Annotated in this window: 99 protein-coding genes, 8 tRNA genes, 1 other RNA gene and 1 pseudogene (1 of these 109 cut by a window edge); 56 read left to right on the top strand and 53 right to left on the bottom strand. The window is 64.4% G+C overall.

The genetic code is table 11. The features are described 5' to 3' along the window. The 8 genes from radA to ACEWQ0_RS04515 all read left to right on the top strand — a co-directional run. Nucleotides 1–28, top strand: partial view of a DNA repair protein RadA gene (radA, locus tag ACEWQ0_RS04550; protein ID WP_476482952.1) — the end only. 1,349 nt of this gene lie to the left of the window's left edge; 28 of the gene's 1,377 nt are visible here — the last part of the coding sequence; its start codon lies off the left edge, out of view; its stop codon occupies nt 26–28. An 81-nt stretch (nt 29–109) separates the two neighbouring features. Further along, complete coding sequence (locus ACEWQ0_RS04545; RefSeq protein ID WP_476484648.1) at nt 110–691, top strand: YdbL family probable chaperone protein; 582 nt, start codon at nt 110–112, stop codon at nt 689–691. A 236-nt stretch (nt 692–927) separates the two neighbouring features. Beyond that, nucleotides 928–2,253: a 23S rRNA (uracil(1939)-C(5))-methyltransferase RlmD gene (gene rlmD / locus ACEWQ0_RS04540; protein ID WP_476484647.1), complete on the top strand. Its 1,326-nt coding sequence runs from the start codon at nt 928–930 to the stop codon at nt 2,251–2,253. After that, entirely contained in the window at nt 2,250–3,269 is a 1,020-nt protein-coding gene (gene nagZ, locus ACEWQ0_RS04535; RefSeq protein ID WP_476484646.1) for a beta-N-acetylhexosaminidase, read from the top strand. The genes rlmD and nagZ overlap by 4 nt, the downstream gene beginning before the upstream one ends. Before the next feature lie 34 nt (nt 3,270–3,303). Continuing rightward, the gene (locus ACEWQ0_RS04530; RefSeq protein WP_476484645.1) at nt 3,304–4,461 is read left to right on the top strand and encodes a mechanosensitive ion channel family protein; all 1,158 of its coding nucleotides are present in this window, start codon (nt 3,304–3,306) and stop codon (nt 4,459–4,461) included. Next, nucleotides 4,451–5,011 (top strand): phosphoribosyltransferase family protein, encoded by a 561-nt coding sequence (locus ACEWQ0_RS04525; RefSeq protein WP_476484644.1) that lies wholly within the window; start codon nt 4,451–4,453, stop codon nt 5,009–5,011. Before ACEWQ0_RS04530 ends, ACEWQ0_RS04525 begins: the two co-directional genes overlap by 11 nt. Then, complete coding sequence (locus ACEWQ0_RS04520; protein WP_476482958.1) at nt 5,008–5,745, top strand: S-methyl-5'-thioinosine phosphorylase; 738 nt, start codon at nt 5,008–5,010, stop codon at nt 5,743–5,745. Before ACEWQ0_RS04525 ends, ACEWQ0_RS04520 begins: the two co-directional genes overlap by 4 nt. Nucleotides 5,746–5,870: 125 nt before the next feature. After that, on the top strand, nt 5,871–6,800 hold the full coding sequence (locus ACEWQ0_RS04515; RefSeq protein ID WP_476484643.1) for a hypothetical protein: 930 nt from the start codon (nt 5,871–5,873) through the stop codon (nt 6,798–6,800). A 228-nt stretch (nt 6,801–7,028) separates the two neighbouring features. Here the strand turns inward: ACEWQ0_RS04515 and dnaE are convergent, their stop codons facing one another. From dnaE to pilM, 23 genes are all read right to left on the bottom strand, one after another. Then, nucleotides 7,029–10,523 carry a DNA polymerase III subunit alpha gene (dnaE, locus tag ACEWQ0_RS04510; RefSeq protein ID WP_476482960.1) on the bottom strand — a complete coding sequence of 1,165 codons (3,495 nt, stop codon included), beginning with the start codon at nt 10,521–10,523 and terminating at the stop codon, nt 7,029–7,031. Nucleotides 10,524–10,762: 239 nt separating this feature from the next. Then, complete coding sequence (locus ACEWQ0_RS04505; protein WP_476484642.1) at nt 10,763–12,421, bottom strand: Na+/H+ antiporter NhaC family protein; 1,659 nt, start codon at nt 12,419–12,421, stop codon at nt 10,763–10,765. Continuing rightward, nucleotides 12,418–15,126: a DUF349 domain-containing protein gene (locus ACEWQ0_RS04500; RefSeq protein ID WP_476484641.1), complete on the bottom strand. Its 2,709-nt coding sequence runs from the start codon at nt 15,124–15,126 to the stop codon at nt 12,418–12,420. The genes ACEWQ0_RS04505 and ACEWQ0_RS04500 overlap by 4 nt, the downstream gene beginning before the upstream one ends. 63 nt (nt 15,127–15,189) lie before the next feature. Beyond that, on the bottom strand, nt 15,190–16,464 hold the full coding sequence (locus ACEWQ0_RS04495; RefSeq protein WP_476484657.1) for a TraB/GumN family protein: 1,275 nt from the start codon (nt 16,462–16,464) through the stop codon (nt 15,190–15,192). 145 nt (nt 16,465–16,609) lie between these two features. Then, on the bottom strand, nt 16,610–17,614 hold the full coding sequence (locus ACEWQ0_RS04490; RefSeq protein ID WP_476484640.1) for a GGDEF domain-containing response regulator: 1,005 nt from the start codon (nt 17,612–17,614) through the stop codon (nt 16,610–16,612). A 49-nt stretch (nt 17,615–17,663) separates the two neighbouring features. Further along, the gene (locus ACEWQ0_RS04485) at nt 17,664–20,561 is read right to left on the bottom strand and encodes a DUF6701 domain-containing protein (RefSeq protein WP_476484639.1); all 2,898 of its coding nucleotides are present in this window, start codon (nt 20,559–20,561) and stop codon (nt 17,664–17,666) included. Further along, on the bottom strand, nt 20,558–20,953 hold the full coding sequence (locus ACEWQ0_RS04480; protein WP_476484638.1) for a hypothetical protein: 396 nt from the start codon (nt 20,951–20,953) through the stop codon (nt 20,558–20,560). Before ACEWQ0_RS04480 ends, ACEWQ0_RS04485 begins: the two co-directional genes overlap by 4 nt. Then, complete coding sequence (locus tag ACEWQ0_RS04475) at nt 20,950–21,756, bottom strand: type II secretion system protein (RefSeq protein ID WP_476484637.1); 807 nt, start codon at nt 21,754–21,756, stop codon at nt 20,950–20,952. The genes ACEWQ0_RS04480 and ACEWQ0_RS04475 overlap by 4 nt, the downstream gene beginning before the upstream one ends. Further along, nucleotides 21,743–22,189 carry a pilus assembly FimT family protein gene (locus tag ACEWQ0_RS04470; protein WP_476484636.1) on the bottom strand — a complete coding sequence of 149 codons (447 nt, stop codon included), beginning with the start codon at nt 22,187–22,189 and terminating at the stop codon, nt 21,743–21,745. Before ACEWQ0_RS04470 ends, ACEWQ0_RS04475 begins: the two co-directional genes overlap by 14 nt. Nucleotide 22,190: 1 nt before the next feature. Continuing rightward, entirely contained in the window at nt 22,191–22,628 is a 438-nt protein-coding gene (locus ACEWQ0_RS04465) for a type IV pilus modification PilV family protein (protein WP_476484635.1), read from the bottom strand. A gap of 132 nt (nt 22,629–22,760) precedes the next feature. Continuing rightward, complete coding sequence (locus tag ACEWQ0_RS04460) at nt 22,761–23,189, bottom strand: prepilin-type N-terminal cleavage/methylation domain-containing protein (protein WP_476484634.1); 429 nt, start codon at nt 23,187–23,189, stop codon at nt 22,761–22,763. A 279-nt stretch (nt 23,190–23,468) separates the two neighbouring features. Beyond that, a complete protein-coding gene (locus ACEWQ0_RS04455) occupies nt 23,469–24,002 on the bottom strand; it encodes a hypothetical protein (RefSeq protein ID WP_476484633.1) in 534 nt (177 codons plus the stop codon). Continuing rightward, nucleotides 23,999–25,138: a GGDEF domain-containing protein gene (locus ACEWQ0_RS04450; protein WP_476484632.1), complete on the bottom strand. Its 1,140-nt coding sequence runs from the start codon at nt 25,136–25,138 to the stop codon at nt 23,999–24,001. Before ACEWQ0_RS04450 ends, ACEWQ0_RS04455 begins: the two co-directional genes overlap by 4 nt. Beyond that, nucleotides 25,135–25,743 carry a prepilin-type N-terminal cleavage/methylation domain-containing protein gene (locus ACEWQ0_RS04445; protein ID WP_476484631.1) on the bottom strand — a complete coding sequence of 203 codons (609 nt, stop codon included), beginning with the start codon at nt 25,741–25,743 and terminating at the stop codon, nt 25,135–25,137. The genes ACEWQ0_RS04450 and ACEWQ0_RS04445 overlap by 4 nt, the downstream gene beginning before the upstream one ends. Beyond that, nucleotides 25,727–26,950 (bottom strand): type II secretion system F family protein, encoded by a 1,224-nt coding sequence (locus ACEWQ0_RS04440; RefSeq protein WP_476484630.1) that lies wholly within the window; start codon nt 26,948–26,950, stop codon nt 25,727–25,729. Before ACEWQ0_RS04440 ends, ACEWQ0_RS04445 begins: the two co-directional genes overlap by 17 nt. Continuing rightward, nucleotides 26,947–28,719, bottom strand: a complete 1,773-nt coding sequence (locus ACEWQ0_RS04435) for a GspE/PulE family protein (RefSeq protein ID WP_476482976.1) — start codon at nt 28,717–28,719, stop codon at nt 26,947–26,949. The genes ACEWQ0_RS04440 and ACEWQ0_RS04435 overlap by 4 nt, the downstream gene beginning before the upstream one ends. Further along, on the bottom strand, nt 28,716–29,894 hold the full coding sequence (locus tag ACEWQ0_RS04430) for a tetratricopeptide repeat protein (protein ID WP_476484629.1): 1,179 nt from the start codon (nt 29,892–29,894) through the stop codon (nt 28,716–28,718). Before ACEWQ0_RS04430 ends, ACEWQ0_RS04435 begins: the two co-directional genes overlap by 4 nt. Then, nucleotides 29,891–30,805: an ExeA family protein gene (locus ACEWQ0_RS04425; protein WP_476484628.1), complete on the bottom strand. Its 915-nt coding sequence runs from the start codon at nt 30,803–30,805 to the stop codon at nt 29,891–29,893. The genes ACEWQ0_RS04430 and ACEWQ0_RS04425 overlap by 4 nt, the downstream gene beginning before the upstream one ends. 21 nt (nt 30,806–30,826) lie before the next feature. Further along, a complete protein-coding gene (gene mshL / locus ACEWQ0_RS04420; protein ID WP_476482979.1) occupies nt 30,827–32,533 on the bottom strand; it encodes a pilus (MSHA type) biogenesis protein MshL in 1,707 nt (568 codons plus the stop codon). Continuing rightward, on the bottom strand, nt 32,533–32,883 hold the full coding sequence (locus tag ACEWQ0_RS04415; RefSeq protein WP_476484627.1) for a general secretion pathway protein GspB: 351 nt from the start codon (nt 32,881–32,883) through the stop codon (nt 32,533–32,535). The genes mshL and ACEWQ0_RS04415 overlap by 1 nt, the downstream gene beginning before the upstream one ends. A 2-nt stretch (nt 32,884–32,885) precedes the next feature. Then, a complete protein-coding gene (gene gspM, locus ACEWQ0_RS04410; protein WP_476482981.1) occupies nt 32,886–33,539 on the bottom strand; it encodes a type II secretion system protein GspM in 654 nt (217 codons plus the stop codon). Then, the gene (locus ACEWQ0_RS04405; protein WP_476482982.1) at nt 33,536–34,141 is read right to left on the bottom strand and encodes a PilN domain-containing protein; all 606 of its coding nucleotides are present in this window, start codon (nt 34,139–34,141) and stop codon (nt 33,536–33,538) included. Before ACEWQ0_RS04405 ends, gspM begins: the two co-directional genes overlap by 4 nt. Further along, entirely contained in the window at nt 34,138–35,061 is a 924-nt protein-coding gene (pilM, locus tag ACEWQ0_RS04400) for a type IV pilus biogenesis protein PilM (protein WP_476482983.1), read from the bottom strand. Before pilM ends, ACEWQ0_RS04405 begins: the two co-directional genes overlap by 4 nt. A gap of 561 nt (nt 35,062–35,622) precedes the next feature. Between pilM and ACEWQ0_RS04395 the strand changes: the two genes are divergently transcribed. The 4 genes from ACEWQ0_RS04395 (at nt 35,623) to ACEWQ0_RS04380 (ending at nt 37,953) form a co-directional block, all read left to right on the top strand. Continuing rightward, on the top strand, nt 35,623–36,471 hold the full coding sequence (locus ACEWQ0_RS04395) for a glycine/sarcosine N-methyltransferase (RefSeq protein ID WP_476484626.1): 849 nt from the start codon (nt 35,623–35,625) through the stop codon (nt 36,469–36,471). A 32-nt stretch (nt 36,472–36,503) separates the two neighbouring features. Then, nucleotides 36,504–37,349 carry an SAM-dependent methyltransferase gene (locus tag ACEWQ0_RS04390; protein ID WP_476482985.1) on the top strand — a complete coding sequence of 282 codons (846 nt, stop codon included), beginning with the start codon at nt 36,504–36,506 and terminating at the stop codon, nt 37,347–37,349. A gap of 339 nt (nt 37,350–37,688) precedes the next feature. Further along, nucleotides 37,689–37,779: transfer RNA gene (locus ACEWQ0_RS04385), tRNA-Ser, on the top strand. 84 nt (nt 37,780–37,863) lie between these two features. Then, nucleotides 37,864–37,953: transfer RNA gene (locus tag ACEWQ0_RS04380), tRNA-Ser, on the top strand. A 44-nt stretch (nt 37,954–37,997) separates the two neighbouring features. On the opposite strand, the gene ffs is transcribed toward ACEWQ0_RS04380, so the two are convergent. After that, nucleotides 37,998–38,095: signal recognition particle sRNA small type (gene ffs, locus ACEWQ0_RS04375), an RNA gene on the bottom strand. 190 nt (nt 38,096–38,285) lie between these two features. On the opposite strand from ffs, the gene dnaX reads away from it, so the two are divergent. From dnaX to recR, 3 genes are read left to right on the top strand one after another with little or no spacing between them, the layout of a single operon-like run. Beyond that, nucleotides 38,286–39,947 (top strand): DNA polymerase III subunit gamma/tau, encoded by a 1,662-nt coding sequence (dnaX, locus tag ACEWQ0_RS04370; protein ID WP_476484625.1) that lies wholly within the window; start codon nt 38,286–38,288, stop codon nt 39,945–39,947. 2 nt (nt 39,948–39,949) lie between these two features. Next, nucleotides 39,950–40,264: a YbaB/EbfC family nucleoid-associated protein gene (locus ACEWQ0_RS04365; protein ID WP_476482987.1), complete on the top strand. Its 315-nt coding sequence runs from the start codon at nt 39,950–39,952 to the stop codon at nt 40,262–40,264. Nucleotides 40,265–40,278: 14 nt separating this feature from the next. Continuing rightward, entirely contained in the window at nt 40,279–40,875 is a 597-nt protein-coding gene (gene recR / locus ACEWQ0_RS04360; RefSeq protein ID WP_476484624.1) for a recombination mediator RecR, read from the top strand. Between the two features lie 57 nt (nt 40,876–40,932). Here recR and ACEWQ0_RS04355 read toward each other — a convergent pair whose 3' ends face one another. Then, complete coding sequence (locus ACEWQ0_RS04355) at nt 40,933–41,220, bottom strand: ComEA family DNA-binding protein (protein ID WP_476482989.1); 288 nt, start codon at nt 41,218–41,220, stop codon at nt 40,933–40,935. Between the two features lie 220 nt (nt 41,221–41,440). Here ACEWQ0_RS04355 and ACEWQ0_RS04350 point away from each other — a divergent pair, with 220 nt between their 5' ends. Continuing rightward, nucleotides 41,441–41,689, top strand: a complete 249-nt coding sequence (locus tag ACEWQ0_RS04350) for a hypothetical protein (protein WP_476482990.1) — start codon at nt 41,441–41,443, stop codon at nt 41,687–41,689. A 325-nt stretch (nt 41,690–42,014) separates the two neighbouring features. Here ACEWQ0_RS04350 and sbcB read toward each other — a convergent pair whose 3' ends face one another. Beyond that, nucleotides 42,015–43,466, bottom strand: a complete 1,452-nt coding sequence (gene sbcB / locus ACEWQ0_RS04345; protein ID WP_476482991.1) for an exodeoxyribonuclease I — start codon at nt 43,464–43,466, stop codon at nt 42,015–42,017. A 164-nt stretch (nt 43,467–43,630) separates the two neighbouring features. Between sbcB and msrA the strand changes: the two genes are divergently transcribed. The 3 genes from msrA to ACEWQ0_RS04330 all read left to right on the top strand — a co-directional run bounded on the left by msrA (nt 43,631) and on the right by ACEWQ0_RS04330 (nt 45,620). Then, a complete protein-coding gene (gene msrA / locus ACEWQ0_RS04340; RefSeq protein ID WP_476482992.1) occupies nt 43,631–44,110 on the top strand; it encodes a peptide-methionine (S)-S-oxide reductase MsrA in 480 nt (159 codons plus the stop codon). Further along, entirely contained in the window at nt 44,079–44,804 is a 726-nt protein-coding gene (locus ACEWQ0_RS04335; protein ID WP_476484623.1) for a histidine phosphatase family protein, read from the top strand. Before msrA ends, ACEWQ0_RS04335 begins: the two co-directional genes overlap by 32 nt. A 219-nt stretch (nt 44,805–45,023) precedes the next feature. Continuing rightward, nucleotides 45,024–45,620 (top strand): transglycosylase SLT domain-containing protein, encoded by a 597-nt coding sequence (locus ACEWQ0_RS04330; protein WP_476482993.1) that lies wholly within the window; start codon nt 45,024–45,026, stop codon nt 45,618–45,620. Nucleotides 45,621–45,626: 6 nt separating this feature from the next. Here the strand turns inward: ACEWQ0_RS04330 and ACEWQ0_RS04325 are convergent, their stop codons facing one another. After that, nucleotides 45,627–47,600, bottom strand: a complete 1,974-nt coding sequence (locus ACEWQ0_RS04325; RefSeq protein ID WP_476484622.1) for an ATP-binding protein — start codon at nt 47,598–47,600, stop codon at nt 45,627–45,629. Further along, nucleotides 47,597–48,307, bottom strand: a complete 711-nt coding sequence (pdsR, locus tag ACEWQ0_RS04320) for a proteobacterial dedicated sortase system response regulator (protein WP_476484621.1) — start codon at nt 48,305–48,307, stop codon at nt 47,597–47,599. The genes ACEWQ0_RS04325 and pdsR overlap by 4 nt, the downstream gene beginning before the upstream one ends. 150 nt (nt 48,308–48,457) lie before the next feature. On the opposite strand from pdsR, the gene ACEWQ0_RS04315 reads away from it, so the two are divergent. From ACEWQ0_RS04315 to ACEWQ0_RS04295, 5 genes are all read left to right on the top strand, one after another. Continuing rightward, entirely contained in the window at nt 48,458–50,398 is a 1,941-nt protein-coding gene (locus ACEWQ0_RS04315; protein ID WP_476484620.1) for a marine proteobacterial sortase target protein, read from the top strand. 2 nt (nt 50,399–50,400) lie between these two features. Continuing rightward, nucleotides 50,401–50,967, top strand: coding sequence for a sortase domain-containing protein (locus ACEWQ0_RS04310; protein WP_476484619.1), 567 nt, complete (start codon nt 50,401–50,403; stop codon nt 50,965–50,967). A 292-nt stretch (nt 50,968–51,259) separates the two neighbouring features. Continuing rightward, nucleotides 51,260–52,264, top strand: coding sequence for a lipoyl synthase (lipA, locus tag ACEWQ0_RS04305; RefSeq protein WP_476482999.1), 1,005 nt, complete (start codon nt 51,260–51,262; stop codon nt 52,262–52,264). Nucleotides 52,265–52,278: 14 nt separating this feature from the next. Continuing rightward, the gene (locus tag ACEWQ0_RS04300; protein ID WP_476484618.1) at nt 52,279–52,638 is read left to right on the top strand and encodes a hypothetical protein; all 360 of its coding nucleotides are present in this window, start codon (nt 52,279–52,281) and stop codon (nt 52,636–52,638) included. Nucleotides 52,639–52,841: 203 nt separating this feature from the next. After that, nucleotides 52,842–54,968, top strand: a complete 2,127-nt coding sequence (locus ACEWQ0_RS04295) for a S9 family peptidase (protein ID WP_476484617.1) — start codon at nt 52,842–52,844, stop codon at nt 54,966–54,968. A 238-nt stretch (nt 54,969–55,206) separates the two neighbouring features. On the opposite strand, the gene ACEWQ0_RS04290 is transcribed toward ACEWQ0_RS04295, so the two are convergent. Next, nucleotides 55,207–55,299, bottom strand: a tRNA-Ser gene (locus ACEWQ0_RS04290). A 137-nt stretch (nt 55,300–55,436) separates the two neighbouring features. Next, a tRNA-Ser gene (locus ACEWQ0_RS04285) sits at nt 55,437–55,530 on the bottom strand. Nucleotides 55,531–55,711: 181 nt separating this feature from the next. On the opposite strand from ACEWQ0_RS04285, the gene ACEWQ0_RS04280 reads away from it, so the two are divergent. Beyond that, complete coding sequence (locus tag ACEWQ0_RS04280; RefSeq protein ID WP_476484616.1) at nt 55,712–56,338, top strand: class I SAM-dependent methyltransferase; 627 nt, start codon at nt 55,712–55,714, stop codon at nt 56,336–56,338. On the opposite strand, the gene mgtE is transcribed toward ACEWQ0_RS04280, so the two are convergent. Beyond that, nucleotides 56,327–57,691 carry a magnesium transporter gene (gene mgtE, locus ACEWQ0_RS04275; RefSeq protein WP_476483003.1) on the bottom strand — a complete coding sequence of 455 codons (1,365 nt, stop codon included), beginning with the start codon at nt 57,689–57,691 and terminating at the stop codon, nt 56,327–56,329. The two genes, ACEWQ0_RS04280 and mgtE, sit on opposite strands and share 12 nt — an antisense overlap. A 248-nt stretch (nt 57,692–57,939) precedes the next feature. Between mgtE and rpsF the strand changes: the two are divergent. The 12 genes and pseudogenes from rpsF to ACEWQ0_RS04215 form a co-directional block, all read left to right on the top strand. Further along, nucleotides 57,940–58,353, top strand: a pseudogene (gene rpsF, locus ACEWQ0_RS04270) (30S ribosomal protein S6); the annotation flags it as partial. 132 nt (nt 58,354–58,485) lie between these two features. Further along, complete coding sequence (gene rpsR, locus ACEWQ0_RS04265) at nt 58,486–58,710, top strand: 30S ribosomal protein S18 (RefSeq protein ID WP_476483004.1); 225 nt, start codon at nt 58,486–58,488, stop codon at nt 58,708–58,710. A 17-nt stretch (nt 58,711–58,727) separates the two neighbouring features. Continuing rightward, entirely contained in the window at nt 58,728–59,183 is a 456-nt protein-coding gene (rplI, locus tag ACEWQ0_RS04260) for a 50S ribosomal protein L9 (protein ID WP_476483005.1), read from the top strand. Nucleotides 59,184–59,411: 228 nt separating this feature from the next. Beyond that, nucleotides 59,412–60,770, top strand: a complete 1,359-nt coding sequence (gene dnaB, locus ACEWQ0_RS04255) for a replicative DNA helicase (RefSeq protein ID WP_476483183.1) — start codon at nt 59,412–59,414, stop codon at nt 60,768–60,770. An 18-nt stretch (nt 60,771–60,788) separates the two neighbouring features. Then, entirely contained in the window at nt 60,789–61,868 is a 1,080-nt protein-coding gene (gene alr, locus ACEWQ0_RS04250; RefSeq protein WP_476484615.1) for an alanine racemase, read from the top strand. A 331-nt stretch (nt 61,869–62,199) separates the two neighbouring features. Then, nucleotides 62,200–62,538 carry a hypothetical protein gene (locus ACEWQ0_RS04245; protein ID WP_476484614.1) on the top strand — a complete coding sequence of 113 codons (339 nt, stop codon included), beginning with the start codon at nt 62,200–62,202 and terminating at the stop codon, nt 62,536–62,538. Between the two features lie 122 nt (nt 62,539–62,660). Continuing rightward, complete coding sequence (locus ACEWQ0_RS04240) at nt 62,661–63,638, top strand: hypothetical protein (protein WP_476483007.1); 978 nt, start codon at nt 62,661–62,663, stop codon at nt 63,636–63,638. A 203-nt stretch (nt 63,639–63,841) separates the two neighbouring features. Next, nucleotides 63,842–65,185, top strand: a complete 1,344-nt coding sequence (miaB, locus tag ACEWQ0_RS04235; protein ID WP_476484656.1) for a tRNA (N6-isopentenyl adenosine(37)-C2)-methylthiotransferase MiaB — start codon at nt 63,842–63,844, stop codon at nt 65,183–65,185. Next, nucleotides 65,186–66,154: a PhoH family protein gene (locus ACEWQ0_RS04230; RefSeq protein WP_476483008.1), complete on the top strand. Its 969-nt coding sequence runs from the start codon at nt 65,186–65,188 to the stop codon at nt 66,152–66,154. It begins immediately after the preceding gene. Further along, nucleotides 66,138–66,620: an rRNA maturation RNase YbeY gene (gene ybeY, locus ACEWQ0_RS04225; RefSeq protein ID WP_476483009.1), complete on the top strand. Its 483-nt coding sequence runs from the start codon at nt 66,138–66,140 to the stop codon at nt 66,618–66,620. Before ACEWQ0_RS04230 ends, ybeY begins: the two co-directional genes overlap by 17 nt. A gap of 63 nt (nt 66,621–66,683) precedes the next feature. Then, nucleotides 66,684–67,535, top strand: a complete 852-nt coding sequence (locus tag ACEWQ0_RS04220) for an HlyC/CorC family transporter (RefSeq protein WP_476484613.1) — start codon at nt 66,684–66,686, stop codon at nt 67,533–67,535. A gap of 22 nt (nt 67,536–67,557) precedes the next feature. Continuing rightward, on the top strand, nt 67,558–68,769 hold the full coding sequence (locus ACEWQ0_RS04215) for a lipoprotein N-acyltransferase Lnb domain-containing protein (protein WP_476483011.1): 1,212 nt from the start codon (nt 67,558–67,560) through the stop codon (nt 68,767–68,769). On the opposite strand, the gene cydC is transcribed toward ACEWQ0_RS04215, so the two are convergent. From cydC to hemA, 7 genes are all read right to left on the bottom strand, one after another. Beyond that, the gene (gene cydC / locus ACEWQ0_RS04210) at nt 68,717–70,360 is read right to left on the bottom strand and encodes a thiol reductant ABC exporter subunit CydC (RefSeq protein ID WP_476484612.1); all 1,644 of its coding nucleotides are present in this window, start codon (nt 70,358–70,360) and stop codon (nt 68,717–68,719) included. The two genes, ACEWQ0_RS04215 and cydC, sit on opposite strands and share 53 nt — an antisense overlap. After that, the gene (gene cydD, locus ACEWQ0_RS04205) at nt 70,357–71,985 is read right to left on the bottom strand and encodes a thiol reductant ABC exporter subunit CydD (protein ID WP_476484611.1); all 1,629 of its coding nucleotides are present in this window, start codon (nt 71,983–71,985) and stop codon (nt 70,357–70,359) included. Before cydD ends, cydC begins: the two co-directional genes overlap by 4 nt. Nucleotides 71,986–72,075: 90 nt before the next feature. Then, a complete protein-coding gene (cydB, locus tag ACEWQ0_RS04200; protein WP_476484610.1) occupies nt 72,076–73,083 on the bottom strand; it encodes a cytochrome d ubiquinol oxidase subunit II in 1,008 nt (335 codons plus the stop codon). Nucleotides 73,084–73,088: 5 nt separating this feature from the next. Further along, nucleotides 73,089–74,495, bottom strand: a complete 1,407-nt coding sequence (locus ACEWQ0_RS04195) for a cytochrome ubiquinol oxidase subunit I (RefSeq protein ID WP_476483015.1) — start codon at nt 74,493–74,495, stop codon at nt 73,089–73,091. A 105-nt stretch (nt 74,496–74,600) separates the two neighbouring features. Continuing rightward, complete coding sequence (locus ACEWQ0_RS04190; RefSeq protein ID WP_476483185.1) at nt 74,601–75,014, bottom strand: secondary thiamine-phosphate synthase enzyme YjbQ; 414 nt, start codon at nt 75,012–75,014, stop codon at nt 74,601–74,603. Continuing rightward, nucleotides 75,010–76,101, bottom strand: a complete 1,092-nt coding sequence (gene prfA, locus ACEWQ0_RS04185) for a peptide chain release factor 1 (RefSeq protein ID WP_476483016.1) — start codon at nt 76,099–76,101, stop codon at nt 75,010–75,012. Before prfA ends, ACEWQ0_RS04190 begins: the two co-directional genes overlap by 5 nt. Further along, entirely contained in the window at nt 76,098–77,354 is a 1,257-nt protein-coding gene (hemA, locus tag ACEWQ0_RS04180) for a glutamyl-tRNA reductase (RefSeq protein ID WP_476483017.1), read from the bottom strand. Before hemA ends, prfA begins: the two co-directional genes overlap by 4 nt. 13 nt (nt 77,355–77,367) lie before the next feature. On the opposite strand from hemA, the gene ACEWQ0_RS04175 reads away from it, so the two are divergent. From ACEWQ0_RS04175 to ACEWQ0_RS04160, 4 genes are all read left to right on the top strand, one after another. Beyond that, complete coding sequence (locus ACEWQ0_RS04175; RefSeq protein WP_476484609.1) at nt 77,368–79,104, top strand: tetratricopeptide repeat protein; 1,737 nt, start codon at nt 77,368–77,370, stop codon at nt 79,102–79,104. Next, nucleotides 79,101–79,712, top strand: a complete 612-nt coding sequence (lolB, locus tag ACEWQ0_RS04170) for a lipoprotein insertase outer membrane protein LolB (RefSeq protein ID WP_476483019.1) — start codon at nt 79,101–79,103, stop codon at nt 79,710–79,712. The genes ACEWQ0_RS04175 and lolB overlap by 4 nt, the downstream gene beginning before the upstream one ends. A gap of 141 nt (nt 79,713–79,853) precedes the next feature. Further along, nucleotides 79,854–79,930: transfer RNA gene (locus ACEWQ0_RS04165), tRNA-Gln, on the top strand. Nucleotides 79,931–79,961: 31 nt separating this feature from the next. Beyond that, nucleotides 79,962–80,915 (top strand): ribose-phosphate diphosphokinase, encoded by a 954-nt coding sequence (locus ACEWQ0_RS04160; protein WP_476483020.1) that lies wholly within the window; start codon nt 79,962–79,964, stop codon nt 80,913–80,915. Nucleotides 80,916–81,118: 203 nt separating this feature from the next. On the opposite strand, the gene ACEWQ0_RS04155 is transcribed toward ACEWQ0_RS04160, so the two are convergent. Continuing rightward, nucleotides 81,119–82,498: a YfcC family protein gene (locus ACEWQ0_RS04155; RefSeq protein WP_476484608.1), complete on the bottom strand. Its 1,380-nt coding sequence runs from the start codon at nt 82,496–82,498 to the stop codon at nt 81,119–81,121. A 222-nt stretch (nt 82,499–82,720) separates the two neighbouring features. Between ACEWQ0_RS04155 and ACEWQ0_RS04150 the strand changes: the two genes are divergently transcribed. Continuing rightward, complete coding sequence (locus tag ACEWQ0_RS04150) at nt 82,721–83,194, top strand: cyclic nucleotide-binding domain-containing protein (protein WP_476484607.1); 474 nt, start codon at nt 82,721–82,723, stop codon at nt 83,192–83,194. Here the strand turns inward: ACEWQ0_RS04150 and ACEWQ0_RS04145 are convergent. Beyond that, nucleotides 83,106–84,350, bottom strand: coding sequence for a trans-sulfuration enzyme family protein (locus tag ACEWQ0_RS04145; RefSeq protein WP_476484606.1), 1,245 nt, complete (start codon nt 84,348–84,350; stop codon nt 83,106–83,108). The two genes, ACEWQ0_RS04150 and ACEWQ0_RS04145, sit on opposite strands and share 89 nt — an antisense overlap. 82 nt (nt 84,351–84,432) lie before the next feature. Here ACEWQ0_RS04145 and ACEWQ0_RS04140 point away from each other — a divergent pair, with 82 nt between their 5' ends. Further along, a complete protein-coding gene (locus ACEWQ0_RS04140; protein ID WP_476484605.1) occupies nt 84,433–84,918 on the top strand; it encodes an Lrp/AsnC family transcriptional regulator in 486 nt (161 codons plus the stop codon). Between the two features lie 107 nt (nt 84,919–85,025). Here the strand turns inward: ACEWQ0_RS04140 and acnA are convergent, their stop codons facing one another. From acnA to ACEWQ0_RS04105, 7 genes are all read right to left on the bottom strand, one after another. Continuing rightward, on the bottom strand, nt 85,026–87,770 hold the full coding sequence (acnA, locus tag ACEWQ0_RS04135) for an aconitate hydratase AcnA (protein ID WP_476484604.1): 2,745 nt from the start codon (nt 87,768–87,770) through the stop codon (nt 85,026–85,028). Between the two features lie 219 nt (nt 87,771–87,989). After that, nucleotides 87,990–88,601, bottom strand: a complete 612-nt coding sequence (gene hflD, locus ACEWQ0_RS04130) for a high frequency lysogenization protein HflD (RefSeq protein ID WP_476483026.1) — start codon at nt 88,599–88,601, stop codon at nt 87,990–87,992. After that, complete coding sequence (gene mnmA / locus ACEWQ0_RS04125; RefSeq protein WP_476484603.1) at nt 88,598–89,770, bottom strand: tRNA 2-thiouridine(34) synthase MnmA; 1,173 nt, start codon at nt 89,768–89,770, stop codon at nt 88,598–88,600. The genes hflD and mnmA overlap by 4 nt, the downstream gene beginning before the upstream one ends. Before the next feature lie 334 nt (nt 89,771–90,104). Next, nucleotides 90,105–90,473, bottom strand: coding sequence for a hypothetical protein (locus ACEWQ0_RS04120; protein ID WP_476484602.1), 369 nt, complete (start codon nt 90,471–90,473; stop codon nt 90,105–90,107). Beyond that, nucleotides 90,470–91,168 carry a choice-of-anchor Q domain-containing protein gene (locus tag ACEWQ0_RS04115; protein ID WP_476484601.1) on the bottom strand — a complete coding sequence of 233 codons (699 nt, stop codon included), beginning with the start codon at nt 91,166–91,168 and terminating at the stop codon, nt 90,470–90,472. Before ACEWQ0_RS04115 ends, ACEWQ0_RS04120 begins: the two co-directional genes overlap by 4 nt. 26 nt (nt 91,169–91,194) lie before the next feature. Further along, nucleotides 91,195–92,076 carry a hypothetical protein gene (locus ACEWQ0_RS04110; RefSeq protein WP_476484600.1) on the bottom strand — a complete coding sequence of 294 codons (882 nt, stop codon included), beginning with the start codon at nt 92,074–92,076 and terminating at the stop codon, nt 91,195–91,197. Nucleotides 92,077–92,268: 192 nt separating this feature from the next. Beyond that, complete coding sequence (locus tag ACEWQ0_RS04105; protein ID WP_476484599.1) at nt 92,269–93,177, bottom strand: LysR family transcriptional regulator; 909 nt, start codon at nt 93,175–93,177, stop codon at nt 92,269–92,271. A 141-nt stretch (nt 93,178–93,318) separates the two neighbouring features. On the opposite strand from ACEWQ0_RS04105, the gene aceB reads away from it, so the two are divergent. The 4 genes from aceB to clpA all read left to right on the top strand — a co-directional run bounded on the left by aceB (nt 93,319) and on the right by clpA (nt 99,022). Next, a complete protein-coding gene (gene aceB / locus ACEWQ0_RS04100) occupies nt 93,319–94,962 on the top strand; it encodes a malate synthase A (protein ID WP_476484598.1) in 1,644 nt (547 codons plus the stop codon). A 1-nt stretch (nt 94,963) separates the two neighbouring features. Further along, a complete protein-coding gene (aceA, locus tag ACEWQ0_RS04095) occupies nt 94,964–96,259 on the top strand; it encodes an isocitrate lyase (protein ID WP_476484597.1) in 1,296 nt (431 codons plus the stop codon). Nucleotides 96,260–96,320: 61 nt separating this feature from the next. Further along, nucleotides 96,321–96,656: an ATP-dependent Clp protease adapter ClpS gene (gene clpS, locus ACEWQ0_RS04090; RefSeq protein ID WP_476483033.1), complete on the top strand. Its 336-nt coding sequence runs from the start codon at nt 96,321–96,323 to the stop codon at nt 96,654–96,656. 86 nt (nt 96,657–96,742) lie between these two features. After that, on the top strand, nt 96,743–99,022 hold the full coding sequence (gene clpA / locus ACEWQ0_RS04085; RefSeq protein WP_476484596.1) for an ATP-dependent Clp protease ATP-binding subunit ClpA: 2,280 nt from the start codon (nt 96,743–96,745) through the stop codon (nt 99,020–99,022). A 19-nt stretch (nt 99,023–99,041) separates the two neighbouring features. Here the strand turns inward: clpA and infA are convergent, their stop codons facing one another. After that, a complete protein-coding gene (gene infA, locus ACEWQ0_RS04080; RefSeq protein WP_476483035.1) occupies nt 99,042–99,260 on the bottom strand; it encodes a translation initiation factor IF-1 in 219 nt (72 codons plus the stop codon). A gap of 158 nt (nt 99,261–99,418) precedes the next feature. Between infA and ACEWQ0_RS04075 the strand changes: the two genes are divergently transcribed. Both ACEWQ0_RS04075 and ACEWQ0_RS04070 read left to right on the top strand, forming a co-directional pair. Beyond that, nucleotides 99,419–99,494 (top strand) — tRNA-Gly (locus tag ACEWQ0_RS04075). Nucleotides 99,495–99,590: 96 nt separating this feature from the next. Further along, nucleotides 99,591–99,664 (top strand) — tRNA-Cys (locus ACEWQ0_RS04070). Nucleotides 99,665–99,695: 31 nt separating this feature from the next. Here ACEWQ0_RS04070 and pgsW read toward each other — a convergent pair. The 3 genes from pgsW to pgsB are packed head-to-tail and all read right to left on the bottom strand — an operon-like array spanning nt 99,696 to nt 102,645. Then, complete coding sequence (pgsW, locus tag ACEWQ0_RS04065; protein WP_476483036.1) at nt 99,696–100,844, bottom strand: poly-gamma-glutamate system protein; 1,149 nt, start codon at nt 100,842–100,844, stop codon at nt 99,696–99,698. After that, on the bottom strand, nt 100,841–101,422 hold the full coding sequence (pgsC, locus tag ACEWQ0_RS04060; protein ID WP_476483037.1) for a poly-gamma-glutamate biosynthesis protein PgsC: 582 nt from the start codon (nt 101,420–101,422) through the stop codon (nt 100,841–100,843). The genes pgsW and pgsC overlap by 4 nt, the downstream gene beginning before the upstream one ends. After that, complete coding sequence (gene pgsB / locus ACEWQ0_RS04055; protein ID WP_476484595.1) at nt 101,419–102,645, bottom strand: poly-gamma-glutamate synthase PgsB; 1,227 nt, start codon at nt 102,643–102,645, stop codon at nt 101,419–101,421. The genes pgsC and pgsB overlap by 4 nt, the downstream gene beginning before the upstream one ends. A gap of 78 nt (nt 102,646–102,723) precedes the next feature. Here pgsB and ACEWQ0_RS04050 point away from each other — a divergent pair. Continuing rightward, a tRNA-Leu gene (locus ACEWQ0_RS04050) sits at nt 102,724–102,810 on the top strand. Between the two features lie 130 nt (nt 102,811–102,940). After that, complete coding sequence (locus tag ACEWQ0_RS04045) at nt 102,941–104,032, top strand: DUF4397 domain-containing protein (RefSeq protein ID WP_476484594.1); 1,092 nt, start codon at nt 102,941–102,943, stop codon at nt 104,030–104,032. A gap of 25 nt (nt 104,033–104,057) precedes the next feature. On the opposite strand, the gene ACEWQ0_RS04040 is transcribed toward ACEWQ0_RS04045, so the two are convergent. Further along, on the bottom strand, nt 104,058–105,260 hold the full coding sequence (locus ACEWQ0_RS04040) for an AI-2E family transporter (RefSeq protein WP_476484593.1): 1,203 nt from the start codon (nt 105,258–105,260) through the stop codon (nt 104,058–104,060). 171 nt (nt 105,261–105,431) lie between these two features. Between ACEWQ0_RS04040 and ACEWQ0_RS04035 the strand changes: the two genes are divergently transcribed. From ACEWQ0_RS04035 to ACEWQ0_RS04020, 4 genes are all read left to right on the top strand, one after another. Beyond that, entirely contained in the window at nt 105,432–106,682 is a 1,251-nt protein-coding gene (locus ACEWQ0_RS04035; protein ID WP_476484592.1) for an arginine deiminase, read from the top strand. 156 nt (nt 106,683–106,838) lie between these two features. Further along, nucleotides 106,839–108,488 carry an amidohydrolase family protein gene (locus ACEWQ0_RS04030; RefSeq protein ID WP_476483042.1) on the top strand — a complete coding sequence of 550 codons (1,650 nt, stop codon included), beginning with the start codon at nt 106,839–106,841 and terminating at the stop codon, nt 108,486–108,488. Between the two features lie 2 nt (nt 108,489–108,490). After that, nucleotides 108,491–109,936, top strand: coding sequence for an amidohydrolase family protein (locus ACEWQ0_RS04025; protein WP_476484591.1), 1,446 nt, complete (start codon nt 108,491–108,493; stop codon nt 109,934–109,936). 2 nt (nt 109,937–109,938) lie between these two features. Continuing rightward, nucleotides 109,939–111,219, top strand: coding sequence for an amidohydrolase family protein (locus ACEWQ0_RS04020; RefSeq protein WP_476484590.1), 1,281 nt, complete (start codon nt 109,939–109,941; stop codon nt 111,217–111,219). Nucleotides 111,220–111,736: 517 nt separating this feature from the next. Here the strand turns inward: ACEWQ0_RS04020 and ACEWQ0_RS04015 are convergent. Continuing rightward, nucleotides 111,737–112,825, bottom strand: coding sequence for a PQQ-dependent sugar dehydrogenase (locus ACEWQ0_RS04015; protein WP_476484589.1), 1,089 nt, complete (start codon nt 112,823–112,825; stop codon nt 111,737–111,739). Nucleotides 112,826–112,917: 92 nt separating this feature from the next. On the opposite strand from ACEWQ0_RS04015, the gene ACEWQ0_RS04010 reads away from it, so the two are divergent. Next, a complete protein-coding gene (locus tag ACEWQ0_RS04010; RefSeq protein WP_476484588.1) occupies nt 112,918–113,139 on the top strand; it encodes a hypothetical protein in 222 nt (73 codons plus the stop codon). Nucleotides 113,140–113,239 lie beyond the last annotated feature (100 nt).

Below are 113,239 nucleotides of genomic sequence, written 5' to 3'. Positions count from 1 at the left end.
CGCGCTGGCGGCAGCGCGCGATGTTTGATCAGCGGGCCGGTGCCCGTTCAGGCATAATTCAGGGCCTGCGTGTGAGATTGCCATTCAGGTTTCCTTGGAGAGTCCAGACATGAACCGATGCATTTCGCTTGCCGGTATTGCCAGCGTGCTGATACTGGCGGCCTGCGTGACGATCAACGTGTATTTTCCCGAGGCAGCGGCCGAGCGGGCGGCGGACCGTTTCATCCGCGACGTGCTCGGCGACGATGTGCCGGCGGCGCCTTCGGATGAGCCCCAGGCCGCGCGCACGCCCTGGTGGCACGCGCTCTCGCCGGTTGCCGCAGCGCATGCCCAGAGCCCGGACATCGATATCAACACCCCGCAGATCCAGTCGATCAAGCAGCGCATGGCTCAGCGCCAGCGCGAGCAGCTGGCGGCGTGGTTCGACGCCGGCGCCATCGGTTTTTCGCGCGACGGCCTGGTCGAAATTCGCGAGCGCTCGGCGGTCGGCCTGTCCGAACGCCGCAATCTCGAGCGCGTGGTCAACGAGGAGAACGCTGATCGCAACGCCGTCTATCGCGAAATCGCGATTGCTAATGGCCATCCCGAGTGGGAAGACGATATTCGCGAGACCTTCGCGCGCCAGTGGATCGCGAACGCGAAATCGGGCTGGTACTACCAGCAGGAAGACGGAAGCTGGACGCGGAAATAGGTGGGTTGGCTAGTTGGCTAGTTGCGCCGGGGTCTGTGAGAACCTGTTTGCAAAGCTCCAGGCTCACCGCAAAATCATTGCTAACCAGCTAACCAGCTAACCAGCTAACCAGCTAACCAGCTAACCAGCTAACCAGCTAACCAGCTAACCAGCTAACCAGCTAACCAGCTAACCAGCCAACCAGCTAACCAGCTAACCAGCTAACCAGCTAACCAGCTAACCAGAAACAGGTATTCATGGGAAGAAGACGTCGTCGCCTGCCGACAGAGCCGATCACGGTTGAAATCAGCGATCTCTCGCACGACGGGCGCGGCGTGGGGCGGCACGGCGACAAGGCCGTGTTCGTGCACGGTGCGCTTCCGGGCGAGACCGTTTCGGCTCGGCTGATCGGGCGCAACCGGCGTTTTGACGAAGCGCTGTGTGAAGAAGTGATCGCGGCTTCGCCCGAGCGCGTCGAGCCTGATTGCCCGTGGTTCGATCGCTGCGGCGGCTGTGCGCTGCAGCATCTCGATCACGCCGCCCAGATCGAATGGAAGCACAAGCGCCTGGTCGACAACCTCGAGCGCATTGGCGAGGTGCGTCCCGACGAGTGGTGGCAGCCGATCGCGGCCGAGCCCTGGTATTACCGCCGCCGCAGCCGCTTGAGCGCGCGGCGGGTCAAGGGCAAGGGGCGCGTGCTGGTGGGGTTTCGTGAGCCGCAGGGCCGGTTCGTGGCCGATATCGGCGACTGCCGGGTACTGCATCCGGACTTCAGCGACCGCCTGCAGAGCCTGTCCGACCTGATTGGCGAGCTTTCGGTGGACGACGCCGTGCCGCAGATCGAGACCGCCAGCGGTGATGACGCCTCGGCGATGGTCATCCGCCATATGCGCGAGTTGACGGCCGACGATGTCATGGCGCTCAAGCGCTGGTCAGACGAAAATGGCATTGCGGTTTATCTCCAGCCCAAAGGGCCCGAGACCGTGCACAGGCTCTGGCCCGATGAACACGAGTTGAGCTATCGGCTCGACGATTTCGGTCTGGAGCTGGCTTTTCACCCGCAGCATTTCATTCAGGTCAACGCCGCGATCAATCGTGCGCTGGTTGCCCGGGCGCTGGAGCTGCTCGATCCGGGGCCGGAAGATCGCGTGCTTGACCTGTTCTGCGGCCTGGGCAATTTCACCCTGCCGCTGGCTACCCGCGCCGGTCACGTTACCGGCATCGAGGGCGCAGCCGAATTGATCGAGGCAGCCGGTGCCAACGCCCGACGCAACCAGCTTGATAACGTCGAGCTCGACGTGGCCGATCTCACCGCGGATGTGTCTTCCCGGCCCTGGTACCGCGCCGGCTTCGACGGCGTGCTGATCGATCCGCCGCGCAGCGGCGCGTTCGAGGTGCTGCCGATGATTGCCGGTTCAGGGGCGAAGCGGGTGGTTTATGTCTCCTGCAACCCCGGCACGCTGGCGCGCGATGCCGGTGAACTCACGCGTCAGCACGGCTTTCGCCTGGTCGGAGCGGGTATTGCCGATATGTTTCCGCATACTGCGCACGTTGAATCCATCGCCCTGTTCGAGCGCATATGAGTCGAACCTTGCCGCTGGGGCCGTTGATCGTGGGTATCGACGGCACCGAGCTTGACCAGGCCACCGCTGAGCGCCTTTGCCATCCGGCCGTGGGCGGTGTGATCCTGTTTGCCCGCAATTACGCGTCGCCCGATCAGCTGCGCGCGCTGACCGCTGCCATTGCCGCGCTGCGTTCGCCGCGCCTGCCGGTCACCGTTGATCAGGAGGGCGGGCGGGTGCAGCGCTTCCGGGCGGGGTTTACGCCGCTGCCGCCGCCGGCGGTGATCGGGCGCTGGTATCGTACGTATCCCGATCGCGCCCGCGATCTGGCCTACCGCCACGGCCGCGTGATGGCCGCCGAGCTGCTCGGTCACGGCGTCGATCTGAGTTTTGCTCCGGTGCTTGATCTGGATCGCGGCAGCACCGTCATTGGCGATCGCAGCATGAGCTCGGATCCCGAGGCCGTCGCCGATCTGGGTGCTTTCTACACTGCCGGAATGAAGGATGCGGGCATGCGCTGCTGCGCCAAGCATTTTCCGGGGCACGGCTCGGTGGCGGCCGACTCTCATCATGAAGTCGTGGTCGACAACCGCGACCTCAGTGCCCTGGATGAAGATCTGGCGCCGTTTGCCGAACTCGCCGCGCGGCTTGACAGCATCATGATGGCGCACGTTTGCTATCCGGCGCGCGATCCAGAGCCTGCCGGATTCTCGCGTGCCTGGGTGGTCGATATCCTGCGGGAGCGACTGGGGTTCGACGGGCTGGTGATTTCCGACGATCTGGATATGGCGGGCGCCGCGCCGGCCGGCGCTCTGGCCGAGCGCGTTTCGAAATCGCTGGCGGCCGGTTGCGATGCGGTGCTGGTCTGCCGCCCGGAATCGGTGCGCTCGCTGCTCGAGGATGACAGCCAGTGGCCGGTGCCGCCGGCTGGCAAGCTGGAGCGACTCTACGGCCGGGCCATGGCCAGCCTTGATGAGCAACTGCTGGTGCCCGAGTTCCGGGCCTGGCGCGACTCGCTCAGGGCGCTTTGCCGCTGAGCGCCAAACCCGGGATCAGGAATCAGGGACAAGCATGCAAGAACTATTCGATTATTTCAGCAGCCTCGCCGGGGTTCCTACCTGGCTGATCAAGGCCTTCGTCATTGTGCTGGCAGCCTTGCTGCTCGAGCTCGTTTACCGCATCTTCATCACCCACCTCGGTCGCCTGGCCGACCGCAGTACACACCTGTGGGACAACGCCCTGGTCCACGCCGGCCAGCGCCCGATTTCGCTGTTGATCTGGTGGCAGGGGCTGGTGATCGCCGCGCGCGCGATTGCGCCCCACACCGAGGTTGTGGCCTTTGCGCCCGAGTTTCTCGACATTGCCCAGCAGCTCGGCGTGGTGGTGGGAGCCACCTGGTTCCTGTTTCGTCTGAGTACCGGTTTCGAGAGGGCCTTCATTGCGCATCGGCGCATGCGCGACGAGCACGTCGACGTGACCACCGTGACCGTGCTTGCCCGTATCGTGCGCATTGCCTTCGTGGTCACCGGCATTCTCACCGGCCTGAGCATTCTCGAGATTCCGATTTCGGGCCTGCTGGCCGCCGGCGGCGTCGGCGGTCTGGCCGTGGGCATGGCCGCGCGCGACATGCTGGCCAATTTCTTCGGCGGCTTTACCGTCTTCATGGATCGGCCGTTTTCGGTCGGCGACTGGGTGCGCTCGCCCGACCGCGAGATCGAGGGCACGGTCGAACGCATCGACTGGCGCATCACCACCATCCGCAAGTTCGACAAGCGCCCGATGTACGTGCCCAACGCCACCTTCACGACGGTGACGCTGGAAAACCCCTCGCGCATGAGTCATCGCCGCATTGCCGAGCATATCGGCGTTCGCTACGATGACTTCGGCGTGCTGCGCGAGCTCGTCAAGGCCATCCGCGCCTACGTCATGAGTCATGAAGATCTCGATACCACGCAGACGACGATGGTGCACTTCGATCGTTTCGGCCCGAGCTCGCTCGACATCATGCTCTACTGCTTCACCAAGACCGTGGTCTGGACCGAATACCATGAAAAGCGCGAAGACGTGCTGCTCGGCATCGGCGAAATCATCGAGGCCCACGGCGCCCAGGTCGCTTTCCCGACGCGCACGCTCAAGGTCGACATGGGTGAAGCGCTGGCCGATGAGGTGCGCGAATCGATCATGAACCCGTCCGGTAACGACAACGGAGGCCGTGGTGGTGAAGGCTGAAGCCGCTGCGGACAGTCCGCACTGGCCCGCCGGGGCCGAGTGCCTGTTCGGAGCGGAACAGGTGCATGCCGCGCTCGATGCGCAGGCCAGGCGCGTTGCCGAGAGGTTTGCCGCCGATGATCGACCGCTGGCCATCATTGCCCTGATGAAAGGCGGCATGTACCCGGCCATCGAGCTGGGCCGCCGCCTGCGCGGCGCGGTGCGTTTCGACTATGTGCACGCCACGCGCTATCGCGAGGCCACGCGCGGGGGCAGCATCGATTGGCAACACTGGCCGCAGCAGCCGACCGGTGATGGTCCACTGCTGCTGGTCGACGATATTCTCGACGAGGGCTACACCCTCGCCGCGGTGGCGGAGCGCTTTCGCGAGCAGGGCTGCGAGCAGGTCGGTACGGTCGTTCTGGCGCGCAAACAACACGATCGCGGCCTCGATCGCGGCTGGGTCGATGAGTTTGCCCTCGAGGTGCCCGATCGCTACGTGTTTGGCTGCGGCATGGACTATCGCGGGCTGTGGCGCCAGCTCGACAGCATCTGGGCGCTGCCGGCATGAGTCTGGGCATCATCGGCGGCACCGGGGCGCTGGATCTGTTCGATGTGCATGAACAACAGCGCATGGACACCCGCTATGGGCGACCATCGGCCGCGCTGGCCAGAGTCACCGCGGGCGCAAACGACGCCTGGTTTCTGGCCCGCCACGGCCGGCCGCACCGCATGCCGCCGCATCGCATCAATTATCGCGCCAATATCGATGCCCTCCATCGGCTCGGCGTCGACCGCATCATCGCGATCAACGCGGTGGGCAGCATGAGCCCGCAAACGGGTCCGGGGGCGCTGGTTGTGCCCGATCAGCTGCTGGACTACACCTGGGGTCGTGCGCACAGCTTCAGCGATGATGACATCAGTCCGCTGCAGCACGTCGAGTTCGGCGAGCCCTTCGCCGGCCCGACCCGTCGGGCCCTGCTGGCGGCGTGCGCACGCGCCGGGATCGACTGTGTCGACGGTGGCTGCCTGGCCGTCACTCAGGGACCGCGCCTGGAAACCGCCGCAGAAATCCGACGGCTGAGCCGGGACGGCGCCACGCTGGTGGGCATGACCGCCATGCCGGAGGCGTCGCTGGCGCGTGAGGCCGGCATGGACTACGCCAGCCTGTGCGTGGTGGGCAACCTGGCGGCCGGCCTCGGCGAGCAGGGCGTCAGCGAACAGGCTGTCCACGCAGCTTTGTCGAAAGCCATGGGGCGGGTGCAAGCGCTGTTTGCGGCCCTGGAGCCTGTGGCAGCGCTCTGAATGGGCTGTGGGCCCGCCCCTGGGGCCGCGAAGTGTGACCCGCTTCTCCCTGATTCTGCTTGGTTTTTTCTCGATTCGATCTTATCCTGTAAGTTATCGTCAAATGAACCGGCGAGGATCCGAGAATGCCCGAAACCCCCAGTCTTTCCGTACTCGAAACCGGCCAGAAGGAGCGGACCGTCATGCGGTCGCTGCTCAATCTTGCCGGTGTGCGCAACGGGGGGGGAACCTGGCGAGTGCTCGACGAGCCCGGTGGCGACGTGACCATTGTCGATGTCGACACTGAAGCCGGTGAGTCGCGCTGGCGCGAGCTGCGCGAGTCCGGGCACAGTCCGATTGCGCTCACCCGTCGCCGGGAATTTGCGGCCGAGCACGTGCTCAACAAGCCCTTGCGTTCGCGCGAATTCCTCAACCTGCTCGAGCGCCTGAGCTCCCGGGACGAGGCGGCACCGGAGCCTGAACGCAAGCAGGCGCCAGAGACGGCCGGGAAAGGGGCAACCGAGTGGCTCGGACTCGAGCAACCCCACGATCCCGATTACGCCACCCTGGCCGAACACCTGCGGCGGCAAACCTGGAACAGTCCGGTTGCGATTGATCGCGCCGGCTGGCCGCGCCTGGTGATCGATCCCGGCTCCGGCAGCTGGTTCTACGACGGGCCCATGGCCGACATGAAGCCCCAGACCTTTGCCCAGGCGCTGCCGGCATCGGCCGGCAAACCGGTTTCCAGCGCTGACCTGGTGGCCGAGGTGGAAAGCGTCGTCCGCCGCCCGCTGAGCGAATTGAAGTGGTTCGCCGGCCTGGCCCAGGCGCGTGGCCGGCTGCATCCGGATCTGCTGGGAGACGTGCAGTTCATGCTGACCCAGGCGCCGAGCGAGGCAATGAAGAACGAGCGCTATGCGCAGCTCGCCCGCATTCTGATCCGCGCGCCGTTGAGCATCGACGAGCTGCACCGCCAGTCGGGCGAATCACCGGAAAATATCGCCGCCTTTCTCAACGCCTGCTATACGACAGGACGGTTGTTGGTCAATCGAGCTGTGGCGGCGGTGGGGTTTTGAACCAGGGGCGTTGAACACGCCTGAAGCTCTCAGGCACCAAGCGCCAGATCCCAGACAAATTCGAATGATCGAAACGCCAATGTTCGAAACGGCCTGCGGCCGGCTTCGGAATTTGCGGTCGCCCCGGATCAGCGAGATCTGGTTCTGATCGTTGAAGAGTGAGTCATCGAGATTTGTATTGATTTTCCCGCATGTTGCTCGCTTTCCCCGGCGAGCGCCCGCCAGCCTTCAGTATTTCAACCTGACTTCTCCGATCCCCGGTACTCCGCTGAGCGCGGCCAGCAGTTCCGTCGACGGCGTGACGCGCCAGTTTTCTCCAAGCTCCAGCACGGCGCGGGCTGACTGGTTGCGGTACTGGATGACCACCGGCGTGTGGCCCTGGCGGTAGGGCTGCAGGGCGGCGGCGAGATCCTGTCTCAGCGCCTTCGGCGGCCGGTCGATCTCGACATCCACGTGTCTGGCAAACTGAGAGCGGGCTTCGTCGACGCTCATGACCTCGTCGGCCACCATGCGATAGCCGCCGCGGAAGCTGTCGACTTCCACCCGCCCCTTGACGATGACGATCTCGTCGGCCAGAAGCCGCTCGCCGATCTGCTGGAACAGACGATCGAATACGGCAACCTCCAGCCGCGCCGTGCCGTCATCGAGGGCGATGAAGGCGCCCTTGCCGGGGCGGCGCCGAATGGCGGCAATCAGGCCGGCCAGGGTCATTGGCCGGCCCTGACCGCGACGGCCGCTGTGGCCACCACCACCGTGGCCGATCAGCGCTTCGATACCGTCAAGCGTGGTGGTTGTGGTGTTTGCCAGCTCGTCGCGCAGCTCGTCCATCGGGTGGCCGGAGAGGTAAAGCCCCAGGGTTTCCTTTTCTGCACGCAGCCGCTGGCGCAATGTCCAGTCACGCAGCTCGGGCAGCGGGCGTTCTTCGAAGGCGGTCTCACTCTGGGCGGACACGCCGCCGAAAAGGCTCGACTGACCGGCTTCGCGGTCGGCCTGGTAGCGCTCGGCTTCGGCCACGGTGTCCGGCAGGCTTTGCATCAGGGCCGCGCGGTTGCCGTGCAGGCTGTCGGCGGCACCGGAGCGGATCAGGGTCTCGAGCGTGCGGCGGTTGAGCCGCGACAGATCCACCTCGCGGCACAAGTGAGCCAGCGAGGTGAAGCCGCCGCAGCGGGTGCGAATATCGACCAGGTTTTCCACGGCCCCCTTGCCCACGCCCTTGAGCGCACCCAGGCCGTAGCGGATGGCGCCGTTTTCGACCTCGAAACGATATGCCGAGCGGTTGACGTCGGGCGGCAGGATTTCCAGGTCCATCAGCCGGCAGTCCTCGATCAGGTTGGCGATCTTGTCGGTCTTGTCGAGGTCGGCCGAAAGCACGGCTGCCATGAACTCGGCCGGGTAGTGCGCCTTCAGCCAGGCGGTGTGATAGGCCACCAGGGCGTACGCGACCGAGTGCGACTTGTTGAAGCCGTAGCGGGCGAAGGTCTCCATCAGGTTGAAGATCGACTGGGCCTGGTCTTGTTCGATGCCCTTGTCGGCGGCGCCGGAGACGAACAGCTCGCGCTGGCGCTCCATTTCCTCGGCGTTCTTCTTGCCCATGGCGCGGCGCAGCAGGTCGGCGGCACCGAGGCTGTAGCCGGCCAGCTCCTGGGCAATCTGCATGACCTGCTCCTGATAGAGGATCACGCCCCAGGTGGGTTCGAGAATGGGTTCGGCCAGTGGGTGCGGATAGCGCACCGGCGCCCGACCGTGTTTGCGGTCGATGTATTCCTCGACCATGCCGGCATCCAGCGGGCCCGGACGGTATAGCGCCACGGCGGCGACAATGTCGTTGAAGCTGTCGGGCTTGAGCTTGCGCAGCATCTCCTTCATGCCCGGGGATTCGAGCTGGAACACGGCGGTGGTGTGCGCCGCGCGCAGCAGTTCGAAGGCCTTGGCGTCGTCGAGCGGCACGTCGTCGAGGTCGATCGGCGCCTCGCCGGAAGTCTCGCGTGTGGCGTTCACCGCCCGCAGTGCCCAGTCGATGATGGTCAGGTTGCGCAAGCCGAGAAAGTCGAACTTGACCAGGCCGATTTCCTCGACATCGTTCTTGTCGAACTGGGTGAGCACCGACTGCCCGTCGGGCTCAGTGTAGAGCGGGGTGTAGTCGGTCAGGGGGCCGGGGGCGATCACCACGCCGCCGGCGTGCTTGCCGGCGTTGCGCGAAAGGCCTTCGAGCGAGCGCGCAAGGTCGAGGATCGAGCGGGTGTCGTCTTCCCGCTCGTAGCGGGCCTTGAGTTCGGGCTCTTCGTCCAGCGCCTTGCCCAGGGTGATGTCGAGCTGGTTGGGAATGAGCTTGGCAATGGAATCGACAAAGCCGTAGTTGTAGCCGAGCACGCGCCCGCAGTCGCGCACCACGGCCTTGGCCGCCATGGTGCCGTAGGTGATGATCTGCGCGACCTGGTCGCGACCGTAACGCTGGGCGACATACTCGATCACGCGGTCGCGGCCCTCAACGCAGAAGTCGATATCGAAGTCGGGCATGGAAACCCGTTCAGGGTTGAGAAAGCGCTCGAATAAAAGCTCGTAACGCATTGGATCCACGTCGGTGATCCCGAGACACCAGGCCACGACAGAGCCGGCGCCCGAGCCGCGTCCGGGCCCGACCGGCACGCCGTTGGCGCGCGCCCAGGCAATGAAGTCGGCCACGATCAGGAAGTAGCCCGAAAAGCCCATCGAGACGATGACCTTCAGTTCGCGTTCGAGGCGCTGGTCATAGTCGTCTCGCGACAGATCGTCGGCCAGGCCGTGGCGTTCGAGGCGTTGCTCGAGGCCCTCGAAGGATTTGACCCGAACAAAGTCATCCTCCGTGTCTCCCTCCGGAACCGGGAAGGCGGGCAGAAAGTATTCGCCCAGACGCAGTTCGAGATTGCAGCGCCGCGCCAGGTGCAGGGTGTTCTCCAGCGCCACCGGCAGATCAGCGAAGAGCTCAGCCATTTCCTCGCCGCTTTTCAGGTACTGCTCGTCGACATAATCGCGCGGCCGACGCTTATCGTCGAGCAGCCGGCTCTGATGGATGCACACGCGGGCCTCATGCGCGAAGAAGTCGTCGCGGGTCAGAAAGCGCACGTCGTTGCTGGCCACCACCGGCAGCTGGCGGCGAACGGCCAGGTCGAGCAGCCCGGACTCGATCACGCGTTCGTTTTCCCGGCCCATGCGCTCCAGCGCCAGATAAAGGCGGTCCGGAAACAGGGCTTCCCAGTCTTCCAGGCGACTCTGCGCCAGGCTGCGCTGGCCGCCGGCCAGCGCCTCGCCGACATCGGACTGGCGTCCGAGCAGCGCGATCAGCCCCTGAGTATGGCCTCGCAGCCAGGCCGGATGCACCCGCGGCTGACCGCGGAAGCGACCGTCGAGAAAACTCCGCGAGAGAATCCGGCACAGGTTGAGGTAGCCCTCCCGATCCTGCACCAGCAGGGTGACGACGCCGAACCGTTCGGCATCGGCAACGTCCTGGACGCGCAGATCGGCACCGACGATCGGCTTGATGCCTTTCGCCATCGCCGCGCTGAAGAATTTGACCAGCCCGAACAGGTTGTGCCAGTCGGTTACCGCCACCGCCGGCATGCCGAGCGCGGCCGCGCGCTCGACCAGCTCACCGATACGCACCATGCCGTCTTCGAGCGAGTATTCGGTATGCAGCCGCAGATGAACGAAGGGCGGCGTGGAGGTTCGGGGGGCTTCGTCGGGCATTGGGGGATTATAGACGGAAGGGGCTTTGGAATAAGTGTTAAGTGTTAAGTGTGAAGTGTAAAGTGTTGGGAGTTCAGGGGGTTATGCGGGTTATTTGATGTGTCGTGCCACTTTAGTTGGGCGTCTCCCAAGCAGTGGGTCGCCTGGTGTTCGGGCACTTGCCCACCCTGCGGCTGCGCCCCAATCAACAGCACTCACCCAACCAAGCCCGCCACTTCACACTTCACACTTAACACTTTTTAGTCAACCTTCCTCCCAATCATCCGAACCCCCAAAATCAGCGCAGTGGCGCCGACCGGCAGGCACAGCCACCACGGCACGCCGAAGCCGGCCGGCAGGGTGCCCAGCACGATGGCGATGACGCCGGCAAACATGGCGTAGGGCAGCTGGGTGCGCACGTGTTCGACGTGGTCGCACTGGCTGGCCATCGAAGACAGGATGGTGGTGTCGGAAATGGGCGAGCAGTGGTCGCCCCACACGGCGCCGCCGAGCACCGCGGCCACGGTGCCGTAGAGAATCGGCATGTGCTCGCTGCCCTCCATGCCGTTGCCGGTCATCAGTACCCAGCTCAGGGGCAGCATCAGCGGCAGCAGAATGCCCATGGTGCCCCAGCTCGAGCCGGTGGCGAAAGCGGTGGCTGCCGCCAGCACGAAGACCAGGGTGGGCAGCAGGCCCGGATGCAGGCGGTTGCCCAGCAATTCGGCAAGAAACCCTGCGGTGCCCAGCTCGCCGGTCATGCCCGATAGCGCCCAGGCCAGCACCAGGATGACCACCGCCAGGAGCATGCTGCGCAGCCCGGTGAACCAGGCCGCCATCAGCTCGGCGGTGCTCAGGCTGCGGTGCAGGACGGTCATGACTACCGCCGCCAGCACGCCCAGCAGCGAACCCCAGAGCAGAGACTTGTAGGGATCGGCGGTACCGATGACTTCCTGGAGCGTTTCGCCTTCGCCGCTGAGAAACAGCCCGCCCACGACCGAGAAAATCAGGACCAGAACCGGCACGATGGCGTTGCGCGCCAGAAGCGGCGTGCGCTCGCCGGGCTGGACCTGCTGCATGTCATCGTCGATCAGCGAGGTGCTGACGGCGTCCGGCGCTACCCGGCCGTGATCACGCGCCCGCCTTTCGGCCTTGTACATGGGACCGAAATCGCGGCCGTAGAGCACCACGGCAAAGACCAGCACCAGCGCAAACAGCGGGTAGAAACTGTAGGCGATGGAGTGCAGGAACACGAAATAGGCGTTGGCTTCCAGGCCGGCGATGTTTTCGATCGCGCTGCGGATCAGGCCGACCTCGTAGCCGATCCAGGTCGTGACCAGGGCGAGGCAGGCGATCGGGGCGGCCGTGGAGTCCACCAGGTAGGCGAGCTTTTCACGCGAAATCTGCATGCGGTCGGTCACCGGGCGCATGGTGTTGCCCACTACCAGGGTGTTGGCATAGTCATCGAAGAAGATGGCCAGGCCCATGGCCACGGTGGCCAGGCTGGCGCGCATGGCGCTGTCGGCATAGTCGACGATGCGCTCGACGACGCCGTGCAGGCCGCCGTTTTTGGAAATGATGCCCACCAGTCCGCCGACCATCATCGAAAACAGGATAACCGCGGCGTGGTCGGGGTTGGCCAGCGCATTGACGATATGCAGCTCGAAGGTTTCGAGCATGGCCACCCACAGGCCGATCAGGGAAAAATCGTGCAGTGCCCAGGCGCCGAGCCAGATGCCCACGAACAGGGCCGGAACCACCTGCCGCAGCAGCAGCGCCAGGGCAATGGCGACCAGCGGCGGCAGGACCGAAACCCAGCCGAAGTGGCCGGCTTCTTCGACCGCGGCAAACAGGACAGGACTGGCGAGCAGGGCGGTGCACAGCGCCACCAGGCGCAGCGTGAGGATGAGGTTTTTATTCATTGGATTCCCGACATCGAATCGATGGCATTCTGGCACTTCAGGTAGCGCTTTGCCATCCCCGAGTGCTGGTCGTGTGGTTGCGGAAAGCTTGCGTACCAGCGGCGCCGCAGTTCAGCCAGTTCTCCGGCCAGATCGGTCGCGGTGCTGCGTTCACTCATGCGCTGGGCCAGGCGCTCGACCTGATGGTTCATGCGCGCTTCGCGGTCTTCTGCAGGCGAGTCCAGTCCGGCAAGAAATTCCAGCTCGATGAGCACCTGTCGCGCCCGAGCGCCGTTGTCGGCCACTTGCTGTGCCAGCTCGTCGTCGCCGAGCGCGTCGTCGTCGAGCGCCTCCAGCGCAGCTCTCAGGCGATTGGCCTGAGGTTCGTCGATGGCCAGCTCGGGCGGCGCGGGGGGCATGTCCCGGCCTTCGCGGCGCGCCAGCCAGGCCTGCTGAACGTGCTCGGCCAGTCGGTCGAGTTGTTCGCTGGCTTGGCGGCGGGCGGCCCTTTCATGATCGTGAACGCGCTTTTCAAGCCGTTGCCGCGCGCTTTCGAAGCGCTCGGCCAGCCTGGCCGGGCGCTGCTCGGCCGCTTCCCATTCGGATTCGACGGTGCGGAACCGGCCGCGTGCCTGGTCGAGTTCGCTGTCGTCGACGGTCGCCAGCGCTTCGGCCTGGGTCACCAGTTCTTCCAGCGCGGCGTACTCGGCCTGGCGCTGTTGACGTTGCTCATCCTGCTCGCCGCGCAGCTTCTCGAACAGCGGGTCGATGGGGGCGCGAAATTCGGTCCACAGCTGCTGCTCGATGCGCCGGCGACCGCTGCCGGCATCGCGCCAGCGCACCTGCAGGGCCTTGGCCTTGTCGATGGCGGTCTTGAGGTCGGCTTCGTGCTCGAGCGCCTGGGCTTCGCGGATCAGACCGCGCTTGCGCACTTCAATGGCTTCGAAGGCCTGATCCAGCCGGCCGGAAAGGGCGTCCATGAGCGCCCGCAGCCGCGCCGCCGCTTGCCCGCGTGACTTCGGCGGCAGGTCGTCGAGACGCCGGATGGCCAGGCGCGCACCGCGCACGAATTGCGTGAGTGTCTTGATGTCGCTGTCTTCTGCCTCGGCTGCGGCATGACCGCGCTCGACAAACGTGTCGAGCTGTTGCTCGTTATCGGTCTGGACTTCGTGGCGCTTTTCGAAGTAGGGCTGAGCTTGCTCGAAGGCCTGTTTGCAGGCCGTCTGGAAGCGGCGCCACTGGCCCGTGGGCGCAGCGTAGCGGCGTTTGTCGCCGGGCAGCACTTCCAGGGCTTCAAGCTGCTGCCACTCCCGACGCGCTTCTTTCAGCGCTGCCGAGATGGCGTCGGGATGCTGCCCGGAGTCGGCGAGCTGTTCGATTCGCTCGATGATTTCGTCGCGGTGCTGGTTGTTGGACCAGTGTTCCCAGTTGCGCATTTCTCGCAGGCGGCCTTCCAGGCGGGCAAGGCGGCCGGCAGCTTCGCGCGGCCTCTGGCGCGGCTTGAGCCGGCTCATGCGGCGGCGCAGTTCGCGCAGCCCGGCCTGGGCGGCGGCCGTGTCGCCTGCTTCGATCACCCCGGCGACGGTGTCGAGTTCCTGCGGCCAGTTGGTGCTGTCCGGCGCGGGCGTCGGAGCCGATTCTGGTTTCGGTTGCCGGCGCGGTGCGGCCGTGACGGCGCGCTCCCGGCGCTTTTGCAGCGCCCGCAGAATCGGCAGGGCACGCTCGCGCAGCGCCTGGTCGGCGGGAACGGGAACGGCGATGGCCTGCCAGGCGCGATCGAAATCGCCCAGCAGTCCGGCGGCCTGATTCGAGTCGATCTCCGGCGGATCGGGCAGGGCCTCCAGGCGCTCGACAACGGCGCTCAGCTGTTGGTTGGCTGCGTCCTCCTCCGGGACGGTGTCGGCCGACGGCTGCGCGTCTTGTGTTTGCGCGCGCGGCTCGCGCCGCGGGGCGTCCACTGCGCGGCGGGCGATGGCCAGGGCGCCGGAAAAGCGGCGCTCCAGCGCCGCCGGCGGCTTGTGGCAGGCCTGCCAGGCGGTTTCCAGTGCCTCGAGCTCGGTTCGCGGCGGCCCGTCGTGTTCGCCGCGGGCCAGGCGCTCGGCGCGCTCGACCAGGCGGGCGGCGGTGGCGGCGCCGAGGTCGTGTTGCCCGCTGCCCGCCTGCAGGGCATCAAGCCGCTCGGCAACCGCCTGCGTGCGGCGCTTGTTGCGGCGCCTCAAGGCATCATGCATGCGCTCCAGAGTCGAGATCCGGTCGATGCGCTCGATCAGCGACAGCGCGAGTTGATGATCGCTTTCTGCAATTGCGCAGTCGCCCAGAAAGCCGGGAGAGTCGATGCGCGCAAGCGCCTCGGCGCGCACGGCGCTTTCGGGCGCCTGGCGGGCCGCCCGGCGGATGAATTCGTCGTGATCGATGCGGCGCAACCACTCCAGCCGCTCCTTGAGCAGCTTGTCGTTGGCTTTGTCAATGACCGCCCGGAACAGAAAGGCGTCGGCAGCCTCGACAATGGCGCTGTCGGACTCGCGCAGCCGGGCATCGAGCCAGAAGGGTTCGGTGTTGATGCGGCGCAGAGCGGCCAGACGTACAGTGGCCGATTCGTCGTGTTCGGCAATACGGCCCAGCTGCTGCACCAGCTCCGGATCCTCGTTTTCGGCAACGGCCTGCGCCCGAACGGCGGGGTCCTTTCGCTGCCAGGGCTTTCCGAAAAACCTTGCCTTGATGCTCATGACCGTTTGTTCCCCTCCTGTTGAAGCGTGGGTGATTGTGGTTTCGCCGCGCCAAAATGCCTATCAGGTCAGCTGCTGTACCATCCGGAAGCCGGCCACCCAGGTGCCGACGGCGGAGCCGAGATTGGACAGGAAGAACACCAGCAGAACCCGCGAAACGCGGTTTTTCCACCAGCCTGAAAGTCGAACCACATCATCGCGCAGGCTTTCGAAGTCGCCCACCCGTGGTTTTCGCAAGCCCGCCTCGACCGCACCCGTGACCATGCCGGCACCGATCGTGGGGTTGAGAGAGGTCAGCGGCGCGGCCAGCAAAGCGGTGACGACGGTCAGCGGATGGCCGCCGGCAATCAGCGCGCCCAGCGCCGAGAGCGTGCCGTTGATCACCACCCAGGTGGCTACCAGCGCCCAGCCCAATTCCGGCGAGCGCGAAAATCCGATGATGAAACCGGTGGCGACCAGGGCGAGAACCAGCCAGGGCAGCGATTTCAGGAATCGCGATGCCGGCGGCATGGCGTTGAGCTGTGCCACCGTGTCAGCCGGCGGTCTTGAGTGCTCGCCGTCGCCGTTGCTCTGGTTCTCGCTCTGGTCCTGGTCCTGGCCCTGGCCCTGCAGTGCCTTGCTGGTGCCTTCCAGGTGGCCGGCGCCGATCACGGCGAGGACCCGGCGCGGGGCGCGATTCTCGTTTTCCTGCCGCAGGCGCGCCGCCATGAAGCGGTCGCGCTCGGCAATCAGCGCGTCGTAGAGTTCCGGTGCGTTTTCGGAGAACTCGCTGAAGGTCTCGGTGAGCAGGTCGCCTTGCTTGAGGCGCTCGATGTCTTCCTCGGCGACCTCCTGACGCGAAAACATGGACATGACCAGGCCGTTGAGCATCAGCCAGCGCTTCCACCACGACAGCCGCCGGGAGGCGCGCCGCAGGGTGATGCCGATATCGCGGTCGATGAGCTGCACCGGCAGCCCGGATCGACGCGCTGCCTCGATGGCCATCTTCATTTCTGCGCCGGGCTCGATGCCGAACTGCTCGGCAATGCGGCGCTGGTAGGCCGACAGTGCCAGCGAGGCCATCATCATGCCGGCCTTGCCCTGGCGGATGATCTGGAACAGATTCATGTCGCGCCAGGCGTCGCGTTCGGTCAGGGACTGGTAACGCGGGGCGCACAGCTCGATGGCCACGGCGTCGTAGTGGCCGCTGTCGATCAGGCGCTCTACCGCCTCGGCGCTGGTGCGCGAGACGTGGGCGGTGCCGAGCAGTACGTAGTCCACGCCGTCGCGGGTCACCTGGCGGACGGGCTCGTCACCAAAGAGGTCGGACGGTTCGGGTGTCGTCGAGGCAGATGTCATCAAGGCTGGTTCGGCAAAACAATGCAGCAGTTTAGCTGATCGGGAAGGCTTGCGAGCGCCGCAAGACCGGCGGGTTGCCCCATGAATGCCGAAAACTTCCGCCGCGGCCCCCGCGAGCGCGGGGCGACCTGCGACCGGAGGGGAATCAGTGGCGGTTCGTTTCGCTCTGCGGGCGGGTGGAGGTCCGCCAGTGGACGAGTTTCAGCGCCTCGTCGAGCAGGATTTCCGGGTCGTCCTCCTCGGCCAGGTCGGGAAATTGCACGGCAAAGCGAACCTCGATGGGCACTTCCATGCTGGAAAAGCGCATGCGGCTGCCCACCAGGCGCTGGCGCAGCCGGCGGACCAGAACCCGTGCTCCGTCGCGTCCGGTGGCCATGAGGATCACGCTGTAGAGGTCATCGGCGGTTCGGTGAATACTGTCTTCGTTGCGGAGCACATCGACCAGGATTCGGTCGAGATTGCGCATCACGGCATCGGCCCAGTGGCGGCCAAAACGGTTGTTGAGCTGCCAGTAGCCCTGAAACTGGATATGCAGCAGCGACAGTTCGAGGCGCTGGCGCTGATGAAAGCTGATGGTCTGCTGCAGGCGCCGGCAGTAGCTGGCCGGCTCTTCGGGCTGCTGAAACGGGCTCTGCGGCCTGGTGGCCGGCGCCAGCTCCGAAGGCAGGCCGACAATGCGCGGGGCGGCCGGCGCTGAGGCGCGGTTGTCGGCCACCAGCGCATGGCGCAGATCCTCGGGACTGAAGGGTTTGGTGATGAAGTCGCTCGCGCCTTCGCTGATGGCCAGTTCGCGCGCGCTGGCTTCATCGTTGCCGGTCACCACCAGAATGGGCAGCTGGCGAATGCGCTGCTCCGAAGACTGGCGAATGCGCCGGATCAGCTCGTGGCCGTCCATTACCGGCATCATCAGATCGGTGAAGACCAGATCGATCTGATCGTCGCCGTTCAGCCGGCGCCAGGCGTCGCGCCCGTCTTCAGCCAGCACCACCTCGCAGTGGTCATGCAGAAACCGGCTGCCTGCATAGCGCATCAGCCGGGAGTCGTCGACAAACAGCACGCGCCGATGCCGGCTGGATTGATCGATTACCTGCAGCATGGATTCCTGCCTGCCCGATATTGCGGTGGCTACCGCTTCCCTGCGAATGGTCATTCTGCGTCATGTGCTCCTAGCGTGCAACTTATCCACAGCCGGCCCCGATCTATTGCGGTGCAGTTTCGCGAATGTAAATGCGCTGGCTGTTGCCGTCAAACAGGCCGAAAGTGGCGCGCGCTTCGGGGTTGTCGTCGAAAGCACCGCTGTCCTCGAGATCGTCTTGCAGGAAAGACCAGCGGCTGTCGAGCCCCAGCAGCACCTTGACCCAGCCGGGTGAACCGGGCTCCGTGAAGCGGAATCTTCCCCTGCCGGGCCCCGGGCCGGAATCGGAGCCGCAGGACGGCGGTTGATCGCCCAGAGTCAACACGCTGCAGGAGGTGTCGATGTGGGTATTGCCGCCGCCGACAGAAACGGTGTCGGCCCCGCTGCCGCCATCATTCTGGTCGGTGTCGAGTGAGACCTCAGCTACAAGATCAATCGCGGTGCACTCGTCGGCCTCGTTGACCCGCCAGGTGGCGCCGTCCCAGTACTCCGCCCGCCAGGGCAGATCGAGCGGGCCCAACTCGGAGCCGATGGCGTTGTCGATGACGATGCGGCCGAAGCGCAGCTCGGTCGAACCGACCAGGCCGCTGCCGCTGAGTGAGACGCCGTCGCCGTCGATCGGCGCGGTGGTGACCTCATAGTCCGGGTAGGGACCTTCAGGGCCTGAACGCGGCAGTGTCAACTGCGCGCTGGCATCGCCGGCCCCCATGGTCCAGGCAACGGTTCCGCCATTGATATGCGGCGCGGGTGTGCCCGACAGATCGAGATCGCCACCGCCAAGGAACTCAAAGGCGCCTTGATAGTTGGCCGTCGTGATTCCGTGTGCGTTTTTTGCGTACAGGGTGAACTTCGCGTCGAAGCGTTCGCCGATATAGGTGAAAGGGCTGTCGTCGCACTCGCCGAGACCGGCGCGACCGATGATTTCGCCGCTGCCGAGCTCGAAATGGTCCGGGATGAAGCGCCCGACGTGATCAACCTGACTGCCGACGACATCGGCCGTGCCGAGATAGGAGCCGCTTTTCAGCCGCGGCTCGAGCGAGATGATGCCGACCTCGGGCCAGAAAAACTCCCCGCAGGCCGTGCCCGCCGCTGCGCTATGGCCATCACAGTCGGTTCCGAAACTGCCGAAGCCCCCGGACAGGCCGGGCGCCAAGCCGCCGGACGGCGCAACCAGTCCCACATCCAGATCCACGCCTTCCGGTGTTGATTCGCGCCCGAAGTTGGGTGTGATGCCGTTGCTGGCATTGCGCGAGGCAACCGTGATCTCGAACTCGCGACCGGCGGCCATGAAGACATCACCGGTTTCATCGGTGGCTGCCTCGTTGCCTGGGATATCGAGCGTGAAATATGCCGGGCGAGCGACAAACTGGTCCTGGCCGGTCATGATCAGCCCGGTCTCCTTTCCGCTGCCGATATATCTGGCGTTGATTGCGACTCTGCCCGCATCCGGATACTGAAGCTGGAAGCTGCCCACGCCGCTGCCGTCAAAAGCGATCGGAATGCCCGTGCCCGGTTGAGCGGTGGCGATCGGATTGCCACCAATGCCGGCCTGCAGGCTGCCGGTACCCGGATTGAAGTACCGCGACCAGAAGTTCACGTTCTTCGTTTCGTTGCTGAAGCCGGGAACGCATTGCTCGGGATTGCCCGGATCCGCGCGCACGGCAGCAATTGTTGCGTTCACAACCGAGTCTGCTATGTGGTCGGGAATATCCATAACAAAGCCCGAGTCCAGGAACTGCATTTCGCAATCGGTCTCCACGCCACCGGTGGTAAAGCATCGGGTCGGGTTGGCCGCCGTGGGATCGATGGCGAGAACATCGAGGGTGACGAACCCCGGCGTCGTGTATTGCAGCAAGACCTGGTCGCTGCCGGCAAGCGTCATCGGGTCGGGCGTCCAGGTGCCGGCAGGCGAGGTAAAGTCGATGGTCACGGGCTCGGCGTAAAGCGCCGTGCAATCGTTGTCGGCACAGGCTTTCACGGTGATTGTGCTGGGCGAACAGGTCAGGCCCGTTTCAGGGTGCTCCAGACGGATGTGGTCTGGCCCCAAGGTGTCCACGACCTCGATGGTAATGGAGTCGCGTCCATGTTCTTCCCAGCCAGTCCAGCAAAAAAGCAGGTGGCCTGCGCAGCGCTCGCTGATCATTTCGATCTCGTACGTTCCTGCTACCGAAAACTCCTCTTCCCACGTTATGGCCCGCGAGCATGCGGTGCTTGAATTGAAAGATGGTCCGACTTTGCGTTCTCCATCCACAAACCAGCTCTCGCGCCAAGCATCGAAAAAAGCTGTGGAGCAGTTCATGACCTGAGCTTCAAAAAGAACCGATTCACCGAGTATGACCGTAACCGGCGACTGTGACTCGCCATTGGCACTTAGCTGTACATTGCCTTCCGGGATCGAGTGGCTGCAGAGTCCGCCGAAATTGGCGTTTTCGACTGCAACGGGGTCATATGTGACTTGCGTGTTCTTTTCCGTCTCGACTTCATCTGTTGAGGTAATCGCGCCGGTGATCCTTGCGTTCTTGTCGATCTCAATCTCATCATCCGCGTATATGATCCCGTTGATGTCCGCGTTCTTTTTGATCTCGATGTCGTCATAGCTGATAAGAACGAAGTCGGCCGGATCTCCGGGCACATTGATCCTGACGTTCTTGCCGATCTCGACTCCATCTTCCACGAAGATCAGAACAGGCCCGTCAAGTGTGATCCTGACATTCTTCTTGATTTCAAGCTCTTCGAAGTAGTAGGTGCCCGCGGACAGGGTGACATTGCTTTCCCATTCGACTTCACCGTCATTCGGATCGGGAAACGTTGGCAAGTTCAGGGTGTTGGGTGGGCTGGCGTCTTCGGTGATGGCGCTCGGGAAGACGTCGCTGCAGGCGGGCACCTGAGCGTAAGCGACGCTGCTGCCGAACAAGATCAGCAGCGCAGCGCCAAGGCTGCTTCGCACAACGTGTTTCATCATGTGTCACTCCAGACTTGTGCCCGTACGCTTCGGCGGACAAAAACCGCGCTGCTCGTGCTGCCTTGTGTTGCCGAAACGGAAATCGTGTGGATGTCGTATGACCGGTCGCCTTCCTTGACGTTCTGTGGTCCGGCGCAGCGGACTTTCACGAAAAAGGCGTTGACCGTTTCGTCGGCGTTGGTGCAGCCGCTGCCGTTGGCAATATGCTGGGTTTCGGCTTCCAGCCTGCCGACCGCGGTGTACCAGGCCTGCTCTGCCAGCCCCGCGCGCGCCTGGCCGAGGTGCTGGGTGCTCGACGTCAGCGCCACGACCGCGGCGAAGACCACGACGACGGTGATCAGGAAGATGCCGACGAACAGGGCCGCGCCGCGTTGTTGTCTGATGCTGATCATGGCGTGTTGAGTACCTGTGCCTGACCGAGCAGGAAGATGGCTTCGCCGCCGGCTTCCAGGTCGAGGCGGACGGTCAGCAGGCCGCGGCGGGCTGCGGTGCCGGGGTTGTAGCTGAATGTGCAGCCGGTGATGTTGTCGGCGACGAGATGACCCGGGCCGCTCGGGCTGTTGCCGACACCGTAGCCGGCGTGGCGGTGCAGTTGCCCGTTGCTGCAGGTATAGGCGACGGTTCTGTCGATAACATGAAAGCGCTGCTGCGGCGAGTGGGTCTTGAAGGATGGGCCGCCGCTGTCGTAGCTGATGGAAGTACCGCTGACGTCGGTGATCGCTGCGAGGTTGTCGCCTGACCAGGCATCGAAGCCGCTCTGGCCTGTGTTGTAGACCGACAGACAACTGCCGGCGCTGGTACCGCAGTCGGTGCCTGGAGAGCGGGTGGTAATGGAGCCGGAGTTCAGCAGCCCGCCGAGCACATCGAATGTGCCCGCCGATTTGGCAGGAACGAATACGGCGTCGCTCCCGTCGCCCGGCAGCCTGCGATATCGCCCGCTGGCCACCGTCGAGATGAACTCGATGCGGTTATCCGATACGACCAGGCTGTTGGGCAGGGCATTGCGGACTTCGCGGGTGATGCGGTTGATGGCAAGATCGGCGGCGTCGACCAGGCTGGCGCGGCGTTCGATATCGGCGGCGGCCTGGAAGGGCGGCAGAATGAAGACCGTGGCGACCACGGCCAGGATGCCGACGAGCACGATCACCAGGATGAGCTCGATCAGGGTGAAGCCGCGGTGGCTAGCGATGGACATAGCCGGTCTCCGGTTCCACGATGATGGTCTCCCCGCTGGCTAAAGTGATGCCCAGGCCGGCGTTCGTGCGGCCCATGGCGTCGAAGACCACGGTGCCGCCGGCGTTGATCTCGCCGCTGCCGGTAAAGGCGCCGCCGCGGGTGGGGTGGGGCAGGGCTGTCGATCCGCTGCCGCAAGCGCTGCCGCCGGCGCCGGTATAGGCCAGGCTGTAGCTGTCGCTCGCTGCATCGACGATGGCCTGAACAGGGCAGCCCGAGCCGATGGCGGTCTTCTGGGCATGGCGCAGGGCGTTGATCAGCTCGTCGCCAAAAGCCGCTCTCTGAAAACCTTCGATATTGATGCGCGGCGCGACGAAGGCGGCGAGCACGCCGACGAGCAGGAGAATGATGACAAGCTCGGTCAGGGTGAAGCCTTGCTGGCCGCGGGCGGGCATGTCAGTACGCTCCCCGCTGGCTCTGAAGCGAATAATCGACGCTGCCGGAGCTGTGCGAGACAGCCACGGTGATCCCTGCCGGCGCGCTGCCGCTTACGGTCACGGTGACCTGGTAGTCGTTCAGCGCCGCAATGGCATTGCCGAACTGATCGGTGGGAGATTCGCTCAGGCCGTCGTAGCAGCGGATCGAATCCCAGCTACCGCGCCCGCCCGCGCAGTTGCCAGGATCGTGCTTGCGCAGCAGAATTTCGTCCATGTAGCCGGCAGCAATCGCGCGCGCCTGGGCCTGGAGCATCGGATCGGCGCTGCCGGCCGTCGGGGTGACGAAGCTGGTGAGGACGGCGGCGCCCAAGCCGATCAAGACGAGGGCCACGATGAATTCGATCAGGGTGAACCCAGTGGCCTTGCTCCAAAGGTTCCCGCTGCATCTAGTATTCATATCAGCTGCTGCTAAAGAAACGGCCCCGTTCAGAGAACGGAGCCGTTTCGGTGCGCACATCAATCGAACGTAGAGGAGCGCTCGTTGCTCTGCTCATGCTCTCCTGCACCAGCAAGCTCCAAAGATCTCTGGTTACGGAGACGGAGCGGTGACTGCGATAACACTGGCGACCACATCGGTACCGCTAGCGGTATGCGTGATCGTGCAGGAGCTAGTTTCACCGTCCGTAGAGGATACCGTTCCCGATACTGAGTAAAGGCTTGTGTCTATATCCGATTCTACGAGGCTGTCAGAGCCCGTGGGTCCAATCAATGTACTGCAGTCCGCGCCGTTTGTCGTCGTGCAATCATCATTTCCAACTTCGCAGGCTCCGAAATTGATTGCGGAGCCGGATGAAAGGGCGCCGGCCAGGCCTTGGACCGTAGCAAGCTCAGCTTCACTGGACAGATCAATAAACCGCGGCACGGCCACGGCAGCGAGGATGCCGAGGATGACGATGACGATCACCAGTTCGATCAGGGTGAAACCGCCCTGGGATTTTTGCATGTTGATGTTCTGCATTGCTCTGTTCTCCTTGTGGAGCCTTGGGTTTTGTTTGACCCGGGCCGCGGCCCTGTGGTCGCTGGTCGGGCGGTTTTGGGGTATCGGACCCGGCCGCAGCCGTTTCGATACCGCGACGGAGCGAACCGCCCACGAGAACGTCAATGCATCTTTCGTGCCAGGTTTTCAGGCCCGTCGGTTTCAGGCTGCGGGTAAGCGTTGTTATGGGTTAATAACGAGCCTGCCGCGCTTGTCCGGCTTTGCCGGAACTGACGCATATTGTCAGTTGCCGTGACCCATCTACGTCACCAGCAGGCTGATCTGGTGGTAGATCAGACCGGCGGTGCCGATCAGCACGATCAGGCCGATCAGCGCGAGCCGCAGGGCCGTGCCGCGCCGATGGTGGCTTGCAACCTCCAGGCGGTGCCAGCGATTGCCGACGGCTTCCAGTGGCTTGAGCAGGCTGGGCCGCAGCAGCAGCAGTACCCCGATCAGAAGGTTGAAGCTCTGGGTCAGCAGCAGGGCCCAACCGAGCACCGCCGAAGTCGGAGATGCGCCAAGCAGCCGGGCGCCACCGGCCCCGAGAAGTCGCCAGAAGAAAAAGCCGGCGACGAGCAGAACAAGCAGCGCGAAAGCTCGGTGATGGCGGTAGATGAAGCGCTCGATGCGCCACTGCCGGTCGAGCATGCCGAGGGCGCCGGTGATGCCGTGCGGCCTGTGTTCGGCGTGGGTCGGCGAGGCCGCCATCAGCGCCAGCGCGCCGCTTACCAGGGCAGCGGCCAATAGCAGCAGCACCACAAGAATGGTCAGGACGATGATGGTGGCGGCGCTCATTTGCGGCTTTCTGCGCGATTGCGGCCGCTGCTCTTGGCCGCGTAGAGTGCCTTGTCGGCGCGCGCGATGGTTTGATGAATGCCTTCACCGGGGCGGAACTCGGCTACGCCGATCGAGACCGTGCATTCGATCGGCCCGTCGCAGGTCGTGAAGGGTGTTTCGGCGACTTCCTTGCGCAGCCTTTCGGCGGCCAGGTTGGCCCCGGCCAGGTCGCTGCCGGGCAGAATCGCCAGGAATTCCTCGCCGCCGAAGCGGCCGATGTTGGCGACGGTGTCGTCCACCCGCGCCAGCCAGTCGGCGTCGCGCAGCACCGTGGTCGTTCGGCGCGCGAACTCGGCCAGCACCTCGTCGCCGGCCTGATGGCCGTGGCGGTCGTTGACCCGCTTGAAGTGATCGAGATCGAGGACCGCGATGCAGAATCCGGACTCGCCGCGGGACGACTCCATCGCGGCGGTCTGCAGTCGGGAAATCAGGTGCCTGCGATTGGGCAGGCCGGTCAGCTCATCGTGCTCGGCCTGGTGCCGCAGCTGTTCGGTGGCCTCGCGCAGCTCGCGATTGCGGCGGCTGAGGGTGCGGCGCAGGTTCGAGATATAGCTTCCGAACCAGGCCAGCCAGGCCATCAGCGTGGCGAAGCCGGCCAGCTCCAGCACCACTACTTCGGTCGAGCTGGTGATCTGGCCGGTGAGGATGTCGCGCACGACAATCGCGGTATAGCCGGTCACGGCCACGCCGGCCACCAGCATGAATCCGCCGCGACGCAGCTGGAAGGCCCCGAAAAGGACGGCCAGGATGAACAGCATCAGCAGCATGGTGCGGGCTTCGCCGGCGTAGCTGATCACCCACAGCGCGACCGCGGTCGCGACGAGGATGTGGGCCAGGGTCATGCTCGGGTCGCGAAAGCGCCTGGACCAGCCGCTGCGAATGGCGACGTGAAAGAACAGCTGGCTGGCCAGCACCAGTATCAGAACGACGCTGACTTCCAGCGTGCTGATTCGCAGCAGGCCCAGGGCCCAGGCGATGCCCGTGATGATAAGGGAAATTCCCCAAGCCAGCGTTGCCATGCGTAACCGCCGCATGCGGATTTCGTGGCGCTTGGCTTCTCGCTCGGTCATTTGCTGCCCGGCGTTGACGATCATGGTGCCTCCAGCGCTGCAGGAGCGTTCTCTCCGACTATGGCCCACTGCGGGTTGTTCAGTGCTTCCAGAGCAACCCCGCGCAGGGCGTCGGTCGGCGCGTGGTAGCTGCCGCTTTCGTTGTGATCAACGTAGCGCAGGCGCACCACCCAGGCCAGCTCGACCGGCCTGTCGGTTTCAGGCGCGCGGCTCAGATAGCGCGGGAAGCGAACGCGGTAGCGCAGCTGATGCGAGGGCGGGTGGTAGTACCAGCTTCCCGGCTGAATGGTCGCCGACTGGCTGGAGTTGACCTCGCCGATATAGTTGCCCGGCGCCTGGCCGAGCAGGGGCATCGGGTTGCTCCGGTCCAGCCCGGCGATGCTTTCGAACGAGTCTCTTTCAAGCGAGCGCTTGACGATGCGCTCGGCCACTTCCAGCCCGACCGCCGAGCGCAGGGTGCCGATGGTGGTGGCCACGTGTGCCGCTTCGGCGTCGCCGCGCAGCGGCAGCAGTCGCCACCAGACGGCCAGAAACAGCAGCATGACCAGGCTGATGACGATGATCAGCTCGAGCAGGGTAAAACCCGACTGATGTCTTTTCGCCGGGCCGTTGTCAGCCGAGCGCCGCACGACCGACATCCCACATCGGCAGAAACACGCCCAGCGCCAGAACCAGAACGAGGATGGCCAGGAAAATCAGCAGGATCGGTTCGATATAGGCGCTGAGGTTGTCGAGGTCGTAGTCGACCTCGCGCTCGTAGTATTCAGCGGTTTCGTTGAGCATGGCATCGACGTCGCCGGTTTCTTCGCCGATGGTGAGCATTTGCAGAACCAGCGACGAGAACAAGCCGGTGGCGGCGGCCGTGCGCGAGAGCAGCTCACCGCGCTCGACGCCGGTGCGCATGTCGTTGACTGCCTGGCCGATGTACTCGTTTTCGACTGCCCGGGCGGTGAGCGTCAGGCCCTGAATCAGCGGCACGCCGGAGCGGTAGGTCATCGAAAAGGTACGCGCAAAGCGCGCCATGGCGCCCTGGAACAGGATCTTGCCGACCACCGGAAAGCGCAGCTTGAGCCGGTCCCAGCGGTAGCGCCCGTCTTCGGTCTTGATCCAGGCGCGAAAGGCGAGCAGGCCAACACCGAGTGCCAGCAGAATGACCCACCACCATTCGGCGGTGAAGTTGGAGGCGCCGATGATGATGCGCGTGGGCAGCGGCAGCTGGGCGTCAAAGCGGGAAAAGAAATCGGCGAATGTCGGAATGACAAAGGTCATCAGGATGGCCACGGCAATGAACATGGCCACGATCACCATGATCGGGTAGCGCAGCGCCTGCTTGAGTTTGGCGCGGAAGTCGCGCTCGAGCTCGAGGTAATCGGTCAGCTGCGAAAAAGCCTGCTCGAGGTTGCCCGAGTTCTCGCCCACACGCACGATGCTGACGAACATGGCAGGAAAGATCCGGGGGTTCTGAGCCAGGCCGGTGGCGAGGTCACGGCCGGACTCCAGAGCCTCGACCAGGTCTTCGATGGCGCGCCGCAGCTGTGGGTTGCGCGTCGACTCACTGACGTTGCGCAGGCCGTGAATCAGCGGCACTCCGGCCTTGGTCAGCGTGTACATCTGGCGGGTGAACAGGATCAGATCGTTGATGCCGGGTTGGTCCAGCCCCAGCCGCTGGCGCAGGCTCGGGCTTTCGGCGTTCGCCTCCGGCGCCGGCTCGATCTCGATGGGCGTGATATCCAGCCGCATGAGCTGCTGCGCCACCGCGTCGGTCGAGTCGGCGTCCACGTGGCCGTCGACCAGCTGCCCGCGCGCGTTGCGGCCGCGCCAGCGATAACCGCTCATTGCGCTTCTCCTGCAACCGGCTCGCCAGCCGGATCCATCTTGCTGTCGAGCAGCTCGTCGAGCCCGCCGGCCAGCCGCACCACTTCTTCCAGCGAGGTGATGCCTTCGCGGGCGTAGTCCAGCGCGCACTCGATCAGCGGACGGTAGTCGGCTCGGCTGCGCGCAAGGCGGTTGAAGTCCGATGTGTCCATGCGCCGCAGCGCGTCGGTGAGTTCGTCGTCCATTTCCAGCAGTTCGTAGACGCCGATGCGACCGCGATAGCCGGTGTTGGAGCAGTAGGCGCAGCCGCGGCCGGCGCGAAAGCTCAGGTCTGCCAGGCGTTCTTCGCCCAGCCGGCCCTGCAGCCAGGCGAGCTGGCTGGCATCGGGTTCGGCGTCTTCACCGCAGGAGTCGCACACCCGGCGCACCAGGCGCTGGGCAATGACGCCGTCGAGGGCGGCGGCCACCATGAAACCCTGTGCACCCATGTCGACCAGGCGCATGACCGTGGCCGGTGCCGAATTGGTGTGCAGGGTCGAGAGTACCAGGTGCCCGGTCATGGCCGCGCGCAGGCCGATCTCGGCGGTTTCGCGATCGCGCATCTCGCCGACCATGATGATGTCGGGGTCCTGACGCAGGGCGGTGCGCAGCACGCGCGCGAAGTCCAGCCCGATCTTGCGGTTGACCTGCACCTGATTGATGCGCGGCAGGCGGTATTCGACCGGGTCCTCGACGGTGATGATCTTGCGGTCCGCCTGGTTGATGTGATTGAGCGCGGCATACAGGGTGGTGGTCTTGCCCGAGCCGGTCGGCCCGGTGACTAGCACCATGCCCGAAGGCCGCTGAATCAGACGGCGGATGCGGGCCTCCATCGCGGCGGGGATGCCCAGCCGGTCGAGCTCCAGCAGCCCCGCTGACTGGTCGAGCAGGCGCATGACCATCGATTCGCCGTACTGGATCGGCATGGTCGACAGACGCACGTCGATGTTGTGGTCCTTGACCCGCACCGAAAAGCGCCCGTCCTGGGGCAGGCGTTTTTCGCTGATGTTGAGCGAGGCCATCAGCTTCAGCCGGGTGACCAGGGCCGAGGCCACGCGGCGGCCCTCGATGACCTGCTCTTGAAGCTCGCCGTCGACGCGCTGACGAATGCGCAGCACCTGCTCGTCGGGTTCGATGTGAATATCCGAAGCGCCGATCTGCACGGCGTCTTCGAACATCGACTGCAGCAGCTTGATGACCGGGGCATCGACCTGGCCTTCGTCGTCCTCGAGCTGGGAGATGTCGTAGTCGCTTTCCGAGAGCTCTTCGCCCAGTTCCTCGGCCAGCGAGGAAATCTCTTCGGTGCGTCGGTAGACAATGTCGATGGTGCGCAGCAGGTCCGATTCGCGCACCAGCACGATGTTGACGTGCTTCTTGAGGATGCTGCGCAGCGCGTCGTAGCCGAAGATGTCGGTGGGGTCGGCCATGCCCACCGTGACTTCGTCGTCTTTTTCTGCCAGCACGATGGCGCGGTAGCGGCGGGCATGTGTTTCCGGCAGCAGGCGCACGGTCTGCGGCTTGAAGTTGTAGTGCTTCAGATCGATGACCGGAATATCGAGCTGGCGGCCGAGGAAGTCGAGCAGCTCGTCTTCGCTGACGTGGCCCAGCTGTACCAGGGTGCGTCCGAGCTTGTGCCCGGAGCGCTTCTGCTCGGCCAGCGCTTCCTGGAGCTGGCTCTCAGAGATTAACTTGTGCTGAACGAGCAGATCGCCGATGCGGATTTTCTGTCGCGGCTTGCGCACGCTGCTCATGGAGTTTCTCCGATCATGGGTTCGAGGGCGATCAGGCGCCGGCGGGCAAAGCGGCTTGCGCGCGGGTCGTCGCTTTCCAGCGCGCGCTGGTAGGCCGTGAGCGCTTCGTCGCGCTGCTCGAGTGCCTCCAGAGAGACGCCCAGGCCCACCCAGACAGCGCCGCGGCGCGGCAGCGCGTCGCCAAGCGCACGATATTTTGCGGCGGCGGCTTTGTGGTCGCCGGCCTGGCGCCGGGCGGCGGCCAGCAGCAGGTGATAGTCCGTTGCGCTCTCCAGCGGCGGGGTGTGTTCCTCCAGGAGGGCGCGCGCCCGGGTGGTTTCGCCGCGCTGAAGCAGCAGTCGCGCCAGCGGCGCGGCAAGCTCTGCGGCCTCAGCGGCTTGCTGCAAGCCGCGTTCGAGGCTGGCAATGGCGGCCTGCGGCCGGCGCTGCTGCTGTTGGGCGCGGGCCAGCAGGCGGTACGCTTCACTCAATTCGGGTTGCTCGGAAATCAGGCTGCGAAGCTGCGCCTCGGCGCGGCGGAACTGGCCGCGCGCCAGTTGGCGTCGCGCCGTGGCCAGTGGGCCGGCAGCACCCGGCGCGGGGTTCGCGCGGCTGATCGAGATGGTCGGCTCCGGCGCCGCCGTTGCGGTCGTTTCCGACTGCGCTTGCCCGGCGCTCGCGGCGACTGCTGTGCCGGAGGGTGCGACCGCAGCGGGCGGCTGCTTTGGCCGCGGCCGGTCGTCGGCGGCTGCCTGTCGCGGCTCGTGGTCGGGTTCCGGCCGGGGCGCTGTGCGCTTTGGTGGCGCCGATGCAGCCACGTCGGCGGGTTTGACCGGTGGAATTGCAGCTGCTGGCTGGGCTGCGACCTCGCGGTGGCTGTCGTCGGAAACTCGCGGCGCGGGTTCAGGGGCGGCGCTGACGGGTTGTGCAGGCGGCAGCGCGGGTGATGCCTTTGCGGCGCCGTCGGCGCGGGCCAGCAGGGGCACTTCTCCGCTGACGGGGTCCGCGTGCCGGGTGTCTTGCAGAGCAAAATGCAGCACCACACCGACGGCCACCGCCGCCAGCAGCCAGAGCGGCCAGCGTGCGCTGATTCGGCGCTGCGCGCGCCCGGGCGGTGACGGCGTGCGCGCCGGGTTCTGCGCTGGGGTGGACTTGCGCTCTTCAAGGTCCCTGAGAACGTCGTTGATCAGGCTCATCCGCCGCTCCGCATCAGTTCAAGCAGTACGAAGGCGCCGGCCGCGACCAGCGTGAAGGCGGCCACGCGGGCGGCGGGCTGCAGCCGCGGCCACCACAGTGCATTGCGGGTGGCTTCGGTATCGGCGATGGCCCGGCGCACATCAGCCGAGCCGGCCTGGCTGGCGCCCTTGCCCCAGGCCGACAGCAAGGCCTTGTCGGCCAGCACGTTGACCAGGCGGGGCACGCCGTCGCTGGCGCGGGCGATGCGATCGAGCGCCCGTGTCGTGAACAGGGGGCGCCTGGCGCCGGCGCGCTCGAGTCGATGACCGATATAGTCGGCCACGCCGCGGCGGTCCAGCGGTTCCAGCTGGCAGGAGTAGGTGATGCGCTGGCGCAGCTGGCGGAACTGCGGCATCGCCAGGCGGCGATCGAGCTCGGGCTGGCCGAACAGCACCACCTGCAGCAGCTTGCGGCGCTCGGTTTCCAGGTTGGTCAAAAGGCGCACGGTTTCGAGCGTGCTTGCCGGCAGCGCCTGGGCTTCGTCGATGATCAAAACCGGCTGCTTGCCGGCCGCGGCCATGGCGGCCAGCTCGGTCTGCAAGCGCTCGTGTATCTGCTGTTGGCTGGGCCGGCCGGGCAGGTGAATGCCCAGATCGCGCGCCAGCGCCATGCGCAGCGTGCCCGGCGACAGGTGCGGGTCAGGCATCCAGGCGGTCACGAACGGTGTATCGAGCTGATCGAGCAGGGTGCGGCAGAGCAGCGTCTTGCCCAGACCGACCTCGCCCACGACCTTGATGAAGCCCTCGCCCTGCTCAAGCGCGACGCGCAGGGTGGTGAGCGCTTCGGCCTGGGACGGCTCCGGGTAGCGGAAGGCCAGGTGGGGCGTGAGCCGGAAAGGCCGTTGATCGAGTTCGAAATGCTGGCAGTACATGAATCGGGGCGCCTTGTGTGCTCAGCGCGGCCAGACCGTGCTGTCCATTGCGCCGACGCGATCGAGCGCGCCCTCGGCCTCACGGGCCCAGGTTTGCGGCGAGTCGATCACGATCGGGCGCAGCAGGATGACCAGCTCGGTCTTGACGGTTTGCTCCTGGCGGCTGCCGAAGGCCTGACCCAACAGGGGAATTCGGCTCAGTCCCGGCGTGCCGAAGCGCTTCTGCTCGGACGATTCGCGCATCAGACCGCCGATGACCACGACCTGACCATTGCGGGCGCGAATGACGCTGTCGGACTGGCGCACGCTGGAAAACGCCAGCGGCAGCGAGGCCTCTTCGCCCTCGACGGTAAAGGTCTTGGTCTGGTCCTTGACCTCGGAGACGGTGGGGTGGACGTGCAGAATGATGTCGCCGCTGCGGTTGATCTGCGGGGTGACGTCCAGGGCAATGCCCGAGAAGAAGGGCGTGAGCTCGACCGAGCTGGCTGCCGTGGTGCTGGCGCCGCCGGTGGCGGTGCGGCCGGTCACGCCGGTAACGAAGAACTCGTCGGTGCCGACCTTGATGACGGCTTTCTGGTTGTTGATCGTGGCCACCCGCGGGCTTGAAAGTACGCGGGTGACGCCCTGGGTTTCGAGCAGCTCGATGAAGGCATTGAAGTTGCCGCTGTCGGCGGTGATCACGGTGCTGCCGCCAAACGCCGAGCTGTCGAAGCCCGAGACCACCTCACCGGGATTGACGCGATAGCCGTCGCCCTGGATCGAGGAGACGCCGTCGTCGAAGATGTTCGGGCCGGCCACCTGGCCAAAGCCGGCCAGGCGGCCGTTGATCTCCTCGAGCGCCTGCCAGTTGATGCCGGAGCGATAGGCGTCGCGCAGCTCGACCTCGACGATCTTGGCCTCGAGGATGACCTGACGCTGCACGCTGCCCTGGATGGCCTCGAGCAGCTCGGCCACGGCGCGCTGTTCGTGCGGCATGGCGCGTACGGCAACCACCCCGGAGATCGGGTTGAGCATGACGTTGCGCCCTTCGGGGCTGTCGAAAATACCGACGATGGCGGTCTGCAGCTGATCCCAGAAGTCGGATTCGCTTTCGGTTTCGATACGTGTGCTGGTGGCCGGGTCCCTGCTGCCCTGGGTGCCCGGCAGGGCCTGTGTCTGGCCGCCGCGCGAGAACTCGTTCTGCAGCGCGTCAGGGTTGTCGGTGGACTGGCCCGAGCTGACGCGGGTGCGCGAGGAGCCCTTGCGGTTGATGTCCAGATAACTGACCTCGTAGACCCGGTTTTCCAGCCGGGGTGGGCGCACGATATAGCTGTTATCGCGGCGCTGGTATTCCAGCCCGTAGATCTCGCGCAGGATGTTCATCACCTCGTCGATGGTGACATCGCGCAACTCCAGCGAGATGGTCTGACTGACGTCGGGATGGACCACCATGTTGAGATCGGTGTCGGCGACCAGGCTCATGAGGAACTGCCGCGCCGGCGCGTTTTCCACCGTGACGTGGAAGCGCTCCTGCGGCGGCGGGGCAAATTCCGGCTCGGGTTCGGGCAGCAGCAGATCCTGCGTTTCGTCCACGTCCGGCGCTTCACGCGCGGCCGCTGCTTCGAGTTCGCTCTGGATGTTGCGGTCGATTTCCGCGGCCCGGTCGCCGGTCGTGGCACAGGCGGTCAGTCCGGCGGCAAGGGCCGCGATGCCGAGCAGGCGTAGCATGGAATAGTCGTTGGGCAGCATCAGTTTCTCGATTCGTCGGGGTGATGGGTCAGGTGCGTATCAATGGTCAGTTCGATTGCCTGGCCGTCGCGCTCGAGCACCACGCGGCCGGGCTCGATCCGCTGCACTTCGGCGCCTTCGATGGTGTCGCCGGCCTGCAGGCGCTGGCCATCGATGATGGCGATTCGTCGCTGCGAAGAGAGCAGAATCGACTGCAGGTGAAACGGCGTGCTGGCGCGGGTCTGCGCACCCTGGTCAAACCAGGCGGCGACCTCGGCCGCGCTTGGGGGCCGGGTGGGGTCGCGCAGTACGGTCTGGCCAGCGGCCGGCAGGGCAATGGCCAGTGCGATGATCACGGTGAGGATGCGCATGTTTACACTCCCAGCCAGCGGTCGTCGAGAGTCACGCTGTAGAGCATCAGCTCGATCCGGTTGACCGGCCATTGCTCGACGTCGAGCTGCAGCGACTCCCAGAAGACGCCGCGCGGCAGCTGCGCGGTGCGCTCGAGATAGTCGCGAATGCCGTGGAAATCACTTTCGATCACGACGCGCACGCGGTGGACGAACAGGCCGGGCACCGGATCGCCGGAGGCGTTGTGCAGTCGACCGGGTTCGATGTTTTCCAGGGCAATGATGTCCACTCCGGCGCGTTGCGCCAGCAGGCCGGCAAGAACCGAAACCGATTGTCTGGGCGTGGCCACGCCGCCGTGGCGCTCGGCCAGCTGCACTTCCAGGGCTTCGATTCGGCCTTCGAGCATCTCGCGCTCCTGCTCCAGCGCGCGATCGGGATCGTGGCCGCGCGCGCTGGCGAGCTGCTGCAGGTTGTCGGTCAGCGCGCTTACGCGCCGGCTGACCTCGGTCAGCTGGGTGTTGGCGTTCTCGCGGCGTTCGCCAAGCGGCTGCATGGTGGAAAAGTCCCACAGCAGGATGATGACGGCAAAAACGGCCAGCAGCAACAGCCCCCGCTCGCGCAGGCTCATGGCGTTGATGCGTTCGGTCAGCTGCTTGATGCGTTCACGCGGAGTCATTGTTCTTCCCTTGCCGCGGTGGAAATGGTGAACTCGACGCCGGGTCGGTCGTCGGCGCGCTCAGCGATGTGCACCTGGCGAAAACCCATGCCGGAAAACTCCTCCGAGGCGGATAGCTCCTCCAGCCAGGCAGGAATGAGCCGGGCTTCAAGGGCGTTGCCGCTGACGGCAAGCGCCTGACCCTGGTCGGCCATGTGAATGCCGGTCAGCCAGACGCCCGCTGGCACGCGGGCGGCAAGCGCGTCAAGACGGCGGCGCAGGTCGAGTTCGGTGGCGGGCATGCGCCGCTTGAGCACCGCCAGGCTCTCGCTCAGCCCTTCGCGCCGCGCGCGCAGGCGCTCGACCCGGGCGGCAAGCGCGGCATCGGGCTCGTCGGAGGGCATGTTCGCCTGCATCTGCGTGACCTGATCGACTGCGCGCTGCTCGGCCTGCTGCTGGCGCTCCAGCTCCGCTTCCAGACCGGCAACGCGCTGGCCGACCAGCAGCGACCACAGGATCAACAGCATGATCAGGCCCAGGGCAAGCCAGGCAATGGTCTGCGCCGAAAAGACGATTCGCTCCTTGCGAAAGATCGGCTGATAGAGGTTGATCTGTTGATTCACAGGCTCAGCTCCTCCTGGCGCAGCGCAGCGCCAAGCGCAATCAGGAACTCGGCCAGATGCTGGTCGGGCAACTCCACTTCGCTGTCGACGATGTCTTCGGCGCGATAGCCGGCCACGTCCAGGTTCAGGCTGCCGCTGAGTGATTCAACCAGGCCCTGGTGGGCGGCAAAACCGGGCAGGACGCTCAGCGCGGCAACCGGAGGCTGGCTGAAGTGGCTATCGTAGTAGTCCAGCGAGCGCTGCACCTCGAGCGCAATCTGATCCTGAGCGGCTTCAGGTTCGTCGAACAGCTGATTGCTGCCGGTCTCCAGCCGCCGGCTCAGGTACAGGCTGCCCTGGCGGGTGATGGTGATGATGCCGTGTTCCTCTTCGAGATACAGCATGGCCACACCGCGAACGTCGGCCTCGAGTCGGGCGGCGAGATTGCGCAGCGCCATTTCCGTGATGTCGATGACTTCAAGCGCGAGGTCGGCACCCTCGATGGCGTCGATGTACTCGCGCACGTCGCGCGCCCGGGCCGCCACGACGTACATCATGGCCTGCCCGCGGGGCCGATTGCTCTGGCCCGGGATTTCGAATACGTCGATGACGGCATCGTCGATATGAAAGTCGATCAGGTTGCGTACCTTCCAGCGCACCGCCGCGCGCAGCTCCGAAGGCTGCACGCCGGGCGCTTCGACCAGCAACAGATCGTAATGCCCATCGGCCAGCACCAGGTTGATGGCGGAACGTCGGCCCGGTGAAGCCCGCTGTACGACGCGCTCCAGGTCGTCGTCGCCGGACAGTGTCGTGCAGCGGGCCGCCAGCAAGCGTGGCTTGCGACCTTTCTGGTCGTCGAGGGTGGCCGTGGCGAGCACGCGGGGCGTCAGGTGAAGCCCGGTGACGGCCTGGCTGCGGGCGCGCTTTCTGAACGGATTCAAGCTGTTTTCCCCTTTGCTGCGGATGCCGGGTGCGGCCATGAGAGTGATCGTCGGCAATGCGCTGCAGGCTCATGACCTGTCTGCAGGATACATTCTGTCTCTGTCTCCCGGCTTGGGTCCATGGTCTCTGTCGGCGTTGGCGAAGATGGCGGTTTGATTGCCTGCTGTGATTTCTGATGCAAGATGCATGCCCGGTCATGCGTGCTGTGATGCGTATGCCGCGGCAGGTTAAACAGATGTGATTCATCGCGCAATTTCCGGGTGGCCGAAGAGGTGCTGGGCGCGGTTCAGATTGTCGACCTTCGACAGGTTCTGCAGGCTTGAGCGTGACGCGTGCACAGTTGCTGCCTTGCAGCGGCCCGGTTGGGCCCGTCCTGCAGAGGTTGGTCGGGCTTGTTAGTATCGTTGGCAGTCATCGTGCTGCCGGTCACGGATTTCTGGAGATCCCGTCATTGAGTTGACGCTCGGATCCGGGACCGTGTGCGCATTGCAAAGATACCGCATTCGAGCGCTGCCGGCAGCGAGTTCAAAACGGCACATGCCAGGAGATGCCCACACTACATGTCAAATCAGGCACGTCATTCAAAGAAACAGAATTTTGGCCGTGACCCCGTCGAGGTTCGCGACACCGATCACTATCAGAAAGAGTATGTCCACCGTTTCGTCGACAAGTGGGATGAGCTTATCGACTGGGACGCCCGCTTCGACAGCGAAGGCGACTTCTTCATTCAGCAGCTCAAGGGCCGGGGAGCAGAGCGCGTTCTGGATGTGGCCACGGGCACGGGCTTTCACTCCGTTCGCCTGATCGAGGCCGGCTTTGAAGTCAGCAGCGTCGACGGTTCGGCCGAGATGCTGGCCAAGGCGTTCGAGAACGGGCGGCGGCGTAACCATATCCTGCGTACCGTCCAGGCCGACTGGCGCTGGCTCAACCGCGACGTGCACGCCACCTACGATGCGGTGATCTGTCTGGGCAATTCATTCACGCATCTGTTTTCCGAGCACGATCGGCGCAAGGCTCTGGCGGAGTTCTATACCGCCCTCAAGCACGACGGCTGCCTGATCCTGGATCAGCGCAACTACGATGCCATGCTCGACCATGGCTTTACCTCGGCGCACAAATACTACTACTGCGGCGACGAGGTCAGCGCCGAGCCCGAGCACGTCGACAGCGGCCTGGCCCGCTTCCGCTACACCTTTCCCGACGAGTCGGTCTTCCACCTCAACATGTACCCGCTGCGCCGCGATTACACCCGCAGGTTGATGAAGGAGGTCGGCTTCCAGACGGTCACCACCTACGGCGACTTCGAGGAGGATTCCGGCGTGACCGGGGAAGAGCCCGACTTCTTCATCCACGTTGCCGAGAAGAAGTATGTCTCGCCGGAAGAGCCCGGCGACACGAACGCGGAATGATCAGCAGGAACGGATGAACCAAGGAGCAGAACATGAGTGAACAGGCGTATTCCCGCGCAGTGCAGACCGCGCGTGACTACTACAACAGCGAGGATGCCGACAACTTTTACTACCACGTCTGGGGAGGGGAGGATATCCACATCGGTCTGTATGCCTCCGACCACGACCCGATTGCCGATGCCAGCCGGCGGACGGTGGCGCGTATGGCCGAGCTGCTGGATCCGTTGCGCGCCGATCACAGGGTCCTGGATCTGGGTGCCGGCTACGGCGGGTCGATGCGCTATCTGGCGCAGACGTTCGGCTGTCGCTGCACGGCGCTGAACCTCAGCGAGGTCGAAAACGAGCGCGATCACCAGAAGAACGCAGAGCAGGGCCTGGATCACCTCATCGAGGTGACCGAAGGCGACTTCACCAATCTGGCCCAAGCGGATGCGTCCTTCGACGTGGTCTGGTCGCAGGATGCGATTCTGCACTCCGGTGATCGCGCCCGCGTCTGCGCCGAGGCGGCGCGCGTTCTCAAGCCCGGCGGCCGGCTGATTTTTACCGATCCGATGCAAGCCGACGATGCGCCGGTGAACAAATTGCAGCCCATTTACGACCGCATTCACCTGGACTCGCTGGGCTCACCCGGATTTTATCGGGAAACACTCACCGAGCTGGGGCTCGAAGAGCTGAAGTGGGAAGATCATGGCGAGCAGCTGCCCCGACACTATGCCCGAGTCAAACAAGAGCTCGAAGCCAACGAGGACGAGCTGCGCCGACGTGGCGTCAGCGACGACTATATCCAGCGCATGAAAACCGGCCTGCAGCACTGGGTCGACGGCGGTGAGGCCGGCTATCTGGAGTGGGGCATCTTCCTGTTCCGGAAGCCCGCCTGATGCGCGCCGTTGTTTCAACAAGCGTTTGGTGACAACCGGCGTAATTGGGTATAATGGAGGATTGCCGCCGGCGAAACGCTGGCGGCAATCCATTTACCTAGGAGAGGTGCCAGAGCGGTCGAATGGGCTCGCCTGGAAAGCGAGTGTACGGTAACCCCGTACCGAGGGTTCGACCCGAGCGCCAGCGAGGACGATGCGCAGCCGACGGAGTCGGCGGAGCAACCCGCAGCGCAGCGGAGGGCAAGCGCCGACAGGCGCGCAGTCAATCCCTCCCTCTCGCGGCCCGTCAGGGCCGCCCGCCGCGAGGCGGTTGAATTGGCTGGAACAATTGGAGTTTTAGGAGAGGTGCCAGAGCGGTCGAATGGGCTCGCCTGGAAAGCGAGTGTACGGTAACCCCGTACCGAGGGTTCGAATCCCTCCCTCTCCGCCACATCAAGAACCCCGCTCCGAGCGGGGTTTTGTGTCCCGGCCTCCGCGGCCGCGGATCAAGCGTATACAATTCACGAGACCGAACGGAGAGGTGGCAGAGCGGTTGAATGCACTGGTCTTGAAAACCGGCAAGGGCTAGCGCCCTTCGGGGGTTCGAATCCCCCCCTCTCCGCCATTATTGAAAGCCCCGCCTTGTGCGGGGCTTTTTAATGAGAAGGCCCCCACCAGCCCGACCCCAGCACCTGATTGACCCGCTGCCGCTGCTCCCTTCCGGGCCTGACGGGATTGACGGGAAAACCAGTGTGGGAAGACCGGTGGAGGCCAGACGATATTATCCCATTGAAGCCGTCGACCTGGCAAGTCGATTGCCGCATTCCGGCGTTCCGGTGCCCCGGTCCGGGGTATCTTGCGGACAATTTGTTCGTGTAAACTCCGGGGGCGACTGGCGGCGCGCCGGTCGGGCGGCGCGCTGCACGCGCCAGCAATCCATACAGCGGTAGTCGATCAGTGAGTTATCAGGTTCTTGCCAGAAAGTGGCGTCCGCGCAACTTCTCCGAGCTGGTGGGGCAGTCCCATGTCGTCAAGGTGCTGGGCAACGGCCTGGCCGAAGGACGGGTCCACCATGCGTTTCTGTTTACCGGCACGCGCGGGGTGGGCAAGACGACCATCGCGCGTATTCTTGCCAAATCGCTCAACTGCCAGCAGGGCGTGACCAGTACGCCTTGTGGTGAATGCGAGAACTGTGTGGCCATTGATGAAGGGCGGTTCGTCGATCTGCTCGAGATCGACGCCGCCTCGCGAACCAAGGTCGACGATACCCGCGAGCTTCTCGACAACGTGCAATATGCGCCGACGAGCGGGCGCTTCAAGGTCTATCTGATCGACGAAGTGCACATGCTCTCGCGCCACAGCTTCAACGCCCTGCTCAAGACGCTCGAAGAGCCGCCCGACCACGTCAAGTTCGTGCTCGCCACGACCGACCCGCAGCAGATACCGGTCACCATTCTCTCGCGTTGTTTGCAGTTCAACCTGCGCCGTCTCAATACCGAAGAGATTGGCGGCCAGCTGCGCCGCATTCTGGAGGCAGAAGGCGTTGAGGCCGACGAGGCGGCCGTGGAACTGCTGGCGCGGGCGGCCGACGGCAGCATGCGCGACGGGCTGAGCCTGCTCGATCAGGCTCTGGCCGGCAGCGGGCGGCTGCTGGAAGCCGAAGTTCGCGACATGCTTGGCAGCGTCGAACAGCGTCATGTGCACGCTATCCTCGAAGCCCTGGCTGGTCGGGATGCGGCCGCTGCGGTGGCGGCGGTCGGCGAAGTCTTCGCGCAGGCACGCGGCATGGGCCAGCTGCTTGCCGATCTGGCCGAGGCGCTGCACCGCATCGCGCTGATCCAGCAGTTGCCCGACTATCGCGACGACAGTCGTGCTGATTGGGACGAGCTGGTGGCGCTGGCCGCAAGTCTGGATGCCGAGGATGTGCAGCTGTGGTACCAGACCGCGATAACCGGCCGGCGCGATCTGCCGCTGGCGCCAACGGAGAGAAGCGGCTGCGAGATGACCATTCTGCGCATGTTCGCCTTTCAGCCGGCCGAGCCGTCGCCCGGTTGCGATGACGGCGACGGGCAGGCGACGGCTGCGACACCGTCGACATCGGCAGCATCAGCGGGTGCGGCTGCGCCCGCTTCCGGCGCCAGCGCGGCGCCGGTGGCCGCCGCGCCTGCGGAAAACCAGCCGGCGACGCCTGCCGGTTCCGTGTCGGCCGCGGCGCCGGTTGCCCTGAGCCCGGAGTCCTGGCCGCGGGTGCTCGAGGAGCTGCCGCTGAGCGATTCCTTTCGAACCGTGGCTGCCATGCTGGTTGTTGCGCGCTTTGATCGCCCCAAGGTCGGGTTTACAGCCGCGCGTGACGATATGGTGTTCATCAGTGAACGTTTTCGTCAGGCGCTCGAGCAGGCCATCACCGAGTGGGCCGGCGAAAGTCTGAGGATCAGCATCGAGCCGGTCGACACGGCGCTGGAAACGCCTGCCGCGCTCGAACAACAGCAGATGGCGCGTACCCAGGCCGAAGCCGAGGAGGCCATCGACGGCGATCCATTCGTTCAAGGCCTGGTAGAGCAGTTCGACGCACAGGTTGTGCGCGAATCGATTCGTCCGATCAACACACGGAGCCACTGACAATGAAAGGCAATATGGCGCAGCTGATGCAGCAAGCGCAGAAAGTTCAGGAAGATCTCAAGAAGGCGCAGGAAGAGCTGGCCGAGCTGGAAGTGACCGGCGAGGCAGGAGGCGGCCTGGTCAAGGTGCAGATGAATGGCCGGCACGAAGTGCGCCGGGTGAGTATCGACCCGGAAATTGGCGACGACCGCGAAATGACCGAAGACCTGGTGGCTGCCGCCATCAACGACGCAGTCAGCCGAATTCAGGAAACCACCAGGGAGCGCATGTCGGGGCTGACCGGCGGGTTGCCGATGCCGCCGGGGTTCAATCTCTGAGGCCTTCTGCGGGCGTGAGCACCGATCCATTCGATGAATTGCTTGCGGCGCTGCGCTGCCTGCCGGGCGTGGGCGCACGCTCGGCTCAGCGCATGGCGCTGCAGCTGCTCGAACGCGATCGCGAGGGCGGTCGCCGCCTGGCGCAGGCCTTGGACGTCGCCATGCGCGAGATTCGCCGCTGCCGCCGCTGCCGCAACTTCACCAGTGACGACGAGTGCCGGATCTGTGCCAGCGAGCGGCGCTCCAGCAGGGTGCTGTGCATTGTCGAAAGCCCCGGCGATGTGCTCGCCATCGAGGCGGCGACCGGGTTTGACGGGCGCTATTTCGTGCTGCTGGGTCGGCTGTCGCCGCTGGATGGCATCGGGCCGGAGGATCTTGGCCTGGAGCTGCTGGCACAGCGCCTGGACAAGGAGGGCGTGGCCGAGATCATCATCGCCACCAACACCACGGTGGAAGGCGAAGCCACCGCCCAGTACCTGCGAGAAATGGCTCAGGCGCGCGGTATTCGCACCACCCGGCTGGCTCAGGGGGTGCCGCTGGGGGGCGAGCTCGAGCATACGGATCGCTCGACGCTGGCACACGCCTTCAGCTCCCGCCTGCCCCTGAGCTGAGAAGGCCCCCGGCGCCGGGCCGAATTGGCTTGGCGCCGGGGAGGCTCATGCTCACCCTCAGTCGTCGGCAGTCGTATCGCCGCCCACTTCGATGCGCTCACGGTTCTGGTCGAGCGTGCGCAGCCCGATGCCCTGCACATTGACCAGCTCGTCGATATGCTCGAAGGGACCGTTGTTTTCGCGATAGTCAACGATCGCCTGAGATTTGCTGGCGCCGACGCCGTCAAGCACCTCGGCCAGCTGTTCGGCAGTTGCGGTGTTGATGTTGACGCTCATCTCCTGTGCCAGCCCGCTCTGGGCCACGGCGAGGGCGAGAATGCCTGCAATCAGTAGCTTGCGAATCATGTTCTCTCTCCTTGCTGCTTTGTGTGGTTTTGGCTGATGCCGCCGGGTGTGCCCGACGGAGCCTCATTGTTGGCAGGCCGGGCAGGGCGCGGCATTGGCAAAACGACGTGCCGGCGTGTAATCAAATCGCGATCGACAGGATCGGAATTTTTCCTTCTCAGGTTTTGAGAAAGCCCTGTGCTGGAATGCCCCTGTAGCCGAAAGAACAGGAGATTTCAGCATGAGCAAGCGTGTAGGCAGCCATAGGTTGCGCGACGAGATTGTGGGCAAGACCGTCAGCGGCGTGATTGCCCGTCCCGGTCGCGCCGGCGAACCGCCGGTCGTGATGATGATGCGTTTCGATGACGGCAGCGTGGTCGAGTTTGTCTCGCCGCGCAGTGATCGTCTTCTGCGCCGGGCTGTGCGCTCGACCGGCGAGGTCGCCGGCCATGACCAGCCGCAGCTTCCCCTGACTGGCCTGGCGGCCTGAATTGCCGGCCGAAGCCGGGCAAGCAAGGGTGATTGTCGTCACAAAACAGCGAGTTGGGGCCGTTTGTGGCCGTTATCCACAAAACCTGTGGATAACCTTGTGGGCAAAATTGCGCTGCATGGCTGTTGGCCGGCATTCAAGCACTTTGATCAATTTGTGGCCAAACCATCAAAGAAGAGAAAAAACAGTGATTTACAATATGTCAAGGTGGTTTTTATCGGGCCTGGCAGCGTGAAGATTCTGTCAATGTCGGAATCAACCAGTTGTGCATAACATTCGAAGATGCTGCTTCATGAAGATGCCGTAACTGCTTGATTCATGGTTTTCATGGCCCGCCGTCGCCGTCATTGGCTTCAGCCAGGCCAAGCGCCGCCGGCCAGGCGGCCAATTCACGCCACAAGGCCTCCTGCTCAGGCCGCTGTTGCATCAGCACTTCGAGTTGCTGGCGGTACTCGTCCAGGCGGATGCTGGCCAGTTCCGGGTCGTCGAGCAGGCGCTTTTTGCGGTATCGCTCCCACTGTTGGCGCTCCGCGGTCGACAGGGAGTCCGGCCACAGACGGGCGCGATAGCGCAGCAGCAGCTCGTTGAGGCGCTCGTCTTCGAAAGGGGCGTCCATTCCGGCCAGCTGCCGGGGCTCGAGCTGCGGCACGCGTGCGATGACCGGGCGGTCGCCGCGGGGCGGGAAGCCGCCGTACAGGTCAAGCTCCGGGTCGATGCCGTCAACCGCTCCGCGCTCCGCGAACAGGCCGCCCAGCCGCTCATCAAAACCTGGGGTCTCACGCAGCAGCTGCGCTCGGTTGGCGAGCTCGTCGAGCTCGATGCCGAGCGCGCCGGCCCGACTGTGTTCGAGCACGTTCATCGGCGCCAGCATGGGGCAGCGGTTGTTGCGCACCAGCTTGACGGGCACGCGCTGCTCGCCTTCGGGCAGGTCGGCGGCGGCAGTCCAGTAGCGGTCGGCGAGCTCGTCGCGGGTGAATTCCAGAAACGGGCGTGGATCGACGTTGAGGTTCCACACCAGCCACTGGCTGGGAATGTGCGGGTGGCGGCCGATCGGCAGTACCGGGGCGACGCCGCAGCCGGGCAGGGCGGGAAAACGCGACGAGGCATGCAGCAGCGGCTGCCCGGCAGCGAGCAGGTCGTCCACGCGCTGGCGCTGGCGCAGGCCGAGCGCCCAATTCCACAACCGGGGCTGGTGTTCCTTCAGGCGCGTGGCCATGGCCAGGGTGAAGTCGACATCCGCCAGGGCGTCGTGGGCCCGGCTGCTGTCCATGCCGTTGGCGGCGGCGAGATCCTCGAGACGGAAGCTGGGTTTGCCGTCGTCGTGGTCGGGCCATTCGATGCCGTCCGGGCGCAGGGCGCGCGCCAGGCGCAGCAGGTCGATCAGGTCGAAGCGGCTGTTGCCGTTGGCCCACTCGCGCGCATAGGGGTCGATGAAGTTGCGCCAGAACAGGTGGCGTACCACCTCGTCATCGAAGCGAAAGTTGTTGTAGCCCACCGAGCAGGTGGCGGGCCGGCTCATCAGGCGGAAGACGCGCTCGGCGAACTCGTTTTCCGGCAGCCCGCGCTCGCGTGCGGTCTGCGGCGTGATACCGGTGATCAGGCAGGCCATTGGCTGTGGCAGCACGTCGTCGGCTGGCCGGCAGTAGAACACCTCGGGCTCGCCGATCGGTTCGAGTGCCGCGTTGGTGCGGCGGGCGGCAAACTGCGCGGGGCGGTCGCGGCGCGGATCGGCACCGAAGGTTTCGAAGTCGTACCAGAGGAAGGTTTCGTCTTTCATGGCACCGCATCATTTCACACGGGCGCGCTGAAGACCAGAAGCCGGCCGGGAGAGGCCCGGAAGTCGCGCGCGAACCTGTCTTGCCCGGCGTGGTCGGATATCATTGATTGGCGCATGCATTCGCATGTCAGCCAGCCGTTGAATCGAGCAAGGAGTCAGAAGGCATGACAGAAAAGGCGACTTTTGGAGCCGGCTGTTTCTGGGGCGTCGAGGTGCGCTTCCGGGAGATGCCGGGGGTGACTGACGTTGTCGTTGGCTACACCGGCGGCCACGTTGACAACCCTGATTATCAACAGGTATGCAGCGACAAGACCGGGCATGCCGAGGCCTGCGAGGTTGAGTTCGACCCGGAAGCAATCTCCTACGAAGCGCTGCTGCGGGCGTTTTTCGAGCTGCATGATCCGACTCAGGTCAACGGCCAGGGGGCAGATCTTGGCAGCCAGTACCGCTCGGTGATTTTCGCCCACGACCCGTCCCAGCGCGAGACCGCAGAGCAGGTCAAGAGCGAACTGGATGACAGCGGTCGTTTCAAGCGCCCGATTGCCACGTCCATCGAGCCGGCAAAGACATTCTGGCCGGCTGAAGACTACCACCAGCGTTACCTGGAAAAGAATGGCGGCAGCTGCGCGGTTTCAGGGTCCTGAAGACCTGCCGCCCCGCCTGATTCTGGTTCGCCACGGGCAGGCCAGCCTGGGCAGCGACGATTATGATCGTCTGTCTGCATGCGGTCATCGTCAGGCGCGCCGCCTGGCCGCACGGCTGGCGCCCCGGCATGGTTCCGGAGCGATTCTCTGGTCGGGTACGCTGCGACGCCATCAGCAGACGCTGGCACCGCTTGTTGCCGACGCAGCCGGGGTGCGGCGCAGTGGCGACCTCGACGAGTTTTCGACCGATGGATTGGTGCGCGCGGCGCTGGCGCAGGCCGCGGAGCTGGGGCTCGAGCGGCCGCCCCGGTACCAGCTGCTCGATCCGGTGCGCTATCTCGATGAGCTGCTGGCCTGGTTCCCGCGGGTGCTGGCTGCCTGGCAGGCCGGCGGATTGAGCGACCCTGAAGCGGGCACCTGGGCGGCGTTCCAGCAGCGGGTGATGCGCGCCTCCAGCGAGTGGGAGGCCAGTCTGCGCTCGGGCAGCAGCGTGATTGTGGTGAGCTCTGCCGGCGTCATTGCCACCCTGCTGGCCGGGCTTGTGGCGCAGGATCTGGCCTGGCAGCGCGAGCTGGCCGTTGCGCTGTACAATGCGTCGGTCAGCGAGCTCGGCTTCGAAGACGGCGCCTGGCGCATCGAGACGCTCAACTGCGTGCGCCACCTGGAGGCCGGGCCGCTGCGAACACGGGCCTGATCGCGCCCGGGTGGCCTGCTTGCCATGACTGTGGTGCATCAACGCGGTTGCCCGGCAATGACTGGAAACCGGGCGCCGAGTGCAGTATTTTGAGGCCACGCCGTCGGTTTCCGGCTGTCGAGGGTCCGGGCAACGCTCGGGGCAGGGCGGCAACCATCACCAGGGCGGCCTGTCCTTCCGCTATCGGGGGCTTTTGAAGTGAATCATCCGCAACGCGCCATGAAGGGATTGATTGCCGCAGCGACGCTGGCCCTGTTGTGTCTTGGCGCGGCCGATGCCAGTGCCCAGGTCTATACTTATGTCGACGAAGACGGGATCACCGTCTATACCGATCGCAAGCCCGAAAACCCAAGCTACAAGGTGCGCAACCTGGGCTGCTATGGCACCTGTCGCAAGGGCGTGGACTGGCAGAAAACGCCGCTGATTCCGGGGCTGTACCAGACCGAGATTCATGCCGCCAGCGAAAGCTACGGCGTCGACGCTGCCCTGGTGCGCGCCATCATGCATGCCGAGTCCTGGTTCGAACCTGAGGCGGTGTCACGCACCGGTGCGCAGGGTCTGATGCAGCTGATGCCCGGCACCCAGCGCCGCTTCGGCGTTTCCAATCCTTTCGATCCGCTCGACAACATCACCGCCGGCGTGGCTTATCTGGCGTGGCTGGGCGAGGAGTTCAGCGGTGATCTGGAGCGCATCATCGCGGCTTATAACGCCGGCGAGAACGCGGTTCGTCGCCATGACGGCATTCCGCCATTTCCTGAAACCCGCGAGTATGTGCGGCGGGTGAATATCCTCTATCGGCGCTACAGCCAGTCCTGACGCCGGTTATTGGCCGCGCGGGAAGTCCACTTCGAACCTTGCGCCACCGGGTCGGTCGGCAGCCCGAACGCGGGCGCCGTGCCGTTGGGCAATCAGCCGCACGATGTACAGGCCCAGTCCCAGATGAGCGCCGTCGCCGCCGCTGCGTGAGCTCACCATCGAGTCGAAGATGCGCTCGGATTGCCCGGCGGGCAGGCTGGGGCCGGGGTTGTCGACCTGCAGGCAAACGCGTTCGCCGCGGCGCAGGACGCGCAGGGTGATGCGGCTGCCTTTGGCGCTGAATTCGACGGCATTTTCCACCAGCTTGTCGAGCATCTGGGCAAGCTGCTCGCCGGATGCGGCGATTCGTGCCTCGCCGGGCGCCGGCAGTCGGGCGGTGAAGCGGCGGGCGACAAACGTCTGACGGCAACCTTGAACGTACTGCTCGACGAGCTCGCCGAAATCGATCGTTTCCAGCGCTTCGGCGGCAAGGCTTTCTTCGATGCGCGCCGCCTGGCTCATGGCCTGAAACATTCGCTGCAGGCGTTGGCAGCCCTGATCGGCACGCTGCAGGTAGCGCTCCCGCGATGGGGCATCGTCGACTTCGCCCAGGTTCTCCAGCGATGAGCGGATCATGGCCAGCGGCGTGCGCAGCTCGTGAGAGAGTTTGTCGGCCAGCGTTTGCAGGTAGTCCTGATGCTGGCGCTGGCGTTCGACCATGGCTGAAAGGCTGCGCCCCAGGTCGCCGATCTCGTCGCCGTGCGTTGGCGCCGGCAAGGCTCTGTGCACCCGGCCATCGCGGTCGATGGCCGACTCCGCGGCGTTGCGCAGGCGGCGGATGCGGCCGGAAAGGCGTGCGGCAAAGCCGATCAGAGCGACGGCGACGATCAACATGCCGGCCAGGCCGAAGACGAACAACTGCAGCAGTGAGCGATAGGCGCGCGCCATGAAGCGGTCGGCGGGGCGCTCGATCACGACATGTGCGTCGACCCTGCCGTTGCGCTCGATCGGCGCGCTGGCGCTGACCACAAAGCCGCTGCCCGATGGCTGTTGATACCAGCGCGCGCCCGGCTGTGGGCCAGCCTTGTCGAGTTGGATCCGGTCGCGATTCTGGCCGCGCTGCGGTGCATTTCCGGGCAGTACGCCCAGCAGCCGCGCGGCGGTCGTGGCCAGCAGCCAGCCGGTGGTTGGCGCCGTGTTGTCGGCGGTCTGCGGGTGCTGGCGCTCAGCGCGCGCAATCACCCAGCCGTTGGCCCCGGCAAGCCAGGCGCGGGTGCCCTCGGGCAGGCGCGCGGCCAGCTGCTGCGACAGGTCGCGGGAGGGTCGAATCAGGGGGCGCAGGCCAGCGGTTGCATGAACACCGGCCGGCGATGCTGCCGCCTGGCTGTCGATATCAACCACGCGCAGGTCCAGGGCGCTGATCCGGTCGGGCTGGTCGATGGCCAGTTCGATGCGCCAGCCGCGCTCGGTCGGCTGCAGCGCCGCCCGGGCGCGCAGGCCCTGGTTGTCGTCGCGCAGGGCAAGCCAGCCCGGCGCCAGCGGCTTGACCGGCAGTTCGCCGTGCCCTTGCGCAGATCGGATTCCGACCATCAGGTGGTCGCCGGGGCGGCCGTCCGGGCCGCCCAGCACGAGCGCGTCGTCTTCGACCTCCACGAGCAGGTGCAGGCTGCCGCGATAGTCGGCCAGGACCAAGCGGGCGCTGCCGCTGGCAGGCTTCGGGCTTGTCAGCGGCTGGGCTTCGTCGAGCCAGAGCGCCCAGTCATCGGTGTGGCCATCGATCACGAAGCCGTTTTCGGCTCGGTGCACGAACAGCCCGTCGGCAGCGGGCAGTTCGATTTCGCCGGCCGCAATCTCGGCCGCCAGAGAGCGGGCGGTATCGATCAGAGTCTGCTGGTAGCTGTCGCGCAGTGATCCTTCCAGCGCGCGCACCAGCTGCCAGCCCGCCAGCGGCAACAAGAGCATCAGGGCCGAAATCAGGGCCAGCCGGGCGCGTAGCCTCACCCCGCGGCCTGATGGCCCGGCCGCCAGCGGTAGCCGGCACCGTGGACGGTCTCGAGCCGGTCGAAATCTGCATCCAGCGCTTCGAACTTGCGCCGGATGCGCTTGATGTGCGAGGTCACGGTGGTTTCATCGACCAGCAGGCTGGCGGCGTCCATCAGCTGCGAGCGGCTCTTGACGTGGCCGGGGCGCTCGAGCAGGCAGTGCACCATCCAGAACTCGGTCACCGTCAGGTTGACCGGATGACCACGCCAGCGCACCTGCATGGTGTCGGGCTCGAGCTCCATCGAGCCCAGCCGCAGCGGAGCATCGCGGTTATCCGGCGCGCGCACCGCATCGATGCGCCGGAACAGGGCGAGGATGCGGGCCAGCAGATGCTGGTTGGAGATGTCCTTGGTCAGGTAGTCGTCGGCGCCCAGGCGCAGCCCCGAAACGGCATCCAGATCGCTGTCGCGCGCGGTCAGGAAAATGATCGGCAGGCTGGCCGAGCGCTGACGCAGGGCGCGACACAGATCGAATCCGCCCTCGGGCTCATTGCCCAGCCCGACGTCGATGATCACCAGATCGGGCAGGGGGCCGGCCAACGCCGCCTCGGCCTCGTCGCGGCGCGCGTAGCCGCGGGTGGCAAAGCCATAGCGCTCGAGGGCCTCGCGATAGTTTTCGCGCAGGCTGTCTTCGTCTTCGACGATGGCGATCAGTCGCTGGGACATCCGGAAGGCCTTGCAGGTTTGCCTCGCCCGCTGCGGGGCGGCCGCCACAAGTTTGCCACATTCGATCAGGATTCCGACAGCGCATGGCAGGTCATCTGCCACCTCGCTGCGCTGAAATGGCGCCCATCGTTTCCATCGGGAGTTCGTTTCATGTTGCGCCTGTCGTTGCTGTTGCTGTGGTTGGTTCTAGGTCCGGCGTTTGCCGCGGAGTCCGGGTTGTGGCTGGAGCGCTCTTCCTCCGGCGAGCGTTCGGCGGCGCTGTCGCTGGCGACGAAGGTGGATGTTCAGGTCACCGGTACGCTGGCGCTGGTCGAGCTGCGCCAGCAGTTTTTCAACCACACCGGAGACTGGGCCGAGGGCGTGTATCGCTTTCCGCTGCCTGATCGATCAGCCGTAGAGCAGCTGCAGATTCGCTTGGGCGAGCGTCTGATCGAGGGCGAGATCCAGGAAAAAGGGCGGGCGAAGACGACCTACGAAGACGCTCGCCAACAGGGGCGGATTGCCGGTCTGGTCGAGCGTGATCAGAGCAATCTGTTCGCGACGCGGGTGGCCAATATTCCGCCCGGAGAAATGGTGGAGATCCGGATCGGTTTCACTCAGGCGGTGGCCTACGAACACGGTCAGTTCCGGCTGCAGTTTCCGACCACGTCAGCACCGAATTTCCGGCCCGGCCGGGAATTCGAGCGCGCACTGCAGCGCGGTCTGCAGGCGCTGCCGGGCGACGAACTGCCGCAGCGCCCGGTCGAGCTGACCGTAACGCTGCGCCCGGGCCTGCAGTTGAGCGCTATCCGCTCGAGCCATCACGCCGTCGACGTCACGGACCTCGGCGGTGAGTGGCAGGTCACGCTGGCTGACGGAGTCGATGTCTCCGGGCGCGACTTCGAGCTGATCTGGGAGCCTGAACAGACCGGTGCGGCCGCGAGCGCCGCCTTTGCCGAGTCGTTCAATGGTCACGAGCACGTCATGCTCACGCTGGTGCCGCCGCAGGCTTTCGAGGCCGATGCCACGCCGCGCGCGGTGACTCTGGTGGTGGACACCTCCGGCTCGATGTCCGGCGATCCGATAGCGCAGGCGCGCGAGTCCCTGCGCTATGCCCTGGCCAGCCTCAAGCCCGGCGATCGCTTCAATGTGATTGCCTTCAACCACCGGGCGCAAGCGCTGTATTCACGGCCGCGAGCGTTCAGCCAACAGGCGCACCTTGAAGCCGCCGAGTGGGTGGATGCACTGGCGGCCGGTGGCGGTACCGACATGGGCCCGCCGCTGAATCTGGCTCTGGCGGCGCCGGCCGCGTCCGGTTTTCTGCAACAGATCGTTTTCATCACTGACGGCATGGTGGGCAACGAGCGCGAACTGCTTGAGCGAGCGCGTGGCGAGCTGGGCCGCGCCCGCCTGTTTGCCGTCGGCATTGGCCACGGCGTCAACGGGGCCTTCTTGCGCCGGATGGCCGCGGCCGGTCGAGGCAGTTACACCGCGATTGCCGACACTGCATTGATTGCCGAGCGCATGAGCGAGCTGGTGCTCCAGCTTGAAAGCCCGGTGATTCATGACCTTGAAGTCGAGTGGCCCCGGCCGGTCGAGTTCTACCCGCAGACGCTGCCCGATCTCTACGTCGGACAGCCGCTGCGGGTGATGGCCCGCGCTGATCGGCTCCGCGGCGACGTGGTGGTGCGCGGAACCAGCAACGGACGGCCGTTCGAGCGGGTCGTGGCGCTGGAAGCCTTTCAGCCGGCGCCCGGCGTGGCTGCCCAGTGGGGGCGCTCGCGTATCGCGGCACTGGAAAATGGCGCCCCTCCGGCACTTGCGCCCGGGCAGGTGGCCGACCAGGTGCTCGACACCGCTCTGGCGTACTCGCTGGTCAGCTCGCAGACCAGCCTGGTGGCGGTCGATCAGACGCCGGCGCGCAGCCGCGAAATCGCGCTCGAGCGTCACGCGCTCGAGACCGGCCCCGCCGCCGGGCGTTCGCCCGGCCTGCAGGCCATGCCGGCAACCGACGGCGGCAGCGTGGCGGCGGTTGTGCGCGGCGCGGTGGCCCTGCTGCTGGTCGGGCTGTTGTTGTTCCAGCGCCGTATCCATCGCGGCGAGGAGGAATGAGCATGCGACGGCTGACGATCATTGCGCTGCTGTCGCTGGCCGGCTGGCAATTCGGCTCCGCCGGCTGGATTCAGGGCAAGGCCTGGCTGGGCCAGTTCCTGCTGGAGCGCGCCTGGCAGGAAGCCCGCGGAAGCGACCGAGCGGTTGCCCCCTGGCCGGGTGCGGTCAGTCATCCGGTCGCGCGCCTGCGCATGCCGCGGCTGTCCATCGATCGCCTGGTGCTCGATGGTCTGGAGACACCGGTCATGGCCTGGGGCCCGGGCATGGCGGTGGGCGAGGGCGGCCATCACGTGCTCGCGGCCCATCGGGATACGCATTTTTCCTTTCTGCGGGCGGTTGCGCCGGGCGATCGCTTCGAGCTGATCGCGGCGGATGGTCAGCGCCAATGGTGGCAGGTCGAGACCGTCCGCGTGGTCGATTCGCGCCGGACAGGCATCGACCTTGGCCTGCCCGAACGGGCGATGACGCTGATTACCTGTTATCCCTTCGACGCGCCGGTTGCGGGCGGCCCCGAGCGCCTTGTCGTGCACCTGCGCCCGCTCGACTCGACGAAGGAGGCTGCTTCATGACTGTTTTGTGTATTGACGAACTCTCAAGCGAGCTCAAGCGTCGCTGGGGCTGGGATGCTGCCGCCAGCCATGTTCCGGCAGACGCCGAATGCCCCCTGCCCGGGGTAGTGCAGACAGCGCTCCGTGGTGGCGCGAATACGCGGTGTTCGCGCGCGCCCTTGCCGGCGTGGCTGGAACCCGCGCACGGCTTTGATCGACCGCCCGGAATCAAGCCATTTCATGGCAAGTCCGCGCGGGCCATGGGTTAACATGAGATCCGAGTCAAGCGGAATGATTCAGGAGTGTACCCAGCGTGACCGAAGCCAGACAGATCCCGATTGCCCTCAAAAGCGGGCAGAAGATTCAGAAGCCGCAGGGCTTTACCGCCATTCGTGACGGCATCAAGGCGCGTGCCGGCGCCGAGCCAGCACCGGTTGGCCGCAAGCCCTCCTGGCTGCGGGCAAAGCTGCCCCAGGGCGGCAAGTACGAGAAAGTACGGCGCAACGTCAACGATCACCGCCTGGCCACGGTCTGCCAGGAATCCAAGTGCCCCAATATCGGTGAGTGCTGGTCCAATGGGGTCGCCACCATCATGCTGATGGGCGATGTCTGCACGCGCGCCTGTCGCTTCTGCTCGGTTGATACCGGCAATCCGCGCGGCTGGCTGGACGCCGAAGAGCCGGCCAACTCCGCAGCCTCGGTGCGGCTGATGGATCTCAAGTACGTGGTGCTGACCTCGGTTGATCGCGACGATCTTGAAGACGGCGGAGCCGGGCACTATGCCGCCTGCGTGCGCGAAATCAAGAAGGTCAATCCGCACACCGCGGTCGAGGCGCTGACGCCCGACTTCCAGGGTCGTTTGCACGATGTTGAAACGGTGGTCGATTCCGGACTGGAAGTCTTTGCGCAGAACGTCGAGACGGTGCGTCGCCTGACCCATCCGGTGCGCGACCCCCGCGCCGGCTATGAGCAGACGCTGAAAGTGCTCGAGCATGCCAAGCTCCACAAGCCGAAGGTGCTGACCAAGACCAGCCTGATGCTGGGCCTGGGCGAGACCACCGAGGAAGTCATCGAGACCATGGATGACTTGCGTGCCATCGGCGTTGATATCGTCACCTTCGGTCAGTATCTGCAGCCGACCGTCAATCATCTGCCGGTCGAGCGTTTCGTTACGCCCGAAGAATTTCTTGAGCTGCGGGAAATCGGGCTTGAGAAGGGCTTTCTGGAAGTTGTCTCCGGTCCGCTGGTGCGTTCCAGCTACCGCGCTGACAGGGTTTTTGAGAAAAACAACTGCGGTATTGATTCCGACGTGGCCTGAGCGGGCGCTTTGCCGTGCCCGAAAGCCTGAGCCCCGATGAATACGAAAGCTACCTTGAGCGGCTGACCGAGCTGCTCGCGCGTGCGCGACGGCAGCAGCGTACGCTGACCTATCTGGAGGTCGCCGACGCGCTGGGCATGCCGGGGCCCGGACGCATTCACAAGACCACCCGCCTGCTCGAGACGCTGCTTGCCCGCGACGCGCAAGCGGGGCGGCCGCTGCGAGCCGCGCTGGTCGTCAGCCGCACCGGCAGCGGGCGGCCGGCCAGAGGCTTCTTCGAGCGCGCACAGCAGTTGGGGCTGCATGACGGTCACGACCCTGAAGGCTTTCATGCCCGACTGCTCGCGCAGCTGTTCGCAGAGCGCGGGGGCTGACGGCGCCACCGTTGCCGGCCCGCTGGCGGCTCGGGCTTGGTGTAATATCACTGGCCTGCGCCCAGCTGCGCAAATCTCTCAACTTCAGGGAGCCCTGCATGATCAGGCAAACGCCATTGGCCGGCCTTGCTGGCCTGTTACTGAGTTTTTTTCTTGTGGCCTGCGACCGCGAGCACGCACCAGCCAATGCAAGTGACGAGATAATGTCTGAATCCCGATCCGAAAATCAGTCCGAAACCCGACCCGACAACACCGCCCGGAAATTGCCCGAGCCGCCAATGGCCGAGCAACGCGAACACATGGTCAGCGCCCCCGCCGGCGAGCGCGCTGACCCCTGGTACTGGCTGCGCGACGACACACGCCAGGATCCTGACGTGCTCGCCTACTTGACGGCAGAGAACGATTACGCCGATGCCGTGCTGGCCGACCAGTCGCAGCTGCGCGAGACCCTGTTCGAGGAGATGCGCTCGCGCGTCAAGGAAAACGACAGCAGCGTGCCGTATTTTGACCGCGGCTACTGGTATTCCACGCGCTACGAGGCCGGTCGGGAGTATCCGATTCACGTTCGCCGCCGCGGCAGCCTCGAGGCCGAAGAGGAGATTCTGCTCGACGTCAACGAACTGGCCGAAGGGCACGATTTCTACAGCGTTGGTGATCGCGACGTCAGCATGAGCGGTCGCTACCTGGCCTGGCTGGAAGACGCGGTGGGCCGTCGGCAGTACCGCCTGTATATCCGCGATCTGACTACCGGTGAGGATGTCGACACCGGCCTGACGGGTATTTCCAGCGTGTCCTGGTCAGCCAGCGACGAGGTGCTTTACTACGTCGAGAACGAACCTGAAACCCTGCGTTCTTGGCGCGTTCGCCGCTACCACGTCGGCAGTGGTGAGCCGGGCGAGATCGTTCACCAGGAAGACGACACGGCGTTCTACACCAGCGTGTCGCGAACGACTTCAAACGCCTACAACACCGTCTATCTGCGCTCGACCGTGGCCAGCGAGATGCGTATTGTCGAGGCGGATGCCCTTGACCAGCCGCTGCAAGTCTTTTTCCCGCGCGAGCGCGATCACGAGTACCAGGCCGATCATCTGGGTGATCGCTGGCTGATTCGCAGCAACTTCCAGGCGCCCAATTTCCGCATCATGAGCGCACCTGTGAACGAACACGCTGATCGTGCCCGCTGGTCGGATGTTGTTGCCCATCGGGATGAGGTGTTCATTCACGACTTCGACGCCTTTGATCAGTTTCTGGCGGTGAGCGAGCGCTCCAACGGCCTGCGACAGATCCGGATACTGGATTGGGGCAGCGGCAACTCCAGCCTGCTCGAGTTCGACGAGCCAGCCTATACGGTGATGCTCGGCACGAATCTCGACCAGTCCGCCGAAACACTGCGCTTTGTCTACTCCTCGTTGACCACGCCGACCAGCACCTGGGAGCTGGATCTGGCCAGCGGCGAACGCACTCTGCTCAAGCGCGAAGAGGTGCCCGGAGGCTATGCGCCGTCGGATTATCGCACGCGCCGCGAATGGGCCACGGCCCGCGACGGCACCCGGGTGCCGGTGTCCATCCTGCACCACCGGAATACGCCGCTCGACGGCACCGCGCCGCTTTATCAGTACGCCTATGGATCCTACGGTTTCACCAGGGACCCGTCGTTTTCAACCGCGCGCCTGAGCCTGGTCGACCGCGGCTTCGTGTTCGCCATCGCGCATGTCCGCGGCAGTCAGGTGATGGGGAGGCATTGGTACGAAGACGGGAAAATGCTCAACAAGATCAATACATTCAATGATTTTGTTGATGTGACAGATCATCTGGTGCGGGCGGGCCTGGTCGACGGTGACCGCGTTTTTGCCGTCGGCGGCAGCGCCGGTGGCCTGCTGATGGGCGCGATTGCCAACCGCGCACCCGACCGCTATCGCGGAATTGCAGCCCACGTGCCGTTTGTCGATATCGTCACGACCATGCTCGACGAGTCGATCCCGCTGACCACCAACGAGTTTGACGAATGGGGCAATCCAAAAGATCCCGAGTACTACGAGTACATGCTTTCCTACTCACCCTATGACAATGTGGTGGCGCAGGACTATCCGGCCATCCTGGCAACGACCGGTCTGTGGGACTCGCAGGTGCAGTACTGGGAGCCAGCCAAGTGGGTAGCGCGGCTGCGGGTGAACAAGACCGACGATAACCCGCTGCTTTTGCGTACCGATATGGATTCCGGACACGGCGGCGCATCGGGACGCTTCAGGCGCCTGGGGCAGACGGCGCTGGAGTACGCCTTTTTCCTGGACCTGGCCGGGCAGGTGGAGGCCGGCACGGATCGCGGTTGAGGCTCGGATTCGGCGATAAAAAAAACCCCGCGCGAGGCGGGGTTTTTTGTGTGGCGGAGAGAGAGGGATTGACTGCGCGCCTTGCGGCGCTTGCCCTTCGCTGCGCTACGGGTTGCTCCGCCGACTTCGTCGGCTGCGCATCGTCCTCGCTTCGCTCAGGTCGAACCGGGTTCTCATCCGTGATCCCTCTTTCCACCAGCAATAAAAAAGCCCCGCACAGGGCAGGGCTTTTTCATTGTGGCGGAGAGAGAGGGATTCGAACCCTCGATGAGGCTATAAACCCCATACTCCCTTAGCAGGGGAGCGCCTTCAGCCACTCGGCCACCTCTCCGTAAACTGATTGTATCCGTCCGCTGACGGTAGCGTCATTGACGCCTGCTGCATTCGGGCGGCTCTTGCGAGCCGCGCGAGAGAGGGATTACTGCGCGACCTTCGGTCGCTTGCCCTACGGGCTCGCCATCCTTCGGCTGGCTCGTGAGCTCGCTTGCGCTCGTTTCGAACCCTCGATGAGGCTATAAACCCCATACTCCCTTAGCAGGGGAGCGCCTTCAGCCACTCGGCCACCTCTCCGTAAACTGATTGTATCCGCCGATCGAAAACCACCGGATCGACAGGACGCGCATTGTACCGCAAGCGTTGCCGGGGTGTTGGTCGACTTCAAGCGCGCAAGGATAGCGATAAAAACGCTTCGGGTAAACCCCGGGGGATCAGGAATTTCGCGATAGAATGAGTCTTTGACCCGCTTGAACATCCAAGGAGTATTTGTGGAAGGCAACGGCAAAGCGGCACCGCGACAGTCTACGCGCAGCATCGATTTCTTTCGGGGGTTTCTGCGCAGCCCCGAGCAGGTCGGTTCGATCATTCCCAGTTCGCGCTTTCTCGAGCGGCGCATCATCAATACGTCCCGGGTGGCTTCGGCCCGGACCGTGGTCGAGCTGGGCCCCGGCACCGGCGGCACAACGCGCGCCATTCTGGACGCCATGCCGCCCGACGCACGTCTGCTGACCATCGAGCTCGACCCGCAGTTCTCCTCGATTCTGGAGGGGATCGGCGATGCGCGACTGACGGCACACACCGGCAGCGCCGTCGACCTGGCGGAAATCCTCGCCAGCTACGAGCTCGACGCGCCTGATGTGGTCATTTCGGGGATTCCGTTTTCGACCATGCCGCGTGAGGTCGGGCTGGCCATCATTGCCGCCATTCGCGACACCCTGGCGCCGGACGGGCGCTTTGTCGCCTACCAGTTTCGCGGTGCGGTTGGGCGTCTCGGTGCCGAGGTCATGGGCAAGCCCGACGTCGAGCTGGAGGTGCTCAATGTGCCGCCCATGCGCTTTTATACCTGGCAGCGTGAGGCCGTTTCAGGCGGGTGACAGCCCGAGAATGGCGTTGGCGATCGAGAAGTAGATCAAGATGCCGCCGATGTCGGCCACCGAGGTGATCAGCGGCGTGCTGGCGGTGGCTGGATCCAGGCGCAGGCGGGTCAGCAGAAAGGGCAGCAGCACGCCGATCATCGAACCCATGACAATGACGGCCACCATCGTCAGGCTGACCACTGCGGCGAGCTGAAGGCCCAGCTCCGGGCCGCCGCGCCACATGCCCACGCCGGCCACCGCCAGCCCCATGGTTGCTCCCAGCATGACCGCGACGGCCAGTTCCTTGCCCCAGATCCGCAGCCAGTCGCCGGTGGCGACATCCCCGGTTGCCAGCGCGCGCACCATCAGTGTGGCCGACTGGCTGCCGGCGTTGCCGCTGCTGTCGATGATGAGGGGCAGGAAGAACACCAGCGCAATGACGGCTTCGATGGAATGCTCGAAGTAGCCGATGGCCAGCCCGCTGACCAGGTTGACGGCAACCAGGATCAATAGCCAGCCGATGCGTTTGCGATACAGAAAGGTGGAACTGGCTTCGCGGACCGGCACGTTGAGGCGCCCGCTGGCGCCGAACTTGTGAAAGTCCTCGGTTGTTTCCTCTTCGGCGACGTCCATGATGTCGTCGACGGTGACAATGCCCAGCAGGACGCCGCTGCGGTCGGTGACGGGAAGGGTGTTGATGTCGTAGTGCTGAATGGTCTGGACTGCCTGCTCGCGGTCGGCATCGGCTTCGATCCGGATGACTTCTTCATCCATCAGGTTCTCGACGCGGATATCCTGGCGCGCCAGGATGAAAGCCTTGAGCCGCAGGGCATCGAGCAGCTTGCCGCGCTGGTCGGTGACGAACACGAAGTTGATCGTCTCGCCGCGGTGGGCCTCGTGGCGAATGTGGTCGAGCGCGCGGGTAATGGTCCATTCCGGTCGCACGGAAACATAGTGCGTCGTCATCAGGCGACCCACCGATTCTTCCGGATAGCCCAGCAGCTTCAGCGACTGTTTCAGGTCTTCGGGGCCGAGCAGCTTGAGAAAGCCTTCCAGATCCTGCGGCGCCAGGCTTTCCAGAAAGGCAGTGCGGTCGTCGGGCAGCAGCTCCCTGAGGATTTCCCGGGCCTCATCGGGCTCGAGCAGGTTGATGACTTCAAGCTGAAAGCCGTGGCTGAGATAGGAGAAAGTACCCGCGCGTCGTTCGGCCGGCAGGGCGCGCAGCACCTGGGCGTGCCGCTCGACCGGCATCTGGGAAATTGCTCCGGCAATGTCCTGAACCGCGACGACTTCGAGCTTTTCGGCCAGCGCCTCCTCACGCCCGAGGTTTTGCAGCGTCAGCAGCTCGGCAATCACGTCTTCATCTGACATGTGCTGATCCTCAAGCTTGGGGCGACGGGCCAGCAGTATAGGTCGGCCACCCCGGCTGTCAAGCGGCGCCAGGGATGGTTGAGCAAAACCTGGTCTTGCTCGAGCCCGGAGCAGCGGTATACAATGCCCGGCTTGCTCGCGCTGCGGGCATGACCTTGCTCCACGGCGGCTGTACAACAGTCCGACCGGGGGCTTTGCAGGCCGGGGTCATTCTGCCTCCGGGCCTGGGAATCCACAAGGAGTCGACAATGCGACATTATGAAATCGTTCTCCTGGTTCATCCGGACCAGAGCGAACAGGTGCCCGGTATGCTCGATCGCTACCGTGGCCTGATCGAAGAAAAGGGTGGCAGTGTCCACCGCAGTGAAGACTGGGGGCGTCTGCAGTTGGCCTTTACCATTGCCAAGCTGCACAAGGCGCACTACCTGATGCTCAATATCGAGTGCGACGCTGAAACCCTGGCCGAACTCGAGAGCACCTTCAAGTTCAATGATGCCATTCTGCGCCACCTGGTTGTGCGCAAGGACAAGGCCGAGACCGAGCCGTCGGTGATGCTCAAGCGCAAGGAAAGCAAGGACGAGCGCGACAGCGCCCGTCGCGAGCGCTCGGAAGAGAGCAGCCGTGGTGCGGGTGACAAGCCGGCGGACAAATCCGGTGACGATGCAGCTGCCGAAAAAACGGCTGCCAAGCCAGATGCAGCGGCGGACGAGAAGGCAGAAGAGCAGTCCGATGACCAGCCGGCTGCTGCCGCAGCGGACAACACTGACCAACAGGACAAGGCGGAGGGCTGACCGATGGCACGATTCATGAGAAGACGCAAGTTTTGCCGTTTCACGGTCGAAGGGATCGAGGAAATCGATTACAAGGACGTGGATCTGCTCAAGGATTTCATCGGCGAAACCGGCAAGATCGTGCCCAGCCGCATTACCGGCACCAAGGCACGCTATCAGCGCCAGCTGAGCACGGCCATCAAGCGGGCACGCTATCTGGCCCTGTTGCCGTATACCGATAACCACTGATCGCCTGAGGTGACGTCATGAAGCTGATTCTGCTTGAAAACATCTACAACCTCGGCGAGCTGGGCGACACGGTCAACGTGAGATCCGGTTACGGTCGCAACTTTCTGCTGCCGCGCGGCCTGGCCGTGCCGGCCACCAAGGCCAACGTCGAGGAGTTCGAGGCCCGCCGCGAGGAGCTGCAGCGCCAGGCCGATGAGCGCCTCGCCGCAGCCGAAGCGCGCAAGGAAGCCATCGACGCGCTCGAAGAGGTGCCGTTTGCGGTGCCGGTCAGCCCGGAAGGGCGTCTGTACGGCTCGATCAACCCGCACGAGATCGCCGGCAAGCTGACCGATCTGGGCTTTGCGGTGGAAAAGTCGGAGGTCGACATGCCCGAAGGCCCGATCCGCGAGCCCGGCGAATACACCGTCGGCCTGATCCTGCACGCCGATGTGCAAACCGAAGTCAAGGTCACGGTGACCGCAGCCGAAAGCTGATGAACCGAAACCCGGCGCACCGCGCCGGGTTCGGGTGGAAAACCACCGAGGAAGCCGATTCCGGGCGCTGTTGGTCGCATCCGGACCCTTTCGGTTGAATCGGTGGTTTTTCGTTGTTGCCGGGTGCGGGCACCAGCCGGTTGGCGAGCTGGCCCGAAACGGGTCTATACTGAGCGGCCATTCGCGCAGTAATCAAGCGGTAATTCCAGAGCAGTGGCAGAAGCGCAAATCACCCCCCTGAGCAACGTCAAGGCACCGCCCAACTCCAACGAGGCGGAGCAGTCGCTGCTCGGGGCGCTCATGCTGGGCCCCGATGTCTGGGACCGCGTTGCCGATCAGGTCGACGAGAGCGATTTCTATCGCCAGAATCACCGCTTGATCTTCCGCGCCATAGCCGAGCTGGCCAATGACGGGCAGCCCTGCGATGCGGTCACGGTGGCCGAGTGGTTTGCCCGCCACGGCAAGCTCGACAAGGTCGATTCCGGCGCCTACCTGACCATGCTCGCCAACGAAACGCCCGGGCCGGCCAATGCCGCCGGCTACGCGCACATCGTGCGTGAGAAGTCGATTCTGCGCCAGCTCATCCAGATCGGCACCGAGATTGCCGACAACGCGCTGCAGACCGCCGGCCGCAGCTCCAAGGAAGTGCTCGAGGAAGCCGAACAGCGGATTTACGCCATAGCCGACCAGGGCGCGCACACGGCATCGGGCTATGTGAGCGTGCGTGAGGTCATGTCCAGCGCCATGGATCTGCTGCACGAGCTGCAGCAGAACGAGGGCGACCTGACCGGGGTGCCCACCGGCTTTGCCGAGCTCGACAGCCGGACCTCCGGGCTGCAGGACACCGATCTGATCATCGTTGCCGGCCGCCCGTCCATGGGCAAGACCTCGCTGGCAATGAACATTGCCGAGCGTGCCGCCATTCGCCACAAGGTGCCGGTGGCGGTGTTCTCGATGGAAATGTCGGACACCCAGCTGGTGATGCGCCTGTTCTCCTCGCTGGGCCAGATCAATCAGGAGCGCCTCCGAACCGGCCGCCTGGAGGGTCAGGACTGGGTCAATCTTCGCTCTGCCATGACCCTGCTCAAGGGCGCCAACATCTTCATCGACCAGACCCCGTCGCTGACGCCCATCGACATGCGCGCCCGCGCGCGGCGCATGAAGCGCGAGCACGACATCGGCCTGATCGTGGTCGACTACCTGCAGTTGATGAAGGTGCCCGGCAGCGCCGAGAACCGCACCAACGAGATCAGCGAGATCTCGCGCAGCCTCAAGGCCCTGGCCAAGGAGCTGGAGGTGCCGGTCATCGCGCTGTCGCAGCTCAACCGCGCGCTCGAGCAGCGCCCGGACAAGCGGCCCAAGATGGCCGACCTGCGCGAGTCCGGCGCCATCGAACAGGATGCCGACCTGATCCTGTTCATCTACCGCGATGAGGTCTACAACGAAGACTCGCCGGACCGGGGCATTGCCGAAATCATCATCGGCAAGCACCGCAACGGCGCGACCGGCACTTTCAAGCTCGCTTTTCAGGGCGAGTTCGTCCGCTTTCGCGATTTCACGCCGGACCACTACGGCCAGGACGGCTGACCGGCCGGGGGGCATCCCATGGCGCGCAACACCATCGCCCACATAGATCCGACCGCGATTGCCCACAATCTCCAGCGGGTGCGCGAGTTCGCGCCCGCAAGCCGCGTCATGGCGGTGGTCAAGGCCGACGCCTACGGCCACCGTATCGACCTGTGCCTGCCCGCGCTCGAGCAGGCCGACATGCTGGCGGTGGCGACCATCGAGGAGGCCCGGGCCATTCGCCGATTGGGAAACGGTTTGCCGGTACTGCTGCTCGAGGGCGTCAGCACCTATGGTGACCTGGCCGTGGCCGCCGATCTCGGGCTGGAGCTGACCATTCATCACGCTCATCAGCTCGACGCACTCGAGCGTTTCGGGCGCTCGCCGGCCCGGCGCCTGTGGCTGAAGATCGATACCGGCATGCACCGCCTCGGCGTGCCCGTCGAAGCGGCGGTGGACATGCACGAGCGCCTGAGCGCGATTCCCGGCGTGCAGCAGGTCAACTGCATGAGCCATCTGGCCTGCGCCGAAGAACCGTCACACCCGCTCAACGCGCTGCAGCTCGAACGCTTTGGCCAGGCGACTGACGGACTCGAAGGCGAGCGTTGTCTGGCCAATTCGGCCGGGCTGATCAAACTGCCCGAAGCCCGCCTCGATTGGGTTCGGGCGGGTCTGCTGCTCTACGGCATCTCGCCGCTGCCCGGCCAGCCCGGGGCTTCGCTGGGCCTGGAGCCGGCCATGACCCTGAGCGCCGAGCTGGTGGCCGTCAACCGCGTGGCCGCCGGCGAGAGCATCGGCTACGGCGCGCGTTTCACGGCTGAGCGTGACATGACCGTAGGCGTGGCCGGCATTGGCTACGGCGACGGCTATCCCCGCAGCATGATCGACGGCGCGCCGGTGCTCGTCGACGGCAAGAGCTGCCGCATGTGCGGACGCGTTTCCATGGACATGATCACCATTGATCTGACGCCTTGTCCTGACGCCAGAGCAGGCGATGAAGTCGTGCTCTGGGGGCAGGGCGTTGCAATCGAAACAGCGGCCGAGGCGGCCGGGACCATTCCCTATGAACTGGTCTGCCGGATAACGCGTCGTGTTCGCTTCCGCAGCCGGGGCCGGTGAGGCTGAAAGGGGGAGGGTATGGCGCATGAGAGCTGGCGTACGCCAAGATGTCTACGCGTCGCGCGTTTGCGCAATTCTTCGATCGGGAGAGCTGCAGAGTTGGTGCCACGACAAGCGCTCTGGTGCTGAATTGGTGGCAGTAGCCCGCCGGTGCGGCGGCCGGCAAGAACAGCAAGGCTGTCCTTGACAGGCAGCTTTATCATTTGTAATCATTCGGTTATGGGGAATGAGGTGGCACACGTCTTATCGTCTAATTATGGTTGGCGTTGTTGCTGTTTTGGAAACCGAGCCGTAACAAGAGACGCGGCTTTGAAGGGGTAGGGAGATAAATATGTCTAAATTGGGTCTGTTTCTCATTGGTGTCCTACTTTTTACGCTTTCTTCGGTAGTGAAGGCTGATGAATGTGAGTATGATTTTTGTATTGAGGTTACTGGCTATATGATGAGTCACGCTGTCTCAATGGGATACACGGGTCCCGCATGGTCTTCAGGCGACTTGCTTCCAAAGGCTGATGAGATTGAAGTGGGGCGTATGTACCAGTTAATTGTTAAAAACTTGGAGCGTATTGATACTGTTGGAGACGAAGATGTGGGCTGCCAGAACGTAGGGCAGTGCGAAAAGGGGAAGCGGCGAACCAAATCGGTCCAAGATTGCCTTCTGTCAGCATAGGAGAAGCGGTTCGAATCAACTACGGCACTGGTGAATCTGAGTCTTTTGTTATCCAATGTAGGCACTGCAGTTTGCCTGCAGTTCCGATTTTCGGAACTTGTGAATAACGAAGCCATAGAACGGTGAATAGAAAGTTCATTGCAGTTGTTGGAAGTGTGCTGATTGTCGCTCTGGGAGTGGCTTATTTTGCTCAGCACGCTGCTCATGAGGTTGAGCCTGAAGCCGGGCAAGGCCGGCTTCAGGCCGTTCAAGAATCAGATCAAGGTTCTGTCGCGGCCATGGATCCAGGCGTTTCTGCGCCAGAAGCGGCAAAGGAGCCGGATGAGCCGGCAGCACGGCCATCGCAGGATCCAGCGCCTGAAGTAGATGGCGCAGTTGCCCTGCGCGAGTTGGTCAGGCAAGCCCAGGAAGCTGAGTCTGCACCTACTCGCATGGAGGAGTTGGCGGCTCTTGCGGAGTTCAACCCGGACCTTGCTGTAAAAAAAGTGAGTGAACTCAAGGATTTCTGCAGCTCGGAGAACATTGCCGCAGCGGAGCAACTTGGACACTCTCAAGCTTTAATGGCCGCCAGGAAAACCTATTGCAATGGTTACGATCAAACATCCGCAGACAGGATGCTGGAAGAGCTTTCCTCGATGTCTGAGCCAGGGGACGAGATAGACCGCATTGCTCGTGATGCCTACCTCGGTCCTCAGCACGAATTTTCGTCTCGCCTCGAGAGCGCTCCGAAAGCTGAACGTTCGGATGTTTTCACGGCGCTGGTAAGAAACGCGTCTACTCCCGATCAACTAATGGAGCTGATTCACATTAACCAGTCGCACGCCAGCCGCAACGGCGGAGTGCCTTTGTGGACCCTGGGGCGGGATTCATTACAGTTCCACCAGCAGGCAAGCCTGTTGAACGCTCAGAAGGTAGCCATTCTCTTGTTTTCTTGCCGACGTTTCGGGGGTTGCGGACCCAATCAGTATCCGCGACTGGTTCTTTGTTCAATCAATTTTCTGCGCGCCTGCTCTCCGGGAACATCGGTTCAGGACAATCTGCATCAAACCACGCCGCCGGCGGACTTCGAACTCGCTCGGAGCATGCTGATGAGACTGTAGGGATTGATTGCTCGGACATCTGCACGAGTCTTGGCATTCGGGCCAGGTACTTGCCGTGAGCCGGGGCCAATCTCTACCTGGCATAGTCTCCGAACACTTGAATTGACTCGTTCCAGCTTGAAACTGCGAATCTCGCTCACGCTCGCCAGTCGCTGCGTTCCTGCGGTAACATGAGCGGTCATATCAAAACCCAGAGCGACTTCATGGCGGGCAAGCTCTATATCCGCACCCACGGCTGCCAGATGAACGAGTACGACTCGGAAAAGATGGCCGACGTGCTGGCGGCCTCTCATGGCCTGGCGCTGACCGACAGCCCCGAAGAGGCCGACGTCATCCTGATCAACACCTGCTCGATTCGCGAGAAGGCGCAGGAGAAGGTGTTTTCCCAGCTCGGGCGCTGGCGGCCGCTGAAGGAGGCCCGTCCCGACCTGATCATCGGCGTGGCCGGCTGTGTGGCCAGCCAGGAGGGCGAGAACATCATCAAGCGCTCGCCGTTCGTGGATATGGTGTTCGGTCCGCAAACGATTCATCGTCTGCCGGGCATGCTCGACCAGGTACGCCAGGAGGGCAAGTCGGCCATCGACATCTCGTTTCCCGAGATCGAGAAGTTCGATCACCTGCCCAGCCCCGGCAAGACAGGCGGCAGCGCTTTCGTGTCGATCATGGAGGGCTGCTCCAAGTACTGTTCGTTCTGCGTGGTGCCGTATACCCGCGGCGAGGAAGTCAGCCGCCCGCTCGATGACGTGATTGCCGAGGTGGCCGAGCTGGCCGGGCAGGGCGTGGTCGAGATCAACCTGCTGGGGCAGAACGTGAATGCCTACCGCGGCCCGATGCACGACGGTGGCACCGCCGACCTGGCGCTGCTGATTCGCTATATCGACCATATCGATGGCATCGAGCGGATTCGCTTTACCACTTCGCACCCGGTCGAGTTCTCCGACAGCCTGATCGAGGCCTACGGCGAAGTATCGAAGCTGGCCAACTATCTGCACCTGCCGGTGCAGTCCGGCTCGGATCGCGTGCTGTCGCTGATGAAGCGCGGCCACACGATTCTGGAATACAAGCAGAAGATTCGCCGCCTGCGCGAGGTGCGGCCGGACATCACGCTGAGCTCGGATTTCATCATCGGCTTTCCCGGCGAAACCGAGCGTGACTTCCAGCAAACGCTCGATCTGGTGCGCGAGCTCGAGTTCGACCAGAGTTTCAGCTTCATCTACTCGGCCCGTCCCGGCACGCCGGCGGCTTCGTTCCCCGACAACGTGACCCTGGCCGAGAAGAAGGATCGTCTCCAGCGCCTTCAGGAGCAGCTCAACCTTCAGGCTCGCGGCTACGCCGAGGCCATGATCGGAACGCGCCAGCGGGTGGTGGTCGAAAACATCAGCCGCAAGGACGCCCGCGAGCTCGCCGGGCGCACCGAGAACAGCCGTATCGTCAACTTTCCCGGGCCGCCCGAGCTGGTCGGCCGGATGGTCGACGTCGTCATTACCGAGGTCATGAGCAATACCCTCCGGGGGCGCCTCGACAGCAAACAGGACGCGGCCGCTTAAATGTCCGCCGCCGCAGCCGAAAAGGCCGTCACGCTCGAGCTCGAGCCGGTCGACAACGAACGCCTGGCCAACCTCTGTGGCTATCTCGACGAACACATCAGCCTGATCGAAAAGCGGCTGGGCGTGGCGGTTGCCGCGCGTGGCAATCTGTTCAGCATCGAAGGCGAGCCCGATGCAGTGAGCGCGGCCCGGCGGGTATTACGTCAGCTCTATCGCCTGTCAGAGCGCGAGACCCTCAGCCCCGCCATTGTCAATCTGCAACTGCAGCAGTCCGGCCTTGACGAGCCCGAGAGCGACGATGTCGAGGTCGGCATCCGCACTCGTCGCGGCCTGATCCGCGGCCGCGGGCCCAACCAGAAGCGCTATCTCAGGCGCATCAGTGATTGCGACGTCAGCTTCGGCGTCGGGCCGGCCGGCACCGGCAAGACCTTTCTGGCGGTGGCCTGCGCCGTCGACGCGCTGGATTCGGACCGGGTTCAGCGCATCGTGCTGGTGCGCCCGGCGGTCGAGGCCGGCGAGCGGCTGGGCTTTCTGCCCGGCGACCTGGCTCAGAAGGTCGACCCCTACCTGCGGCCGCTGCACGACGCGCTCTACGAGATGCTGGGTTTCGAGAAGGCTGCGCGCCTGACCGAGCGCAATGTCATCGAGGTGGCTCCGCTGGCCTATATGCGCGGGCGCACGCTCAACGATGCCTTCGTCATTCTCGACGAGGCACAGAACACCACCTCCGAGCAGATGAAGATGTTTCTCACCCGCATCGGTTTTGGCTCGAAGGCGGTCATCACCGGGGATCTGACCCAGATCGACCTGCCGCCGAAGGTCAATTCCGGCCTGCGCCAGGCCATCGGTCTGCTCAAGGAAGTCGAGGGCGTGAGCACGACTTTTTTCGACGCCCGCGACGTGGTGCGCCATCCGATCGTGCGCCGCATCGTGGAGGCCTACGAGAACGCCGATGAGCAAGGCAAATGAGGCGGCCGCTGACGCCGGCCTGACCATCCAGCGCGCAAGCGCCAGCCGCAGGCTGCCGGAAGACGACGCCATACGCCGGTTTGCCCGCGCGGCACTGGCCGGCCTCTGCCAGCCGTTGTTGACGCTGCGGATCGTCGATGAACCCGAAGCGCGCGCGCTCAATCACCGCTGGCGGGGGCGTGATTACGCCACCAACGTGCTCAGCTTTCCTGCCGAGCTGCCATCGGGCACCGGCATCAATCTGCTCGGTGACATCGTGATCTGTGCCGCCGTGGTCGAGCGCGAAGCCGAAGAGCAGGGTAAATCCGTCGAAGCGCACTTTGCGCATCTGTTGCTTCACGGCATCTTGCATCTGCAGGGCTTCGACCATATTTCTGCTCAGCAGGCCGAAGCGATGGAGTCCCGGGAAATCGGGCTGCTGTCCGATCTGGGCTTTGCCAATCCGTATGCAAGTGATGACTATTGACCTTCCACCCAATCAACCGGTCGCCGCGGTCATGACCCGCTTCCGACCGCTCCGCTTTCCGACATGAACGAAGAATCCAGCGACAGTTCAAACGGCAGTAGCAGCGCCAGCTCGAAAGGCTGGCTGGAACGAATCGGACGCGCTTTCGGCAGCGAGCCGCGCAGCCGCGAGGACCTGATCGAACTGCTGCGCGATGTCAGCGGGCAGGGCCTGATCGAACCCGACACCCTGACCATGCTCGAAGGCGCACTCGAAGTCGACGAGCTGCAGGTACGCGACGTGATGGTGCCCAGATCACACATGGTGGTCATCGCCGACGGTGCATCGCTGGACGAGATTCTGCCGATCATCATCGAGTCGGGCCATTCGCGCTTTCCGGTGGTGGGCGAGCATCGTGACGAGGTCAAGGGCATTCTGCTGGCCAAGGACCTGCTCAAGGTGGTGGCCAGCGACAATGACATCGGTTTTGTCGAGGAGCTGGTGCGTGCGCCCGTCATCATCCCCGAATCCAAGCGCCTGAACGTGCTGCTGCGGGAGTTCCGGGTCAGCAAGAACCACATGGCGATCGTGGTCGATGAGTATGGCGGTGTTTCCGGGCTGATCACCATCGAGGACGTGCTCGAGGAGATCGTGGGCGACATCGATGACGAGCACGATGCCGAGGCGGTGGAGGATATTCAGCGCTGCGGCAACGGCAAGTATCTGGTGCAGGCGCTGACCGATATCGACGACTTCAACGAGTCCTTCGAAACCGACTTCAGCGATGATGAATACGACACCATCGGCGGGCTGGTGGTCGCCGAGTTCGGTCGTCTGCCGGAGTCCGGTGAGTCGGTGGCCATCGGCGGCTGGGATTTCGTCGTTACCGAGGCCGACGATCGTCGCCTGCATGCCGTGGAGGTGTCCCGGCGCTAGCGCGTGCCGGCGGCCAGCGCCCGTGATTGCCCGTCCTCTCTCCCGCATCCTGTTTCGCGCTCTGCTGGCGCTGGCGCTGTGCCAGGGGCTGGCGTTGACCGCACAGGCGCGGGAGGCCTGGCTGGTCACCTACGGGCCGGGGCAGGAGGTCTGGGAGCGCTTCGGACACAACGCCATCTGGCTGCGCGATGCCGAGCTGGGGCTGGATCACGTCTACAGCTTCGGTTATTTCGAGATGGACCGCCCGGGCTTCTACAGCGATTTTGCCCGCGGCATCATGAAGTATTTCGGCTCGGTGTCGTCGCCCGAGCGCGAGTTCGCTTTCTATCGCATGCGCGACCGCTCAATTCGTATCCAGCAGCTCGACCTTGACGCGGCTCGGTTTCGTGAACTTCACGGGCTGCTGCAGGAAAACGTCTTCCCGATACCGCAGTACTACGACTACGATTATTTCTTTGCCAACTGTTCGACCTGGCTGCGCGACCTGATCGATCAGGTGGTCGACGGGCAGGTGCGACAGCAGCTCGAAGACCGGCCCGCCCGGCTCAATTTCCGCGATCATATCCGCCGCTACAATCAGGGCCGCCCGGCGCTGCACGCCGGCCTGATGTTGCTGCTGGGACCGATGGTCGACCGGCCACGCACCGCCTGGGAGGAAGGCTTCATTCCCGCAGCGCTTGCGGACTGGATGGCCACGATCACCGTCGACGGCAAGCCGCTGGTTGGCGAGGCCGAAGCGCTGTATGTTTCGCGCCAGCACGGCGCCCCGGATTACCCGGCGTCGCAATGGCCAGTCTACGGGGTGGTTTCACTGCTGCTGGCGGTACTGGTCGCCGTGGCCTTGCGCTTTGGCTCCGGTTTCTGGGGCCGGCTGCCCTGGCGGGCTGCGGTTGTGGCCATCGGGCTGTCGGGCGCGCTGGTCTTGCTGATGTGGTTCGGCAGCGGCCATGAGGTCGTTGACGACAACCGCGTGGTGTTGTTGCTCAACCCCGCCTGGCTGCTCATGCTGCTGCCGCTGCCCCGAGCACCGCGCATCGCGTTGTGGTGGCTGCTGGCGGCTGCAGCGCTGGCCGGCGCGGTGCTGCTGGCCAGTCCGGGCAGTCCGCAGCTGCGGCCGCAGGTCGTGGCCGGCTTGCTGCCGCTGCTCGCCGCGGTGTTCTGGGGCGCGCGGCGGTGCCTGCCTACAGCTGCAAAACCCGGTTGTGGCGCGGCAGCCGCTCGGGCTCGTGGCTGATCATGATCGTGGTTCGGTCTGCCAGCCATGCCTCGAGGCTGGATGACAGGCCGTCTGCCGTGGCTTGATCCAGCCCGGTCGTGGGTTCGTCCAGAATGACCGCCGGCGGGTCGATCAGCATCAGGCGGGCCAGGCCGATGCGGCGCTGCTCGCCGCCCGACAGGCTGGCCCCGCCTTCGTCCAGCCAGGTTGCGAGGCCATCATCAAGGCTTTCCAGCCAGTCAGCCAGGCCAGCGCGGCGCAACGCGCGCGCCATCTGCGCCCGATCGGCACCAGGGGCGGCCAGCTGCAGATTGGCGGCCAGCGTGTCGGCAAAGATCACCGGTTGCTGCGGCAGGTAGCCGATATGCCGTCGCAGGCTTTCGGGCCTGATCGTGCGCAGATCAAGCCCGCCGATGAAAACGGCCCCGTCCTGCGGATCTATCTGGCGCATCAGCAGCAGCGCAAGGGTGGTCTTGCCGCTGCCGCTCGGGCCGGAGATCAGCAGCCGTTCGCCCGCCGCGATTTCGAGGTCCAGACCGTCGATGACGGGGCGTGAGTTCGCCGCCCAGGCAAAGCGAACGCCCGCCATGCGGATGTCGGCAGGCGCAGCAGGGGCGGCGTTGGCACCGCCGGCGCTCAGTCGTGGCTGTGTTGCGGCCAGCTCGGCGACCCGCTGTGCTGCCAGCCGGGTCTGAGTCAGCTGGCGCCAGGCCGGCGGCAGCACCTGCCAGACTTCGTTCATGCCCAGCATGACGATGACCGCCATCACCGCGATCGGCGCGGAGATGCGGCCGTCGGAGGTGCCCTGAAGCACTGCCAGCAGCATGGCCCAGGCGGCGATGAAGCCGGCAGCGTTGGTCAGCAGGCGCCCCGCGGCATCGAGACGATCGAGCCGTCTTTGCTGCCCCACACGGGTCGAGGCCAGGGTTTCAAGCCGGCGGCCGTGGTCGTCGACGCGGTGTTCGGCCACCAGCGACTTGAGGCCTTCCAGGCTTTCGCTGCAATGGCGCCGCAGCTCGGGCTCGCCCTGGGCCAGCTGGCGGCCCGGCGTTCTGCCGGCCCGCCCCATCGCCGCGGTGATGGCCGCTCCCGTCAGGCCCAGGGCCAGGGTCACCACCGCGGCCTGGGACGAGACCAGGAGCCGCAGGACGAGGGCAAGGCCCAGGGTGGTCACGGCCGCTGCGATCAGCGGCCCGGCCACGCCGGCAAACAAGTGGTCGAGAGCTTCGACATCGCGGGTCAGGCGATTGAGCGTGTCGCCGCGCCGCAGTCGGCGCAGCTGCAGTTCATCGAGACGCAGCAGACGGCCCAGAAGCTTCAATCGCAGTGCGGCCAGCAGTCCCAGCGTTGCACGGTGTGTTGCCAGACGCTCGCCGTAGCGCGCCAGGGTACGCGTGATTGCCGCCAGGCGAATGCCGCCGCCGGGCGTGAAGATGTCGAGCATGGCAATGGCGCCCAGGCCGGTCAGGGCGCTGGCGGTGATCAGCCAGCCCGAGAGTCCGAGCAGAGCCAGCCCGGCGATGGTCGACGCCAGCATCAGGGCCACACCCAGGGCCAGCCAGCGCCAGTGCCGCCGCCAGGCGGGCCCGAACAGCTGCCGCAACTTCATGGCGCAACCTCCCTGAGGTGGCCGCCGTCGAGCTCCAGGATGCGCTCGGCCCATTCGGCTGCGGCCGGATCATGGCTGGCGCAGATGATGGTCGGCCCGACGCCTTGCGAGAGCGCTCCGAGCGTGGCCCATAGCGTGGCAGCGGTGGCGGCATCGAGGCTGGCGGTGGGTTCGTCGAGCAAAAGCAGCGGGCGCGGTTGCAGCAGGGTGCGCGCCAGCAGCAGCCGACGGGCCTGTCCGCCCGACAGCCCTTCGCCGGAGGCGCGAATGGTGGTCGCCAGGCCGTGGGGCAGATCGGCGATCCAGCCATCGAGGCCGGCGGCCGCAGCGGCGGCTGCCAGCTCGTGGTCGCCGGCGTCGGGTTTCGACAGGCGGAGGTTGTCGGCCAGTGTGCCCTCGAAAAGCCCACCTTGCTGGCCCATCCAGCCGCGCAGCGAGGCCAGCGTGTGGGCGTCGATGCGCTCCAGCTCGACGCCGTCGATGCGCAGGCAGCCCGAGTCGGCGGTCAGAAAGCCGCCGATTAGGTCGAGCAGGGTGGATTTGCCGCTGCCGCTGGGGCCGCGAATCAGCACCCGCTGGCCGGGATTGATGCGGAAGTCGAGGCGGTCAAGCACCGTGCCGCGGCCGGGGCGCGACAGCGACAGCCCGCGGCCTTCGATCCGGCAGGCGCGACCGGGCTTGACTGCCGCCGGGTCTTCGGGCTCGCGGCGTGCCGGCGGTGTTTCCAGGATCGCGCGGATCGCGCCGGCGGCGGCCAGCGAGTCGGCCCGGTCGTGCCAGGCCTGCGAGAGCTGGCGCAGGGGCAGGAAGTACTCCGGCGCCAGCAGCAGCACGAACAGGCCGCTTTGGAGCGTCAGCGCCGGCGCCGGGCCGAACTCGATATGCCCGAGCAGACCCAGGCCGACGTAGATGGCCACGGCGGCGATCGCCACCGAGCTGAAGAATTCGAGCGCGGCGGTCGACAGGAAGGCGATCTTGAGCACCGCCAGGGTGCGCTGACGGAAACGCTCGATCAGTGCCTCCAGCCGGCCGAGCACGTGCGCCTCGCTGCCGAAGCGGCGAATGGTGTCGAGTCCGCGCAGGCGATCGAGAAAAACGCCGCCGAGGCGAACCAGCTCGCGCTGCTGGTCGCGGCTGGCCTGCTCGGCGCCCCAGCCGATCAGCGCCATGAACAGCGGGATCAGCGGCGCGGCCAGGGCAAGAAACAGGCCGGCGAGCCAGTCCTGCCAGAACACGGCGATCAGCAGTACCGGAATGATCACGACCGCGGCGATGCGCTGCGGCAGGAATTGCCCGTACCACTTTTCCAGCAGGTCGACCTGTTCGATCAGCGTGGTCGACAGAGATCCGACGCCGCTGCGGGCGGCAAAGGCCGGGCCGGCGTCGGCGATATGCGTGAACAGCCGCGGCCGCAGGCGGGCCCGGACCACGGCGGCGGCGTCGGCGGCCAGCCAGCGGCGCGCGGAGTCGACCAGCGCGCGGCCGAGAAAGATCGCCAGCAGGGCGGCCAGTGAGGGCGCGAGCTCGCCTGGTGTTCTTTCAGCGAGCAGGGCGCCGGAGACGATGGCCGCCAGCAGCCACGCCTGAGCCGCTGTCAGCGCCGCCTGCAGCGCGGTCAGCGCCATCAGGCGGGCGCGAAAGCCGGCGGGTTCCTGCGCCGTCAGCCAATCATTGTCTGTCTGCCCTGCGTGAGTGATGCTGGCGTGTCCGGCTGGTCAGTGACTGTAGCCTTCGCCGGGTTTGACCTTGCCGCGGAACACCCAGTAGGTCCAGGCCGTATAGCCCAGTATGATGGGCAAGAGAAACAGTACGCCCAGCAGCAAGAACAGCTGCGTTCCGGGGTCGGATGCCGCGTCCCAGAAGGTGTGCTCCGGCGGCACGGCCCAGGGCCACATGGACGCCAGCAGCCCGAGATAGAACAGCGCGAACAGCGTCATCGAGCCGATGAAGGGCGCGACATCCGAGCGCTGCCGGAGTTTGCGATAAATCCAGGCGGCAGACGCCACGGCCAGAATCGGAAAGGCCCACAGCACCGACACCTGATCGAACCAGCGCGCACGCACGTGTTCGCTGGTCAGCGGTGTCCAGACGCTGACGACGATGAAGAAGACCATGACCACTGCCAGCAGCGCGGGCGCCATGCGGTAGGCCCAGTCGCGGGTCTCGCCTTCGGTCTTGAGAATGGTCCAGGTTGCGCCCAGCAGGGCATAGCCGGCAATCACGCCCAGGCCGGTCATGACGGTAAACGGCGTCAGCCAGTCGAACGTTCCGCCAACGTAGGAAAAACCCTCGACCTCGAAGCCCTGAATGTAGGCACCAACGACGGCGCCCTGGGCAAAGGAGGCGACGGTCGAACCGAGCCAGAAGGAGCGGTCCCACCAGTGGCGGTGGTGCTCGTGCGACTTGAAGCGGAACTCGAAGGCAATGCCGCGGAAGATCAGGCCGGCCAGCAGCAGGAAGACACCGATATAGAGCGCCGGAAGAAACACAGCGTAGACCATCGGGAAGGCCGCGAGCAGGCCGGCGCCACCAAGGATCAGCCAGGTCTCGTTACCGTCCCACACCGGGGCGACGGAGTTCATCAGATCGTCGCGCGCCCGATCGTCAGGCGCAAAGGGGAAAAGAATGCCGACGCCCAGGTCGAAGCCGTCCATCAGGACGTACATGAAAACGCCCAGGCCGATGACGAAAACCCAGATCAGGGTCAGATCGAGCAGTTCCATGATCTTCAGCTCCTTGTCTCGGGGTGCGAAGCGGTCGGCTCGTCCACGGCCGACCAGGGTCGTTTGGGGTGCGCGCCGTCATGCTCCGGCTCTTCGGGGTCGGCCGCCGGCCCGAGGACGATCACCCGGCGCAGATACGTCAGCCCGGCGGTGAAAACGACGGCATACACCGCGATGTAGCCCAGGAGCGTAGCCAGCACCACGCCGCCGCCGAGCGACGGCGTGACGCCTTCGCTGACGCGCATCAGGTCCTGGACGATCCAAGGCTGGCGGCCGATTTCAGTCACGAACCAGCCTGCAATCACGGCGATGAAAGGCAGCGGTGGCATCCATGAAATGAGGCGTAGCAGCCGTGGTGAATGCTCGAGACGGCGGCGCAGCACCTGGACCGCGCCGGCAACCGCCACGGCGATGAAGATCAGGCCCAGGCCGACCATGACGCGGAAGCTCCAGAAGACGATGCCGACCGGCGGTCGATCCTCGCGTGCCACCGCCTTGAGCCCCGGCACCTCGCCATCGGCGCTGTGGGTCAGGATCAGGCTGCCCAGGCGGGGAATGCCGATCTCGAAATGATTCTTTTCGGCGGCGGCATCGGGCACGGCAAACAGGATCAGGGGCGCACCGCGCTGGGTCTCCCAGTGCGCTTCCATGGCCGAGACCTTGGCCGGCTGATGCTCCAGCGTGTTGAGTCCGTGCAGGTCACCAATCAGCAGCTGCAGCGGCGTGGCGATGGCCAGCAGCAGCAGACTCATCTTCAGCGCCGTCAGGCTGCTGTTGCGGTGGCGGCCCCGGAGCAGGTACCAGGCGCTGACGCCGGCGACCACGAACCCGCCACAGATGAAGGAGGCCAAGACCATATGCGCAAACCGGTAGGGCAGCGAGGCGTTGAAAATCGCCTGAACCCATGAAGTCACGCTGAAGGTGCCGTCGACCATTTCCACCCCGGCCGGCGTCTGCATCCAGCTGTTGGCGGCGAGAATCCAGAAAGCCGACATGAACGTGCCGAATGCGACCATGCAGGCCGAAAACAGATGCGCGCCGGCCGGCACCTTGTCGCGCCCGAACAGCAAGACGCCCAGAAACGTCGCCTCGAGGAAGAAGGCGGTGACCACCTCGTAGCTGAGCATCGGGCCGAAGAAATTGGCCGCCTGATAGGAAAATACGCTCCAGTTGGTGCCGAACTGGAACGACATGACGATGCCCGAGACCACGCCCATGCCGAAGACCAGGGCAAAGACCTTGGTCCAGAATTGCGACAGGCGCAGATAGACCGGGCGTCGTGTGCGATAGAAAAGCCCTTCGAGCACCGCGATATAAGAGGCCAGCCCGATGGTGAAGACCGGGAAGATGGCGTGAAATGACACCACGAAGGCAAACTGGATTCTAGACAGAAGAAGCGGGTCCAGCTCCATGGTTGGTGGCTCCTTTTCCGGCTTGTGGTCCCTGCATTATAAGCCCCTAATATAATATATGGGCGATGCATCTATCGGACTGAGGGTTTTGCGTTCTCCGCTTGGCTACTGGATCGTGATCATGATGTGGCGCCGATGCGGCCGGTAGCGGTGTTCCCACAAGAAGATACCCTGCCAGGTGCCCAGCGCCAGCGCGCCCGCGCGGACCGGGATGGTGAGCTCGGTATGCGTCAGCGCCAGGCGCACATGGGCGGCCATGTCGTCGTCCCCTTCGGCGCGGTGGCGGAAGCGGGCGTCGCCGTCGGGTACCAGGTCGGTGAAGAAGGTCTCGAGGTCGCGCTGAACGTCCGGGTCGGCATTTTCGTTGATCAGCAGCGAGGCCGAAGTATGTTTCAGAAAGACGTGGCACAGTCCGGTCGTGATGCCACTGGCGGTGACCTCGGCGGCAATGCGGTCGCTGATGTCGATCAGTCCGCGCCCGCTGGTGTCGATTACAAGCTCGTTCTGGTGCATGTCAATGGCTTTGACTGGTCAGTTCGGCCAGCAGTTCCGCCTGATGGGCCTCGACCAGCGGCGCGATCACGCTTTCGAGCTCGCCGTCGATGATCTTGTCCAGGTCGTACACCGTCAGGTTGATGCGGTGATCGGTGACCCGGCCCTGCGGAAAGTTGTAGGTGCGGATACGTTCGGAGCGATCACCGGAGCCGACCTGCAGCTTGCGCTCGGCCGCCCGTTCGTCGCGCTGCTGCTGCACTTGGGCTTCGAGCAGGCGGGCGTTGAGCAGGCTCATGGCGCGCGCACGATTCTTGTGCTGCGAGCGCTCGTCCTGGCATTCCACGACGATGCCGGTCGGCAGGTGAGTAATGCGAATGGCCGAGTCGGTGGTGTTGACGTGCTGACCACCGGCGCCGGAGGAGCGATAGGTGTCGACGCGCAGCTCGCTGGGGTCGATATCGACCGATTCGATGTCGTCGGTTTCGGGCAGAATGGCGACAGTACAGGCCGAGGTGTGAACCCGGCCCTGGGATTCGGTCTCGGGCACGCGCTGGACACGATGCACGCCTGACTCGAACTTCAGCCGCGACCAGGCGCCCTTGCCGATGATGCGCGCGATCACTTCCCGGAAGCCGCCGGCCTCGCTCTCCTGGGCCGACATGATTTCCACCTGCCAGCCGCGCCGCTCGGCGTAGCGCGCGTACATGCGCAGCAGATCGCCGGCGAAGATGCCGGCCTCCTGACCGCCGGTGCCGGCGCGCACCTCGAGAAAGATGTTGTGCTCGTCGTTGGGATCTCGCGGCAGCAGCAGCCGCTGCAGCTGCTGCTCGAGCGATGCGGTTTCTGCTGCCAGAGAATCGAGCTCGTCGCGCGCCAGCTGGCGCATTTCGTCGTCGCCGCCCTCGAGCAGCTCCTGTGCCTCTTCCATGGCCGATTCGTTGTTGCGGTAGCGCTGCCAGACCCCGATGACCGGTTCGAGCTCGGCATACTCGCGCGAGAGCTTCTGGAACTGGTGGCGATCGCCGATCACTTCGGGGCTGGCGAGGAGCTGCTCGACCTCTTCAAAGCGCTCCCCGGCCTCGGCGAGTCGCTGACGCATGCCTTGGTTCATTGATCGTCGTCCGTGAAATAGAAGCGTGCGGCGGCCAGCAAGTCTTCGTCGCCGGCTTCAGCCGCCTGTCTGATGCGAATGCTCGGTCCGTGCAGCAGGCGGTTGACCAGCCGGTGCGACAGCTTGCGCATGACCGCTTCGGGATCTGCGCCGCGCTGAAGTTCCCGTTGTGCGCGCTCGAGCAGCTGGTCGCGCTCGCCCTGTGCCCGCTGACGCAGATTCCGGAGCGTGGTTGAAGTGCCCTGCAGCCGCAGCCAGCGCTCGAAGGTGGCCACTTCCGACTCGACAATGGCGTTGGCCTCCTGAAGCGCCTGCTGCCGTTGCTGCTGAGCCGACTCCACGATCGCGCGCAGGTCATCGATGGTATACAGATACAGATCGTTCAGGCTGGCGCTGTCAGCGCTGATGTTTCGCGGCACCGACAAATCGAGCGCAAACATCGGCTGCTGGCGTCTGGCGCGCAGCGCCTCGCGAAACATCGGTCGGTCGATGATGGCTCGGGGGCTGCCGGTGCAGGCGATGATCAGGTCACTTTCGGCCAGCAGCTCGGGCAGCTCGTCGAGCGCAGCGGCCCGCGCCTCGAAACGTTCGGCCAGGTCGCTGGCCCGTTCGGCGCTGCGGTTGGCGATGGTGAGCGCATTCAGTCCGCTGGCATGGAAATGCGTGGCGCAGTCCTCGATCATCTCGCCGGCGCCAATCAACAGGACTCGCAGGGAATCCAGGCTGCCGAAAATCTGTCGGGCCAGGCGCATTGCGGCGAAGGGCAGGGTGACCGGATCGCGCCCGATGCCGGTTTCACTGCGTACGCGCTTGGACGCGGCGAAAGCGTGCTGGAACATGCGATCGAGCCTGCTGTCCAGTGTTCTGGCGCTCTGCGCCTGCTGCCACGCTTGTTTGGCCTGCCCGCCGACCTGCGGCTCGCCGATGATCATCGAGTCCATGCCGGAAATGACCTTGATCAGGTGGTAGGTACAGGCGGCGTGTTCAAGCTGATAGATGTGTTCGCGGAACTGGCCGGGCGCAAGCCCGTGCCATTGGTGTAACCAATCCGTTACGCTGCGCGTGATAGCCTGTTGCGACGAGATATAGAGCTCGGTTCGGTTGCAGGTGCTCAGGATACTGCAGCCCTCCACACCGGGCACTGCCGAAAGCGAGGCCAGCGCCTCGGGCAGCGCTTCGGCCGCGAAAGCCACTCGTTCGCGGATGCTGATCGGCGCAGTCTGGTGGCTGATTCCCAGGGTGAAAAGCGACATGCAGGACCGGTTCATGGACAAACTGACAATTTTCCTACTCGCCGCTCGGCAGTGCAAGCTGACCTTGCTGGCCGGCAGCCTGTGCCTGTTGCTCGGAGCCTGCGCCAGCATGAGCCCGGAGCAGGACGGAGATGACGACCTCGACGCTGCGGCGTCGCCGTCGGCGGAAGCGATGTTTCATATCGCCACCGCCGAGCGTCTGGTTGACGTGGGCGAGTATGCATCGGCGCTCGAGGAGTACCTGGCAGCGGCACGCGCTTCCAGCGACCCCGAGGTGGCCCGGATGGTCACCCGCCTGGCCGTGCAGCTCGACAGCTGGTCGATAGCGAGCGCGGCCGCCGAGCGCTGGCTGGCGCTGGATGACGATGCCGATTCCGCCCACCACGTGCGTATTATAGCGCGGGTCAACCGCTCTCAGCCGGACGAAGCGATGGCCGCCATGACCGAGTGGCTCGATCGGGAGCATTCGGCCGAGTCGCCGGATTGGTGGCGTCGCGCGGCCATGCTGCTGGCGGCAACCGGTAATGCCGAGGCGGCCGGGGCAGTGTTCGACCGCCTGCAGCGCGCGCGCGGCGAGCAGGCGCCGGTAGGTGAACTGGCCCACGCCCGCAGCATTCTCCACCGGCGGCTGGGCGAGCCAGGCGTTGCATTTGCCGAAGCGCTGGAGGCCGCCGAGGCCAGCGGCCAGATCGATCATCTGATCTGGGCGGCCGAGCTGGCGGTTGACAGCGACGATTTCGAACAGGCCCTGAAGCTGTATCGACAGGCGCGGGTCAGCCATCCCGAAGACTTTTCTCTGGCGCTGGCAGAAGCTGAAGTGCTGCGACAGCTCGAACGCCAGGATGAAGCGGTGGAGCTCTTGGAAGAATTGCCCGACAGCACCGGCACGCTGTATACCCTGGGTGTGTATCTGACCCAGCTGGGACACGAAGCCCGGGCCGAAGCTGCGTGGCAGCGCCTGCGCGATCTGCCCGAGTCGGAGTGGGGCGACAGCCATGCATTTCTGGTGGCCCGCCTGGCCGAGCTGATGGGCCACGATCAGGCCGCACTGAACTGGTACGAACGTGTGTCCGACCCGGCGCGCAAGCAGGAGTCGCTGCTTCGCCGCGCCGTCACCCTGGGCCGGCTCGGGCGGGTTGACGCCGGCCGGGCGCTGCTTGCCGAGCTGCGTGAAGGTGCTGAGCATGACCTGGTGCTCGATACCTGGCTGATCGAGGCGGAAATGCTGCGCAGCAACGGTCGAGCCGAAGACGCGATTGCCATGTTGCGCAAGCCACTGATGGACAACGCGAGCAACACCGACCTGCTGTACGCGCGTGCGCTCAGCGCGGCAACCGCCGGCGATGTCGATCTTGCCGAGCAGGATTTGCGCCGGGTCATCCAGATGGACTCGGATCATGCGATGGCGTTGAATGCGCTTGGCTACACGCTGACCGATCAGACCGATCGGCACCAGGAGGCCTATCGCCTGATCAAGCGAGCGCTGGAGCTCGACCCCGACGATGTTGCGACCCTCGACTCGATGGGCTGGGTGCTCTACAAGCTGGGACGTGGTGAAGAAGCTCTCGATTATCTTCGCCGGGCGCTGGAAGGCAGCCCCGATGCGGAAATCATGGCGCATCTGATTGAGGTGCTCGATCAGACCGGGCACGGTGAAGAAGCCGGACGCTTGAGCGAGCATGCGCTGGCCAGGCATCCCGACGATGGCTATCTGCGCGCCACGCTCGAGCGTCTGGATCGTCTGCAGTGACAGCCCACAGCGCGTATTGCCTGCGCCTTTCGGCGCTGCTCGGCCTGTGCCTGTTGCTGAGTGCCTGCGCCACGCGTGAGCCGCGCCCGGCCGGTGCCTGGCTGGCGGAGCGCGAGGCATGGTTTGCCGAACATCCCAACTGGCATATTTCTGGCCGGGTCGGGCTCTACGATGGTCGGCGTGGCGGCTCGCTCGGCTTCAGTTGGCAGGCCGAGGGCGACGCGCACCGGATTCACCTGCGCACCACGGCTGGCGGCCGTCAGTGGCGGCTGTGGTTCGCCCCGCAAGGCGCCAGGCTGAAGGGCAGCGATGTGGGGCAACTGGCGGGCGCAACACCCGATCCGCTGGTCGAGCAGGCCGTTGGCTGGCCGATTCCGGTGGCTGCACTGGCCTGGTGGATTCGCGGCCTGGTGCCGCCCGGAGGCGGTGACGTCCGCTTTGCCGACGACGGTACCCTTCAGGGCGTGACCGGGGCGGACTGGACGCTCGAATATCAGCGCTTCGAGCAAATCGACGCCAGGCTTCTGCCCACCCGTCTGGAGGCGCACTCGGGCGACTATCGCGTCAGGATAGTGATTGGCGAGTGGCAGTTCGAAGGCCCGGAATGACAGCCGCTACGGACGTTTTTCCGGCGCCAGGATTTTGCGCCGGCACGTGGGGGTCGAAGCGCAGCGAAAAATCGTTATAATGACGACCGCAGCGATCGATGACACTCACGCAGTGCGTCGGCGCAAAAGGTTTCACCTTGCAGGGACGTCGCCAAGCTGGTTAAGGCACGGGGTTTTGATCCCCGCATTCGCAGGTTCGAGTCCTGCCGTCCCTGCCATTTTTCAGCCGCAATCAAGAAGGGTGTTTTCTTGAGTCATCCATCGCTGATGGTATTTGCCGGGAATGCGAACCCGGAGCTTGCCCAGGCCATCGCTGAAAACCTGGGTGTGCCGATGGGGCGCGCCAACGTCGGGCGCTTCAGCGACGGGGAAGTCATGGTCGAGATCATGGAAAATGTTCGCGGCCGCGATATCTACCTGGTTCAGCCAACCTGCCAGCCAGCAGCAGAGAACTTCATGGAGCTGCTGGTCATGATCGACGCCCTCAAGCGCGCTTCGGCCTACCGGGTGACGACGATCATTCCCTATTTTGGCTATGCCCGCCAGGATCGCCGCCCGCGTTCCTCGCGCGTACCCATTACAGCCAAAGTGGCCGCGCGCATGATTTCCACGGCCGGCACCGACCGCGTGGTCACCGTCGACCTGCACGCCGATCAGATTCAGGGTTTTTTCGACGTGCCGGTAGACAACGTCTACGCCTCGCCGCTGACCCTGGCCGACATCTGGAAGCACTACACCTCAGAGGAAATCATCGTCGTCTCGCCTGACGTGGGCGGCGTCGTGCGCGCCCGCGCCATCGCCAAGCGTCTGGATTGCGAGCTGGCCATCATCGACAAGCGCAGGCCGCATGCCAACGAAGCGACGGTGATGAACCTCATCGGTGATGTCGACGGCAAGATCTGCGTGCTCGTCGACGACATGATTGATACCGCCGGCACGCTCTGTTCAGCCGCCGGCGCGCTCAAGGAAAAAGGCGCGGTGAAAGTCGTGGCCTACTGCGTCCATCCGGTGTTGTCGGGCAAGGCAATTGACAACATCAACAACTCGAGCCTTGATGAGATCGTGGTTACCGACACCATCCCCCTGAGCGACGCCGCCCGTGATACCGGCCGCATTCGCCAGCTTTCGGTAGCCCAGATGCTGGCCGAGACCATGCGCCGCATGGCCGAAGGCGAGTCGGTCAGCTCGCTTTACGTCGACTGATAAGTCGTTAAGTGTGAAGTGTTAAGTGTGAAGTGTGAAGTGTGAAGTGTGAAGTGTGAAGTGTGAAGGGAAAAATGGCAGGGGAAGGTGTGAGGTGTGAGGTTTGAGGCAACAGCTTGAAACCCTGCTCAGCAGGCCATCTTTTTACACTTCACACTTCACACTTAACACTTAAACACTTAAACACTTCCCACTATCCTCCCTTAGTTATATCCAATCATCACCGCGATGACCATGGCGACGGCCGCAGCCGCCAGCAGCTTGAGAATCAGCGGAAACACGAAGCGAAACCAGCGTTCGTAGGGAATGCCCGCCAGGCCGATGATGCCCATCAGTACCGGGTTGGTCGGTACGATCATGTTCATGAAGCCGTCGCCGAACTGGTAGGCCAGCACCGACACCTGTCGGCTGATGCCCACCAGATCGCCGATCGGCGCCATCAGCGGCATGGTCAGGTAGGCCTGTCCGCTGCCCGAGGACACGAAGATGTTCATCAGCGACTGGATGCCGAGCATGCCGACGGCCGACAGCTCGGCGGGCAGGTCGATCAGCGGGCTGGCCAGGCCGTTGACGATGGTATGCAGTACCTGGCCGTCTTCCAGGATCAGCGCGATCGAACGGGCAAAGCCGATGAGGATCGCGGTGCCGGCCAGCTCCGAGGCGCCCAGAGAAAACCTTTTTGCCAGCTCGTCGAACGACATCCCCGCGATCAGGGCGACGACTATCGACAGGGCGATGAACATCGCGCCAAGCTCGATCAGATACCAATCGTGGCCGATGATGCCGTAGACGAGCACAGCAAGCGCGGCCAGGGTGGCCACCAGAATTGCGACGCGCCGTCCGGTCATGGCCGGCAGCTCTTCCTCATCGGGCGGCTGGGCCGATTCGATGCCGTAAACCAGGCTGGCTTCCGGATCCTGCTGAACCTTGCGCGCATAGGCCCAGACGTGGTGAATGCCGATGGCCAGAAACGGCCAGAAGATGACGGCGCGGTAGCCCATCCCCGAGGCAGGCTGCAGCTCGGCGATATCCTGGGCGATGATGAGTGTGAAGGGGTTCATCAGGGTAGCGCCGTAGCCGACGCAGTAGCCGACGACCATGATGCCGATGGCGGCGACCGTGTCCATTCGCATGGCTACGCAGAGTGAGATGAGAATGGCGGCCAGGGGGATGTACTCCTCGGCCATGCCCAGCGTGGCCGAGGCGGCGGCAAACAGGAACACACCCAGGGAAATCAGCCAGAAGGCGCTGTCGCCGACCCGACGGATGATCGTGCCCAGGAATGCCTCGATGGCACCGGTGTGACGGATGACCGCCAGCGCACCACCGATGATCAGCACGAAGAATATGATGCCCTGCACATCGGCCATTGCCCGGGGCACGGCGGTGAACAGCTCCCAGGGCGAGAGCCGGCCGCCTTCTTCGATCAGGTCGAATGTGCCGGGCTGCACCACCTCGCGGCCCTGCTCGTTGGTGAGCGTCTCGAAGCTGCCGGCCGGCAGCACCCAGGTCAGCGCCAGGGCGACGATCATCATGATGAACATCAGCACCAGCGTGTGCGGCATCTTCAGCGTTTTGGGCATGGTCCCCGATCTCCCTTGAAGGCGGGCGGCCAGGCGCCGGGCCGGAGTCAGCCCATGCCTGCCTGCAAGCGCGCTATTCTGGCAGAAAGGCGCCGGCCTGTCATCGTTGCGGGCCAGTGCCGTGGCGGCTCAGGATGCGCAGCCTGATGGAATTGACGCCCAGTGGCGTTGTCGCCAGACTTGAAAGGGTAGAGTAGACAATCGCTACAACGGAGTGGTCTCATGCAAGCACGCGATATCGCGAAACACCTCGAGCAGTCTGATTTTTTCCATGATCTGGAAGCCGAGCATCGTGACTGGCTGGCCCAGCATGCCAGGGAAACGGCGTTTGATGATGGTCAACTCGTCGTCAAGCACGGCGACGAAGCCGATCGCTTCTTTCTGGTTCTGGAAGGCGAACTGGTGGTCGAGGTGCCGGCTCTGACCGGACCGAGCCTGGAAATCGCCCGCCTGGGAACAGGCAAGTACTTCGGCTGGTCCTGGCTTATCGAGCCCTATCGCTGGCATTTCAACGCCCGGGCCTCGGGTGAGACCCGGGTGCTGAATTTTGATGGCCCGGCGATTCTCGAGCGCGCAGAGAGTGAGCCGCGGTTCGGCTATGCCTTGCTCAGGCGGTTTTCGGCGCTGATGGGGACGCGCCTGGAGTCGGCCCAGCGCAAGATGATGGATCAGTGGGCGCCCGCCGGGCTGCCGTAAGCGCCTGATCCAGGTCGGTCCACAGGTCGTCGGCCTCTTCCAGGCCGACCGACAGCCGCAGCAGGCCCTCGCCGATACCGCCTGACTCGCGCCCCTGTTCGGAAACGACGCGATGGGTCAGGCCGGCGGGGTGCTGAATCAGCGTGTCCACCGAGCCGAGGCTGACGGCCGGCATCATCAGCGATACGTTTTGCATTACCGCAGCGGCGGCGGGGTAGCCGGCCTTCAGCTCGAAGGCAAGAATGCAGCCGCCACCGCTCATCTGCCGCTCCAGCAGCGCGCGCTGAGCCGAGGTGTTCCGGCCGGGGTAAAACACCTGTTTTACGTCGGCGTGGCCGGCCAGCCGCTCGGCCAGCTCCCCGGCCGTGTGCTGTGCGCGTTCGACGCGCAGCTTCAGCGTCGGCAGGCTGCGGTGCAGCAGGTAGGCGGCCCAGGGGTGCATCAGGGCGCCCGTGGCCACACGAACCTGTCGCAGGCCGGCGGCCATCGACTCGCTGCAGGCCACGACGCCGGCAATCACGTCGCCGTGTCCGCCAAGAAACTTGGTCGCGCTATGGAGCACCATCGCCGCGCCCATTGCCAGCGGCTGCTGCAGAACCGGCGTTGCAAAAGTGGAGTCGACCACCACCGGCACATCGCCGGCCTGGCGCACCACGTCGGCAATGTCGACCAGCTCCAGGGTCGGGTTTGCCGGCGTCTCGATGAGGACAAAAGCGGTCTCTTCGGAGAGGCGTTCGGCGACCTTGTCGGCGGTGGTCCACTTCACCCGGCTGCCAAGCAGTCCGCTTTCGAGCAGGTGGTCGTTGGTGCCGTAAATCGGACGCACCGCGACGATTTCCCGCCCGCGCTCCTGCGTGGCCAGCACAATGGCGGTCAGTGCTGCCATGCCGGAGGCAAAACCCACGGCGGCTTCGGCGTCTTCCAGCCGGGCCAGGGCTTTCTCGAATCGCGCAACGGTCGGGTTGAGCAGGCGCGCGTATACGGGGTTGTCGGCGTCTCCCTGGCCGGCAACCAGAGCATCGAGGCTGGCGGTGCCGGTTTCCAGATTCTGCAGAGGATAGGTTGTCGACAGATCGACGGGCAGGGCATGGACGCCCAGCTCACGCAGATCCTCACGGCCGGCGTGCACGCCCAGCGTGTGGTTGTAGTGGCTCATTGACGTATTCCCGAGTGGTTCAATTGCGCACAGTTTAGCGTTATATTCGTGTTTTCTGGTGCAAAACGAATAAGTAGCGAATATGAGTTCAAATATTGAATTGGATGCGAAAGATGTGCGTATCGTGCGGCTGCTGCGGAAGAATGCCCGGATCTCGAACAAGGAGCTGGCCGCGAAGGCCGGCCTGGCGCAATCGAGCTGCCTGGACCGCGTGCGCCGGCTGCGCATGGCGCGGGTGCTGACCGGATATCACGCCGATGTCGATCCCGAACCACTGGGAATCGGTCTGCAAGCGATGGTGGCGGTACGCCTGTTGCGCCACGCAAGAGCCGACGTTGAAGCCTTCGAGCGCCACCTCGATACCGTGACCGAGGTCATCACCATTTTCCACGTCGCCGGCGCCAACGACTACCTGGTGCACGTGGCGGTGCGCGATTCGGCCCATCTGCGCGAGCTGGCCCTGTCAGCCTTCACCGAACGCCCGGAAGTCGATCACATCGAAACCCAGCTCATCTTCGCCCACCGACGCAATCACGAGCTGCCGGTCTATCTGACATTCGAAAACTGATGGTCGGCTCTGCAGGTTGGAATTGCTCGATAAGACATGAGTTGAGCACAAAAAAAGGCCCGCCGGATCGGGCGGGCCTTTCTTTGTCCTGATTGCCTGGTCGAAAGTCAGGCGGCTTTCGCCATCTCCCTCAGCACGTAATGCAGGATGCCGCCGTTGCGGTAGTACTCGACTTCCTTTGGCGTTTCCAGGCGCACCCGGGCCTTGAAGGTCGTCTCCTTGCCTTCCGGGTGGGCGGCCTTGACGTCGACTTCCTTTTCGGTGCCGTCGGACAGGCCGGTAATGTCGAAGGTTTCGGTGCCGTCCAGGCCCAGGCTGTCGGCGCTTTCGCCGTAGACGAAGGTCAGCGGCAGCACGCCCATGCCGATGAGGTTGGAGCGGTGGATGCGCTCGTAGCTTTCGGCGATCACGGCCTTGATGCCGAGCAGGCGCGTGCCCTTGGCCGCCCAGTCGCGCGAGGAGCCGGAGCCGTACTCCTTGCCGGCGATGACGATCAGCGGCGTGGCGTCGTCGCGGTACTTCATGGCCGCGTCGTAGATCGGCATGACTTCCTTTTCGGGGAAATACGTGGTGAAGCCGCCTTCGGTGCCTTCGGCAATCTGATTCTTGATGCGCACGTTGGCGAAGGTGCCGCGCATCATGACCTCGTGGTTGCCGCGGCGCGAGCCGTAGGAGTTGAAGTCGGCCGGCTGGATGCCCTTGTCCTGCAGGTAGCGGCCGGCCGGGGAGTCCGGCTTGATCGCGCCGGCCGGGGAGATGTGGTCGGTAGTGACCGAATCACCCAGCTTGGCCAGCACGCGCGCGCCGGTGATGTCGCCGATCGGCTCGGGCTCCATGCCCATGCCTTCGAAGAACGGCGGGTTGCGCACGTAGGTCGAATCTTCATCCCACTCGAACATCTCGCCGGTAGGCGTGTCCATGCTGTTCCACAGCTCGTCGCCTTCGAACACGCTCTTGTAGTTCTTGGAGAACATCTCGGAGGTGACGTTATCGCGGATGAAATCCTGAATTTCGTGGGCGTCGGGCCAGATGTCCTTGAGATAGACCGGGTTGCCTTCGGGGTCTTCGCCCAGCGGGTCGTTGACCAGGTCGGCGTCCATGCGCCCGGCAATGGCGTAGGCCACCACCAGCGGCGGCGAGGCCAGGTAGTTCATCTTGACTTCGGGGTGAATGCGGCCCTCGAAGTTGCGGTTGCCCGAAAGCACCGAGCAGGCCACGATTTCGTGTTCCTTGACGGCCTCCTCGATCGGCTCGGGCAGTGGGCCGGAGTTGCCGATGCAGGTGGTGCAGCCGTAGCCGACGGTGTAGAAGCCCAGCGCTTCGAGATCCTTGTCGAGTCCGGATTTCTCCAGGTAGTCGGTGACCACCCGCGAGCCCGGCGCCAGCGAGGTCTTGACCCAGGGCTTGACGTTGAGGCCCTTCGCGCGGGCGTTGCGCGCCAGGATGGCCGAACCGAGCATCACCGCCGGGTTGGAGGTGTTGGTGCAGGAGGTGATGGCAGCGATCACGATCGCGCCGTCGTTCAGGGCGAAGGTTTCGCCCTTGTAAGTGACCTCGGCGGTGCCGGGCACGTCGGTGGCGCCCACGGCGGTACCGCCGCCTTCGCCGGCAAAGCGCTCCAGTGCGCGATCGCGGTCGTTGTCGCGGTCCTTTGTCATCTCCGCGAGCTGCTTGAGGAAGGTATTCTTTGACTTGCTCAGCAGCACGCGATCCTGCGGGCGCTTGGGGCCGGCCAGGCTGGGCACCACATCGTCCAGATCGAGTTCGAGCACGTCGGTGTAGACCGGATCGGCGTCGCCGTCATTGCGCCACAGGCCCTGAGCCTGGGCATAGGCGCGCACCAGCTCGACGCGCTCGTCGCTGCGGCCGGAAAGCTTGAGGTAGCGAATGGTTTCCTCGTCGATCGGGAAGATGGCGCAGGTCGAGCCGAACTCAGGAGACATGTTGCCGATGGTGGCGCGGTCGGCCAATGGCAGGTGGCTCAAGCCGTCGCCGAAGAATTCGACGAATTTGCCCACCACGCCTTTCTGGCGCAGCATGTCGGTGATGGTCAGCACCAGGTCGGTGGCCGTGGTGCCTTCGGGCAGCCTGCCGTTGAGTTTGAAGCCGACGACCTGAGGGATCAGCATGGAAATGGGCTGACCCAGCATCGCCGCCTCGGCCTCGATGCCGCCCACGCCCCAGCCGAGAATTCCCAAGCCGTTGATCATCGTGGTGTGCGAGTCGGTGCCGACCAGAGTGTCGGGCCAGGCCATGGGCTGGCCGTCGACCTCGCCGTCGAAGACGACGCGGGAGAGGTGCTCCAGGTTGACCTGGTGGACAATGCCGGTGTTGGGCGGCACCACCTTGAAGTTGTCGAAGGCGCCCTGGCCCCAGCGCAGAAACGCGTAGCGCTCCTGGTTGCGCTTGAATTCGATCTGATTGTTCAGGTCGAGCGAGTCAGCCTGGCCGTAGCTGTCGACCTGCACGGAGTGGTCGATGACCAGTTCGGCAGGCGACAGCGGGTTGATGCGGTCGGCCTTGCCACCGAGCGCTTTCATGGCTTCGCGCATGGCGGCCAGGTCGACGATGGCGGGTACGCCGGTGAAGTCCTGGAGCACGACGCGCGCGGGCGTGAACGAGATTTCCTTGCTCGGCTCGGCCTTGGGGTCCCAGTCGGCCAGGGCGGCGACGTCATCGGCGGTGATGTTGCTGCCGTCCTCGAAGCGCACCAGGTTCTCCAGCAGAATGCGAAGTGAATAGGGCAGTTTGCTGACGTTCTGGTGCTTTTTTTCCAGTCTGGGCAGACTGTAGAAGGCGTATTCCTTGCCGTTGGCCTTGAAGTGATCGAGGCAGCCGAGCTCATCACGCATGGGGACTCTCCTGTTAGAAATTTTCGTTTGACGGAACCGTGGTCGCCTGCCGCGGCGCTACAACGGAAACCCGGCATTTTAACACGGGCGTTTACGGCAGCCGCACGGCGTGAAGCGAACGGGTGGCGAACTGCAGCCTTGATGCAGGTATTGGCGCTTTCCGGTGAACAGGCGCCATCGGTCTGGCGTTGTTTGGCGCCGGAGCATTGTTCGCGCTGATCAGGCCGTCAGCAGCTCCTGCGCCTGCTCGAGCATGCGCCGGCGCTGAAACACCAGTCGCCATTGGCGCCCGCCAACCTGGTGCCAGAGGATCGCCGAGCGCAAGCCGGTCAGCAACAGTGCGCGCACAAAAGCCACTTTGTCGCCCTGTTTGAGATACTCGGGACGGCCGCTGATCGACAGCCTGAAGCCAAGCGTCGAGACGTGGCGCTGATAGATATCGGCCAGCTGCGAAAAGACGGCCTCATCGAGTTGCTCATCGGCGTCGCGCCAGGCTTGTTCGACCAGATCGAGTTCGTCGCCAATGGCAGTGAGGCGCTTGCCGTCGCGGCGAACCTGTTTGCTCAGCTTGGCAAGCCCCAGGGCATAGTTGAGCGACTGCAGGCTTTCGTGGTTGCTGCGCGCGCTGAACAGTTCGGTCAACACGCGCAGCCCCATCCGCACTCCGCCAATGCCGCCATAAACGGCTTCGGTTGATTCCGGGCTGCGACTGAACACGCTGCCCACGCTGGCCCGGGCCGCCTGTCCGGAGTAGGTGCCTGATGTGGCAATCTGGCGAACCAGCTCGCTGGCCTGGAGCATGCCGGCAAAGGCGATGGTGGCGTCTCTCATGGCTTGGGGGCTTCCGTATTTCTCGGGTCTGTGAGCGATTGGGGCCGTGGTGCATTGCTGGCAACGACGGTGCCGCCACCCAGGCATTCATCGCCATCATAAACAACCACCGCCTGCCCCGGAGTGACGGCGCGCTGAGGCTGATCAAAGGACAGCCGCAGGCAATCACTGTCGATCGTCTCCACCCGGCACATCTGATCGGGTTGGCGGTAGCGCACCTTGGCGTGCAGCCGCTCGCCGGCTTCCGGCCGTCGGCGGATCCAGTTGAGCTGCCCGGCCTCGAGTTCGGTCGACATCAGCGTGGGGTGGTCGGTCTGCTGCTCGGCGTAGAGCACGTTGCGGTCCAGATCCTTGAAAGTGACGTACCACGGCGCTTCGGGAAAGCCTTTCAGACCGCCGATGTGCAGGCCCTTGCGCTGCCCCAGGGTGTAGTGGATCAGCCCCTGGTGGGTGCCGATCGCCGTGCCGTCGCAGGTGCGAATCTCGCCGGGCTCGGCGTCGAGATAGTTGGCGATGAAGGCATCGAAGTTGCGTTCGCCGATGAAACAGATGCCGGTGGAATCCTTCTTGGTGGCCACCGGCAGGTCGGCGCGCGCGGCCAGCTCGCGCACCTCGGGCTTGGTCAGCTCGCCAAGCGGGAAAAGCGCGTGCGAGAGCTGCTCCTGGTCAAGTGCGTAGAGGAAGTAGCTCTGATCCTTGTTGTGGTCGACGCCCTTGAGCAGCGAAACCGTGCCATCGGCGTTGTCGCGGCGGCGTGCGTAGTGGCCGGTCGCGATCGCTTTCGCGCCCAGCTCTCGGGCGTGCTCGACGAAGGTGCGGAACTTGATTTCACGGTTGCACAGGATGTCCGGGTTGGGCGTGCGCCCGGCCTTGAGCTCGGCCAGAAAGTGCTCGAACACGTCATTCCAGTAGGCGGCGGCGAAATTGCGGCCGTGAAACTCGATGCCAAGGATTTCGGCCACCCGCCGCGCGTCGGCAGCATCCTCACCGGCAGTGCACGGCGAGGCCGCCGGCCCGCCGGCAGCAGCCTCGCCGGTATCGGCCGGCTCGTCGTCTTCCCAGTTCTTCATGAACATGCCGGCGATATTCTCGCCCTGCTGCCGCAACAGCCAGGCAACGGTGGACGAATCCACCCCGCCGGATAGGGCCACCATGATCAGATCACTCATGTTTTTCGATATGGGGCCGGCCTTGGTTTATTGCGAGGGTGAGTTCTTATGGGTGGCGGAGTTTAAGCGGACAGGGGCGGCGAGTGGCGGCTGCGATGCGGGAAATGCGGGGCGAACGGCGCATGGGATGCGGGTGGCACGGAGTCGTTCACTCCCCGCTCGGCCAGGCTGGTGTTGACTGCTTGCCCAGGAAAGGCCACCCCGCCCGCGGCAACTCCCGCTCGATCCCTTGAGTAAAGAATCACTCTCCAAACAGATCCGGGCTCATCAGGGCGATGAAGCGCTCGGCCTGGGGCGAGAGGTAGGCGCCGCGGCGGTGTTCAATGGCCCATGGTCATTCAAAGCGGTCCTTGAAGATCAGGTCAGGCTGTTCCTCAAGGACGAAATTCACCATGCAAGAGCTGTCCACCGGCGCTGTAGTGTAGGTGTTGCCCGACAAGCTGCCACCGCAGCCGCTGGCGCTGACCACAGACAGTGAAGAGTCGAGCGGAAGAGCGCTGTAAGTGACACTGCTGCCGGGGACGACCCACTGCGGTGCTGGAGGTGTGATCAGCGCTGTTCCGCCCGTCACGGTCGCCTTGACGCGATAGAGGCTGGGCATGTAGGTGCCAAATTCGACGGTGATGGTGCAGTTGCCGAAGATTGGCCCGGTAACGTATTCGTTGCCGTCGAGTTGTCCGCCGCAGCCGGTGGCGCTGGTCACGTGATAGCCACTGTCGGGATAGAGGTCGAAGCTTGCTTTACCCCGCGCGGGACCTTGCGCGCCATGGGCACGATCGAGCCCTGGCCGCTCTGGACGTTCGTGCTGACCGTATACTGCCGCAGCTCCACGGCACCGATGTCGGGTGACGAGCCGCCTTGCGGACGGGAGACGCCACGCTGGTCGATGTCGATGCCGATATCGGTACCGCCATTGATGGCCGGGCTGTGCGACCAGAGAGCCATGGTCTTGGTGGGGCCGCCGTTATCGGAAAGCCCGTTGAGCTGCGGGTCATCGTCCGTGACGCTGGAGCAGTGGGCATGCGTCGGGCAGCCTCCGGTAATGATGCTGTGGGAAAACTGCGGTGTATTGATGGGGTCGGAATTCAGACTGATGGCTGCGCTGCCGGTGTTGCCCCAGAAAATACTGTTGCGGACGTGGCTTTGGTCTCCCCAGGTTCGAAAGCGCACCGCGCTTCCGCCGGCCGGTGCGCTGTTGCCGCTGAAGGTCGAGTGTGCTATCGCAAGATTGCCCGGGTTGATCCGCAGCCACAGTGCGCCGCCCTCACCGCTGGCGGAGTTGCGGTAAAAGGTCGTATTGGCCAGCGTGACGCCGCCCTTGTAGAGGTCGCCGAACAGCGCGCCACCATGTTTGGCGCTGTTGTTGCTGAAGGTAGCGCCGGAAAAGTCGGCTTGCACTGTGGATTTGCCGTTGTATTCAAGCCTTACCGCGCCGCCTTCGTCGGCTGCCTGATTGCTGTCGAAAGTGACGTTGGAAAAAAAGGTGTATAAGTAGAGTTCTTGCCTGCCCCGTCCCAAAGAACTCTGGCATACACGGCGCCGCCGCTGCCGCTGTCGTTCAGCGCTTTGTTGCCGATAAATGCCACGTTTTCAAAGGTCGGACTGCTTTCAGCGTCTTTCATGTAGGCATACATGGCGCCACCATGTGTTCCCGCCCGGTTGTTGTCGAAGATGATGTTGGTCAGCCTGGGCGAGGCGTTATTGTGAGTCAGCATGGCGCCGCCCAGATTGCCGAAGTTGTTGGCAAATAACAGATTTCGCAGAGTGGGGCTGCATTCATCGGTTCGGCTGCCCTTGCAGTAAAGGCCGCCGCCGCCTGGCAGGGTGCCGCTGCCGCCGGTACCGTTGGCCCGTCCGTACGAGATGGTGAAACTGTCGAGCACCGTGTCGGGGCCGGCAGTGCCGATGAACACTACGTGGTAACTGCGCTTGGCGGTTCCCGGGTTGATGCCACCGGACAGTATCGTGCCATTGGTCCTGGGGTCGGGGTCGCGCTGATTGCGTGAGGTTTCATTGCCGGAGAACCCGCCATAGACCTTCTGGCCGGAGCGTATCTTGAAGCTTTTCGTGCGATCGGAGGCGTGCGGCTTGTAGGTGCCTTTGGCGACCCAGACCTCGCGGCATGTAAAATTGTCGGGCCAGGTCAGCGCCGTTTGCAGATCCTTGAAAGCTTGTGACCAGCTGCTGCCGTCGCCGCCGCTTTCGGCGGTCTGATCGACATGGCAGACGGCGGCGGCCGCCGGCTGCGCCAGGGTCAGCATGAAAAGGCCGGCAATGGCCAGCCAGAGTGGGCCGAAAACTTTCATCCCCCGCTGGTCGTTGTCGGTCCATGACTGCGAGCTGACATTTCGTGGATGAGTCTGTTGCAATGGTTGTTTTCTCCATTCTGCAGGTCTGATTCATCGTGTCTAACGAGATTGGGCTGAGAATCTGCCATGAGCAGGGGGTGTCAGGCGCGGAGTCGCCAGAAAGCGTTGAGCGCGGCGTCGAGGGGTACGCTATTGCTCGAACAGATCCGGGCTCATCAGATCGATGAAGCGCTCGGCCTGGGGCGAGAGGTAGGCGCCGCGGCGCAGCACCGCGCCGTAGGAGCGTCGGGGGAAATAGCGGCTCATATCGCGCACGAACAGCTGCTGGCGGTCGGCCTCGGTCAGGCAGAAGCTGGTCACGATCGAGATGCCCATCCCCAAAGCGACGTAGCGCTTGATGACCTCCCAGCCGCCGACTTCCAGATTGACGCGGAAGGGCAGGCCGTGTCTCTGGAAGACCAGATCGACGAGCTGGTAGGTGCTCAGGCGCTTGGGCGGCAGGATCAGGCCGTGCGGGCTGATGTCGGTCAGGTCGATTTCGCGCCGGCGTGAGAGCGGGTGGTCGCGGCTGGTGATCAGCGCCGGGTTGAAGTGCCAGATCGGGCGGTAGTCGATGTCGTCGGGCACGTCGAGCATGGAGCCGACCGCGAAATCGACGTCGTCGTTGCGAATCATGCCCAGACCGTCGGCACCGGTGACGTTGTGCAGGTGCACGAAGATGCCCGGATGCTTGCGCCGGAAGCGCATCATCAGCGAGGGCAACAGATGGAGAATGGTCGACTCGCCGGCGGCGATGCGAATCTCGCCGGTATCGAGCGAGCCGTAGCGGCGCTGGAACTCGTCGGGCAGGGCGTCGATGCGCTCGATGAGCGGGCGCGCCATCTCCAGCAGGGCCTTGCCGGCCGGGGTGAGCCGCAGCCGCGGGCCGTGGCGCTCGAACAGCGGGCGGTCCAGTTCGTCTTCAAGCGCGCGAATCTGCTGGCTGACCGAGGGCTGGCTGAGAAACAGACGTTCGGCCGCTGCCGAGACGCTGCCCGCCCGGGCAGTCTGGATGAAAGCCCGCAGGTGTTTGAGCAGGTTGCCCTTGTAGGTGGCCACGGCGCTTCACTCTCGAAGAATCTGGGGGTCGTGCCCGGCAATTATTGCATTATCCGATAGTTAGAATCAAAAGATTTGATTCGACAAATACTGGCTGCGCGCCGTAGGCTTTCCCCGTCCATCAGACACGGAGCGCAGCCGATGAGCAGCCCATCGCCGCATCACCAGTCCGGGCAGGCAGACGCCAGTCCAGCCGAATTGACCAGCGAGCTGCCGGACGCAGCACAACCGCTGTTTGCAGGCACTTTGCTGCGGCTGCTGGCGCGATTGAGCCACCGATACCGCGGTCGCGTCGACGCGCTGCTGGCTGCCCGGCAGGCGCTGCAGGCTCGCCTGGATACCGGCGCGGTGCCGCATTTCCCCGCCGAAACCGCCGAAATCCGCGAATCCGACTGGAAAGTAGCCCCGATTCCCGCCGATCTGCGCGATCGGCGCGTGGAAATCACCGGTCCGGTCGATCGCAAGATGATCATCAACGCGCTCAATTCCGGGGCGAAGGTTTTCATGGCCGACTTCGAGGATTCCTCGACGCCGACCTGGGAGAACATGATCAACGGCCAGATCAACCTGTTCGATGCCGTGCGCGGAACCATCGACTTCACCGCTGAAAACGGCAAGCACTACCGGCTCGAACCCGATCCGGCGGTGCTGATCGTGCGCCCGCGCGGCTGGCATCTGGACGAAAGACACGCCCGCGTCGACGGCCGGGCCGTTCCGGCGGGCATTTTCGATGCGGCGGTGTATCTGTGCAACAACGCGCAGGCGCTGATCGCGCAGGGTAGCGGGCCGTACCTGTACCTGCCCAAGCTCGAGAGCCGCCACGAGGCCGCGCTCTGGGAGCAGGTGCTGACCGATATCGAAGCCGCGCTCGATCTCGAGCCCGGAGCCATCAAGGTCACGGTGCTGATCGAGACGATCACCGCGGTGTTCGAAATGGACGAGATTCTTTACGCCCTGCAAAACCGGATCGTCGGGCTCAACTGCGGGCGATGGGACTATATCTTCAGCTATATCAAGCGGTTCCGGATGCATTCGGACAAAGTGCTTCCGGACCGCGCGCAGGTCACCATGACGGTGCCCTTCCTGAGAGCGTATTCACAGCTGCTGATCAGGACCTGCCACCGCCGCGGCGCATTGGCCATGGGTGGCATGGCCGCGCAGATTCCCGTCAAGAGCGATGAGAAGGCCAACGCGGCCGCCATCGAGAAGGTGCGCGAAGACAAGGAACGCGAAGCCGGCGACGGCCACGACGGCACCTGGGTGGCCCACCCGGGCCTGATTCCACTGGCGATGGAGATCTTCGACGAGCAGCTTGGCGACAAGCCCAACCAGCTCGACCGACTGCGTGAAGACGTTTCCGTTACCGCCGAGGAGTTGGTGGCGCCCTGCGACGGCACCATCACCGAAGCAGGCGTGAGGAGCAACATCAACGTCGCCATTCGCTATCTGGGCGCCTGGCTGGCCGGGCAGGGCTGCGTGCCGATCAACCACCTGATGGAAGACGCCGCCACCGCCGAGATTGCCCGCGCTCAGCTCTGGCAGTGGGCGCGCCACGCCCGCGGCGTGCTCGAAGACGGCACCCGCATCGACCTTGGCCTGATTCAGCGCTGGCAGGGCGAGGAGCTGGAGAGGATTCGCGCCGATATCGGCGACGAGGCGTTCTCCAGCGGCCACTTTCTGCGCGCCGGCGAGCTGCTGTTCGAGGTCACCGCCGCCGACGACTTCGTCGAATTTCTCACCCTGCCGGGCTACGACCGGCTCGATTGGACCCCACCGGAGCAATAGCATGAACAGAAACGTAACCCCGATCATCGAGATGGAGCGCGACTGGCTGGAAAACCCGCGCTGGAAAGGCGTGAAGCGGCCCTACGACGCCAGCGAAGTGCTGCGGCTTCGCGGCAGCGTGACCATCGAGCACAGCCTGGCGCGAATGGGTGCCGAAAAGCTCTGGCAGCGGATGCACGAAGATGATTTCGTCAATGCGCTCGGCGCGCTGACCGGCAACCAGGCCATGCAGCAGGTGCGTGCGGGCTTGAAGGCCATTTACCTGTCGGGGTGGCAGGTGGCGGCCGATGCCAACATTGCCGGCCAGATGTATCCGGATCAGTCGCTGTACCCGGCCAATTCGGTGCCGGCGGTGGTGCGGCGCATCAACAACACCTTCCGGCGCGCCGACCAGATCCAGTCGGCCGAAGGCGAGGGCGATATCGACTGGTTCGCCCCGATCGTGGCCGACGCCGAGGCCGGCTTCGGCGGCGTGCTCAACGCGCATGAGCTGATGAAGGACATGATCGACGCGGGTGCGGCCGGCGTGCATTTCGAGGATCAGCTTGCCTCGGCCAAGAAATGCGGCCACATGGGCGGCAAGGTGCTGGTGCCCACCAGCGAGGCGGTGCAAAAACTGGTGTCCGCCCGCCTGGCGGCCGATATTGCCAATGTGCCCACCATCATCATCGCCCGCACCGACGCCATGGGCGCCGGCCTTCTGACCTCCGATATCGACGCGGCCGACCATCGCTTCATTACCGGCGAGCGCACGGCCGAAGGTTTCTATCACACCAATGCCGGCCTGGATCAGGCCATTGCCCGGGGCCTGGCCTATGCGCCGTATGCCGATCTGCTGTGGTGCGAGACCTCGACCCCGGATCTGGGCGAGGCGAAGCGCTTTGCCGAGGCCATCCGCGCCGAGTATCCAGACAAGTTGCTGGCCTACAACTGCTCGCCAAGCTTCAACTGGAAGAAGAACCTGTCAGATGCCGAAATCGCGATCTTCCAGAAGGAGCTGGCCGCGATGGGTTACAAGTTCCAGTTCATCACCCTGGCTGGCTTCCACGCGCTCAACCACGGCATGTTCCAGCTTGCCCGTGGCTACAAGGCGCGCCAGATGTCGGCCTACGTCGAGCTGCAGCAGGAGGAGTTCGCGGCCGAAGCGCAGGGCTATACCGCCACGCGCCACCAGCGCGAGGTCGGCACCGGCTACTTCGACGAGCTGACTCAGGCGATCAGCGGTGGCGAATCCTCGCTGAGTGCGCTTTCCGGCTCCACCGAAGAAGACCAGTTCGGCGGCACCGCGAGCGCTTGAAAACCCCTCACGGCTGCCGCAGTATGATGGTCATGGTTCATGGCATGTACTGCGGTAGTCGATGAGTGAGAGAGAGCAACATTCCGTCCCCAACAGCGACGACGGCCTGGCGCTTCAGGAAGCTCGGCCGAAGCTGAGAAAGCCGCCGCTGTACAAGGTCGTTATCCTCAACGATGACTACACCCCGATGGAGTTCGTGGTCGAAGTGCTGCAGCGATTTTTCAGCCTGTCGCGCGACAAGGCCACCAGCATCATGCTGCACGTGCACACGCGCGGTCGTGGCGTGGCCGGGGTCTACAGCTACGAAATCGCGGAAACCAAGGTCGTGATGGTCAATGACTATGCACGCGAACACCAGCATCCGCTGCAGTGCACGCTGGAAGAAACCGATGCCTGACTGCCGCCAGGGCGGAATCATCACCGCCGTCCGGGGTCAGAGAACTTTGAAGCCATTCGCATTGCCGCAAGCGCAAGGTTGCCACGATGTTCAGCAAGGAACTTGAGCTCTCCATCTCGCAGGCCTACCACACGGCCCGCAGCAAACGCCACGAATTCCTTACCGTGGAGCATTTGCTGCTCGCGCTGCTTGACAATGAGTCGGCGCGTGAAGTGCTGCTGGCCTGCGGGGTTGACGCGCAGCTGCTCGGCCACGAGCTTGATCGGGTGCTCACCGAGTCGGTGCCCGTGCTCTCCGAGGGCGATCAGCGCGATACCCAGCCGACCATCGGCTTTCAGCGCGTGCTCCAGCGCGCGCTCTACCACGTGCAGTCGGCCGAGAAAAAGGAAGTGCTCGGCGCCAACGTGCTGGTGGCGATTTTCAGCGAGAAGGACTCGCAGGCTGTCTATCTGCTGAGCCAGCAGGATCTGGCGCGCCTGGACGTGGTCAACTATCTCTCGCACGGCATCGCCAAGACCGATGAGGCCGGCCCGCAGGCCGGCGCGGATGCCGTTCAGGCAGCCGAGGGCGGCGCGGAAGAAGAGCAGTCCGCGCTTGCCAGCTACGCTACCAATCTCAACGAGCGCGCGCGGCAAGACAAGATCGATCCGTTGATCGGGCGCGCGCTCGAGGTCGAGAGTACGGTTCAGATTCTGTGCCGCCGGCGCAAGAACAATCCCCTCTACGTCGGAGAGTCCGGGGTGGGCAAGACCGCGCTGGCCGAGGGTCTGGCGCTGCGCATCGTCCGTGAAGAAGTCCCCGAGGTGTTGCACGACGCCGAAATCTGGGCGCTTGATCTGGGCGCGCTGCTGGCCGGCACCAAGTACCGGGGGGACTTCGAAAAGCGGCTCAAGGCGGTGCTGGCGGAGCTGAAAGCACGCGAGAAGTCGGTGCTGTTCATTGATGAAATTCACACCATCATCGGTGCCGGCGCGGCGTCGGGCGGCGTCATGGACGCCTCCAACCTGATCAAGCCGGTGCTGGCCAATGGCGAGCTGCGCTGCATTGGCTCGACCACCTTCGAGGAATACCGCGGCGTGTTCGAAAAGGATCGCGCCCTGGCGCGCCGCTTTCAGAAGATCGACATTGTCGAGCCTTCAGTGGGAGAGACCATCGAGATTCTCGGTGGCCTCAAGCATCGCTTCGAAGCGCATCATGGCGTGACCTACACGCCCGAGGGCCTGGAAGCTGCAGCGACGCTGTCGAGCCGGCATATCAACGACCGGCATCTGCCCGACAAGGCCATTGACGTGATCGATGAGGCCGGCGCACGAGAGCGCCTTAAGCCCGAAGACGAGCGCGCCGAGCAGATCGGTGTCAACGAGATCGAAGAAGTGATTGCCCGCATGGCGCGCATTCCGCCGCGCCAGGTGTCGCGCTCGGATCGCGATGCACTCAAGACCCTCGAGCGCGATCTCAAGATGGTGGTCTTTGGCCAGGACGAAGCCATTGGCACGCTGTCATCGGCGATCAAGATGTCGCGTTCGGGTCTGGCCGATACCGATCGGCCGATCGGCAGCTTCCTGTTCGCCGGTCCCACCGGCGTGGGCAAGACCGAGATCACGCGCCAGCTGGCCATGACCATGGGTATCGAGCTGATTCGCTTCGACATGTCCGAATACATGGAAGCCCACACTGTCTCGCGCCTGGTCGGCGCGCCGCCGGGTTATGTCGGTTTCGACCGTGGCGGTCTGCTGACCGAGGCAGTCACGCAGACGCCGCACGCCGTGTTGCTGCTCGACGAAATCGAGAAAGCACATCCGGATGTCTATAACCTGCTGCTGCAGATCATGGACCATGGCACCCTGACCGACGCCAACGGGCGCACCGCCGATTTCCGTAACGTCATTCTGGTGATGACCACCAACGCCGGCGCCGAGCTGATCAGCCGCCGCGGAATCGGTTTCATGCCGTCAGATAACACCACCGACGGCATGGAGGCCATTCGCAGACAGTTCACGCCGGAGTTCCGCAACCGTCTGGATGCAATCATCCAGTTCGAGTCGCTGGCGCTGGATGTTGTTCTGCAGGTTGTCGACAAGTTCCTGATGGAAATGGAGAACCAGCTGGCCGATAAGGGCGTGACCATCGAGATCAGTTCCGGCGCGCGCCAGTGGCTGGCCGAGCACGGCTTCGACGAGAAGATGGGAGCCCGACCGATGAAGCGCATCATTCAGGATCACATCAAGCGTCCTCTGGCCGACGAACTGTTGTTCGGCGATCTGTCCGAGGGCGGCGAAGTCGAAGTGTCCGTCCGCGAGGACGGGGACGGGCTGGAGCTGGTTTGCCGCAGCGCTTCGGCTGCTGCGGCGCCGGTGACCGATTGAACAGCGAGCTGCCGGCAGATTATTTCATGCGGTAGGTAATGCGGCCCTTGCTCAAATCGTAGGGGGTCATCTCCACCTTGACGCGATCCCCGGTCAGGATGCGGATGTAGTGCTTGCGCATGCGCCCCGAAATATGGGCGGTGATCACGTGGCCGTTATCGAGCTCAACGCGAAACATGGTGTTGGGCAGGGTGTCGAGAACTCTGCCTTCCATTTCGATATGTTCGTCTTTTGCCATGGGTCCTGTACTGTGAGTGTTAAAACCGGATTATTCTGACACCTTCTGCGCCAGACGCAAGCGTAAAGCCTGAAATTCACCACTTGCCGGCTTAATTATCGAAAAATGTCGGGTGGGGCTTGACAGAAAAACCTGTTCGGCTACAATTCTCTTCTTTAGCGGGAATAGCTCAGTTGGTAGAGCACAACCTTGCCAAGGTTGGGGTCGCCGGTTCGAGTCCGGTTTCCCGCTCCAGTTTCCCGAAGGCCCGGCTTCCCGGGCCTTTCTTGTCAGAACCGTAGCAGGCAGCTGCAGCACTCCGCTTGCCGGGATACAATCTGACACGCATCCGGCCAGGTGGCAGAGTGGTGATGCAGCGGCCTGCAAAGCCGCGAACCCCGGTTCGATTCCGGGCCTGGCCTCCATTCCTTCCAGATTTTCCAGATTGTGTCGGCCTCAGACCTTGGGCTTCATGGCGTCCTTGCGGCGTCCGGACTGGCCGGCTGTCAGCGCGATATTGGCCGAGCGCATGATCAGCGCGGTCAGGCCGAGCAGCAGCACGATCATGAGGGCCGCCAGCCAGCGCTGATAGGACTCGGCGCGATAGACGCCGCCTGACCCCACGCTTTCCATTTGCTGTGGCGGGTAGGGCAGGCCGAACTGGGTCGCCAGGCTGCGAATGCCGGAAAAGTTGATGACCGGAATGCCCTCCTGCAGGAAGTGGCCCATGACCGTCGGGACACGGAACGCCCCCGAAGGTGCCTGGCGCAGCAGTCCGCTGCCGAAGTAATGATCAATGCTGCCCGGGCCGGTTGTGGCCGTGCCGCCACCGACATTGATCAACGCAGCGATGGGCTGGCCGTCGGCCTCCTGGTTGTAGAGGCGAATACGTTCGACGACAGCGGCCTCATAGCTTTCCGGAACCAGAACTTCGATGCCGGCGCGTTCGGCGGCCTTTCGAATCTCTCTCAGACCTTGTTTGTCGAGCCCGATGCCGCGGTCCTCGATGCCGCCCAGCGTGGCGGCTCGGGCCCGCATGTCGATCAGTTCGGCCTGGCGCAGCTCATGGGCGATATCCATCCAGGCAAAGCCGGGCACGTTGGCACCCCACTGCGATGCCGATCCGGAGACGATAACGATGGGGTTGACACCCAACGATTCCAGGGCGGCGTAGACGGAGAGATTGAGTGCTGGGAACGAGCCTGAGACCGCTACTGCAACGTAATCGCCTGGTTCGACGCCGGCTTCGGCCAGAAGCCGTATTGCAACCGCAGCCCAGTTCGGGTTGATGGTTGCCTGTTTGGCTTCAAGGTGGCCGCTGTTGCTGGTGATCGACGAAGAAGCGGCCCCGATCAGGCCCGATCGCAGCGGGTCGACATCGGGATTGATCGGATTGATGCGCCCGCGGATGGGGCGCAGGGTTTCGATACTCTGCTGCACCAGCCGCGAGGCATTGAGCATCTCGTCGTAGTAGCGGGAGGCCGTTTCACGCGTGAAGGTTTCGACAACGATCAGCGCTGCAATCGCCGCTACTGCAAGCAGCAGCAGGGCGCTGACAGGGATTTCGGACGGTCGCCAGTAGAGTTTCTGTGCGCGCGGTTTCATTCGAACACCTTTTGCAGGACGGTGGTAAGGTCGGCGCGATTGAGCGCCTGCTCGGCCTCATAGCTCATCAGGACATCGGGCATGATCAGCACCAGGATGAGGCGCACGAGCACGGCGGAAACGGTCAGCCCGACCAGGGTCTTGACCAGGCCTTGCCGCTCGAACCAGATGGCGATCAGGCCGGGAATGATGTAGCCGATGACGCCCAGCTCGAAGTAGGTGAAGTGCATCGCGCTGCCGACAGTGCCGGCTGCCGCGCCGGTGTCGGTGGCCGGAAAGCTCAGCACGCCGCCCATGCTCAGGTCGAGCAATGACCCGGAAAGGTAGCCGAACAGAATCATCAGGGCGGTCTTGCGGCGACCATAGACCACCATGAAGCTCGACAGGGTGCGCACGGCGATATAGGTCAGGTAGGCGGCCAGCAGGGTCAGGGCCACGCTCCAGGGTTGCAGCAGCTTGAGTGCCACATAGCCGGGCACCACCAGGCCACCGGCGGCCAGCCCGAAGACTTCCACCAGCAGCAGGGTGACAAGAAGGCCGATGCCGATCGACACCGCCAGCAGGTTGAGCAGGATCATAGCGGTTGGCTCCGTGTTGCCCGGTTATTGAATTGCCTTGCCAGCTCGGCGCCGCCGCCGTGGACGTTGCACATGCCCACGATCAGCGCCGGGCCCTCGGTGTGTTCGAGAACAATCTCGAACAGTTCGTGCTGCTCCAGCCCTTCGGCCACCGTCATCCGGCTGGGTGGAATGCCGGCACGCACTGCTGCCCGGGCGAACAGCAGGGTGCCCGAACCCATCAGCAAATACTGGTCGGCGGCCGTCCAGCGGGCGGCCACTTCGGCAAGCTGCTGTGACCGCTGCGGGCGGTCGAAGCGGCAGTTGACGACCGCCAGTTTGAAGCGATCCTTGCCGTGGTGGTCGATCACTTTTTCCCAGATCATCTCGGTCGAGTCGGGGTCGTTGGCGGCGAAGGCGTTGACGAAAACGATGTCGCGCCCGAAAAAGTCGATGGTCTGCACGCGCGTTGCGCCGACCTCGGGTGCAAGCTGCTGCATGCCTGCCAGGGCGTCTTCGCGGCTCACGCCCAGCGCCCGGCAGACGTTGAGCGCCAGCGCCACGTTTTCGGCATGTTCGGCGTAACGGAATGCTGCCATCTCTTCCTGGGTGATGGCGGCCACATCTTCGCTGGTCGTGGCGTGCAGCTCGCTGCCGCGGTCGTCGGCGGCCATGCGGAAGGTGTCAAGATACTCGCGCTCGGCGGTAAACAGCCGGGCGCCGAAAGGCACCGTACCCGCCAGCGCCAGCGCCACATCCGGCGCTCCGGGGCCCATCACGTCAAGGTGGTCGGCACGCGCATTGGTGATCACGCCATGGGTCGAGCGCACCATCTGTCGCTCGCTCAGGGCCTGAAAATTGGGCTGCAGGGCCATGCACTCCATCACCAGAACATCGGGTCGGAACCCCACCACCCGACGCATCACGCGCATCTGCTCGATGATGTTGGGCTGGTTGGGGCGATGGAGAGGATAGTCTTCGCCGTCAGGGCCGGTGACCGCCGCGAACGAGCCGGTGGTCTTGGAGCAGACCCGCTTGCCGCCGCCGCGCAGGCCGGCGGCGATCAGGCGCACCACGCTGGTCTTGCCGCGCGTGCCGTTGACGTGCACGCGCACCGGCAGGCGCTGAAGAACCCAGCGATGAACCAGGACTTCGGCAAGCCCAAGGGCAATCAGCAGCACCAGGATGCAGCTGACGATGGCCATGGCGAAGATGTTGCTGATGGCGACAAGCCTCGTGTTCAAAGTACCGAATGGTAGCGTCAGTCGGTGAAATTTGTAAGGCCGTGGCGCAAGTGCGGCTCTGCTAACATTCACGCGCAGGCCCGGATGGCGAAATGGGTAGACGCAAGGGATTTAAAATCCCTCGGTGGCAACACCGTGCCGGTTCGAGTCCGGCTCCGGGCACCATCTTTCATTCACTGCAGCCTTTTGTGGCGAAAAACCCGATGCATTTCACACTTTCATGACGGTTTGTTGATCGGGCGTCGACAGCGGACGCGGAAAAAAGCGGGGGCACCCCCATCCACAGGATCCCCCCATGAAAAAGCCTGAAATGATTGTTGGTCTCGCCGCTGCCCTGGCAGCTGCCACGGTGCTTGCCGATGCTCGCGTCCGCGTGGTTCACGCTGCCCCCTTCAGCGACAGCCTGGAAAGCACGGCCGTAAGCGTGACTGCCAACGGCGACACGCTCCTCGAGAACTTCCGTTTCGGTGACTTCACCGACTACGTCGAACTGCCGGCCGGCAGTTACGACCTGGCGGTGCTGCCCGCGGGTTCGGCCGATGCGGCGATGACTGCCTCGGTCGACCTGGCCGACGGCGTCGATTACACCGTGCTGGCCACGGGCAACGGCAGCACGCAGGCGCTGGCGTTGTGGCCCCTGGTCGATGATCCGACGGCGGCTGGCGCCGGCAATCTCAATATCCGCGTCGTGCATGCCGCACCATTCGCGGTCGATCCGGAACAGACCGAGGTCTCCGTCCGGACGGCTGCCGGTGACGTGATCAACGGCCTGATTGGTGTGCCGTACTTTGCAGACAGTGGTTATTTCGCGGTTCCGGCCGGGACATACGACCTGAAGGTCACGTCCAACGATGCCTCCACCAACTATATCGATCCGCTGCCGGTCGATCTGCCGGCCGGCCTGGACGCGACCCTCGTTGCGGTTGGCGACGGCATCCATCAGCCGCTGGGTATTCTGGCCCTGCCGGTCGGGCCGCTCGAGACCCGCACGCCCGTCGACAACGACGTCAACGGCTGGTGGACCTCGGCAAACGCCGCCGATGAGGGCCTGCTGTTGCTGCCGATTCCGGCGCGCAACCAGCTCGTCGGTTCGGTATATACCTATGCGCCCGACGGTTCCGGCGAGCAGCGCTGGTTCACGCTCGACTCCGGCGGGGCCGGATTCGATGGCCGCAATGCTGTGGGCACGCTGTATACCGCCAGTGGCGCCACCCTGGCCGGTGACGAGAGCGCCAACGTGGAACAGGCCGGCACCTTCGGCATCGAGTTTCTTTCATGCTCCGAGGCCGTGTTCACCGCAATGCTCGACGGCGGCGCTGAAGCAACCTGGACGCTCGGCCGGCTGGTGGATACGACGGGCTGCAATCTCAGCGACGAGACTCGCTGAGATCCCGACCACCCTGGCAAAGCGTTCAACGGCCCCGGTCTCGGCGACCGGGGCTTTTTGAAGTCCGATGCCCTTGCCGACGCTTGTCGCCGTCTGCCGTAGTGTTGCCCGGCTGCCCGTCTGCATCGGTCTCATAGCCGGCCTGATAGACTTCGCTGTGCTTGTAGTTGTTGTAGGCAAACCGGACAAGCACCGTGCCTGCAGCGGCGGCGGGCAGGGCGAGCAGCACGCCCGCGAAACCGAACAGCTGTCCCCCCGCCATGACGGCGAAGATGACTAGCACCGGATGCAGGCCGATGCGATCGCCGACCAGCCTGGGGGTGAGCACGAAGCTTTCGATGAGCTGTCCGACGACGAAAACGATGCCGACCGAAAGCAGGAAGAAGAAGTTGAAGTCCTGAATGACTGCGGTCGTGCCAGCAAGCAATACGCCGACGATCGCGCCCAGATAGGGTACGAAACTGACCAGGCCGGAGATCAAGCCGATGGCGATGGCATTATTGAGGCCGACGATCCACAGGCCGATGGCGTAGATCAGCCCCAGACCGAGCATGACCAGCAGTTGCCCGCGCAAAAAGCCGCCCAGTGCGTCGTCGCAGTCTTCAGTCAGCTCCACCACGGTCGGCTCGAGGTTTCGCGGCAGCATGTCGCGCAGCGTCGTCATCAGCAGCCGCCAGTCGCGCAGCAGGTAGAAGGTCACCAGCGGAATCAGGATCATGGAGCTGATCCAGACCAGAAAGCGGCCGCCGGACTGGGTCATTAGGCTGACCAGGTTGCCGGCCGCGCCGGCGATGTTGGAAAAATATTCCTGGATGAGCTTGCGTGCCCGCTCGACGTCGAATGCCTGCAGATTCAGCTCGATGCCGAGTCGGGCCTCGAGCCAGGGGATCACGTTCTGCTGGAAGGCGTCGAAATATCCGGGCAGCCGACCGACGAAATCAGCCACTTCCCGGATCAGCGCCGGGATGACGATCAACAGCACGACCGCGATCAGCACGAAAGCCAGCGCAAAAACCAGGCTGACCGCGAGATCCCGGCGCATGCGCATGCCCTCGAGCCAGCCAACCACGGGGTTGACGATATAGGCGATGAGAATGCTGATGAAAAACGGCGTCAGCACTGGACCCAGCAGCCACAGCAGCCAGCCGGCGATCACCAGGCTGGCCAGAATCCAGGCGATCTGGTAGCGACTGAGCTGCGGAAAAGGCACGTTCTCGGGTTCGTTCATGAGCGGTTCTGCTCTCACCTAGGACCGGATGAATACTGGCAGGCCGCGGGGGCGCTTGCAACTGGCGAGCAAGCAGCCGGCCGCGCACGACGGGTATAATCCCGTAGCTTCAGCGAGCCGGCCGCAGGCGGGCTCGAACGGCTCATCGTAACCGCGGACGGTTTTCCCAGCATGGCAATTGATATCAACGTCAACTCCGAGATCGGCCCACTCGAGACCGTGGTGGTGCACTCGCCCGGGCAGGAGATAGAGAACATGACGCCGCAGACAGCGGCCGAGGTGCTCTATGACGACATCCTCAACCTCGAGCTGGCGGTGGGTGAGCATCGGCAGCTCAAAGGCGTGCTCGAAAAGGTGGCGCGCACGATCGAACTGCGCGATCTGCTCACCGAGGTGCTTGGCGACGGTCGCGTCTGCGAAGCGCTGGTCCAGGCGTTGTGCGAGCTATTCGACGCGCCCGAGGTGCGCGATGATTTGCTGGCACTTTCAGCCGCTGATCTGGCGCGCCAGCTCATCGAGGGCACGCCCAAAAGGCCCATCAGTCTGGAAAAGCATCTCAGCCAGTCGCGCTACGCCATTCCGCCATTGCCCAACGCCTTCTTTACCCGCGATGCGACGATGTGCGTCAACGACCACATCATCATCGGCTCCATGGCCTATCGTGCCCGCGTGGCTGAAGCACTGCTGCTCAAGGCCGTGTTCCGCCACCACCCCGACATCCGCTCGGGCGGGTTCTATTTTGACGGCACCGACAATCGCAATTCGCAGGTCACCATCGAGGGGGGCGACCTGCTGGCCATCCGTGAGGATCTGGCCGTGATCGGCTACAGCGAGCGCACCTCGGTGGCTGGCATCGACCAGCTGATGCGCTCGATCGCCGCTCAGGGACCGATCAACAACTTCATTGTCGTCGAGATTCCCAAGACCCGCGCCACGATTCATCTCGACATGATCTTCACCATGATCGATCACGACAAATGCGTGGTTTTCCCGCCGCTGATTACCGGGCCGAATCGTTCTCGCGCTTTTCACTGCGCTTTCAACGGCGGGCCGGAAGCCAGGATCACCGAGCATCGCGACGTACTTGCCGCACTGTCTTCGCTGGGAGTCGAGCTGGTGCCGATCAACTGCGGCGGCGAGCAGGAGTTTCAGCAGGAACGCGAACAGTGGTCGAGCGGCGCCAACTTTTTCGCTTTTGCACCGGGCCAGATCCTGGGCTACCGCCACAACCGCCATACGGTGAACGCGCTCGACCAGGCCGGTTTCAACATTGTTGATGCGCCAGAGCTGATTGCGGGCAGGCGCAGTATCGCTCCCGATGAGCGCGTCGTGGTGACCATCAGCGGCGCCGAGCTTTCACGCGGTGGCGGCGGCTGTCGCTGCATGACCATGCCGATCAGGCGGGAGTCGATCGCTTCCTGATCTGCCCTGAAGCCACTGATATCGCCGCTCGACTCTGACAGTTGCTCGTTTTCGAGCGGGCGATGTGACCCGTTTCCGAACCATGACTATCGGCCCTTGTCGCGGGGCTGAGGGTTCGTTTACCTTCGATGCTTTTCCCTTTACGGAGAACCGGCCTTGAAAAGGATTCTGCTGTTTGTCGTCGCTGGGGCCTGGCTGTTGCCGGCCGCAGCGCAGGAACCGGTGCTGCGCCAGCCCGTGCCCGGAGTGCATGCGATCACCGGCGTGACCCTGGTAACCGCACCCGGCGAGACCATTGCCAACGGGGTCATCGTGGTGCGCGACGGCATCATCGAGGCGGTCGGTGCCGATGTCGCCGTGCCGCCGGATGCGCGTGTTCACGAATACGACCCGGAAGAAAGCGATATGCATGTCTATCCCGGGCTGATCGATGCCTATGTCCCGGTTGCCTTTGACGCCAACGCAAAGGGTGACGATGAGGAAGGCGACGGTGGCTCCGGCGAACGCCTGGAACCCGGCCGCTATCCGCACCCTCTGATCACGCCTGAGCGTCGGCTCAGCTCTGCTCTGTGGCCGCTCGAACGCGTCGAAAGCCTGCGCCGGGCGGGATTCACCACGGCGGTACTGGCGCCGGAAGCGGGCCTGGCGCGTGGCGCCGGTGCGCTGGTGAACCTGGGGCAGGGCGGCCTGGCCGAAAATCTGATCGACCCCGAACGTTCGCAGCACTTTTCCCTGCAGGCACGCAGTTCCGGGCGCGGGTTTCCCAGTTCCCTGATGGGCGCGGTGGCGCTGTTGCGACAGGTGCTTGCCGACGCCCAATGGCAGGTTGCGGCACGCGCGGCCTGGCAGCGCAACCCGGCGCAGGCCAGGCCACCGTTTCTGGAAGGCATTGCAGCGCTCGAGCCGGTGCTGACCGGCAACATGCCGGCGGTTTTCGAGACTGACGGCATGCTCGATTCGCTGCGCGTGGCGTCAGTGGCAGGCGAGTATGATCTGCGGCCCTGGATGGTTGGTCACGGTCGCGAGTATCAGCGCCTTGATTCCCTGGCTGCAACTGGCCTGGGCCAGATCCTGCCGCTCGACTTTCCCGACGCGCCCGATGTTGACAAGCACGAACGCGACACAAGCCTTGCCGAGTTGCGGCACTGGCAGCGGGCGCCGGAAAACCCGGCGCGCGTGATGGCGGCCGGTCTGCCGGTGGTGTTCACGACTCACCCGCACAGCAGCCCGGACGCTGTTTTTGCCAATCTTTCAAAAGCAATCGAGCGTGGTCTTGACTCCGATCGTGCGTTGGCTGCGTTGACCACCGAGCCGGCAAGAATGCTTGGCATTGACGACCGGGCGGGTCGCCTGGCCGCCGGCTACATGGCCAACTTTATCCTTGTGGACGGCGAGTTGCTGGTCGAGTCCCCGGCGCTGCAGGAGGTGTGGGTGGATGGCCGCCGCAATGTACTGCTTGCGCTCGATCCGCCGGAAATCGAGCCGGCCGGAAGCTGGGATATCACGCTGGCGACCGAAGGCATGGGCAATATCGATGCCGCGCTGGAGCTCAAAGGCAAAGCCACCAATCTTTCCGGCAGTTTCGAAATCATGGGCACCAGCATGCCGCTGGCAGAGGCTCGTGTGTCGGGCAGCCGCCTGAATGTTCGCATCGACGGTTCACGCCTGGGCATGTCCGGCTCGCTCACCTTCTTCCTCGATATCGAGGGGGAGCGCGGCAGCGGCAGTGGTTCCAGCCCGCAGGGCAGTTTCGACGTGCGCGCACGGCGCAGTAGCGGCCCGGATGAAGTGGAGGAAGCAGTATGAACATGTTCAATCGAATTCTGCTCGGTGCGTTGCTCGGGCTGGTTGCCACAGCGGCCGGTGCGCACGACATCGAAGCCTGGATGAGCCCGATTCCGGAGCAGCCAAAACATGTGCTGATCCGCAACGCTACGCTGTGGACGGCCGATGAGGCCGGCATTCTGGAAGGCAGTGATCTGTTGATCCGCGACGGCAAGATCCGACTCATCGGTCAGGATCTTGGCGCCCCTCGCGGCGCGCTGGAAATCGACGCCGACGGCCGTCACGTCACGCCCGGCCTGATCGACGCCCATTCACACTCAGCGATCACCGGCGGGGTCAACGAGTCGTCGCTGATCAGCACCGCCATGGTGCATATTGGCGATGTGATCAATGCCGATTCGATCAACATCTACCGCGAGATGGCCGGTGGCCTGACCACAATGCAGCTGATGCACGGGTCGGCCAACGCCATTGGCGGGCAGAACGTGATTGTGAAGCTGCGCTGGGGCGCAGATCCGCAGGACATGATCGTCGACGGCCAGCCGGGGGTGATCAAGTTCGCCCTGGGCGAAAACCCCAAGCAAAGCAACTGGCAGTCGGACACGCCGCGTTATCCCGACAGCCGCCAGGGCGTCAACCAGATCATCGACCAGAAATTCCAGCAGGCTCGCGAATATGCCCGCCGCCACGCCGAGCGCGGCGGGCGCAATGCGGTGCCGCCGCGCCCGGACCTGGAAATGGAGGTCATCAACGCCATTCTCGACGGTGAGATCGACGTGCATTCGCATGGCTACCGTGCCGACGAGTTTCTGGCGCTGATGCAGACCGCCGAACGCCACGGCTTTACCATCCGCGCTCTGCATCACGTGCTCGAAGGTTACAAGGTAGCCGACGAGATCGCCGACTACGGTACCGGCGGCTCGACGTTTTCTGACTGGTACGGCTTCAAGTACGAAGCACGCGACGCCATTCCCTACAATGCCGCCCTGATGCACGATCGTGGCGTGCTCACCAGCATCAACTCCGACAACCCGGAGCTGGCGCGACGCATGAATATCGAAGCGGCCAAGTCGGTGCGCTACGGCGGCCTCGACGAGCACGAGGCGCTCAAGCTGGTCACTGCCAACCCGGCAAAACAGCTGCGCCTGGATGACCGCATCGGTCGCCTTGCCGAGGGCCTGGATGCCGATATCGTGATCTGGAACGGTTCGCCCATGTCGGTCACCAGCCGCGTCGATCAGACCTGGATTGATGGCCGCCTGTATTTCGACCGCGAGCGTGACCTGCAGGCCCGAAAGGACTGGGAAAGTGAGCGCCAGAGCCTGATCGCCGCGGTGCGCGCCCAGGATGCGCCCGATGATGCCGAAGCTTCGGAAAACCAGGGCGAATCAGGTACCGCCGAATCAACCGACAGCGACGACCCCGATCCGGGGCTCGCTGTCCTTCGCCAGCTGCTGGGAGGAGCCTGAACATGGCCTACGTTTTCAGTCGTTTTACCCTGGCTGCGCTGACGCTGCTGATCGCCAGCGCGCCGGCTCTTGCCGAAAGTACTGCCTACGTTGGCGCTACGCTGCATCCGGTCTCCGGGCCGCCAATCGAAAATGGCACGCTGCTGGTCAGCGACGGTCGCATCGAAGCGATCGGCGATCAGATCAATCTGCCCGACGATGTCACGGTTGTCGAGCTTGACGGCCAGCACCTCTATCCCGGCCTGGTTCACGCCGGCACGGTGCTGGGTCTGACCGAAATCGGCAGCGTGGCCGGCACGGATGACACCACCGAAATGGGCAAGATCAATGCCGCCATCCGCGCCGAGATTGCCGTCAACCATGACTCCATGCTGTTTGCGCCCAACGTCACGGGCGGCCTGCTGACGGCCAACGTGATGCCCACCGGCGGGCTGATCCGCGGCAGTTCGGCGGCCATCAGCCTGATGGGCTGGAACTGGCAGGACATGACGCTCAATGCACCGTCGGGCATGCACATCGCTTTTCCGCGCGGGGCCGCCGATGACGCCGAGCATGAGGATCTGCAGCTGATCGACGAGGTGCTCGAGCAGGCCCGGGCCTGGAACAAGGCCATGCGCGCGCATCGCCAATCCGGCGCACCGCGACCGGCCCCCAACGATCAGTTTGCTGCGCTGGTGCCGCTGCTCGAGGGCGACATGCGCCTGTTTCTGCACGCCGCAGACGAGCGGACCATGAACGCGGCGCTTGATTGGGCAGAAGGGCAGGGCTTTGAAGACCTGGTGCTGGTTGGTGGCCCCGATCTGCAGCACGTGGCCCAGCGGCTGGCGGCTGGCAACATATCTGCCATCCTGGCGGGCGTGAACGTCATGCCCGAGCGCGCCTGGGAACCCTACGATGAGGCCTACGCGGCCGCTGGTCGACTGGCCGAAGCCGGCGTGCGCTTTGCCATCACCGACGGTGGCGCGGCGTTTGACGCGGGCAATGCCCGGCACATCGTCTTTCAGGCCGGCATGGCGGCGGCATTCGGCCTGGCGGAAGACGCCGCGCTCAAGAGCGTGACTCAGTGGCCGGCCGAGATCATCGGCGTGGGTGACGAGCTGGGCACGCTCGAGCCCGGCAAGCGCGCCACCTTTTACGCCACCGATGGCCCGGCGCTGGAAGCGACCACGCAGGTGCACGCCGCCTGGGTCGACGGTGAATCCTACGATTTCTCGCGTGATCGCCAGCGCCGACTCTACGAACGCTACCGCAATCGGCCGCAGGATCCCGCGGCTTCCGACTAGCCGGGCTGTCCGGCGGCGCCATGGATGACGTGGCGCCGCCGGATGCGGTGTGGGTTTCGACGCTGCAGGATCAAGATCGAAAGTCAAAGTCAAAGGCGGTTTCGCCCGCCTGCTGCGCAGGCTGATGGCGAGTAACTTTTTTCCAGAGCGAAAAAAGTAACCAAAAATCGCTCTTCAAAGTCAAGATCCCACGCTTGATTGTTACGGGACTTGCTGGCTGTGCGGGCTGGCCCCTTCGCGGCGCTGCCTTCGCGAGGATTCCGTCGGCGGATTCGGTGGCGTTCGCAATAATGGAACGAAGCCGGCAGGCCGGCGGCCCGCCTTCGATCGGCGGGTCCTGGCACGCGTTGCTTGCATTGGTGCCGATCCGGTACCTCGTCCGTCGCGGATGTAACCGCGACCTGCTGGGCCCTGGGTGTTGCGGGATATGAGCGTGGTCTGCGTAGGTCGGGGCTACGTCCCCGACGGATAACTAAGGGCCGAATCACGAACAGGCCAAAAGTTAGTAATAATATAATCAGGGGGATAAACGAAGAATCTCACCTTTTGTCTCATCCGTGAGCACATGCACCGCTCCATCCGGCCCGACTCGCACATCCCGCAAACGCTGCCCGAGTTCCAGGCCCAGCGACTGATCGGAGACGACTTCATCACCGTCGACGACGATGCGGCGGATGGTCTGTTCGACCAGGCTGGTGATCAGCAGGTCTCCCTGCCAATCGGCGAAGGGTTCACCACGGTAGATGCTCATGCCGGCCGGCGCGATGGACGGGCTCCAGTCGATACGGGGATCGACCGTGCCGGGGCGGGTGGTGTAGGGCGTGACCCGGGCACCGGAGTAGTCGACGCCGTGGGTGGCAATCGGCCAGCCGTAATTCGCCCCGGCCTTGATCAGATTGAGTTCGTCGCCGCCGCGCGGGCCGTGTTCGTGCGACCAGATGCGGCCGCTATCGGGTTCGACCACCAGGCCCTGGGGGTTGCGGTGGCCCAGCGAGAATATTTCCGGTCGGGCGCCTTCGCGCCGCACGAAGGGATTGTCGGCGGGTACGCTGCCGTCGTCGCCGATGCGAATGATCTTGCCCAGGTGGCTGTCGAGGCGCTGGGCGTGTTCGCGGTAGTCGAAGCCGTCGCCGATACTCACCAGCAGCGTGCCGTCGGGAAGAAACGCCATGCGGCCGCCGTAGTGAACCGGCGTATCTTTCCACGGCCTGGCGGTGAACAGAACCTCGTTGTCGCTCCAGCGTCCGTCGATCAGGCGTCCGCGCACCACGCGCGTGGCGTTGGCCTCGGCGCTGCCGTGCGCAAGGGTCAGATAGATCCAGCCGTTGTCGGCATGGTCCGGGTGCAGGGCCAGGCCCATCAGGCCACCCTGGCTTTCTGCGTAGACTTCGGGCGTGCCTTTTACCGGCGCTTCAACCAGGCGCCCATCGGCATCGATCAGCCGCAACCTGCCCGGGCGTTCGGTCACCAGCGCCCGGCCGTCAGGCAGAAAGACCAAAGACCAGGGGTGCTCGAGGCCATCGACAAGGGTTTCGACCTCCAGCGCCTTTGCCGGAAGGGCGCCACCGAGCAGGATCAGGGCGCAAAGCAGGAAAGTCCGGATCATGGCGGGCTCCACGGCGGGTATTGCCCGAAAGATAGCAGACTGGCAGCGAGGGACTGATAATCTGTTGCTTCCAAGCAGCGTGGAGCGCGGCCATGAAGATTTTGCGGTGGTTGATGGCCTGGGTGACGGCGGTGCTGGTCACCGCCCTGGGCGGCAGTGTGGTTCAGACCCAGCTCAATATCGCCCGCATCACGGGGCTGGGTGTCGAGGTGGGGGTCGGCGAAAGGCTGGAGACGACGTGGCAGGACCTGCTGGGCTTTGCCCCGCTGTGGGTGTCAACCCAAAGTAGAAATGTCCCCTTTTCTCCAAAGTAGAAATGCCCCCTTCGTTTTCATGTGATGCAGTCGGGGTAGGCTCGCTTCCAGGGGTGGTCGGGTGGTGGTTTGTAGGCAGGCTTTGCGGCTTGCTGCTGTC

The sequence above is a fragment of the Wenzhouxiangella sp. YN9 genome (assembly GCF_056324165.1).
The sequence above is the reverse complement of the archived record's forward strand: the minus strand, read 5'-3'. Positions and strand labels throughout refer to the sequence as shown.

Coding starts and splice junctions, on each gene's coding strand:
- ACEWQ0_RS04545 (WP_476484648.1), top strand. CDS start 110: ATGAACCGATGCATTTCGCTTGCCGGTATTGCCAGCGTGCTGATACTG.
- rlmD (WP_476484647.1), top strand. CDS start 928: ATGGGAAGAAGACGTCGTCGCCTGCCGACAGAGCCGATCACGGTTGAA.
- nagZ (WP_476484646.1), top strand. CDS start 2,250: ATGAGTCGAACCTTGCCGCTGGGGCCGTTGATCGTGGGTATCGACGGC.
- ACEWQ0_RS04530 (WP_476484645.1), top strand. CDS start 3,304: ATGCAAGAACTATTCGATTATTTCAGCAGCCTCGCCGGGGTTCCTACC.
- ACEWQ0_RS04520 (WP_476482958.1), top strand. CDS start 5,008: ATGAGTCTGGGCATCATCGGCGGCACCGGGGCGCTGGATCTGTTCGAT.
- ACEWQ0_RS04515 (WP_476484643.1), top strand. CDS start 5,871: ATGCCCGAAACCCCCAGTCTTTCCGTACTCGAAACCGGCCAGAAGGAG.
- dnaE (WP_476482960.1), bottom strand. CDS start 10,523: ATGCCCGACGAAGCCCCCCGAACCTCCACGCCGCCCTTCGTTCATCTG.
- ACEWQ0_RS04505 (WP_476484642.1), bottom strand. CDS start 12,421: ATGAATAAAAACCTCATCCTCACGCTGCGCCTGGTGGCGCTGTGCACC.
- ACEWQ0_RS04500 (WP_476484641.1), bottom strand. CDS start 15,126: ATGAGCATCAAGGCAAGGTTTTTCGGAAAGCCCTGGCAGCGAAAGGAC.
- ACEWQ0_RS04495 (WP_476484657.1), bottom strand. CDS start 16,464: ATGACATCTGCCTCGACGACACCCGAACCGTCCGACCTCTTTGGTGAC.
- ACEWQ0_RS04490 (WP_476484640.1), bottom strand. CDS start 17,614: ATGACCATTCGCAGGGAAGCGGTAGCCACCGCAATATCGGGCAGGCAG.
- ACEWQ0_RS04485 (WP_476484639.1), bottom strand. CDS start 20,561: ATGATGAAACACGTTGTGCGAAGCAGCCTTGGCGCTGCGCTGCTGATC.
- ACEWQ0_RS04480 (WP_476484638.1), bottom strand. CDS start 20,953: ATGATCAGCATCAGACAACAACGCGGCGCGGCCCTGTTCGTCGGCATC.
- ACEWQ0_RS04475 (WP_476484637.1), bottom strand. CDS start 21,756: ATGTCCATCGCTAGCCACCGCGGCTTCACCCTGATCGAGCTCATCCTG.
- ACEWQ0_RS04470 (WP_476484636.1), bottom strand. CDS start 22,189: ATGCCCGCCCGCGGCCAGCAAGGCTTCACCCTGACCGAGCTTGTCATC.
- ACEWQ0_RS04465 (WP_476484635.1), bottom strand. CDS start 22,628: ATGAATACTAGATGCAGCGGGAACCTTTGGAGCAAGGCCACTGGGTTC.
- ACEWQ0_RS04460 (WP_476484634.1), bottom strand. CDS start 23,189: ATGCAGAACATCAACATGCAAAAATCCCAGGGCGGTTTCACCCTGATC.
- ACEWQ0_RS04455 (WP_476484633.1), bottom strand. CDS start 24,002: ATGAGCGCCGCCACCATCATCGTCCTGACCATTCTTGTGGTGCTGCTG.
- ACEWQ0_RS04450 (WP_476484632.1), bottom strand. CDS start 25,138: ATGATCGTCAACGCCGGGCAGCAAATGACCGAGCGAGAAGCCAAGCGC.
- ACEWQ0_RS04440 (WP_476484630.1), bottom strand. CDS start 26,950: ATGAGCGGTTATCGCTGGCGCGGCCGCAACGCGCGCGGGCAGCTGGTC.
- ACEWQ0_RS04435 (WP_476482976.1), bottom strand. CDS start 28,719: ATGAGCAGCGTGCGCAAGCCGCGACAGAAAATCCGCATCGGCGATCTG.
- ACEWQ0_RS04430 (WP_476484629.1), bottom strand. CDS start 29,894: ATGAGCCTGATCAACGACGTTCTCAGGGACCTTGAAGAGCGCAAGTCC.
- ACEWQ0_RS04425 (WP_476484628.1), bottom strand. CDS start 30,805: ATGTACTGCCAGCATTTCGAACTCGATCAACGGCCTTTCCGGCTCACG.
- mshL (WP_476482979.1), bottom strand. CDS start 32,533: ATGCTGCCCAACGACTATTCCATGCTACGCCTGCTCGGCATCGCGGCC.
- ACEWQ0_RS04415 (WP_476484627.1), bottom strand. CDS start 32,883: ATGCGCATCCTCACCGTGATCATCGCACTGGCCATTGCCCTGCCGGCC.
- gspM (WP_476482981.1), bottom strand. CDS start 33,539: ATGACTCCGCGTGAACGCATCAAGCAGCTGACCGAACGCATCAACGCC.
- ACEWQ0_RS04395 (WP_476484626.1), top strand. CDS start 35,623: ATGTCAAATCAGGCACGTCATTCAAAGAAACAGAATTTTGGCCGTGAC.
- ACEWQ0_RS04390 (WP_476482985.1), top strand. CDS start 36,504: ATGAGTGAACAGGCGTATTCCCGCGCAGTGCAGACCGCGCGTGACTAC.
- ACEWQ0_RS04365 (WP_476482987.1), top strand. CDS start 39,950: ATGAAAGGCAATATGGCGCAGCTGATGCAGCAAGCGCAGAAAGTTCAG.
- ACEWQ0_RS04355 (WP_476482989.1), bottom strand. CDS start 41,220: ATGATTCGCAAGCTACTGATTGCAGGCATTCTCGCCCTCGCCGTGGCC.
- ACEWQ0_RS04350 (WP_476482990.1), top strand. CDS start 41,441: ATGAGCAAGCGTGTAGGCAGCCATAGGTTGCGCGACGAGATTGTGGGC.
- sbcB (WP_476482991.1), bottom strand. CDS start 43,466: ATGAAAGACGAAACCTTCCTCTGGTACGACTTCGAAACCTTCGGTGCC.
- msrA (WP_476482992.1), top strand. CDS start 43,631: ATGACAGAAAAGGCGACTTTTGGAGCCGGCTGTTTCTGGGGCGTCGAG.
- ACEWQ0_RS04335 (WP_476484623.1), top strand. CDS start 44,079: ATGGCGGCAGCTGCGCGGTTTCAGGGTCCTGAAGACCTGCCGCCCCGC.
- ACEWQ0_RS04330 (WP_476482993.1), top strand. CDS start 45,024: ATGAAGGGATTGATTGCCGCAGCGACGCTGGCCCTGTTGTGTCTTGGC.
- pdsR (WP_476484621.1), bottom strand. CDS start 48,307: ATGTCCCAGCGACTGATCGCCATCGTCGAAGACGAAGACAGCCTGCGC.
- ACEWQ0_RS04315 (WP_476484620.1), top strand. CDS start 48,458: ATGTTGCGCCTGTCGTTGCTGTTGCTGTGGTTGGTTCTAGGTCCGGCG.
- ACEWQ0_RS04310 (WP_476484619.1), top strand. CDS start 50,401: ATGCGACGGCTGACGATCATTGCGCTGCTGTCGCTGGCCGGCTGGCAA.
- ACEWQ0_RS04295 (WP_476484617.1), top strand. CDS start 52,842: ATGTCTGAATCCCGATCCGAAAATCAGTCCGAAACCCGACCCGACAAC.
- mgtE (WP_476483003.1), bottom strand. CDS start 57,691: ATGTCAGATGAAGACGTGATTGCCGAGCTGCTGACGCTGCAAAACCTC.
- rpsR (WP_476483004.1), top strand. CDS start 58,486: ATGGCACGATTCATGAGAAGACGCAAGTTTTGCCGTTTCACGGTCGAA.
- rplI (WP_476483005.1), top strand. CDS start 58,728: ATGAAGCTGATTCTGCTTGAAAACATCTACAACCTCGGCGAGCTGGGC.
- alr (WP_476484615.1), top strand. CDS start 60,789: ATGGCGCGCAACACCATCGCCCACATAGATCCGACCGCGATTGCCCAC.
- ACEWQ0_RS04245 (WP_476484614.1), top strand. CDS start 62,200: ATGTCTAAATTGGGTCTGTTTCTCATTGGTGTCCTACTTTTTACGCTT.
- miaB (WP_476484656.1), top strand. CDS start 63,842: ATGGCGGGCAAGCTCTATATCCGCACCCACGGCTGCCAGATGAACGAG.
- ACEWQ0_RS04230 (WP_476483008.1), top strand. CDS start 65,186: ATGTCCGCCGCCGCAGCCGAAAAGGCCGTCACGCTCGAGCTCGAGCCG.
- ybeY (WP_476483009.1), top strand. CDS start 66,138: ATGAGCAAGGCAAATGAGGCGGCCGCTGACGCCGGCCTGACCATCCAG.
- ACEWQ0_RS04220 (WP_476484613.1), top strand. CDS start 66,684: ATGAACGAAGAATCCAGCGACAGTTCAAACGGCAGTAGCAGCGCCAGC.
- cydC (WP_476484612.1), bottom strand. CDS start 70,360: ATGAAGTTGCGGCAGCTGTTCGGGCCCGCCTGGCGGCGGCACTGGCGC.
- cydD (WP_476484611.1), bottom strand. CDS start 71,985: ATGGCGCTGACCGCGCTGCAGGCGGCGCTGACAGCGGCTCAGGCGTGG.
- cydB (WP_476484610.1), bottom strand. CDS start 73,083: ATGGAACTGCTCGATCTGACCCTGATCTGGGTTTTCGTCATCGGCCTG.
- ACEWQ0_RS04195 (WP_476483015.1), bottom strand. CDS start 74,495: ATGGAGCTGGACCCGCTTCTTCTGTCTAGAATCCAGTTTGCCTTCGTG.
- prfA (WP_476483016.1), bottom strand. CDS start 76,101: ATGAACCAAGGCATGCGTCAGCGACTCGCCGAGGCCGGGGAGCGCTTT.
- hemA (WP_476483017.1), bottom strand. CDS start 77,354: ATGTCGCTTTTCACCCTGGGAATCAGCCACCAGACTGCGCCGATCAGC.
- ACEWQ0_RS04175 (WP_476484609.1), top strand. CDS start 77,368: ATGGACAAACTGACAATTTTCCTACTCGCCGCTCGGCAGTGCAAGCTG.
- ACEWQ0_RS04155 (WP_476484608.1), bottom strand. CDS start 82,498: ATGCCCAAAACGCTGAAGATGCCGCACACGCTGGTGCTGATGTTCATC.
- ACEWQ0_RS04150 (WP_476484607.1), top strand. CDS start 82,721: ATGCAAGCACGCGATATCGCGAAACACCTCGAGCAGTCTGATTTTTTC.
- ACEWQ0_RS04145 (WP_476484606.1), bottom strand. CDS start 84,350: ATGAGCCACTACAACCACACGCTGGGCGTGCACGCCGGCCGTGAGGAT.
- ACEWQ0_RS04140 (WP_476484605.1), top strand. CDS start 84,433: ATGAGTTCAAATATTGAATTGGATGCGAAAGATGTGCGTATCGTGCGG.
- acnA (WP_476484604.1), bottom strand. CDS start 87,770: ATGCGTGATGAGCTCGGCTGCCTCGATCACTTCAAGGCCAACGGCAAG.
- hflD (WP_476483026.1), bottom strand. CDS start 88,601: ATGAGAGACGCCACCATCGCCTTTGCCGGCATGCTCCAGGCCAGCGAG.
- mnmA (WP_476484603.1), bottom strand. CDS start 89,770: ATGAGTGATCTGATCATGGTGGCCCTATCCGGCGGGGTGGATTCGTCC.
- ACEWQ0_RS04110 (WP_476484600.1), bottom strand. CDS start 92,076: ATGAAAGTTTTCGGCCCACTCTGGCTGGCCATTGCCGGCCTTTTCATG.
- aceB (WP_476484598.1), top strand. CDS start 93,319: ATGAGCAGCCCATCGCCGCATCACCAGTCCGGGCAGGCAGACGCCAGT.
- aceA (WP_476484597.1), top strand. CDS start 94,964: ATGAACAGAAACGTAACCCCGATCATCGAGATGGAGCGCGACTGGCTG.
- clpS (WP_476483033.1), top strand. CDS start 96,321: ATGAGTGAGAGAGAGCAACATTCCGTCCCCAACAGCGACGACGGCCTG.
- clpA (WP_476484596.1), top strand. CDS start 96,743: ATGTTCAGCAAGGAACTTGAGCTCTCCATCTCGCAGGCCTACCACACG.
- infA (WP_476483035.1), bottom strand. CDS start 99,260: ATGGCAAAAGACGAACATATCGAAATGGAAGGCAGAGTTCTCGACACC.
- pgsW (WP_476483036.1), bottom strand. CDS start 100,844: ATGAAACCGCGCGCACAGAAACTCTACTGGCGACCGTCCGAAATCCCT.
- pgsC (WP_476483037.1), bottom strand. CDS start 101,422: ATGATCCTGCTCAACCTGCTGGCGGTGTCGATCGGCATCGGCCTTCTT.
- ACEWQ0_RS04045 (WP_476484594.1), top strand. CDS start 102,941: ATGAAAAAGCCTGAAATGATTGTTGGTCTCGCCGCTGCCCTGGCAGCT.
- ACEWQ0_RS04040 (WP_476484593.1), bottom strand. CDS start 105,260: ATGAACGAACCCGAGAACGTGCCTTTTCCGCAGCTCAGTCGCTACCAG.
- ACEWQ0_RS04035 (WP_476484592.1), top strand. CDS start 105,432: ATGGCAATTGATATCAACGTCAACTCCGAGATCGGCCCACTCGAGACC.
- ACEWQ0_RS04025 (WP_476484591.1), top strand. CDS start 108,491: ATGTTCAATCGAATTCTGCTCGGTGCGTTGCTCGGGCTGGTTGCCACA.
- ACEWQ0_RS04020 (WP_476484590.1), top strand. CDS start 109,939: ATGGCCTACGTTTTCAGTCGTTTTACCCTGGCTGCGCTGACGCTGCTG.
- ACEWQ0_RS04015 (WP_476484589.1), bottom strand. CDS start 112,825: ATGATCCGGACTTTCCTGCTTTGCGCCCTGATCCTGCTCGGTGGCGCC.
- ACEWQ0_RS04010 (WP_476484588.1), top strand. CDS start 112,918: ATGAAGATTTTGCGGTGGTTGATGGCCTGGGTGACGGCGGTGCTGGTC.